A 113498-nucleotide genomic window follows, 5' to 3' on the forward strand; every position below is an offset into this window, starting at 1 on the left:
TTCACCCTCCAGCGGATCCTGGCTCAAGCTTTCCAGCACCTGCTCGTCAAGCCGGCGCGAGAGCAGGCGCAAGACATCATCGCGACAGCAGACATGGCGCCTGAGTTCGGCCAGGGGCAGCCCGGCCCGTTCGGCGATGTCGGCAAGGGAAAGCTCCGTGAAAGGCCGTTCAGCCGCCAGCTCCATGGCGGCATCGATGATGCGCTTTTCGATGGCGGCCGTATCATTCGCCGCGGATTTTTTGCGGGAGCGCGTGGATGTCTTCTTCTCGGGCATGGTGTCTCTCCCTGCGATGCATGCGCGTGCAAAAAGTGTAGCACGCCGTGCGCACGGCGGCCAGTTGCCGGGTGTTTGGCATGAGTTTTTCCGAATTCCGATCTTGCGCGGAAAAATCGGAAAAACTGTGTCCAGTGGGAGCAATGGGAAAATCTCAGCCGCCTGAGAGTTCGCGGGAGCGGCGTTCGGCGGCGGTGATGGCCTTTTCCATGAGGGTGCAGAGGTTTTCGTCCGCCTGCATGAGGATGGAAAGGGCGGCGGCGGTGGTGCCGCCGGGGGAGGTGACCGCCGCGCGCAAGGCTGCGGGATCGTCAGAAACCTTGTCCATCAGGGCGCCGGCACCGGAGACCGTGGCCCGGGCAAGGCGGGCGGCAATATCCGCGGGCAGGCCAAGCCTTTCTGCCGCCTGCTGCATGCATTCGGTGAGAAGAAAGACATAGGCCGGGCCGGAACCGGACACGGCGGTGACCGCATCCATCTGCGCCTCATCGGATACCTCGACCACCTCGCCAAGCGCGGAAAGAAGGGCGCGCGCCAGCGCCTTTTGTTCTTCGCTCACCTCCGGGCTGGCGATGAAGGCGGAAATGCCGCGGCCGATGGCGGCTGGCGTGTTGGGCATGGCGCGCACGACCGGCGTGTCAGCGCCAAGGTGGCGCTTGAAGGAAGCAATGGTGCGGCCGGCGGCGATGGACAGCACCATGGGAGCCGGCTGCGGCAACACGGGCGCGAGGTCTGAGAGGGCCTCATCCATCACCTGCGGCTTAACCGCAGCGACAAGGACGGCCGTTTGGCCAATGGCATCATCGGCCGGGTCAAGGATGATGCCCTTTTCTTTGGCGATTTCCAGAAGCTCGGCGGATGGCGCCGGCTCACGCACCATGATGTGCCGGGGGGGAAGCCCCGCCTTCAGCCAGCCTTTCAGCATGGCCATGCCCATGCGTCCGGCGCCGAGCAAGAGCAGCGGGCCGGGCAAGGTGATGGAGGAAAAGGCGGCTGTTTCGTCATTCTCCATGGTCATGGCCGCGAATTCCTTTCCGGCTGCTTTCGTGCTATCGGGTCGGCACAGATGCAAAAGGTATCACAGCTAAAATGCCGGTTTCGCATCGGCCTGGCTGTCCTCATGCCTCGCCGGCGGTTTCGAAAATGCAGTCACGCATGGCCTCTTCGGCGCTGCGCCCCGCCCAGATGACGAAATGCATGGCGGGATAGAAGGTTTCACAGGCACCCACGGCACCGGCGATGAGCGCCTCGCATTGCTCGGGCGTGACCGAGAGCGCGCCGGTGAGCATCAGGGCATTGCGATAGACAACGCTGCCGTCCGGCCAGAGTTCGAAATGACCGAAGGGCAGCTGCATGTTGATCAGGGCGAGGAGGCGGCCCAGCTCCTCGCGGCGCGGTTCGGGGCACCGGAAATCCCACACCGCCGCGAGATGCAACAGCTCGATCTGCTCCATCCAGGTGAGGGAGATCTGAATTTCGGCATTCTCCAGCGGAAAGGCGAGCATAAGCTCATCCTCGCCGGGCCGCGCCCATTCCCAGCCTGTCTCAGTGGCCATGTTCTCGATGATATCCAGCGGATTGGCCACCTTCTCATCCCTGTCCTGCAACAGCCTTTCTAGGGCGTTCATGTGTTCCGGTTTCCCCTTTTATCGCCTGTATTCCTTTCCGGTCCAGGACAGGCTTCGCCGCCTTGTGGCGTTCATCGCCCCATCCGCCGGACCGGAGCCTTTGCAGACGCATGGCTTGGGCGCGATGCCTTTTGCATGTGTCTGACGAATCACATGTGTTCACGATGCCGCATGGGGAATCCGCCCGCAAGAGTCGCCCCTGGTTCCTCCACAGGGGATGGTGTGAGGCGAGTCGGAATGTCGCAGGGAAACGGATGCGTGGAGCGGGTTGCGTGTGGCATGAAAAAACGGAGCGGTGCGAACCGCTCCGTGATCGGGCCGGACGGTCGATGCCCATGCCCCTGATGATCCTGTTGATGCATCGGCCCGTCCGGCCTGGCTTCGCCCTCGGGAAGGCGGGAGGGAAGAAGCCATGAAGATGGTGACTTTATCCGTCAGACACAGCCGGTGGGCTTGGGCAGGCCGCCATATTTTGCGATGGCCTTCATCGGACCGGTCTGCCACAGGTCGAAGAGCTCCTTCTTGCTCTTGCCTGCATATTTCATGAACTTGCGCAGGGGCGGCGTTGTGCCGTGTTCCTGATAATACTGACGGGCGAGCATGATCTGCTCCCACATCTCGTCGGTAAGCGGAAAGCCGTCGGCTTCGGCCATGGCGCGGCCGATCTCGGGCGTCCAGTCGTTCATGTTCTCCAGAAAGCCGTCGCCATCGCGTGGCGGCAGTGTGATCTCCTTCAAGGCCGGTTCGCTCATCGTCTTGTCCTCCCTCGGGAAAAGGCTGTCTTGGGCGTTTGATGTCATTCACTGTCTTTCATGAAAATGAGAATTGATTGCGAAAATACAATCCATGCAGCTCGATCATTCCGGCTGGCGGGATGACGTGTTTTGGAGGCACGCCACACGACACAACGCTGCCATCTTTCTCGTCACCCCGGCGAAAGCCTTAGGTCTCGGGCCACAAATGCATTAATCAATGGCCTTAGATACCGGCTTTCGCCGGTATGACGGTATAAATGTCATGTAGCATGCGGGACACGCCCGGATATGATGCTTTCCTATGGTTTTTCAATGAATTAAACAAACGCATGTCGTCAGAAGCTAAATTGGTCCCGATGCAGCGGGCGGCAGGCAGAAAGAGCGCATGATCCTAACCTCCCCCTGATAGGGGGAGGTCGGCCCCGCAAGGGGCCGGGAGGGGGTCGGGCCACAAACACAGAGTTAAATTGCCCGACCCCCTCCCCGTCCCTCCCCCTACCAGGGGGAGGGGGGAAAGTGGTATTTCATAGATGAAAAGAATATCAAGGACAACTGAATTGATGGCATAAGTAGTTGTTTTTCAAGTAAAATGTCAGTAGTCGAGGGCGGATGCGGGATCAGCCGGGGGCGCCCTCGGTTTGTCCGCTCATGGATGCCGGTTTGTGCGCATGCATGGGCGGGATGGGCAGGCGTTCCAGGTGATTTTCTCGCGGGTTGATGATTTTCCAGTGCGCCTTGCGGGAAAAGAGACCGAAGATGTCGCCATAGGAAAAGGCGAGGGGCTGCTTGCGCGGCGTGGGCGTAAACAGATCGGGGCCATAGAGGGTGGCGAGATCCGTGCGGGCATACCCCATCAGACGCAGGAGTGTGGGGGCGATGCGGAAGTGATCGGCGCCATCCCGCAAGGTGCGGGCCGTTTTGCGGAAGCGCGCGAGCAAGGCGCGATCGCCGGTGATGGCGAGCAGGGGCACGAGGCCTTCGCGCGGGCTGGGATCTTCCGTCGAACAATGGGTGAGGTGCCCGGGTTGCAGGTTCTGGCCATGGTCGGAGGTGTAGATGATGAGCGTGTCCGAGAGATCAACTTCCTTGAGCAGGCGGCGGAAGAATTCATCCACGTTCCATGCGATGGCGTTGCGATAGGAGTTGACCTTGGCCTGAAGCGTCTCCTCTCCGGCTTCAGTCAGAGTAGGCCGGTAGCGCTTTGCTGATGATGGGTAGTCAGCATCATACGGAAAGTGCGCGCCGTTCTTGTTGGCGTAGATGAAGACGGGCCCCGGTTTCTCCAATTCCGCTTTCATGCGCTCAAGCAGGGCAAAATCGAGCTGGGGCGTGAGCACGCCGTTCAGGCGAATGAAGCGGTCGATGAAACGGCTCTCGCTCACGGTCATGAAATTCTGAAGCTTGCCCGGATCCTTGGCAAAGCCGGACTGACCGTCGATGAACACGGTGCGGAAGCCCGCCTTTTTCGCCCACTGCCAGAGGGTGGGGTAGGTGGCGGCGCTGGTGACGAGATCCTCGCGCTGGGCGGTGAAGCGCAGGATGGCATTGGCATAGCTGGAGCAGTTGCCTCCGGAAACGGCCTTGCCGAAATTGGCGGCGGTCTTCAACAGCGCGGGCAGGTGCGGCGTTTCAGCATTGCCGGGGGTGAAATTCAGATATTCAGGGCGCAGGGATTCATCCACGAGGAAAACGATCTTGCGAATGCGCGGGCTGTCCTTGGGCGGGAAGGGCACGGCCATGCGCGGCGGCATGGTGTGTGTGAGCTGGCGTTCCAGAGCCACGGTGGCGACGGCAAGCGGCTGAAACTGATTGGGCAGGGCCTGAGAGCCGCCGCCGCTTTTCAGATAGATGATGGCGGCGATCAATCCCACGGGCACGGCGGGCGCCCAGAAGAACCAGCCAAGCACGCGGTCCATCCACGCACGCGGCAAGCGGGCGGGTACGGCGATGATGAGAAAAGTGGCGATGAAAAGAGCGGCGGCGGGAAGAATGTGCTGACCATACTGGACCGCGGCGCGACCGGCTTCATGCCGGGCCGCCCACAGGGAGAGAACATTGTAGACGCTTAAGCTGTTGCCTGAGATGACATGATAGAACCAGCCGGCGGTGGTGGCCGCCGCGATGACGAAAGCCCAGAAGAGACGCACGCCGCGTCTGGGCTGAAACGCGGCGATGAACAGCGCGCCCAGGGAGATGCCCCAGATGCCCAAATAAAACAGGAGGGTTGTATAGCGCTCCTGACCGATGAGTAGATGTGCCCGCCCGAAGAAGCCGTGGCTCGTTGCGGAGAAAAGAACGAGCAGGCCAACGATCTTTGCCAGCAATGTGCCATTGCGCCTGCAAATTGCGGATACTTTCTGCATGGCGTGGACTCCCCGGTGCGGGCCTTCCCAGAGTGTTGCGCCCATGGGCGCCAATCTATCCTCTGCGGTCTCAACCAACCATCATTCTTAATGATGTGTTGATATGAGACACGGAACGAAACTGAGGGGATACACGCAAAGGATGTGCCAGGCGTGATACAAAAGCACAGCATCCGGAAGGAAAATCCAAAAATTCCAATCATGAAAAATCGACACATGATCGATTATTTATTTTAATATCCCAAATAAAAATATTAGATTTTATTTATATTCTTTCTGTATTGTCATTAAAAGCAATCAAGTGTATTATTATCCTTATTAATCAAAGCTTTCCATAAATGAGAATAGAGGTATCAAACATCATGGCTCTTTTTCTATTCCGAACAGCAGGATGTCACCATGCCACAAATGACCAGGCACCGAGTCTTGAAGCGCTCGGTGATGTGAACGGTGGCATGGCATGGGTGATGTGGGAAATATCCACATCGTTGGTTCTTCAGCGCTTGCCGGCGATGAGATCGGCGAGGCGGGCGATGGTCTTCTGATAGACGGTGGCCCGGTTCCACTGCTTGATGACCTCGTAATTGTGGGTGCCGGGGTGCCAGTCTCCGCCCGGGCGCCAGCCATGGGCGCGCAGGAAATTGGCGGTGCTGGCCAGGGCATCGGGTGTGGAGCGGATCAGGTCGCGGCGGCCGTCACCATCAAAATCCACGGCGAATTGCAAATACTTGGAGGCGAGGAACTGGGTCTGGCCGATCTCGCCGGCCCAGGCGCCCTTCATCTGTGATGGACGCATGTCACCGCGGGCGACGATCTTCAGTGCACTCATCAGTTCGTTGCGGAAGAAATCAGCGCGGCGGCAGTCATAGGCCAGGGTGGCCAGAGAGCGGAACACGGGCATCTTGCCGGTGTTGCGGCCGAAGTTGGTCTCCAGCCCCCAGATGGCGACAATGATGGGCCCCGGCACGCCAAAGCGCCGTTCGATGCGGCGGAACAGCCCGGCATGCTGCCGCAGCAGGCGGCGGCCCTTTCTGATCATGGCGTTGTTGACGCGCAGGCGCCAGAAGCGGTCGAAACTGAGCTTGAAGGAGCGCTGGTTGCGGTCCAGCTTGATGACGTAGCTGCTGTAGCGGACATTGCCGAGGGCGCTTTCCACCACACGGCGGGGGATGCCGGCGGCGACGGCCTGACGCTTAAAATTGGCCAGCCAGCGATCAAAACCGGCGCCGGTGTTGCCGCAGGTTGCGGCGGTGGCGGGAGCATGACTCGCAACGGCAATCCCTGCGGCGAGAGCGAAGGCCATGGCCATTGTGGTGCGGTTGCGATGTGATTTGCTGCTCATGTCGACATCCCCTTTTCATGGTTCACTGGGGCGGGCCTTCCCCTTGCCCCCGTTTCCGGCGCGTCAAGCACCCTTGCGAAAGAACCTGATCGCGGCTGATTCGCCCTTCACGGAACACGATGCCGCATTTCACCGATGCGCGCAAAACATGCGGGCACTTTCCGGCAAAATCATGAACGCTGGGGCCGGGGGCACAGGATATGGGAGCGTGCGCGGGGCAAGGCCGTTGAGCGCTTATTCGTTGACCTCAGTGATGTCCGGGGTCTGCCAGTTGAGGTGCTGGCCGCCGTCGAGGACGATCATCTGGCCGGTCATGGCAGGGGCTGAGAGGATGAAGAGCACCGCTTCAGCGATCTCTTCCGGCGAGGTGCCGCAGCCCATGAGGGTGAGCGAACACTGCTTGACGAAATCCTCCTCCTGCATGCGGGTATTGGCGAGCGTGGGGCCGGGGCCGATGGCATTGACGCGGATGTTTTCCGGCGCCAGGGCCTGGGCCATGGTGCGGGTGGCGGTCCAGAGTGCGGCCTTGGAAAGGGTGTAGGAGAAGAACAGGGGATTGAGTTTGAGCACGCGCTGGTCGATGATGTTGATGATGTTGCCCTGCCGATGCGGGCGGCGATGCCGGGCGAAGGCCTGAGCGAGAAAGATGGGGGCGCGGAGATTGACGGACATGTGCGCCTCCCAGTCCTGCAGGGTCATGTCCTGCAGGGAGTCCGGCTCGAAACGGGAGGCGTTGTTGATGAGCACATCAAGCGGACCTAAGCTTTCAGTGGCCTGGCGCACGATACGCGCCGGCGCTTCAGGATCGGCAAGATCCCCCTGAACAATGGCGGCGCGCCGGCCTATAGCCTCAATGTCTTGGGCCGTGGATTGAGCATCTTGGCGTGAGGTGCCGTAATGAACGGCGATATCATATCCGGCGCGGGCGAGGGCAAGCGCAATGGCCCGGCCGATGCGGCGGGCGGCGCCGGTGATCAGGGCGATGCGGGCAGATGAAGCATCCGGCATCCGGTGTGCCGTGTTCGGTGTGTCGTTCATGGATCGGTGGTGTTGCTGTCGCTTGCCGTGTTCTTGTGGACCGGGGATTTTCCGGCCTCGCTTTCGGGTGCGATCAGATGCTGGCGGATGGCTTCCTCACGGAGCAGATCTTTCAGGCCCTCAACCGTTGCCGGCTGAAAGCCCTGTTCCTGCCAGCGTGTGCGCACCCTGCGCAGAAGCTGCCCCACTTGCGGCCCGGGCGCAATGCCAAGTGCGAGCACATCACGCCCGGACAGCGGAAAAGGCGGCGGCGTGAAGGTTTCAAGCGCGGGGATCAGGCGGGCGAGATCCGTATCGGTCAGCGCACCGCGGGCATGACAGAGGCGTAAGGCATCGAGAATCGTTTGTGTGCCCAGATCACTGGCCAGCACCTGCCAGCGGCGGATGTCTGCCGCCTTGCCTTGTTCGATGAGCTGGCAGACGGGGGCGAGGGCCTGATCCATTTTGTGCATGCGGCTGGCTTCCTGTCGGGAGAGGCGAAAGAGATCTTTCAGGGCCGCATGCGGGCCGCAAATGGCGCACAGGCGAAGCAGCCAGTCCGGCTGCAAATGCAGGCGGGCGTCGATGGCAAGCATGCGGGTAAGGGCCGTTGTCTTAGGCGTGCACGCCTTGGGCAGGATGCAGGCGCTAATTCCGGTTGCGGTCATGTATTCAAGCGCCTCGGCCGCGCGGGGCGCCAGCATCAGGCGGCGCATTTCCTCGCGAATGCGCTCGCGGGAGATGCGGCGCAGGCCCTCCTTTTGCCGGCGGATGGCGGCGAGGGCGTCCTCATCGGGTGCGCCGGTGTCATATTCGGCCCAGAAGCGAAAGAAGCGCAGGATGCGCAGATAATCCTCGCGAATGCGCGCGTTCGCATCGCCAATGAAACGCACATGCCCGGCGAGGGCATCGCGCACGCCGCTGCAGAGCGGATCGTAGACGTTACCGGCCAGATCGGCGTAAAGGGCGTTCATGGTGAAGTCGCGGCGGCGGGCGTCCTCGCGCCAGTCGTCGGTGAAGGCGACAACGGCGTGGCGGCCGTCCGTTCTGACATCGCGGCGCAGGGTGGTGACCTCAAAAGTGCGGCCGTCCCGGGCCAGCAGCACCGAGCCATGATCGATGCCGACGGGATGAGGCGAAAAGCCCGCCTGTTCAGCGCGGCGCATGACCTCTTCGGGATGCAGGCGGGTGGCGATGTCAATATCGGTCACGTCCCGGCCCATGAGAGCATTGCGCACCGCCCCGCCGACGATGCGGGCGTTCCTTTCCCCGAGGCTGGCGAAGAGATCCTTCAGCACCCGATCATTCCGCCAGGGCGGTGCAGTCAGGCACAGCACCGGTACGCGGGCCAGGTCCGGTTCTTCGGAACGTATGCTTTGGTTCTCCTCGCTCATCGCAGGTGTTCCCACAGGCTGCGCAGCATGGCGGCGGTGGCGCCCCAGATGTCGTATTCCCGATAGGGGATGACCCAATGCAGCCTTTCGCCGTTACGTCCCTTTCGCCATTCGCGGCGATGATTGGCGGGATTGAGGATGTGCGCAAGGGGCACCTCGAAAATCTCGGCCACCTCCCGCGGACAGGGCGCGGGCGTGAAGTGCGGATCAATGCGCGCAACCAGCGGGGCGATGGCGATACCGGCCGAGGTGGCATGCGCCGGCAGGAAACCCACAGGCCGGATGTTTTTCTCCGGCAGGCCGATTTCCTCATGCGCCTCACGCAGGGCAGCCCTGAGCGGTGTTTCGCCCGGCTCGATCATTCCGCCGGGGAAACAGATCTGGCCGGGATGATCCGGCAGATCATCCGTGCGCCGGGTGAGAAGAATGGCGGGAGCGTGCGGGTGATCGAGAATCGGCACCAGAACGGCCGCATTGCGCAAGGCCGCAGGAAGTGCCGGCGGCTTAAGGCGCAGCCTTTGCTGCAGGCGCGAAAGGAAGCGTCTTGTGTCTTCATTGCAGGCGGTCATGACAGGCCAAGGGTGCCCAAGAGGCAGGCGGCATGCAAGGGCCCGCTTTTTTGCGGATCATGGCGAGGGCTCTGTGAGGGGTGGGAAATGGGGCCTTCCCGGATCAGGGACGGCGGCGTTCGATTTCGATGCCCACGGAGCGGGCTTCCGGAAAAATGTCCGGCTTTTCGATGCGCACGCGGGCGGCGAGCACATAGGGGTTTTTCAGGCATTCAAGCGCGATCATCTCGGCCAAGGTCTCCACGAGGTTGACATGCCCGCGGGCGATGACCTCGCGAATGTGGTTCACCACCTTCTCGTAGGAGACGACCTTGTGGATGTTGTCTTCCAGCGGCTCGTTGCGTTCGCGTACGGTGAGATCGACGTTGATGATGACGCGCTGGGGTTTTTGCTTCTCGAAGTCATGCACGCCGAGATGTGCCATGAGTTCGAGGTCGCGCACGAAAATGTGCGCGATGCCGCGGCGGGCGCAGGCAATGCCGCCGCTCATGACCGAGGCTGCGGTATTCTCCTCATCCATGGCCGTTCTCCGGAACGTGCGGGCGAAAACCGGCAGGCTGTTCATAAAAACCGCCCGCATTCCCTCAACCGGCCCCATATGCCGGACAGGCAGGCACATTGCGCCCCTTTGTTGCCTTGTCAAGCCTGAAAGGGTGGAGGGACACCCTGTTCATGCCGGCCAGTTGAGCCCGCAGGCGAGAGGGCTGTCGGGCAGGCGGCGGTAGAAGCTGCCGTTGATCTGGCGGGTTCGGATCAGATAGCTGCGGAAGCGCAGGGCGAGATCGGCATCGGGTCTCTGGTCCGTGGCCGTGGTCCAGAACGTGTCGAGGTCCGACTGGGCGGTAAGGCCGGGCATGTCGTATATGGCATCGCCCAGAACCTTGACGGGACTGCCATGATAGATGGCGGAGAGGCCCACGGTGGAATTGATGACCACGGTTCCGGCCGCTTTTTCGAGAAGCGGCGGAAGCGGCAGCATATGCGTGTAATAGACGCGGCCTTTCAGGCCGGTTTCCCGAACGCATTTCTCTATGAGCGCGCCATAATGGACATAGCCACGGTCCATGGGGTGATGCTTGAAGACAAGGACATGATCCTTGGGGGCGTGTTCGGCAAAGGAGCGCAGGACCGTCTCGATGAAGCGGGCAACCCCTTTTTCTCCATAGCGGCCAAAGGGGCTGTGGCGCAGGACCTGACTGTCAATCGCCACCTGCAAGGGCACGAAGAAGAAGCGACCGGCCAGATGGCCGCAGAGACGATTTGTCATGTCACGTTCCAGGAAAAAAGCTTTCTGCCGGCGCCACAGGGAGCGCAGCTGAGCGGGGAGTTCGGCCGCCCCCTGGCCACGATGATAGGTATGGCTTGGATGAAGGGGGGCGGCGGCGGTTATGGCCGCATGATACAGCCCGCCCCAGAGCATGAGATGGTTGAACGTGTAGCCCACGGGCCTTGACCGCCCCTCTTCTTCTTCGGGGGCGGGCAAGGACATGTAAAAGGCCGGATCCTTGGGGATTTGCGCATATGCGTTGCTGCGGCCGCGTTCCAAAGTCACGAAATCGGGCCGCAGATAACCTTCCTCGAAAGTGAATACATCAAGGCCTTTCTGTTGTGCGATGGTGATCGCCGCATCATGAATCGGACGGGCATCGCCGTAAAGCACGATTGTATCGATGTCATAGCGGGAAATGGCATCCGTGAAAAAGTCAGGCCAGTCGGCAAGAGTGCCTCTGTAGGCGAGAGTTTCCCCGGAATAGAAAAGGCGATCACCCCCATTGAAATTGATTTTCAGGATCTCGGCACCGTGCTTCTTGAGGTCCTGGGCCAGCCTGCGGAAAAAAGGACCGACCGGACCTTGCAGGAGGAGGATCTTGCGGCCGGAAAATTCCTTGAGACGCGGCAGACCTCTCGCTGCCTCGACCGTATCGGAACCGTCAGCACACATGCAAATGACACACCGGGAAATTGCACAACCTTTGAGTAATCGGGCAATTTCGTATGCATCATGTGGCGATGACGGTCAATGATTTTCGAGTTTGGCGATACGCGCTTCCAACTCTGCAATCTTGACCTTGAGGGTCTCGTTTTCTTGCCGGCATTTTGCCGCCATCTCCTTAACCACTTCCAGATCCTCGCGGCGGACGAGATCAAGATCATTCACAAGCCGGTCCATCTGCGCCTTGACGAGCGAATCGACCTCCTTGCGCAAGCCCTGCGCCAGTCCGGCGGCGCCGGAAAAGGCCTTGGCCAGTTCGTCAAAGAAATTGGTGCGGTTGGTCATGACGATTGCACCCTGGAAGGTTTCAGCAATTCACTGTGGCTCTATCTAGCATCATCCTGCGCGATCTCATAGAGGCTGATGCCCTCTGATGAAAACGTCTCTTTGCCCAGCCCGTGCATTTTTTTCGGGCGAAGCGTTTACCTGCCTTTGGTGGTTTTCTGCCAGCATGAGGCGAATGGCAGCCCTGCAAATCTTTCTTTGCGTGAGTCCGAGTCATTTCTCGTCAGGTTCATCATGCCTTCCATAAAGAAGTCCTCGTTATCTTTCGAAAACGTTTTCTCTGCAGCCGACAAGGCCATCTCCGGCAAGGAGGAAAAGCGGCTTTGGTGGTTCGCTCTTTTAGGGCCGGTGTTCATTACAAGTCTGTCGCTGACGTTTCTCATTCTGGGTGGCTGGTTCATCTGGCTGACGGTTTCCGGACAGGCGGGAGCGCGCACGCTGCCCATTCTGGGGGCCGTGCTGATGCTGATGGGCGGCAGCATGCTCTGGGCGCTGCTCACCCTGCGGCCGGAGGAGGAGGTGGTGCATGTTTTAGTCTCTCGTGAGGATGCCCCGGCCCTTTGGGCCATGATCGATGCGCTCTCTAAGAGGCTTGGCACGCCGAAGATCGATGCGGTGAAACTGACGGCGGAATACAATGCCGCGGCCGTTCAGGTTCCCGCCCCGTTGCCTTTCATGAGCGAGAAGGCGGAAGTGCATGTGGGGCTGCCTTTCTTGCTGGCGCTGTCGCAAGAGGAGCTGCGGTCAGTGCTGGCGCATGAGCTGGGGCATATTTCCCGGCAACATCCGCGCATGGCCCGTTCTCTCTGGCGCGCTCTGGCGCAGGCGGCGCTGGCGCGGGAGGTTTTCGATGATTCCGGTCTTTTTGCCTATCTCGCCAGGCGTTTCTATGCCTGGTACGGGCCGGCCCTGCAGCGCCGTGCCCTTCCCTTCTTAAGGCAACAGGAATTCGTTGCCGATGCCGCTTCGGCCTTTATTGTCGGAGTGGACATGGCGGCGCGGGCGCTTTGTGCCTTTGAAGGGCGCGCTGCGGCATGGCACGCCGTGATGCGGGCCCTGCAGCGCAGCCTCGAAAAGGGGCAGATGCCCGATGTTTCTCCCTTCGCGCAGTTTCGAGACCGCCTGCAGGATATGGACCGCAATGGCCGGGCGAAAGCGTGGCTTGCACGCGCCCTGCGCCTGAAGACGGACGAGGAGGATACACATCCTTCTCTTTCCGAGCGGCTTTCCGCTCTGGGGGTGAATGCGCAGGCCGTTGCCTTGCCGCCCCTGCCGGAAAAGCCGGCTGCTGAAACCCTGCTTGCCCCGAATGCAGCGCGCCTTGAACGGGATCTGACGGAGATGATGCAGGCGCAGTTCGAGATGCACCTGCAAACCGTGAAGCAGGAGCAAGAGGAGGCCATCCGTTCCTTGAAGGCCGTGCAGGAGCGCCTGAAGGGGCGTCAACCCGGGGCGGAGGAGAGCTGCATTCTTGCCCATCACTGGCTGCAGTTGGGCAAGCCGGAGCGGGCGCTTGCCGTCATTGAATCTTTAGAGACCCGCATGCCGAATGGACTGCCGCCGCTGGCGCTGGGGTTGCGCGGCCTGGCGCGCTTGAAACGCGATGATGAACGGGGGGTGATCGATCTTCTGGATGCAGCGGCCCGCTTTCCGATGCTGGCAGGCATGGCGGCAGAAGAGGTTGGCTCCTGGCTTGGTATCGCGGGCGTGCAGCATGATACGCAGGAACTGCGCGATGAGTTGAAACGCCTGCGTGTGCAAGATGAAAAGGCGCAGGCCGAGCTTCATGAGCGGCCCAAGGCGGCCATGCTGAAACCACCGGCGTTGAGGCCGGATGAAAAGGCATGGATTGGCGAGGTGCTCATGACGCATGCCGAGGTGATCAAATCCGTTCACGTGGCGCAACGGCAGGTGAAAGCCATGCCGGCGCTGCGGCACCTTGAGGTGCTGGTGACGGTGCGGCCCGGCTTTTGGCTGAAGACCTTCAATGGAACAGAAAAATGCGCGCAACTGGCGGAAGAGATTTTCAGCCTGCTCGTTTTTCTGCAACAGACCAGTGTGCGGGTGCTTGTTTCGCCCTTCGCCAGTGATTTTCTGACCAGACGCCGCATTCGCAAACGGGGCGCGCGCCTTCTTTTGCCCAAGGCCGAAACAATCACGAACGCAACACCAAGGCCGGGTCTTTCGCGGAATAAGAGCGAAAGCGTGGAAATAAAGCAGGTATCATGAATTTAATGGAAGAGCATGGATGCCCGTCTTGACGAGGCGGGATGAGGCGGCCAACCATGCGCGGCATGATGCCGACGGTATTCGCAATTCCCTTTCCCGCCATTGATCCCGTGGCCATTTCCCTGGGGCCGCTGCAGATCCGCTGGTATGCGCTGGCCTACATCGTTGGGCTCATTCTGGCGGTGATATGGGCCAAGCATCTCCTGAAACAGGAGGCCCTGTGGCGCCCGGGGCGGCCGTTCATGAGTCCCTCGCAGCTTGATGATTTCATGGTGTGGGCGATGCTGGGCGTCGTCATCGGCGGGCGCACAGGCTATGTGCTGTTTTACAATCCGGGCTACTATCTTTCCCATCCCGGCAACATCCTGGCGGTGTGGCAGGGCGGCATGTCGTTTCACGGCGGCTTTGCCGGGCTGATTGCGGCGGCGTGGCTGTTCTGCCGGCGGCATGGCCTTTCCCTGCTGCGGCTTCTTGATCTTTCTGCGGCCTCCGTGCCGCTGGCGCTGTTTCTGGGGCGGCTTGCCAATTTCATCAACGGCGAGCTGTGGGGGCGGCCGACAGATGTGCCCTGGGCCATGATCTTTCCCCGAGCCGGGCCGGAGCCGCGGCATCCAAGCCAGCTTTACGAGGCAGGCCTTGAGGGCATTGTGCTCTTTCTCGTTCTGTGGTGGCTGATTGTGCGTTACCGGGCGCTGGCGCGGCCGGGGCTGGTGGCAGGTGTCTTCACCAGCGGCTATGCCTTATCGCGCATCTTTGTGGAATTCTTCCGGGAACCGGACCGGCAGATCGGCTATCTGGCCGGTGACTGGCTGACCATGGGCATGGTGCTGTCCCTGCCGTTGCTCGCCGTTGGAGGCTGGCTCATTCTCCGCGCGCTCAGAAATCCGCCTGCGGGAGATGCGTAAAAAGCCATGACGCCGCTTGAGCACATCATCCGCGAAAAAATAGCCCGCGACGGCGGCATGACCGTGGCGGAATACATGACGCTGTGCCTTGCCCATCCCGAGCATGGGTACTATCAGAGGCCGCGCACGCTGGGGGCGGAAGGCGATTTCATCACCGCCCCGGAAGCAAGCCAGATTTTCGGTGAGCTCATCGGCGCCTGGATCGCCGCCGGATGGCAGGCGGCGGGACGCCCCGATCCTTTCCTGCTGGTGGAGGCCGGGCCGGGCCGCGGCCTGCTCATGCAGGACCTGCTGCGTGCGGCGGGGCACATGCCGGGTTTTCTCGATGCGGTGCGCATTCATCTCATCGAGACCTCCGCTGCGCTCAAGCAAGAACAGAAACGGCGGCTTGAGCCCCTCGGCCTTGCCATTGCGTGGCATGAGCGCATCGATGATGTACCGGAGGGGCCCTTTTTCTTCGTGGGCAATGAGTTTCTCGACGCCCTGCCGGTGCATCATTTTGTCAAGAAGGACGGCCGGTTTGTTGAGCGGCTTGTGAGCCTCGATGAGGGGGGTAATTTGTGTTTTCGCGATGCAGGCGCGCCTCTTGCCGATGATGCGGTGCCGGCATGGGCGAAAGACCTGCCGGAGGGGAGCATCATTGAGCTTTCGCCGGAGCGAGAGGCTTTCGCCGCAATGGTGGCGGAACGGGTCGCCGTGCATGGCGGGGCTGCGCTTTTCATCGATTATGGCCATGCCCGGCCGGGCGCGGGCGAAACGCTGCAGGCAGTGCAGCGGCATCGGCCGGTTTCGGTGTTTCATGAGCCGGGCCGGTGTGATCTGACCGCGCATGTGGATTTTTCGGCGGTGGCATCAGCGATGGCGGCACAGGGCGCGGATGTTTACGGGCCCATGGAACAAGGGCCGTTTTTGCGGGCGCTGGGGCTTGAGTTGCGCCTGCAGGCCTTGCTGAAACGGGCCGATGCCCGCCGACGCATGATCCTGAAGCGCGGGGCGAAGCGCATCGCCGATAATGATCAGATGGGCAGGCTGTTCAAGGTGCTGGCGGCGGTGCCAGGGGGCGCGAACCCACCGGCGCCCTTCACAAGGGGGCAGAGATGGCAGCATTCCTGACGGCGAAAAACCTGCTGGGCATGCCGAATGTCCGGCATGGGTTCTTCACGCGCAAAGGCGGTGTGTCCTCAGGGCTTTATGTCTCGCTCAACACGGGACTTGGCTCTGCGGATGCGCGGGAAAACGCCCTGGAAAACCGGCGGCGGGCGATGGCAGCGCTGGGGGCTGAATGTCTGATGACTCCCTTACAGCGCCATACCGATATCTGCCTTATCGTGGAGGAGCCCTGGGATGTGCATGCACCGCCGGTGGGCGATGCGGTGGCTACGCGCCGGCCCGGGGTGCTGGTGGGCGTGAATACGGCGGATTGCACGCCGGTTCTTTTCGCCGATGCGGAAGCCGGCGTGGTGGCGGCAGCGCATGCGGGCTGGAAGGGCGCGATTGGCGGTGTGCTGGAAGCGACGGTGGCGACGATGGAACGGCTGGGGGCGCGGCGTAGCGCGATTCGGGCGGCGATCGGGCCGACGATTTCGCAGATGCATTATGAAGTGGGGCCCGAATTTTACGCACGCTTCGTGGAGGAGGATGTGGCCAATGCCCGGTTCTTCAAGCCTTCAGGAAGGGAAAGCCATTTCCTGTTTGATCTTCCGGGCTATGTGCGCATGCGGCTTGAGCGCATGAGGCTTGCCGCCGTTGAGGATCTTCAGCGCTGCACCTATGCGAATGAGGATGCCTTCTATTCCTACCGCCGGGCGACACACCGGAATGAACCGGATTATGGCCGTCAGCTTTCCGCCATCATGCTGAGCGAAAGTGCGTGATCAGGCGCCAATGGCTGATGGCGAATGGCAGGGGTGGGGAGCGCGGCCCGGGCATGACCATGAACGGAGCGAGATATTTTCTGCGGCTTTTTCTCGCGCTTTGGTTTGCCGGGGTGCTCAGCAGTTGTGGTGATCTGCCGCGTCCATTCAGGAAATCGACCGATCCGGCGGTGGCCTCAGCGCAGGTGCCGCGCATCGTGCTTGTGCTGCCGAAGGATCTCTCCCCGCCAACGCGGCGTAAGCTGACAAGAGCGCTTCATGAGGCGGGACAGCGCCGGGGCATTGCCATTGCAACGGCCAAGGGCGGCGCCCATGCCCATGGCAATGGTGAAGAAACGTCAGGCCCGTCCTGGCGGCTCGATGCCGATTTTCAGCCCTATCGCGATGAAGCGGGCGAGCGCAGGCTTGCCTATCTGTTCCGGCTTTTCGATTCACGGGGGCGCTTGCAGGCGCGGATCGCGGGGGATGAACCGGTGCGGGAAGGGCCGCCGGATCCATTCGATGGCATGGAGGCGATCGCCCTGCCACGCATGGCGGAAACGGTGGCGGAACGTATCTCAGCGCGGCTTGCGCTGCTCGGGTATGGCACGCAGGGCGCGGGCCTGCCGCCGCCGCCTGACGTTCTGGTGCAGGCCGGGCCGGGCGCGGAGAAGGAGATTGACCCCGATCTTCTGGTGGCCCTGAATGTGCCGCCCACGGCAGGAGTAATCACGGCCAATACCGCCCTTCAGCCAGACACCCCTGCCGAACGCATGGCCTCAACAGTGCCGCGGCAGGCCTCTGCAGAATCGAAGGCGGAGAAGGCCGGAGAAAGGCGCGCGAGGCAGATTGCGGCCAATCAGCACAGCGGGCAGAAGGCACGCGGCGTTCAGAAGGAAAAACGCCGCGGCAAGGGGGGCGTGCGCATCGCCTCGGTGGCGGTTACCGGGGTCACCGGTGCGCCGGGGGCCGGCAATGCCGAACTGAAAAGTGCGCTCATGGGCGTTCTGAAACAGGCCGGCTGGCCGGTGAAAACGGTGGCGCAGGATGACTCCTTGAAAATTTCGGGCAAGGTTTCGCGCACGCCCGCCGGCAAGGGGCGGGTGAAGGTGCGGATCGTATGGACGGCACGGGGGCCTGACGGGCGGGTGTTCGGCACGGTGAAACAGGAAAACGTGGTGCCGGCTTCGGCAATAGCGCGCGGGTTTGGCCCTGCGGCGCATGATATCGCGCAGGGTGCGGCGGAAGGGCTGTTTCAGCTGGTGGCGCGGCTGAAAAAAGGGCGCTGATGGGAGCCTCCCCCGGCCTGGGCATCGCAAAAAGGCTGATTAATGCACCCCTCGCCGGCTTGCGCGGCGGGCAGGGCAGTGTTGCCCTGCATGCAAGGCCTTCTTTTGGCGAAGGTGGTTGACCACAAAGGGTGGCGGGTGTTTAAGAAGCCTTGCGCGCGGGGCACATTGCGCGAGTGAGGGGGAATGGTGTTCCTTTTTGCGGAACATTGACCCGTTCTCCGATCCTGAAAGGCGCAGAGTGGGGTGGACAGCATCATGAAGCTGGTATCGGGCAACGCCAATCGTCCTCTGGCCGAGGCCATTGCCGCCTATCTTCAGGTGCCGCTGACCAAGTGTCTGGTGCGGCGGTTCGCCGACATGGAGATCTTCGTGGAGATTCAGGAGAATGTGCGGGGGGAGGATGTCTTCGTCATTCAGCCCACCTCCTTTCCCACCAACGACCACCTGATGGAGCTGCTCATCCTCATCGACGCCCTGCGGCGCGCCTCGGCGCGGCGGATCACGGCGGTGATGCCCTATTTCGGCTATGCCCGGCAGGATCGCAAACCCGGGCCGCGCACGCCGATTTCCGCCAAGCTCGTGGCCAATCTCATTGAGCGCGCAGGTGCCGATCGCGTTCTCACCCTGGATCTGCATGCCGGACAGATCCAGGGCTTTTTCGATATCCCCACCGACAATCTCTATGCGGCGCCGGTGATGGTGAAGGATATCGAGAAGCATTACGACACGGACAAGATCATGGTGGTTTCGCCGGACGTGGGCGGCGTGGTGCGTGCCCGCGCCCTGGCCAAACGCATCGGCGCCCCGCTGGCGATCGTGGACAAGCGGCGGGAGCGGCCGGGCGAATCGGAAGTGATGAACATCATCGGCGAGGTGGAAGGGCAGACATGCATTCTCGTCGATGACATCGTGGATTCGGGCGGCACCCTGTGCAACGCCGCGGAGGCCCTGCTGGAGCGCGGGGCGAAGGAGGTTTCCGCCTATATCACCCATGGCGTGCTTTCCGGCGGCGCGGTGGCGCGCATTACCGCCTCGCCGCTGAAGGAGCTGGTGATCACCGATTCCATCCAGCCCACGGAAGCGGTGCGCGTGGCCCGCAATATCCGCACCATCTCCATCGCCGAGCTGATGGGCGAGGCCGTGGCCCGCACCGCGCGAGAGGAATCGGTCTCCTCCCTGTTCTATTGAGGGGATGAGAACGGCCGGGGGTTCGGAAGAAAGATCCGCAAGGGCCGTGTTTCTGGTCAGAGGGGGATGCGGATGGTGGCCTTCAAGCCGCCGAGGTCGGATTTGTCCAGTTCGATGTCACCACCGTGACCCTGAACGATGTCGCGCGCGATGGCCAGCCCCAGGCCGGTGCCGGCACGGTCGAGATTGCGGGCATCGTCAAGCCGCACGAAGGGCTTGAAGACGCGTTCATAATCCTCCGGGGGAATACCGGGGCCATCATCCTCGACGATCACGTAGAGATACTGTCCGTCCTTGTGCGCCGAAACCCTCACATGGGATTTGGCATGGCGCAGGGCATTGGCCAGCAGATTGAAGACGGCGCGGCGGAAGGCGCCCGGGCGCACAACAGCCGGCAGGGGCGGCGTGCAATGAATTTCGAGCGTGCGGCCCTCCTGTTCGTGGCGCGCGTCGGCCCGTATGGCTTTCAGTAATGCACATACATCGGTTTCTTCCGTGGCCTCGCTTTCAGCACCGCGGACAAAGGCGAGATAGCCTTCCAGCATCTTCTGCATTTCATCCACATCCTCGCGCATGGCGCGTAGGGTGTCGTCGTCGCATTCCAGCATAGACAGCTCAAGGCGAAAACGGGTGAGGATGGTGCGCAGGTCGTGGGAAACGCCGGCGAGCATGGCCGTGCGCTGTTCCACATGGCGCTCAATTCGGCGCTTCATGTTGATGAAGGCTTCTGCCGCCGCGCGAATTTCCGCCGCGCCGCGCGGCTCGAAATTTTCCACTTCACGGCCCTTGCCGAAAGCCTGTGCCGCCTCGGCCAGCCGCAGGATGGGCTTGATCTGCTTGTGCAGGAATATGACGGCGATGAGCAGCAGAATGAGCGAGATGCCGGTCATGAGCAGGATGAAAATGTAGGTGGAGGCGGCATAGGCGCGTTTCTGCGGGGTGAGAAAGCGAAAGATCAGGCCTTCGTCCACCTGAATGCGAATGTCCACATAACCGCTGCGCCCAACCGTATCGATCCAGAAGGGACGGCGCGGTACGTAGCGGGCCACGTATTTCGACAGGCGATAGTGCAGGATGGAGAACCAGGGCTTGGGCCGCGGCGGCGGCAGGGAACCTCTTTCAATGCGCAGACCGATGGCGAGGTGGGTGTTTGCCAAATTCTCAAGCTGCTTCAAAGCGTTTTCGGTCTTGGGGCCGGTGTCATAAAGGGCGACGATGAACCCGATTTCCCGGGCCAGGGACTTGGAGAGAGTCTTGGTGACCTGTTCCCAGTGCCTCTCAAGGAAAATGCCGGTCATGATCGCCTGCAGGAGAATGACCGGCAGAATGACGATGAGCATGGCGCGCTTGTAAAGCCCTTCCGGCAAATGGCGCTCCAGGAAACGGTTGAAACGCCACCAGAGAGTGGGGCGTGACGGAGGGCGACGGCCGCCAGAATTTTGGGCCCCAGCCGGGGTGGCTTGAGTGGTGTGCTCTTTTTGCCTCTCCTGAACCGAAGGCGCGTTCATGGCTCCTCGTCCTCCGCTTCCAGAGGCGTGGCGAGAAGGACATAGCCCTCACCGCGAATCGTGCGCAAATGCTCGGGATTTGCGGGATCCAGCTCCACCTTGCGGCGCAGGCGCGTGATCTGCACGTCGATGGTGCGGGGATTGTCCGTGCTGCCCGGTGGGAGCAGATCCTCGCGCGGCACGGGGCGACCGGCGTTTTCCGCCAGTTTTCGCAGGATTTCACGCTCGCGGCTGGTCAGATGCACGAGCATGCCTTCCTTACGCAATTCGCCGCTGTCGGGATCGAAGATGCAGGCCCCGAAGGCCATGCGGCGGGAGCGGGCGCTTCGCGGCGTTTCCCGCCCCTGGCGGGAGAGGAGACTGCGCAGACGGATGAGCAGTTCCTCCGGTTCGAAGGGCTTGACCATGTAATCATCACCACCGGCACGCAGGCCTTCCAGCCGCTCTTTCGGCTGATCGAGCGCGGAGAGCAGAAGCACGGGCGTGGTCAGGCCGTTGCTGCGCAAGTTTCGCAGGAGATCGAGGCCGTTTTCGCCCGGCATCATGATGTCGAGCACGATGACATCGAAGGCGAGGCGTTTCAGGCGCTGGCGGGCCTCGGCGGCATCGGCGGCATCCGAGACGAGAAAGCCCTTGCGGCGCAGATAGCCGCTCAGCAGCTGGCGGATGCGGGTGTCGTCATCAACGACGAGAATGTGGGCGGTCTCCTCCATGGCGGTCAGCGCTCGCATCAATGGCATTGGCGCCGGGGGTGTCCCAGCGACCGGTCTCGATCCATTTCTGCACTTTCGCGCGGTCCTTGTCATCAACAATGGAGAGAAGAATGCGGGCGAAAGCCCGCGCTGCTTTCCCGCTGTCCGCATGCGGGGCGGTTGCGCGCCCTTCTGCTTCTGTTTCCTCCTTGCAGATGTCCTGTGCTGCCTGGTCCATGGCCGAGCGGATGCGGGCAATCTGCGGCGCGGCGAGGCGGGCGTGCAGGGCGCGGCCCCTGTCGGTGAGATAGAGCAGGCGCTGGCGGCGGTCGGTTTCGCCTTCACGCTGATAGACATAGCCGCGCTCGATCAGCTCGCGCAGAACCCGGCCCAGGCTCTGCTTGGTGATGCGCAGGATGTCCAGAAGTTCTGATACGCGCAGGCCCGGATGCCGGCCGACGAAATGCAGCACGCGGTGATGGGCGCGGCCAAAACCGAGCTCGGCGAGGATGGTGTCCGGATCGGAGACGAAATCCCGATAGGCGAAGAAGAGCAGCTCCATGAGCCGCACGATGTCCTCATCATTGCTCACGGAAGCAACGCTCACGGAAGCAGACGGGAGATTTGCGTCTGCCTTTTGCCGTGCCGAAGGCGCCTGGCTGGATGTTTCGGCCATGGGGTCCTCCGAGGTGATTGCCGAAATACGTCAACCATATTGACATATTTTGCGGGCGTTGTAATCTGCCATCGCGCGTTTTCCCCATGGGCGCGAGGATTGTGGCGGCAGTCGGGCCACGCCTTTTCATCAGTTATTCAGCACGTTCCGTCAGGAGGCGATCATGGCGCACCTTCCCTATGACCAGCTCAACGGCGAGATCTGGTACGATGGCGAATTCGTGCCCTGGAAGGATGCGCAATTGCATGTGCTCAGCCACGGGCTGCACTATGCCTCCTGCGTGTTCGAGGGCGAGCGGGCCTATGGCGGGCGCATCTTCAAGCTGGAGGAGCATACCGACCGGCTGTTCGAATCCGGCCGCATCCTCGACATGGAGATTCCCTTCACGGCGCAGGATATCAACGAGGCCTGCAAGGAGGCGCTGAAGCGCAACGGGCTGGAAGATGCCTATGTGCGGCCGGTGGCCTGGCGCGGCTCGGAGATGATGGGGGTTTCCGCCCAGAACAACACGATTCACGTGGCCATCGCCGTATGGCAGTGGCCCTCCTATTTTGACCCGGAAAAACGCATGAAAGGCATCCGCCTCGACATTGCGCAGTGGCGCCGGCCCGATCCGCGTACGGCGCCGAGCCGGGCGAAGGCGGCAGGGCTTTACATGATCTGCACGCTTGCCAAGCACGCGGCGGAATCAAAGGGCTATGAAGACGCCCTTATGCTGGACTGGCGCGGGCAGGTGGCGGAAGCCACGGGCGCCAACATCTTTTTCGTGACGAAGGAGGGCGAGATCCATACGCCTTATCCCGACTGTTTCCTTGATGGCATCACCCGGCGCACGGTCATCGATCTGGCCAGGGAACAGGGCATCCCCGTGATCGAGCGGGCGATCAAGCCGGCGGAGATGGCCGATTTCGAACAGTGCTTCCTCACGGGCACGGCGGCGGAAGTCACACCGGTTTCCGAGATCGGGCCCTATCGCTTCACCGTTGGCGAGATCACGCGCGCGCTCATGGAGGCCTATGACAAGACGGTGCGTCCATAAAAAGCCGCGCGAATGAAACGCCATTCCCAGATCGGGAATGTAAAAGATCAGCATAACGGCAGGGGCGGCATCGCATTGCCGCCCTTTCTTTTTTCGGGCGTCTGAAAGTGCGAAGGTCTAATCCGGCTCCCGGAGGCGGTCCGGGCGCAGGCGGTGGCGGTGATCGGTGAGACGGGCGATGGTGGCAAAAACCGCAACCATGGTGCCCAGCCCGACAACACCGGCGATGAGAAACATGATGAGCAGCTGATACTTCACCGCCTCCACCGGCGGGACGCCGGCGAGAATCTGGCCGGTCATCATGCCCGGAAGGGAGATGACGCCGGAAGCGGCCATGGCGTTCATGATCGGCGTCATGCCGGTGCGCAGGGCATCGGCGGCGAAGGGGCGAAAGGCGCGCCAACGGGTCATGCCCAAAAGCAGCCGCGCCTCGATGGCCAATCGGTCGCGCACGATGGTGCGCGTGATGGCGTTGAGCCCCAAGGACACGCCGTTCATGGAATTGCCCAGGATCATGCCGAAAAGCGGCAGGGCGTAGCGCGGGGCATACCAGGGTTCGGGCTGAAGCAGCAAGGTCATGGCGTATACGAGCGCAATGGCTCCGGTGAACAGCATGGCCAGCGGACCCACGCCATAGCGCCAGAGGCCGGCGAGCGTGCGCTGCTGGCGGTTGATGACCTCGCGCGCGGCAAAGCCGGACATGACGAGCGCGGCCGCAAGTGTTACCAGCCCGGAAGAGGCCTGAAAGATCATCTTCAGGACAAAGCCGATGGCGAGAAGCTGCGCCACCATGCGCAGGGCAACCAGCAGCAGGGAGCGAAACAGCCCCAGGCGCAGCACCAGCGTGAGCACGGCAGCCAGGGCCAGAAAGAGGGCGGAGGCGGCAACATCCCAGTAGCTGAGGGCGATATAGCTGGCCTGTGCCTTCATCACGCACCCTCCCGGGGGATCTCAACGAGGCTTGAGGCGTCCGGCGCCGGAGAGAGGCGGCCATTCTCCATGCGCCAGAAGATGTCGCCCAGGCGGGCGGCCTGAGCGGGATCGTGGGTGATGATGAGGAAGGTGCGCCCGGCGCGGCGTTCGGCGAGGATGACGTCTTCCACGCGTTTTCTCGTCTCGGCGTCCAGGGCGGAGGTGGGCTCATCGAGGATCATCATTTCCGGATCACGGATGAGGGCGCGCAGGAAGGCCAGGCGCTGACGCTCTCCGGTGGAGGCGCGCGAAACCGGCCAGGAAAGGGCATCCCTGGGCAGATTTACTGCGTGCAGTAATTCGTTCAGGCGTGCGGCATCGATGTCCGGCGGGAAATGATCGGCAATGCGATCGGCCCACCAGCCGGTTTCGGCCGGCACATAGGCAATCCAGCGCCGCCATTGCGGGGCCGGTGTTTTTAAGCGGGCGCGGCCGCGCCAAGAGACCTCGCCCGTATTGGGATCGAGATCGACGATGGCCCGCGCCAGCAGGGATTTGCCGGAGCCGGACGGCCCGGTAACGATGCCGATGGCGCCGGCGGGCAGCTTGAAGGAAACGGGGCCCAAAGGCGGGCGGGTGAGCGAATCGACTTTCAGCATAGAAGCACAGTAGCGAGTCCGGTCGGCAATCGCCAAGGCTCGTGAGGGGGGAAAGGCGGACTTGTTGCGGCTTCTCAAGGAGGGCCTGTGTCGGAAACCGGCCTGGTGGCGCTTGTCTGCGGCGGTGTTTTCGGTCTATATGGGCGCGCACCCGGCTGGCGGGAGGCGTTCACCCCTGGAGGAAGGCCCGCCTATGAAGGCCGGGGCGAGGCGACGGGCCGCGCCGGCGTAGAGAACCGCGGGCGCGGTGTTGTCGTTTGTTCATATCATACAGAAACGCAAGGAGTTTCCGACATGGCCGAGACCATTCAGATGAAGGCCTATCGTCGCGAAAAGAGCGGCAAGGGGGCCGCGCGTCGCGAGCGGAAGGCCGGGCGGGTTCCGGGCGTCGTTTACGGCGACCGCAAGGAGCCTATTCTCATTTCCGTGGATTTTCCCGAGCTTTACAAGCATGCGCTGACGGGCCGCTTTGAGTCCACGCTGGTGGAGCTGGACGTGGAGGGCGAGAAGATCCTCACACTGCCGCGTGATGTGCAACTGGATCCGGTGAAGGACCTGCCCATTCACGTGGACTTCCTGCGGCTGGGCAAGGGCGCGCGCATTACCGTGGAAGTGCCTGTGGAATACGTGGGCGAAGAGAATTCGCCCGGCATCCGGCGCGGTGGTGTGCTCAACGTCGTGCGCCACGAGGTGGAGGTCTGGTGCGACGCGCAGAACATTCCGGAGAAGATCGTCGCCGACATCTCCGACCTGGATATTGGCGATTCCCTGCACATCTCGCAGGTGCAGCTGCCCGAGGGGGTGACGCCCTACATCACCGACCGTGACTTCACCCTGGCCACCATCGCCGGCACCATCGCCGAAGAGGGCGAGGAAGGCGCCGAAGGCGAGGAAGGCGAAGAGGGTGCTGAGGGCGAGTGATCCTTGCGCCTGCCGGCGCAAGCCCCCGGCCAGGGGCGGAGAGCTGAGCCATGAAGCTGATCGTCGGGCTGGGCAATCCCGGAGAAAAATACAGACATCACCGACACAACGTCGGCTTCATGGTGCTGGACGAAATCGCCCGCCGTCACGGATTTTCCCCGTGGCGGCGGCGCTTCTCCGGAGAGGTGGCGGAAGGCATTCTCGATGGCGAGAAGGTCATCCTGCTCAAGCCGCTCACCTACATGAACGAATCCGGACGGGCCGTGGGCGAGGCTGTGCGCTTCTACAAGATTGCACCGCAGGATGTGATCGTCATTCATGACGAGCTGGACCTGCCGCCCGGGAAGATGCGGGTGAAAAGCGGCGGCGGGCATGCGGGGCACAACGGGCTGCGCTCCATCATCGCCCACATCGGCAAGGACTTTCACCGGGTGCGAATGGGCATCGGCCATCCCGGCGACAAGGCGCAGGTGAGCGCCTATGTCCTGCACGATTTCGCCAAGGCGGAGAAAGCCTGGCTTGAACCGCTCATCGAAGCCGTGGCCGAGCATGCGCCCTTGCTGGCGCGGGGAGATTTCGCCACCTTCGCCAATCGTGTGCACAGGGACGCGCCGCCGCCGGCAGGCCGTGATGACGCGAAAGACTGAGCCTGCCGCAGGGTTTACGGCACGACAGGCGCCGCAAGCACAAGGGATACAACCATGGGATTCAAGTGTGGCATCGTGGGGCTGCCCAACGTGGGAAAATCCACGCTTTTCAATGCATTGACGCGTACGGCGGCGGCCCAGGCGGCCAACTATCCATTCTGCACCATCGAGCCGAACGTGGGCGAGGTGGCCGTGCCGGATGAGCGGCTTGAGACCCTGGCGCGGATTGCCGAATCGAAAAACGTCGTGCCCACCCGCATTAGCTTTGTGGATATCGCCGGGCTGGTGCGCGGCGCCTCCAGGGGGGAAGGGCTGGGCAATCAGTTTCTCGCCAACATCCGCGAGGTGGATGCGATCGTTCATGTCCTGCGCTGTTTCGAGGATGCGGACATCACGCATGTGGAGGGCGGTGTCGACCCTTTGCGCGATGCCGAGATCATCGAGACGGAACTGATGCTCGCCGATCTGGAAAGCCTCGAGAAGCGCCTGGTCAAACTGGAGAAGAAGGCGGCGACCGGGGACAAGGAGGCGAAGGCGCTGGTGGCGCTCATGCGCAAGGCCACCGATCTGCTCGAGGCAGGCAAGCCGGCGCGGCTTGCCGAGATCGCGCCGGAGGAGGAAAAGGCTTGGAAGGGACTGCAGCTGCTTACGGCCAAGCCGGTTCTCTATGTCTGCAACGTCGATGAGGATTCCGCGGCCACGGGCAATGCCTTCTCCGAAAAGGTTCAGGCCATGGCCGTGGCACAGGGGGCGGAGACGGTGATCATCTCCGCCGCCATCGAGGAGGAGCTGGCGCAGCTTGAGGATGCGGAACGGGCGGAATATCTGGAGAGCATGGGGCTTGAAGAGGCGGGCCTTGAGCGCCTGATCCGCGCGGGCTACCGCCTTTTAGATCTCATTACCTTCTTCACCGCCGGGCCGAAGGAGGCCCATGCCTGGACAGTGAAGCGCGGGGCGCGGGCGCCGCAGGCGGCGGGCGTCATTCATTCCGACTTTGAGAAGGGTTTCATCCGCGCCGAAGTGATCTCGTATGAGGACTACGTGGCGCACGGCGGCGAGGCCGGTGCGCGCGAGGCCGGCAAGATGCGTCTTGAGGGCAAGGACTACGTGGTTCAGGACGGGGATGTGATGCATTTCCGTTTCGCCACGTGAACGGGCCCCAGAAAGGCGATCTGACGCTTGACTTCAGGACTTAGTTGCCCAACTCTGCCGCAGGCGGGCGAGAGGGGCGATTCGGCAGATTTGAGCGCAAATTTCGGGAGGTGTTCCATGCGGGGGCTGTCGATCCCGTTGCCGCTTGTGGCGTTCGTGCTTGCAGTGTGTTTCGGGGGGATGGGGGCTGATGTCGCCCATGCCAAACCCCAGGATGCGAAGCAGACGGCGAAGAAGGTTCAGAACTTTTCCAGCTACAAGCCGAAGGCAAAAAGACTGGCGCGGCGCAAGATTCAGAACTTCAGTGCGCGCAAGTGGGAGCTGAATCCGCGCTATCTGCCCAAGATCGTGCGGTATGTGACGGATGAAAAGCCCGGCACGATCATCATCAACACCCGCCGCCGCTACCTCTATTACGTTCTCGGCAATGACAAGGCCAAGCGCTATGGCATCGGCGTCGGGCGGCAGGGGTTTCAGTGGTCCGGCGTGGCCAGGGTGGGACGCAAGGCGGAATGGCCGGACTGGATCCCGCCCAAGGAGATGATCGAGCGTGAGAAGAAGCAGTACGGCCGCACGCTGCCGGAGCGCATGCCGGGCGGGCCCAACAATCCGCTGGGCGCGCGCGCGCTCTATCTCTACAAGGACGGGCGGGATACCCTCTATCGCATCCATGGCACCAATCAGCCCTGGACGATCGGGCGCGCGGTCTCTTCCGGGTGCATTCGCATGCGCAACGAGGATGTGATCGACCTTTACAACAAGGTGCGCGTGGGCACGAAAGTGATCGTGAAATGATCCGGTGCCGCTTGCTTGTTTGAAGTACTGAGGCCAAGAGCCGGTCCGCAGGGCCTTATGGCGCAGAATGAGAAAGGGCCGTTCCGGCTTGCCGGAGCGGCCCTTATTCGCAGCAGAGAGGGGAGGGGAGAGGGGAAGCGGGGGTGCCGGGGGCGCAACCCTTTCAGGGCGAGAGGGGGCGGACGGTTGCCTTTCCGGGTCGTCGCCCCCGGCAAAGGGCATTTCAGATGTCCTGACAGAGGCCGATGATGCAGGCCTCCTCCAGATCGGCGCGGGTCGGCGCTGTCGGCCAGGGAGCGGTTGAGGTCTTGTGGATGACGGTCATGTTCCTTTCGGCATCGGCGAGGGCGGGACTGGCGAGATAATCCGTGATGCCGTGGGCAACAGCGGCGGCGATGACCGCGCCGGCTGCGGCGAAGGAAGCAATTGTGAGGATCTTGCGCAGCATCGTTTCATCCTCCCTTTTAAGGGGGCGGCCTGTTCGTTTCCGGCGCCACCCTCATCGTCGGGAGGGACTATGGCACAGGCGCGAGCAACGGAGCCTGAATGCCGCATTCATCGGTCATTCAGGTTTTTGCGGACGGCGCGTGCAGACATTCAGGGCATCCCGCAACGAGCGAGGCATATTCAAGACGTATGAGAGAACCGCTTAAGGGAAGGCCCATTGTTGTCCAATTAAATTGCTTTGTGTGTTGCAAACGATTTTCGCTACGAAGAGCGTGATTAATCACATGCTATGCAGATGCCTTTACCAAGGCATTCTTTTCCCTTGCCCAAACTTGGGAGGTTGTTATTTTTGTATTGAGTATCAACTACTTGCGTCATGCCCGGGCGTGTCCCGGGCTTCCAGGGGCGGTTTACGCATGCGGTGATGGCGGTCAAGACTGGTTCTTCAGGACTCTGCCCTTCAAGAGGAACCTCCCATTAAAAAGCATACGACACAAATCAAGCCTGCTGGTGAACGCTATGGCCCACCAAGACCACATCGTCCGTGGCCCTGGATTGCCGGGACGGGGCTTGGCAATGACGTTTATTCTTGTTTATCAATGAGTTAAGCAACTATTGCCCAATATGTGGAAAGTCTTTTTTCCCTGGTCGATTTGATGGCAACCGCACGCTTCCTGAATTTTCTTGGACACGCCTGAGGGAAAGTCGGTCTGACCGCTTGCCGTTTTTGGGATTCTGAGCTGTCAGCGGTTGGTGGCGCGTTGCATGGCCTGGGCGAAGCGGCGGAAGAGATAGTGCGAATCCTGCGGCCCCGGCGAGGCTTCCGGATGATGCTGCACGGAGAAGACAGGCTTCTCCTTCAGGGCGATGCCGCAGTTGGTGCCGTCAAAAAGGGAGATGTGGGTTTCCACAACCCCCTCGGGCAGGCTTTCCGAATCCACGGTGAAGCCGTGGTTCATGGAGGTAATCTCCACCTTGGCGGTGGTGAAGTCCTTTACCGGATGATTGGCGCCGTGGTGCCCCTGTTTCATCTTGCGGGTGCGGGCGCCCAAGGAGATGGCCAGCATCTGATGACCGAGGCAGATGCCGAAAACCGGCTTGCCGCTTTCCACGAGTTTCTTGATGATCGGGCCGGCATATGCACCGGTGGCGGCGGGATCGCCGGGGCCATTGGAAAGGAAGATGCCATCCGGATTGAGGGCGAGAATGTCTTCTGCCGGAGTGTCGGCAGGCACCACCGTCACCTTGCAGCCGACATCGGCCAGGCAGCGCAGGATGTTGCGCTTGATGCCATAGTCGATGGCAACGACGTGATAGCGCTCGTCGCGCTCGGAGAGCTCGCCATAGCCCTTCGGCCAGGTCCAGGTGGTCTGCCGCCAGGTGATCGGCTCCTTGACCGTGACGCGGGCGGCGAGATCGGCGCCGACGATGCCGGGCCATTCCGCGGCCTTCTTCTTCAAGGCCTCGATGTCGAAACGGCCTTCGGGATCATGGGCGATGACGGCGTTGGGCATGCTGTTTTCGCGGATGTAGGCGGTGAGCGCCCGGGTATCGACGCCGCAGATGCCGATGATGCCGCGTTCCTTCAACCAGTCCGAGAAATGGCCGGTGGCGCGCCAGTTGGATGGTGCCGTCACGGGCGCATGCACCACACAGCCGCGCACGCGGGCCTCGGCCTTGAGGTTGGTGGTTTCCTCATCCTCGGGATTGACACCGACGTTGCCGATGTGCGGGAAGGTGAAGGTGACGATCTGATCGGCATAGGACGGGTCGGTGAGGATCTCCTGATAACCGGTCATGGCCGTGTTGAAACAGACCTCGCCGGTGGCCTCGCCCGTGGCGCCAAGGCCGAATCCCTCAATCACCGTGCCGTCGGCAAGCACGAGAACGGCTGTATGGCGCGGCGGCGTCCAGGCGGGGGGCTTGGCGTCCGTCATGGCAGAAGAGACCTCCTTGACCCGTGCAGGTTTCTGGCAGTTATGGCGGCGGCCCGGACCCTGTCAAGAGGCCTGGGGGCGCTTTTGCTTGCATGGCAATCAGTGTGGCGATGCGGCGGGGGCAACCCTGCCTGCTTGAAAGGGCCCGTGTGGTGGCGTATCTCTTGAAACCGGCATGAGCGAGAGCAAATGCCGGCAAGGATGGCAAGAGGGGAGAGTGCGGCCATGGGCGAGAGCCTGCGCGATCGGGTCAACGAAGAACTCAAGGCGGCGATGAAGTCGCAGGACAAGCGCCGCGTGGCCACCCTGCGGCTGATCACGGCGGCGTTCCGTGATCGCGAGATCCAGGCCCGCGGGGACGGCAAGGAGCTGACGGAAGCCGACCTGCAGGCGCTGCTGGCCAAGATGATCAAGCAGCGAAAAGAATCGGCTGAGGCCTATGATGCCGGCGGGCGCCCGGAGCTTGCCGCCCAGGAGCGGGAGGAGATCGCCATCATCGAGGAATTCCTGCCCCGGCAGCTGACGCCGGAGGAAATGGCGCAGGCGGTGGATGAGGTGATCGCGGAGACAGGCGCGCAGAGCCTGAAGGACATGGGGCGGGTCATGGGCGCGCTGAAGAGCCGTTATGCCGGGCAGATGGACATGGCGCAGGCTTCCCGTCTGGTGAAGGAGCGGCTGAACGGCTAGGGGCGCAAAGGGCCTTAAGCGGAAAGGACCTTGAAGGAGCGAGGGGCTTAAGGCCTCAGGAGGGCGAAGGCATAAAGCCGCGGCAAGGAGCCTTTCAGATAGTCAACGGGCGGGGGCGTGAACGCCGCCCCGTCCTTTTCGGTCTTGTTCCATGACGTCCTGCCCGAAGCGGGCGGGGCGCAAACCAGCCCGGGGCGGAGCATGCGGTTTCCGGCACGATTTCTGGATGAGATCCGTCTGCGGGTGCCGCTGTCACAGGTGGTGGGGCGGCATGTGCAATGGGACAGGCGCCGCTCCAATCCGGCCCGGGGCGACTGGTGGGCCTGCTGTCCGTTCCATCATGAAAAGACCCCTTCCTTTCATGCCGATGACCGCAAGGGCTTCTATTACTGCTTCGGTTGTCATGCCAAGGGCGATGTGATCACCTTCCTGGTGGAGAAAGAAGGGCTCGATTTTGCCGAAGCGGTGGCGCAGCTGGCGCAGGAGGCAGGGCTTGAGCTGCCGCAGCCTGATCCGCACGCCGAGCGTCGCGAGGAGGAACGGGCGAGCCTGCATGACGTGCTGGAGCTGGCGGCGCGTTTCTATGAAATGCAGCTTGCCCTGCCCGAAGGCGAGGCGGCGCGCGTTTACGTGCAGGGGCGGGGGCTTTCCGAGGAGACGATCCGGCGGTTCCGGCTGGGTTTTGCGCCCGATGCGCGTGATGCGCTCCTGCAGCATTTGCGCAAGGCCGGCGTGGAGGAGGCGCTGATGGCGGAGGCGGGGCTGATCGCCGTGCCGGAGGATGGCGGCAGGCCCTACGATCGCTTCCGCAACCGGCTGATGTTTCCCATCCGCGACGGGCGGGGACGCGTCATCGCCTTCGGAGGCCGGGCCCTGGGCGAGGCCCGGGCGAAATACCTCAACTCGCCGGAAACGCCCCTGTTCGACAAATCCCGCGTTCTCTACAACCTGGACTTGGCGCGGCCGGTGGCCTTCGAGCGCGGTGCGGTCATCGCGGTGGAAGGCTATATGGACGTCATCGCCCTTGATCAGGCCGGTTTTCCCCATGTGGTGGCCCCCTTGGGCACGGCGCTGACGGAGGGGCATCTTGCCCTTCTGTGGCGCATGGCGGCGGAGCCGGTTCTGTGCTTTGACGGGGATGCCGCGGGCATGAAGGCGGCCTGGCGGGCGCTGGAGCTGGCGCTTCCGCATCTGGCGCCGGGGCATTCGCTGCGCTTTGCCCTGCTGCCGGAAGGGATGGACCCCGATGATCTCGTGCGTGAACAGGGGGCGGAGGCCTTTGCCGCCGTGCTGGAAGCGGCGCGGCCGCTGATCGACATGCTCTGGCATGGCCTGGTGGATAACCGCACCTTCTCCACGCCGGAAGAGCGGGCGCGGCTGGAGGCCGATCTTGAGGCGCTGGTGATGCGCATCGGCGATGCCAAGGTGCGGGCGCATTATTTGCGCGAGGTGCGCAGCCGCCTGCGTGATTTCTGGCGCGGCACAGGTGGCGCGGGCGCTGCGGGCCGTTCGGCATTCGGCGGCGGGGGCGTGCGCCGGCGCGCTGGCATGGCAGTGCACACGGGGGGCAAGCCCCGGGCAGGAGCGATGCAGGCCCGGATGCTGCATGCAGGCGGGCGGGAGGCGCCATCGCCCGGACTGATTTCCAAGGCGCGGGAGCGGGATGAGGCCTTTCGCGAGCGGGAAATTCTCAGGATCGTGCTCAGGCAGCCGGAAATCCTCGATGAGGTGTTCGAGGAGCTGGCCGAACTTCCCTTTTCCTCTCCGGCTCTTGACTCCTTAAGGGGCAAGATCCTAGATATCGCTGCCGGCCATGCGGGCCTTGACAGCGCGCGTCTGCTCGCCCATCTGCAAGATGAAGGCGCAGGCGCCGATGTTGTGCGTCTGGCCGGCAGGGCCATCAGCCCGGACCGCCAAGAGGACAAGCCGGATCTGGACTTGCGGCGGGCGCTCGCCAGTTTTCGCGAACATGCCCGTCAGCTGCGCAGAACGGCCGTTTTGGAACGTGAACTGCAGGCGGCGGAACAGGCCTTCGGCAAGGATCCGAGCGAGGAGAACCTCGAGCGGATCCTCAGGTTGCGTGAGGAACTGCAGGCAGCCAGACGGTTGGCAGGCGAGTGAAGGCAGATCAGGCACCAAAGAATCGATCCCGAAAACGCAAAAACGCTTCTCCCGACAACGATGCGGCGCAAGGAGCCCATCGGCGGGGCTTTTCGTCATTCCGCGCGCGATTGCGGAATGCGGGCCATGGTTAATCGCCGATTAAGGCCCTGCGCATAAAAGGAAGCAAAGGGAGAGCGCAGGCCGTGACACTTTAGACGACCGCTTCCGCAGAGAACGTGTGAAGCATGTCGCGGCGATTTGGCAGGACAGGGATGAGAACAGCCAGTAGCCGGCGGAACTTCTGCGAGGCATGGACATGGACGTGACCAGGCACGAGACCGAGACCCCCGAGGAGACGAACGAGGCCCCGGAGAAGGAGGCCCAGGACGTGGACCGCCCGATTCTCGACATGAACGACGCGGCGGTGAAAAAGATGATCCGCGCGGCGAAGAAGCGCGGCTATGTGACCTATGACGAGCTGAACGAGGTTCTGCCCTCCGAGGAGTTCACCTCTGAGCAGATCGAGGACACCCTGGCGATGCTCGCGGACATGGGCATCACCGTGGTGGAGAGCGAGGAGGAAACGGAGGACGCCGTTGCCCAGGCCACCAGCTCCGTGCCGGCGAAGGTGCAGAAGAAGTCCTCGCCGGTGGAGCGCACCGATGATCCCGTGCGCATGTATCTGCGCGAGATGGGCTCGGTGGAGCTGCTTTCGCGCGAGGGCGAGATTGCCATTGCCAAGCGCATCGAGGCCGGACGCGAGGCGATGATTTCCGCCCTGTGTGAAAGCCCGCTGACCTTCCAGGCGATCATCGTCTGGCGCGATGAGCTCAAGGAGGGCAAGGCGCTGTTGCGCGAGGTCATCGATCTTGAGGCCACCTACGCCGGCCCGGACGCCAAGAAGCTGGAAGAGGCGGAACAGAAGGCCGAGGCGGAAGGGGTCGAGGTGGACCTCGACGATGAGGACGAGGACGATTTCGACGAGGGCAACCTCTCCATGGCCGCCATGGAGGCGGAGCTGAAGCCCAAGGTTCTGGAAACCTTCGACCGCATTGCCAAGAACTACAAGGCGCTGCGGCGGCTGCAGGACATCGAGATCGTCGACAAGAAGCGGCTCTCGCCGGCGCAGCAGCGGCGTTACAAGAAGCTGCGCAATGAGATCGTGCAGGATGTGAAATCGCTGCATCTCAATAATGCGCGCATCGAGGCGCTGGTGGAGCAGCTCTATGACATCAACAAGCGCCTCAACGCCCTTGAGGGGCGGCTGATGCGACTGGCGGAGGCGCATGGCGTGCCGCGCGAGGATTTCCTCAAGGAATATCAGGGCTATGAGCTCGATCCCATGTGGACCTCGCGCGTGGGACGGCTGAGCCGCTATGGCTGGAAGGATTTCGTCGCCAAGGAGAAGGACGAGATCAAGCGCATCCGTGACGAGATTCACGAGATCGCCACGCTGGTCGGCCTGCCGATCGGCGAGTTCCGGCGTATCGTGCGGCGGGTGCAGAAAGGTGAGCGCGAGGCCGCCCAGGCCAAGAAGGAGATGGTGGAGGCCAACCTGCGGCTGGTGATCTCCATCGCCAAGAAATACACCAACCGCGGCTTGCAGTTCCTGGACCTCATCCAGGAAGGCAACATCGGCCTGATGAAGGCGGTGGACAAGTTCGAATACCGGCGCGGCTACAAGTTCTCCACCTATGCCACGTGGTGGATCCGTCAGGCGATTACCCGTTCCATCGCCGATCAGGCGCGCACCATCCGTATTCCGGTGCACATGATCGAGACCATCAACAAGATCGTGCGCACCCAGCGGCAGATGATGCACGAAATCGGCCGCGAGCCGACGCCGGAAGAGATTGCCGAGCGTCTGTCCATGCCGCTGGACAAGGTGCGGAAGGTGATGAAGATCGCCAAGGAGCCGATCTCGCTGGAGACGCCGGTGGGCGATGAGGAGGACAGCCACCTTGGCGACTTCATCGAGGACAAGAATGCGGTGCTGCCCATTGATGCGGCGATTCAGGCCAACCTGCGCGAGACGACGACACGGGTGCTGGCAACACTCACCCCGCGTGAAGAGCGCGTTCTGCGCATGCGCTTCGGTATCGGCATGAACACCGATCACACGCTTGAGGAGGTGGGCAAGCAGTTCAACGTCACGCGCGAACGTATCCGCCAGATCGAGGCCAAGGCCCTGCGCAAGCTGAAGCACCCGAGCCGTTCGCGCAAACTGCGCAGCTTCCTGGGTGACTGAGGGAATACCGGGCAGGCGCGTGTGCCTGCCCGGGTTCTTAATCCGGATGCTGGGCGCCGAGCGTTTTGGTGCCTCATTCTATGCATGATCCGTACAGAGGGCGTTTGTGCGTGAAAGGGTTCGGCGCGGGGTGACCGTTTTTTCTTGAAGGACGGTGTGACCTGGTGAGGCGGTGTGTATTCCATGCGGCTGGCACTTGCTCTTGAAAGGAAAGGGCAGGCTGCCGAATTGTGGTCAAGGTGTGCGGCATATCTCTTTTCTGGCCGGTGGCGGAGCCGGTGATTTCAGGAAAGACTGGTTTGTCACATGCGAATCGGTCATACCGGTACGTGATTGGCTGATCGATTTGCACGTGATGGTCGCCTGCGGTGCCGTGCGTGAGGAGGAAAGGATGCATCATCGACGCCAGGCAGGGAGACCGTGATGCACGTTTCAAGGAACGCACCGTTCGGAAACTGACAGATGCTGCGTTTTCTGGGATACCTGTTTTCGGGCCTTTTTGTGCTTTTCATCGGCGTGGCCATTGCCGCGGGCTATATCATCTGGGAAACGTCCAAGACCCTGCCAAGCACCGATGCGCTGAAGAACTTCCGGCCCAAGGTGATCACGCGGGTGCACGCCGCCGATGGTTCTCTCCTGGCCGAATATGCGGAGGAACGCCGCCTGTTCGTGCCGGTTTCGGTGATGCCCAAGCGGCTGATTCATGCCTTCATCTCGGCGGAAGACAAGAATTTCTACAAACATCCTGGCGTGGATCCTGCGGCTCTTGCCCGCGCGGTGGTGCAAAACGCCTATTTCTATCTCACCGGCAGCAAGCGGCGCTTCATTGGTGCATCCACCATCACCCAGCAGGTGGCCAAAAACTTTCTCGTCGGCAACGAGCGAACCATCCAGCGCAAGATCCGCGAGGCGCTGATCGCCTTTCGCATCGAGAGCACCTTTACCAAGGATCAGATCCTCGAGCTCTATCTCAACAAGATCTATCTGGGCCGCGGCGCCTATGGCGTGGCGGCGGCGGCACTGACCTATTTCGGCAAGTCGCTGGATGAACTGACGCTGCCGGAGATGGCCTATCTCGCCGCCCTGCCCAAGAAGCCGGGCCGGCTTGATCCCATCCGCGACCATGAGGCGGCGGTGAAGCGGCGCAACTGGGTGCTGTGGCGGATGTTCGAGAATGGCTACATTACCCGGGCCGAATACGAGGAGGCGGTGAAAACGCCGCTTGAGGCGCATATCCGGCCCTTTGGCGGGCAGATGTTCGCGGCCGATTACTTCACCGACGAAGTGCGGCGGCAGGTGCGCCGGCTTTATGGCCGTGACGTGCTGATGGGGGGCGGGCTTTCGGTGCGCACCACGCTGGATCCCAAGCTGCAGATCATGGCGCGGCATGCGCTGGCGCGTGCGCTCATCCGTTTCGACCGGGCGCATGGCTGGCGCGGGCCGGTGAAGCATGTGGATCTGGCCACGGTGTCTGACTGGGGCGCGCTGCTTGCCAAGATGAAGGTGCCGCGCGATATCGCCCCCTGGACGCTGGCCATTGTTCTTGATGTCACAAAGGATGAGGCGCTTATCGGCCTGCGCCCGAAAAAGAGCGCGAAAAAGGGCAAGGGTAAGGCGGCGGCTGAGAAAAAGACGGGGCGCATTCCGCTTTCGGCGGTCGCTTGGGCGCGCGAGGCGAAGGGCCTGAGCAAGAAGGGCTATATCAGGCTCGGGCCGAAGGTGAAGGCGGTTTCGGATGTTCTGGCGCCCGGGGATATCGTGTGGGTGGCGCCGATGGAAAAGCCCGGCCTGTTTGCGCTGATGCAGGTGCCCAAGGTGCAGGGCGCGATGGTGGTGATGGATCCGCATACGGGCCGGGTGAAGGCGTTGGTGGGCGGTTTTTCCTACGGGCTATCGCAGTTCAACCGCGCCACCCAGGCCAAGCGTCAGCCGGGATCGGCGATCAAGCCCTTCGTCTATGCCGCGGCGCTGGACAATGGCTATACACCGGCTTCCGTCGTTCTGGATGCGCCCATCGAGTTTCGCATGCGAGACGGCACGGTGTGGAAGCCGAAGAACTATTCCAACAAGTTCTACGGGCCTTCCACGTTGCGGCGCGGGATTGAGCAGTCGCGCAACGTGATGACGGTGCGCTTGGCCAATGACATGGGCATTGAGAAATTCACGAAGCTGGCGGAACGGATGGGCATTTATGACCGTCTGCCGCCGGTTCTGTCCATGTCCCTTGGCGCAGGCGAGACCACGCTTTTGCGCCTGACCACGGCCTATGCCATGCTGGCCAACGGCGGCAAACGCATCGAAGCTGCCGTCATCGACCGCATTCAGGACCGTTACGGACGCACGGTCTATCGCCACGACAAGCGCGAGTGTCCCAAATGCAAGGCGGAGCGCTGGGACAATCAGCCGGAGCCGGAGATCATCGAAAACCGCGAGGAGGTGATCAATCCCTATACGGCCTATCAGATCACTTCGATGCTGGAAGGCGTTGTGCAGCGCGGCACCGCCAAGAGCGCTTTCAAGGACTTTCCCTGGCCGGTGGCAGGCAAGACCGGGACCACCAACAACGAGCGCGACGCCTGGTTCATCGGCTATACGCCCGATCTCGTGGTGGGCGTCTATATTGGCTATGACACGCCGCAGCCCATGGGGCGGGATGCCACGGGCGGTCATCTGGCCGCGCCGGTGGTGGCGGATTTTCTGCGCATGGCGCTGAAAGGCAAGCCGGCGGTGCCGTTCCGCACGCCGCCGGGAATTCAGCTGATTCCCATAGATGCCAAGACCGGCAAACGTGCCATCTATGGCGATCCCAACGTCATTCTCGAGGCCTTCAAGCCGGGCGAGGAGCCGCCTGAGGAAGGCGGACCGGTCATCGGCGGCGGGGCGGCGGTTCTCGGCGGTGAACCGGCGGTGGCCGGCGGCACGCTGGAAGATGACACCGGCACGGGCGCAGGAACCGGCAGCTATGGATATGGTGCTGGCGCCGGTGCCGTCGGCGGAGGCGATGATGCCGCGGGGGATGGCGGCGATGGCGGCTTGACGACGGGCACCGGCGGTCTTTATTAAACCGCGACCGGAAATGACGGATCATCACGGGCCGGGGCTGCGGACTGATGCGGAAACCCATTGCGGGCATTCCTGCAGCCCGGCTTTCTTAAGCATTGGATGGAACGGACGATGCGCACGGAGATTGCGAATCTCGTTGATGAACTCAAGCGGTCCATTGGACTGCTGAGGAGGCATCTTTGACTGGGATGCCGCGCTGAAACGTCTTGAGGAGCTCAACGCCGAAGCGGAAAGGCCCGACCTCTGGGACGATCCCCAGAAGGCACAGGCGCTCATGCGCGAGCGGCAGACGCTGGAAGAGCGCATCAATCGCATCCGCCGGCTGGAGGAACAGCTCGATGAGAATGTGGAGCTGATCGAGCTGGGCGAGGCGGAAGGCGATGAGGAGATCGTCGCGGAGGCCGAGGAGGCCATTCGCCGCCTGCATGAGGAGGCGCAGCGGCTGGAGCTGGAGAGCCTGCTTTCCGGCGAGGCGGATGCCAACAACGCCTATCTGGAAATCCATGCCGGCGCCGGCGGCACCGAGAGCCAGGACTGGGCGGCGATGCTGGAGCGGATGTATATCCGCTGGGCGGAGCAGCATGGCTACAAGGTGGACATTGTTGAGGAGCAGAAGGGCGAGGAAGCCGGCATCAAGTCCGCCACCCTGCATATCAAGGGACATAACGCCTATGGCTGGCTGAAGACGGAATCGGGCGTGCACCGCCTTGTGCGCATCTCGCCGTTTGATGCCTCAGCACGGCGGCATACGTCCTTTGCCTCCGTCTGGGTCTATCCGGAGATCGATGACACCATCGAGATCGAGATTGCGGATTCGGATGTGCGCATTGATACCTTCCGCGCGTCCGGCGCCGGCGGGCAGCATGTGAACACCACCGATTCCGCGGTGCGGATCACGCACATTCCCACCGGCATCGTCGTGACCTGCCAGAACGAGCGCAGCCAGCATCAGAACCGGGCGCAGGCCTGGAAGATGCTGCGGGCGCGGCTTTATGAATACGAGCTGCGCAAGCGCGAAGAGGAGGCGATGAAGGATCAGGCCGCCAAGACCGACATCGGCTGGGGCCATCAGATCCGCTCCTATGTGCTGCAGCCCTATCAGCTGGTGAAGGATCTGCGCACGGGAGTGGAAAACACCAATCCGCAGGCAGTGCTGGATGGCGATCTTGACGCCTTCATCGAGGCCGCCCTGGCGCAGAAGGTCTACGGCGACGGCGGCAAGGACGAAAAGGACCGGGAAAAGGCGGAGACCTGATCAGGGCGTGTCCTCATAAAATCCGACGCGCCAGCCCCTGAAGGTCGCCATTTTCGCTGCATCTCGCTGACTTTTCGCCCTTGAAAATAGCTTTGGCTATTTCCTGCGGGCGAAAAGATCAGCGATTTTCAAGAAAATGCCGCTGGCATCGCCGTCTTTGAATTAAGTCCACGCCCTAGCCCGGCGGGGACCGTTTTCAATACGGCTGTGTTTTCCTTCTTCCGACAAAGGATGCGAAAAAGGCCGGGAGCCTTGGTAAAACTCCCGGCCGTTGGCGTGCGTTGATGGGGCAAGGTGCATGAGCAAGGTCAGTCTTGTTCCACGTCCTTGGGCATGAGGCCGTGCTTCTTCGCCAGCTCCTTCCAGCCCTTGGGCAGCTGGTGCGCGATGCCCTTGTGGCAGTCGATGCAGGTCATGCCCGCGTCAAAGGCCTCCTCGTGGCGCTCCGCCGCGCGCGGATCCTGCTTGTCGAAGTCCATGTAGGTCTCACCGTGGCAGTTGCGGCATTCGCGCGAGTTGGTGGCCTTCATGGTCTTCCACACGCTCACCGCCAGCTCGCCCCTGTGCTTCAGGAACTTCTCGCGCGTGTCGATCGTTCCCATGAAGTGATGGAAGAGCTCGTTGGAGGCCTTGATCTTGCGGATGACCTTGTGGATCCACGGACGCGGCACGTGACAGTCCGGACACGTGGCGCGTACGCCGGAAGCGTTCATGTAATGCGGAGAATTCGTGTACTCCTCGTACACGTTGTCCTTCATCTCATGACAGGAGATGCAGAAGGATTCCGTATTGGTCAGCTCCAATGCCCAGTTGAAGCCGCCCCACAGGATAACGCCGATCACGACACCGATGATCATGGTGCCGCTGAACAGCGTTTTCCATATCCCCTTCCCAGCACTTCCCTCGCTCATGAACATTCCCCTTTCTGTTCAAGTTGCTCGCAACCTTTCATGCCCCCCGCTTGCCGAGGGCGGATGCTGCCTCTCATTTCTTGCCGAAGACGTTCTCCACCAGCGGCTTGGCCTCCACCTGCGGCACATGGCACTGATAGCAGAACCAGCGCGAACGCATGAGGTTCTTGTCGCTGGGATGCTGTGGATCGGTGAAATGCGTCTTGGAGATCATCGGCGCATTCTCTGCCTTGTAGGTGTCAGGCGCATGGCAGCGCAGGCAGGAGTTCTCATCAAGCGAGATGCGCTCCTTGTCGATCTTGTGCGGAATGAGCGGCGGCTGCGTCTTCCAGGCACGGCTAAAACCGCCTTCCTTGGACATCACCCGCGCCCGCGCCGGCGCTTTTGACGGTGCATCCAGCGGGATCTCGCCGCGCAGGGACTTGACCTCGGCCATTGCCAGCAGGCTGCCGCTCAGAACAAGGGCCGCCGCCGTGCCTGCGATCATGATCTTCCTCATGATTCCCTCCATTACGATGCCTTCTCCAGTTCCCTTTCCTCTTCCTCCTCCATGGAAGAACCCTTGCCCGATTCCGCCGGCGCCGCCTTGCCCGGTGTCAAGAAGGCAAAGGCGAAAACGTCCTTGGAGCAGATGTCCACGCAGCGCCCGCAGCGGGTGCACAAATGCGAGGTGACCATCGCCGGCAGGCCCTGTTTCATGCCCTGCTTCAGCGCCGGCGGCAGAATCTTCGGCTCCGGGCAGACCTCGAAGCATTCCATGCAGTCGTCACACTGGGCGCGGTTTGGCGAGGTAACCTTCACCGCTGCCTTCGCGCCGATCAGCGAATACATGGCGCCCATGGGACAGACATGACTGCACCAGCCGTGCTTGGCGATGAAAACGTCAAACAGGAAGATGCCCGCAATGACCAGCCAGGTGGCGGCGCCCATGCCGAAAATGAGGCCGCGGTGCACGATGGAGACGGGATTGACCAGCTCATAGGCCAGCTGCCCGGTTATGGCCGCCAGCACCAGGGCGGCGCCGAGCATCCACCAGCGCGTATGCGGCGAGATCTTGGCCGACTGCGTAATCCCCAGCTTGCGGCGCACCCAGGCGGCGGCATCGGTGATCACGTTGACCGGGCACACCCAGGCGCAATAGGCACGCCCGCCAATGAGGGCATAAAAGGCAACCACGATGGCCACGCCGATCAGGGTGGTGGTGAGAAAGCCGAACATGCCCGCCGCCAGCATCTGCAGGAAGACGAAGGGTTCAACCAGGGGTACGGTCTCAAACAGCCAGGAGCCGGCGAGGTTTCCCTTCAGGATCCAGATGCCGCCCACCGGCCCGGCGATGAACAGGCCGATGATGGCCGCCTGCGAGATGCGGCGCAGGATGAGCCACTTGTAGGCGCCGAACCAGCCCTTGGTGCGCAGCGCATCCTTGCCCAGTTGTTCGATCGGCGTAACGGCCATTGTTTTCGTCTCTCGATCCAGTTTGCCTGCGTCACTTCGCTTCCTGCAGGCCGCGGTTGAGAACATCCAGGGGGTTGGCGGTACCCGGCATCTGCTCCGCCGGCGGCTTTTCGGCGCCACCAGGCAGGGCCTTGCCGCCGCGGGTGGACTTGCCGATCTTGTCCGGCGCCTCGTCCACGCGGTAGACGCGGCCGGACTCGTAATCGTACCTCACGCCTTCCGGCAGGTTGAACTCATGCGGCTTGTCGGGATTGACCAGCGAGCCGCCGCGCTTGGCCTTCTCCTTCCAGCCCAGGCGGTAGTGATGGCCCAATTCGCCCTTGGCGAGGCGGATGGGCAGGACCTTGATGGCCTCGCGCTCCAGGATGCAGGCCTTCTCGCACAGGCCGCAGCCGGTGCAGTATTCCGAGTGCACCACCGGGATGAACAGGGCATGGCGCCCGGAGCGCTTGTTGGGCTGGAATTCCAGGGTGATGGCCTTGCCGCGCACGGGGCAGACATTGTAGCAGACCTCGCAGCGCAGGCCGAGGAAGGCGATGCAGGTTTCCTGATCGATGAGCACCGCCAGCCCCATCTTCGCCTTGGTGATGTCGGTGAGGGAATGATCCAGGGCGTTGGTGGGGCAGTTGGGGATGCAGGGAATGTCCTCGCACATCTCGCAGGGCCCGGTGCGGGCGATGAAATAGGGCGTGCCGGTGGCCGGATTGTCCGAGCCGAGCTCGGCCAGCTTGAGAATGCCATAGGGGCAATCCCGCACACAGATGCCGCAGCGGATGCAGGCGGAAAGGAACTCTTCCTCATCCAGAGCGCCCGGGGGGCGGATATATTCCGGTGGCAGGGCGCTGGCCTGACGGGCGTGAATGCCGACACCGAGAGTGAGCAGCGAAACGCCGCAGGCAGTGCGCGCCATGTCTGTCAGGAAACGGCGCCTGTTGATTTTCCTGCTCATGGTTTCAGCTCCTGACGGCTCATGCCACCGGGGTCATTCTTTTTACGGGAAAGCCCGGCAAAGAGGCGATGGACCGCTCGCTTTGCGCCGCCCGCAGGCTCCGGCGGCATGGGCGTTCGCATCGCCCCTTTGCGGGGCTCTCCCCCCTTCCTGGCCGGGACAGCCCCTGAAAGGAGGTGTCCCGGCCGAAAGGGAGTGGAGAGCTCCCCCTGACTTGCGCCCTCAGGCCTTCACGACCTTGCAGGCGCATTTCTTGTAGTCCGTCTCCTTGGAGATCGGGCAGGTCTGGTCCAGCGTCAGCTTGTTCACCAGACGGCCGGCGTCGAACCACGGGATGAAGATGAGGCCCTCCGGCGGCTGGTTGCGTCCGCGGGTTTCCACACGCGCCACAATCTCGCCGCGACGGGTGATGACCTTCACCTTGGAGCCATTGCGCAGCTTGCGCTTTCTGGCGTCCTTCTTGTTCATGTAGACCTTGGCGTAGGGCATCGCGCGGAAGAGCTCGGGCACGCGACGGGTCATGGAGCCGGAGTGCCAGTGCTCGAGCACGCGGCCCGTGGCCAGCCAGAGGTCGTATTCATCATCCGGCGGCTCCGCCGGCGGCTCGTAGGGCGCGAAGATGATGTTCGCCTTGCCGTCCGGCTTGCCGTAGAAGTAGACCTCGCCATCCTTGGCGTCCGGCTTGTACTTGCGGACGATGGGATCGTAGCCGGCCCGGAAGCGCCACAGCGTCTCCTTGCCGTCGATGACCGGCCAGCGCATGCCGCGCACCTTGTGGTACTCGTCGAAGGGCGCCATCTCGTGGCCGCGCTTCGGGCCCTCCCACTGGAAGCGGCGATACTCCTCAAAGAGGCCTTTCTGGATATAGAAGCCGAAGTACTCGGATTCGTCGTTGGCGTATTCGTTGCCCCGATCATCGACAATCTTGCCGGGATAGGGGAACTTGTCCACCTGCCCGTTCTTGAACAGGATGTCGAAGAGGGTCTTGCCCTTGTACTCGGGCTTCTGATCCAGAAGCTCGGCCGGCCAGACGTCGTCCACCTTCACGTACTTGGAGAACTCGACGATCTGCCACAGGTCGGAGCGCGCCTCGCCGGGAGCCTTCACCTGCTGACGCCAGAACTGGGTGCGCCGCTCGGAGTTGCCGTAGGCGCCCTCCTTCTCGGCCCACATGGCGGTGGGCAGCACCAGGTCCGCACCCATGGCCGAGACGGTGGGATAGGGATCGGAGACGATGATGAAGTTCTCCGGATTGCGCCAGCCCGGCCAGCTCTCGTTGTTGAAGTTCGCGGCCGCCTGCAGGTTGTTGTTGCACATCACCCAGAAGACGTTCATCACGCCATCATGCAGCGCGCGGTGCATGGCCACGGCGTGAATGAGCGTCTTGCCCATGGGCTTGCCGGTGATGTCCGGCTGATCCTTGCCGTCCATCTTGCCGTTGGCGCGCGGAATGGTGCCGGGCGGCAACTTCCAGATCTTCTCGGCGAACTTGCAGTGCGCGTCGCTCTTGGTGACAAGATCCGCCGGCAGACGATGGGTGAAGGTGCCCACCTCGCGCGCGGTGCCGCAGGCGGAGGGCTGACCGGTGAGCGAGAAGGGCGAGTTGCCGGGCTCGGCGATCTTGCCCATCAGCAGGTGCACATTGTAGACGAGGCCGTTCACCCACGTGCCGCGCGTGTGCTGGTTGAAGCCCATGGTCCAGAAGGAGACCACCTTGCGGTTCGGATCGGCATAGGCCTCGGCCAGCTTGATGAGCTGCTCCTTGGGCACGCCGGAGAGCTCGGAGACATAGTCCACCGTGTACTTGGAGACGTGCTTCTTGTACTCCTCGAAGCTGATCTTCGTGAGTTTGCCCTTGCCGCGGTTCTTGGCCCGTTTCTCGCGCGGATCGTTGGCGCGCAGGCCATAACCGATGTCGGTGGGCGTGACGTTGAAGTTCACGTGCTTCTCGATGAACGCCTTGTTGTAGGTGCCCTTCTCGATGATGTAGTTGGCGATGAAGTTGAGAATCGCCAGGTCCGTCTGCGGCTTGAAGATGATGCCGTTGTCCGCCAGGTCGAAGCAGCGGTTGCGGAAGGTGGAGAGCACGTGCACCTGGCACTTGTCGTGGGTTAAGCGCCTGTTGGTCACGCGCGACCACAGGATGGGGTGCATCTCCGCCATGTTGGAGCCCCACACCACGAAGGTGTCGGTGGCTTCGATATCGTCATAGCAGCCGGCCGGCTCGTCGATGCCGAAACCGCGGATGAAGGCCGCCACGGCGGAGGCCATGCAGTGCCGCGCGTTGGGCTCCAGCGAGTTGGAGCGGAAACCGGCCTTCATCAGCTTCTGGGCGGCATAGCCCTCCCAGATCGTCCACTGGCCGGAACCGAACATGCCGATGCCCTTCGGGCCCTTCTTGCGCCGGGCCTCGACGAACTTCTCGGCCATGATCTTGAAGGCCTCATCCCAGGAAATCTCCTGGAACTCGCCGTTCTTGTCGAACTTGCCGTTCTTCATGCGCAGCAAGGGCTTGGTGAGGCGGTCGGCGCCGTACATGATCTTGGTGAGGAAATAGCCCTTGATGCAGTTGAGCCCCTTGTTCACGGGGGCGTCCGGGTCGCCCTGGGTGGCGACGACGCGGCCGTCCTTCACGCCCACCAGCACCGAGCAGCCCGTGCCGCAGAAGCGGCAAGCCGCCTTGTCCCAGCGGATGCCGGCATCCTCGGCGGCGGCGGCCTTCTCGGCGGCGGGGATGGAGATGCCCGCCGTCGCTGCTGCGGCGGCGACGGCCTGCGCCTTTATGAAATCTCGGCGATTCATTTGCATGGTCTTCCTCCTTGCGCCCTCGAAACGATCCATCCGGCTTTCAGAAACTCGATGATCCGATCGTCTTCTCCCTCTCTTCCCTCTCTTTACTCCGTCTGATCCTCTTTCATGGTCCCTGGTGAACCCGTTCTGATGCGGCCGATCCCGACAGACCTGAAGAGAAATCAGGCTGTGCCCGCAGCCTGTTCCGCCGCGGCGGAAGAGGCCTTTGCGGCATCCTTCTTGCCGGTGTCGCGATCGGCCTGTCCGTTATCCTCGAAATATTCGTAGACGAGCGAGACGCTGATCACGCCTGTGATGTTGTGAATGTCCATGATCGTCTGGCTCATCACCTCACGGCTGGGGTGATCCATCAGCACCACGAGCTTGCCCGCTTCATGGCCCGGGACCTCACAGCCCTCGCGCTTCTCAATCTCGGCCTTGACCGTCTCGGTGGCCTCAGGCTTGGTGAACACGACCAGCGAACAGATGCTCATGCCGCTCTCTCCCCATTTCCAGACAGGTTTTCCTGATCCCCCGCAGGGACGATGCCGCCTTCGCCGGCTGTGCGCTCGATGATCCTGATGGCCTGCTGCGGGCACCGGGCGAGACATTCGCCGCAGCCGGTGCACTCGGCAGCCTCAATCCAGGCACGGGTGCGAAAGCCCGGCAGGGGACGGAAATGGATGGCCGCGTCCTCACAGGCGGATTCACACATGCGGCAGGTGGTGCCGGTAAATTCCAGGCACGCTGCCTCGTCTATGCTCATGTGCCAGGGAAAGGCCCACTCGCGCCATTCCACGGCCTCGGCATTTTTGAGCGCGCCGGTGGGGCAGCTTTTCACGCACAGGGCGCAGAAGGTGCAGTGCCCCCGTGCAAAGTCGAGCAGCGGAGCGCCGGCGCGATCGGGCTTTAGAACGCCGGTTTCGGCAGCGCAGACCTCAATGCACCGCCCGCAACCATCGCAGCGTTCGAGAAATTCCGCCTCGCAGACAGCACCCGGCGGCCGGCGGATGGCATCACCCGTCAGGCTGGCGAACAGCTCCCTGCGTGTGAGTCTGCGGCTCATGCCGGGCCTCCCCGGACGCTCTGCAACGACTGCCGTTTTTTCATCCCCGGGCCCGTGGCCCGTGTGGGATGCGGATCACTCCGTGCCTGAAACCCGAAAGGGGGCGCATCCCTGGCAGTCGCTCCCTTCCCTTGCCGCGTGAAGCCTCACCGATCCGTGATGTCCGATCCTTGACTTTTGTTAAGAATTGGATGACGGCAAACCGTCGCACATCAGAAAAGGGGCAAAAGAGTGGGTGAAAATCATGACCGGGATCATGTAAAAATTCCTAGCAAGGCGCTCGGTCTTTCAAATGTGGTAAGAGAAATTTCCCTAGTTGTTTTCTCGGGAAATGGCCGAGGGCGTGTGAATGCTTGCATTCGTTTCTTTTCGCAATTTCCGCATGGCTGCTGTGCATGAAACAGTCCGGGCGTCTGCGCCACAACTGATCGCGCAGATGTCCTGATGGCCTATTATAGGCGGACAATGGGGTATGAAGGGACAAAGCCCCTTGAGCGGGAGAAACAGATGCGGGAAGGGGGTGTTCATGGTGGGTCCGGCAGGACTCGAACCTGCAACCAGTCGGTTATGAGCCGACAGCTCTAACCAATTGAGCTACGGACCCCTGAAGAGAACTCGGACCTGAATGCCGATAGGGTATATCACCCCCTTGCGTGCATGGTCATACAATGGCCCGAATATCGATGGCATCTATATCAGGCCTTTTTTACTCGGGCAACGCGCGAGCAGGGGGCGGACGTTTTGGTCACGGCAATGTGTGGCCGTCGGTAAAGGAGTTTTCGATCATGACGTCTGGGCGTTTTTCGGGTTTTGCGAAGGTGCAGGCGCTGGCGCTGGTTGCGGGCGTGGCATCACTTCTTGCATTCGGAACGGAACAGGCGGCCCTGGCCAAGGAGCGGATGCGCACGCTGGTGTTGAGTGCGGTTGGCGAAGTGGCGGCGATGCCGGACATGGCCATCGTGTCCTTCGGCGTGGAAACCCGGGCGAAAACGGCGCGGCAGGCGCTTTCGGACAATACCGCCCGCATGCGCAAGGTGTTCGTGACCCTGAAGGAAAAGTGGCGGATCGCCGAGAAGGACATGATCACCAGCAACTTCTCGGTCAGCCCCGTCTACAGGGATATCAAGGACAAGCAGGGGAATTACCATACCGTGCTGGAGGGCTATCGCGTGCGCAACATGCTGCAGGTGCGCGTGCGCAATCTGGAAAGCTTGGGCGGTGTGCTCGATTCCGTGGTCTCGGCGGGCGTGAACCGAATCGAGAGCGTGCGTTTCGATTTCTCCGATCCCTGGAAGCTGCAGCAGCAGGCGCGCCGTCAGGCGGTGCGCAACGTGCTGGCCAAGGCACGGGTGATTGCCGAAGAGGGAGGCTTCAAGCTGGGGCCGGTGATCGATGTGCGGGAAAACGGCGGGATTGTGCCGCAGCCGCGCATGTTCCAGCCCATGATGAAGTCTAGGGCGGTTCGCTCCGCAGCGGTGCCGGTGGCTCGCGGGGAGAAGAAACTTTCGGTGCGGGTGACGTTCACCTGGGAAATTCGCTGACGCATGCGCGGGCGAGGGGCATTGGCCCACGCCCGCCTTGGCATGTCATTTCACCCGACGCGGATGGCGCACCGTCATGCCGCAGATCAGCCGGAATTTATCTCCTGCCCTATCTCCTGCAAGGGAGAGAGAAGCAGAGCGGTGCTCTCTACATGAAAAATGTCAGGGGTAGCAGAGGCAATCTGCAGTATGACGGTGCGTGTATCGTATGGTGCGGCCCTTTGAAGCGCGTATCCGCTCAGGCTAGTCAGGAGGCGCGCAGAAGCGGCATGGCGGTGGCCACAGGCTGCATGCGTTCCACATAGGGGCGCATCTTGGTGTCCTCACCGAGGATATGGGCGATGAGCCAGCGGGTGAGAAAGCGCTTGGTCTCGTGAATGCGCTTGTGACACTGCTCCGGTGTGAGGTCCTGGCAGCTTACGTTGGAAAGATCGGCGATATAGGCCCGCAAATCATTGAGAAGCTGATCGTGTATGCGCCGGTGGCTTTCGTTTTCCGGAAAGCCTGCGGCCTTCTGCAACATCTCCTCGCGCTGAAAATGCTTCTCCCCGAAATCAAGCAGGGCCTTGAGCATGGCAAGCACAGCGCCCTGCGGCGCCTTGCTGGTCACAAGAATCATGATCCCGTCCATGATCTCGATGAGATGGCGGTGATCATCATCGATAATGCCGTTGTCGATGGTCATTGAGTCTTTCCAGATGAAATACATGATCCGAAGCCTCCCACATCGATGCGCTGCCAGGGGGCGCTTTTTGAACGCATCAAGCGTTGCGCGCCCTGTTCAAGGCGGTCATAGGCCGGCAAACCTGTGCGAGGCTTGTGTGTGGTTGATTGTTATCGTTAATCGCAATTGCAAATTGTTATATATCGTAATGCGCTCATGCGCGCCTCCTGGCGCAGGCACGGAGGCTTCGTCTGCGGGGGTTCAGTAGACGAATTGCTCGTTGATGATGCGCTCGGCGAGGGAATGGCCGGGATCGAACATGAGGCGGGCGGAGACGCTTTCATCCTGTTCAACCTCCACCCAGGCGATGTTGCGATATTCCCGGTTGTCGGCAACGGCGGCGACGGGACGCTTTTTCGCCTCCAGCACCTCGATGCGCACATGCGCCTCCTTGGGCAGGATGGCGCCCTTCCAGCGGCGCGGGCGGAAAGGAGAGATGGGCGTGAGCGCCAGCAGGGGCGCGCCGATGGGCAGAATGGGACCGTGGGCGGAGAGGTTGTAGGCCGTGGAGCCCGCCGGGGTGGCAATGATGATGCCGTCGCAGATGAGCTCTTCCATGCGCACCTTGCCGTCGATGATGATGCGCAGCTTGGCGGCCTGATGGGTCTGGCGGAAGAGCGACACCTCGTTGAAGGCGAGGGCCTGATGATCGTTGCCCTGCACATCCTCGGCCAGCATGCGCAAGGGGTGAATCTCCGTCACCTCGGCACGGCGCAGGCGCTCCAGAAGATTGTCCGGCGAATAATCGTTCATGAGAAAGCCGACGGAGCCGCGGTTCATGCCGAAGATGGCCTTCCTGGTGCCAAGGATCCTGTGCATGGTGTGCAGGATCAGGCCATCGCCGCCGAGGGCGACGATCACGTCGGCTTCCTCTTCCGGCACGTGCGGATAGCGCTTTTCCAGTTCTTTGAGCGCCTGTTGCGCCTCCTCGCTGTCGGCGGCGACGAAGGCGATGCGCGGCCAGTTTTCGGGCCGGTTGTCGCCGTTGCCGCCTTCTGCGCTGCCCGTGGGGCTGTCCTGCCCAGTCTCGTGCATGAGCCTGTCTCCGGATGATCCTGGGCAGGCCATAGCACACTTCGGCGCAATTCTGATAGACTTTGCTGTCGATACCTTGGGAGGAGGCGTCATGGCCCACAGCATACTCGTTCTCGGCGGTGCGCGCTCCGGCAAGAGCCGGCATGCGGAACATCTGGGCGAGGCCCATGCGGGCCCGCGGGTCTATCTGGCGACGGCGGAACCGGGCGATGCCGAAATGGCGCAGCGAATCGCCATTCACAAGGCGCGGCGTGGCACGGCCTGGGAAACGGTGGAAGAGCCGCTGGAGCTGGTGGCGGCGTTGCGCAGCGTGTGCAAGCGGCAGACTTTCGTTCTGGTGGACTGCATCACGCTGTGGCTGAGCAATCTCATGCATGCGGGGCGCAACATCGGCGAGGAGGTGGCGCTTCTGTGCGATGCGCTGCACACGCTGCCGGGGACGATTTGCCTCGTCTCCAACGAGGTGGGCCTGGGGATCGTGCCGGAAACGCCGATGGGCCGGTGCTTTCGGGACGAGGCAGGCATGGCCAACCAGTTGCTGGCGCAAACGGTGGATGAGGCGGTGTTCATGGTGGCGGGGCTGCCCATGCGGCTGAAACCCTCTGCTTGTTGACGGCCGCTTTCGGGCTGTTTTTTCGCGCGTCCCTGCACCCCCATCGAAGGGGGAATGGACGAGATCGGCGGCATGGGCACATGCTTGCCGCCGATGACGGCCAATGCCGCCTTGGTTCACAGGGGCAAGGGCGGTTTGAGATCAAGCGGGACACATTGATCGGGAGTGTGGCATGCCGACAGGTGGCGAGCTGCTGGTGGCGGCGCTGAAGGCGCAAGGGGTTGAGCGGGTTTTCTGCGTTCCGGGCGAGAGTTATCTGCCGATCCTGGCGGCGCTGGACGGATCGGGCATTACGGTGATCACCTGCCGGCATGAATCCACCGCGGCCATGGCGGCGGAAGCCACCGGCAAGCTCACCGGTCGCCCCGGTGTGGCGCTGGTGACGCGGGCGCCGGGGGCCACCAATGCCTCTGCGGGTGTGCATGTGGCCTCTCATGATTCAACGCCGATGATTCTGATGATGGGGCAGGTGGCGCGCGGGCATCGCCATCGCGGCGCGTTTCAGGAGATGGATCCGGCTCTCTTTTTCGGCGGCATGGCCCGGCATGTGGAGGAGGTTTGCGAAACCGCGCGCCTGCCCGAGGTGATCTCACGGGCCTTTCATGTGGCCATGGCGGAAAGGCCCGGGCCGGTGGTGCTGGCGCTGCCGGAGGATGTGCTTTCCGGATCCTGCGCGGACGATGGGTGTCAGCATGTGGCAGGGAGGGCGGAGGCTGCACGGCCGGGGGCGGATGCGGAGAGTGTGCGGCTGTTTCTCGCGCATCTGGCGGAGGCCAAACGGCCGCTGATCATCGCAGGCGGATCACGCTGGACGGCGCGGGCGCGCACGCTGCTGATGGAGGTGGCTGCGACATTGAAGATCCCCGTGGCCGTTTCCTTCAGGCGGCAGATGCTGTGTGATCCCCTGCATGAGTCTTATGCCGGCGATGTCGGCTTTGCGCTCAATCCCGCCTTGAAAGCGCGGATCGAGCAGGCCGATCTGCTGATCCTCCTTGGCGCGCGCATGGCGGAAGTGCCCGCGCAGGGTTATACGCTTCTGTCCATTCCGCACCCGCAGCAGCGTCTGATCCAGATTCACGCAAGCGGCGCCGAGATCGGCCGGGTCTATCATCCAGACTTAGGCATTCAGGCAGTGCCGGAAGCCTTTCTCGAGGCCGTGGCGGAGAGCATTTCGGGCATTGCCGCAAAGGATGAGAGCTGGATGAAGGAGGCGCATGCGGATTATCTGGCCTGGAGCGAGACGCCGCCGCCGATGCCGGGGGATGTGGATTTCGGGCAGGTGATCCTCCATTTGCGCGAACACATGCCGGAGGAGACGATAATCACCAACGGCGCCGGCAACTATGCGCTGTGGGTGCACCGGTTCTGGCGCTATCGCCGCTGGGGCACGCAGCTGGCGCCGGTTTCCGGCTCCATGGGCTATGGCCTGCCGGCAGCCATTGCCGCCAAGCTCGCCCGGCGGGAGCGGCCGGTGATCTGTTTTGCCGGCGATGGCTGTTTTCAGATGACGATGCAGGACTTTATCACCGCCGTGCAATACGGCCTCGGCATTCTCGTCATCGTCGCCGACAATGGCCAGTATGGCACCATTCGCCTGCATCAGGTGCGCAAGTTTCCGGGAAGGGATTGCGCAACGGCGCTGATCAATCCCGATTTCGCCGCTTATGCCGAGGCTTGCGGCGGCGTGGGCTTAAGGGTGAACAGGACGGAGGATTTTCCCGCGGCACTTGAGGCGGCGCGCGCCGCGACCGATACGGGGCGCCCTGCACTCATTCATCTGCACCTAGCCCCGGAGGCATTGGCCCCCGGGCTTGTGTTGGGCGAAGGCGATACGCTTTTGTCCTGATGGCGTAAAGGCCTGTTTGTCGCGCGGGTCAGGCCCGGTTTATTGCTCCGGGCGAGTGTTTTCATTGTTGAAACAGGCGGAAAAGCCCGTTTTGGCCATTCATCCGATGCGGCTGTGCCGGCGTGTCAGCCTTCAGGGTCAGGCGGCCTCGCGGGCGTTGAGCTCGGCGAGGATTTCCTCCAGAAGGTCAGGGCCGCCGCCAATGCGGACGTTGTCATCCTCCAGCCAGTCCGCGCCCATGATCTCGGCGATGAGGGCGAGATAGGCCGCGGCTTCATCCAGCGTTCTGACATTGCCGACCTTGAAGCCGCTGTCGCGGTGGTGCGCCTTCATCTCTTCCAGAATCACCCGGGCCTGATCGAGGGTGCAGCGGCGGTCGGTCTTGCCGGATTCGGTCTCGATAAATTCGGCGCCGTTGTCGATGGCGACACGGGTGGCATCGCGCAAAAGCCAATCTTCCTCATACTGGCCGGCCTCGAGCGTGGCCTTGATGAACTGGCGGCGGCCGGCCATGCGAGCGCATTCTTCCATCATGGAGGCCGGTGTGCGTTCCTCGCGCTGGATCACCTGCCGCCAGGGCATGACGACATTGACCTCATCGGCGCCCTCGAAAAAGGCGATTTCCGCCTCGGCCGCCACATAGTCCACCTTCGAGCGGCCGCGCGGCCAGTTGGCCACGGTGGTCACAGCGATGCGCGAGCCTTTCAGAAGATCGCGGGCGAGAGAGACGAATTTCTGCGGCACGCAAACGGCGGCAACGTCGCCATGGGGCGTGCGTGCCAGGGCGCAGAGTTCCCGCACCTTCTCCTCGTTGCAGTCTGCCGCCAGATTGGTCAGTTCCAGCATCTGCAGAACCTTGCGGGCCGTCTCCTTCCTGTCGTTTGCCATCTCGGTCCTCTCCCCGATCGGTTCTCGCCATGAGGCGCGAAATACCTGTGTGCTCCTTTGCGCGCCATGAGGCGGTCAGTCCGGTTTTTCCTTGTCCGATATAATAGGCACAGGCTTCAGCTCTGCCCAGATCCATTCCGTGCACCGGCATGAAAGATGCAAAGTTTGTGCCTTTTCGGCAGGGAAAGCGCGCAAAAAACTTGACCATCGTCAATGCAGGCTTTTCTGCGCTTTCTAGAGTGCAAGGCACAGGAGGGAACTGGGAAGGGACAATCCGGGACGCGCCAATGGACAGGCCCGCCGCAACCATCGCCGACAAATGCCGGTTCTGTGCCTTGCGCATGGACAGTCAGCTGATCTGTGCGCAAATGTCAGTGGGCGAGCTGGTGGAGCTTTCGGCGCGGTCCAATCCCACCAGCATCAATCGCAAGCAGCCGGTCTCGGCCCGGCTTTTGCAGCGCAATCCCATCATCGCGGTGATCGATGGCGTCATCGGCCTGCAGCATGTGCTCAAGGACGGGCGCCGCTCCATCGCCACGCTGTTCTGGCAGGGGGACATCATCGATCTCAGACGGCCCACCCAGCGGCCGGCCGGGCAGCTGGTGGCGCTGACGCCGGCGCGGATCTGTGCGCTCGATTCGGAAACCTTCGATCGCCTGATGCGCGACAATCCCGATGTGCAGGCGGTGACTATCGACAACATGCGCGAGCAGATTCACCTGGCGGCGGAGCATTCGGTGGATCTGGGCAAGAAGTCGGCGCCGGAGCGGCTGGCGGCCTACATCTTCGAATGCCGCAGGCGCCAGCTGGGCGGCGACAGCCTCAAGACCGTGGATCTCGCCCTGCGCCGCGCCGATATTGCCGATTACATGGGGCTGCAGCCGGAGACGGTCTCGCGCGGCCTGAAGGAGCTGGAGCGGCGCGGGCTCATCGCCCTGAAAGGGCGCTCCAAGGTGACCATCCTCAACGAACCGGCGCTCCGCGAGCTGGCCAACGGCGCGCCTGCGCACATGGCCGCCCGCGCCTGATACTCTCTCGCATGCAAGAGTGCTTTCCTTTGCCTCTCCGCAGGCGTTTCATGTTTGCGGGCAGTGTTGTTCAGAAAAATTTGAGAAGTGCTGCGCATCCATCCTGTCGAGCGAGAAATAATGCCTGTGCATGTGTCTGGGGCTATTGTTTAACTCATTGATATATAAAAGAAAACGTCATCAGCTCAGTTGCTCTTGAATATTCCTTTCAAACGTAAAGCACCACTTTTTCCCTCCCCCTGGTAGGGGGAGGGGGTCGGGCAATGAACTCATGCGCGTGCGGCCCGACCCCCACCCGGCCCCTTGCGGGGCCGACCTCCCCCTATCAGGGGGAGGATGGAAAGATGCATCTTTTGATCTGCCGCCCTGCACAGTCGGGATCCCGATGCAGGTCCGGGACAGCCTCAAATATTCTTCCGGCGGCAGCTTTTTCTCGCCCTCAAGGAGACTTCACATCCGTGCGTGAAACTTTCAGATGATGGCGGCATGGCCGGCGCGGCGGCTGTCACCATGGGCGAAGAGATCGCCGGTGGCGGAACGCTCCACGGCATGGCAGCCGCCAAAGAACAGGCTCTTTTCCTGCCAGAAGCGGTGATCGGGAAAGTGGCGCGCCAGTTCGGCCCGGACGTTCTCCGGCCAGCCGGGTTCGGCATCGAGGTGGCCGTCTTCCACATGCAGGCGCGGGGCTTCGACAGCATCCTTGAGGGCGCGGCCCTCGGCGAGCAGGCGCTGCAGCATGAGAAAGATGACGGAGCGAATGCGGTTGGATCCGCCGGAGCCGAAGGCGAGAAAGCGGCCGTTTGATGCGCGGGCGAGCGTGGGCGCCATCATGGAGGAGAGGCGCACATCCACAGGCCAGCCGGTATCCCCATGAGGATTGACGTCTTCCTCGCCCAGCATGTTGTTGGGCATGAAGCCGTAGCCGGGAACGATCTGGCCATTGCCCTCGCCATTGGAGACGGTGATGGCGCAGGCAAGCCCCTCAGAATCAACGGCCGAGATGTGCGTTGTGCCGCGGCGGGATGCAGGATGGGCAAGCGCGGCGGCGAGGGCGGTCACATCATGCCCGGACTGGCGGCGCAGATCATCGACCCGGCGCAGGGCTTCCGCCCAGGCGCAGGCGGCGCACTCGGCCCTCTCGTCCGTTATCTCCTGCAGAAAGTTTTCAGCCAGCGCGATCATGACGCCGGATGCGGCCGGCGGCGGGTTGAGGAAAGCGGTGCCCTGCGCCGTTTCCAGATGCAGCGGCGTGCGCCAGGCTACGTGATAGGTGCGCAGATCCTCCTCCCGGAGATGGCCGCGTTCCGCCATGAGCGAGAGAAGGGCGGGAGCAACCTCTTCATGCCAGGCCGTCTTGCCGCCGTCAGCCAGGCGGGCAAAAAGCCGGGCAAGCCCGGGGTTGACGAGCGTGTCCCCTTGCGCAAGCAGCGCGCCCGATGGCGCAAACAGGGCGCGGCTTTCTTCCGTGGCGAGCAGGATGGGGGCGACGACGCGGAAGAGGAAGGCCTGAAAGGCGTTGACCTTATGGCCCTTCTCCGCCACCTCGCGGGCAGGAGAGAGGAGGGTTTGCATCGGCAGTCTGGCGAAGCGTTCATGCAGGGCGAAAAGCCCGGGGATGAAGCCGGGCGTGGCCGTGCTGCCGGCGCCGATGTGAAAGGTCTGGGTGGTGGTGCTGAAATCGGCCTCAATGGCGGTGAATTCGGCCGTGTCGTTTCGGTGTTTTGGTGTCTGGGCGAAAAAGTCGCACAGGATCGTCTCATCGGCATTGTTCACCCGGCCGATTATGGCAAAGCCGCCGCCCCCCGGCGAGGCCAGCACCGGCTCCACCACGGTGGCCATGAAGGCGGCGGCAATGGCGGCATCAACGGCATTGCCGCCTTCTTCAAGCGCGAAGATCCCGGCGCGGACAGTCAATTCGTGTCCGGCCGCCACGGCACCCCCGGTCACGACATGGGTCATGGACAGGCTCCTTCCCTGGCATGATTGGCAGCATCGGCCTTCTTTCTCTTTCAGGCTGAACATGGGCGGTGCGGCGGCACCTGTCAAAGGCTGATCAGGGAGCGAGGTCCCCCGTCATGACCTTTTTCGTCTTTTCCCGGCGGATGTGTTGGCCTATGCCTGCAATGCCCCGGGGGGCACGGCGTTTTTCTTTCGGCATACAGGAGAAAGGGTGATGACGGTGCGGCTTCTTGTCGTGGACGGCTATTCGCGAAACGGGCGGCAGGACCTTGTCGATTGCGGCATTGCGCTGGCTTGCGATCTTTATGCCGAGACACTGAAGCGCCTGAACGCAAAGATTGAGAGCGTCAGCCTGTTTGTGGCCGATGCCGATGCCGCTTTGCCCAGGGGGGAGACGCTGACCGGTTTTGACGGCGTGGTGTGGACGGGATCGTCGCTGACCATCCATTCCGGTGCGCCGGAAGTGACGCGGCAGATCGCCTTTGCCCGGGAGGTGTTTGCAGCAGGGGTTCCGCAGTTCGGCTCCTGCTGGGCGCTGCAGGTGGCGGTCATGGCCGCGGGTGGGGATTGCGGGCCCAATCCCAACGGGCGTGAAACGGGGCTTGCGCGCAAGATCCGGCTGACGGCGGCCGGGCGCGGTCATCCCATGTATGCGGGCAAGCCGGATGTGTTCGATGCCTGGGCGGTGCATGATGATATGGCCACGCGCCTGCCGCCGGGGGCGGTGCTTTTGGCGGAAAACGCCTTCACGCCGGTGCAGGCGGTGGACATTCGCCACGGACCGGGGCTGTTCTGGGCGGTGCAGTATCATCCGGAGTTCGATGCGCGCGAGGTGGCGCTGCACATGCGCTGTCGCAAGGCGCGGCTTGTTTCGCTGGGCCTGTTCGAGGATGAGGCGGCGGTGGAGCGTTATGCCGCCGGTTTGCTGCGCCTGCATGAGGACCCGCAGGATCGGGCCTTGCGCTTTCTCTATGGCGCGGAGGATGATGCGCTCGATTTCAGATTGCGCACGCTGGAAATCGCCAACTGGCTGACCCATGCGGTTCTCCCGCACAAGGCGCTGAAGGGATGAAGGGGAAAAGCCTTTGGCTTCTCTGTGGTGAAGAATGCCGGCTTGACGCCGGCGCCATGATGCGGGCATCACTGGGCGGCCTTGAGAAGCCGTCCGCGACGGATACCGTGACCAGGGAGTGCTTCATTCCATGTCCGCAAAACCGCCGGCCCTGCTGCTTGTCAATCTGGGATCGCCGGATTCGCCTCAAACGGCGGATGTGCGCCGGTATTTGCGCGAATTTCTTTCCGATCGCCGCGTGATCGAGGCGCCAAGGGCCATATGGTGGTTCGTGCTGCACGGGATCATCCTGCCCTTTCGCAGCCCGCGCTCGGCGAAGGCCTATGCCAGCATCTGGGATGCGGACAGTGGCGAGGCTCCCCTGAAACAGATCACGCGCCGGCAGGCGGAAGGCCTGCGTGAGGTCTTTGGCGATGCGGTGCGGGTGGACTGGGCCATGCGCTATGGCCAGCCGTCCATTGCGGCGCGCCTGCATGCGCTCATGGCAGAGGGGCATGAGCGCATCGTCATTTTTCCGCTTTATCCGCAGTATTCCGCCACGACGACGGCGACGGTGGTGGATGAGGTATTTCGCGTGCTGGCCGGCATGCGGCATCAGCCAACGCTGCGGTTCGTGCCGCCCTATTATGATCATCCGGCCTATATCGATGCGCTGGCCGAGAGTGTGCAGGCGGCCATGGCGGGGCTGGACTGGAGACCGCAGCGGATCATCGCCTCCTATCACGGGTTACCGAAGACTTGTGTGGAGAAGGGCGATCCTTACGAGCGGCACTGCATGGAGACATCGCGGTTGCTGAAAGCGCGGCTCAATCTGCCCGATGAGATGCTGCTGACCACCTTTCAGTCGCGCCTGGGGCGGGCGGAATGGCTGCAGCCCTATACGGATGAAACGTTGCGGCGGCTGGCGGAAGAGGGCGTGGAGAACCTTTTGGTGATCACGCCGGCGTTTGCGGCGGATTGTCTGGAGACTTTGGAGGAGATCGCCATTGCCGGGCGCGAGACCTTCTTGGCCCATGGCGGAGAGAATTATGCGGTGGTGCCCTGTCTGAACGCCACGCCCACGGGCCTTGCCATGCTGGCCACGCTGGCGCGGGAGAATATGTGCGGCTGGGTTTCCTGAAATCCGCGCGTTTCAAAGGCATGCGGCCTTCGCGGGGGTGGAGATCATACCATATGACACAACGTTGCCATCTACCTTGTCACCCTGTAGATCAGTCCGGTAGTGCCTGATTCAATTGCTCTGTGCGTTGCGAATGATGTTCGCCATGAAGAGCGTGATTAATCACATGCTATGCAGATGTCTTTATCCAGGCATGCTTCCACCCTTGCCAAAACTTAAGGGGTGATATTTCTTATGGAAGTTCAACTAGTTACGTCATAAACTCAGTTGCCCTTGATATTTCTTTCCATACACGAAGCACCACTTTCCCCCTTCCCCTGGTAGGGGGAGGGACGGGGAGGGGGTCGGGCAACTCAGCGCTGCGCTTGCGGCCCGACCCCCACCCGGCGCTTCGCGCCGACCTCCCCCTATCAGGGGGAGGTTAGGATCATGCGCTCTTTCTGCCTGCCGCCCGCTGTACTGGGACCAATTGAGCTTCTGACGGCAAGTGTTTGTTTAATTCATTGAAAAACCATGGGAAAATGTCTACCCGGGCGTGTCCCGGGCATCCAGGGGCGATTTACGCATGCGGTGATGGTTGTCAGGAACGGTTTTTCTGGGCTCTATCCTTAGAGGGGAATCTCCCATCAAAAAGCATACGGTTCAGATCAAGCCTGTTGGTGAGCACCATCGCCCACCAAAAACGCCTCATTCCTGGCCCTGGATAGCCGGGACGGGGCCCGGCAATGACGTTTTATTGTGTTTTGTCAATGAGTTAAACAAACACCTCCCAACTCATGGAGAGTCTTTTTCCTCGGTCGATTTGGCGGCAGCAGCACGCTTCTTGAATTTTCTTGGACGAGCGTGGGCGAAAGCCTTAGGGCTCGGGCCGCAAACTCATGCGATTGTGGCCTGAGATACCGGCTTGCGCCGGTATGACGATATATGTGTCGTGCCGCGTGTCCTGCCGAAGTGTTTGGCAATGATATGAAACGCCTTTCTGGCGGTGGTGCTGGTCATGGTGCGGGGGCGGGTGTTTTGTGGGCCTGTTGCATCTTTTTTCTCCCTTCCGCCTTGAAAGCCGAAGATTGAGGCAACACATCCGGGAACGGGAGAGCGTCATGAACGGTGCAAGAGGCAGGGGGCAGACGTTCATGACGACCATCATGCCCTATTCGTGACCGGTTTGGTCTTTGAGACGTGCGGCGCGAAGAGGGCATGATCGCGTTTCTCTCGCCTTGAGGAACAACCGGAAACGGATTTGCGGATTGCGGGCGTTGCATGGCGTGGCGCGGGCGGGGTGTGGCCCGTTTCTGCGCAAAGGCGGTTTCATGTCTGATGTCAGAACGGGGGCCTTTGCCGTGTTCGTGCGTTCTTCGCCCGCCATCCGCCGGAAGAACACAGAAAGGACTGGGACAATGAGCGATACGACTTCTGCAACAAGCAATGCCGAAGCAGGCAGGGCATTTTTAATCGAGCTGCAATCCACCAACTGGACGGCGGTGATGGCGCTGGGGATCGTCACCCTGATCTTTGGCACCCTGGGGCTGTTCGTGGCCAGTGCGGTGACATTGGCAACGGTTTATGTCTTCGGTGCGCTGATGATGATTTCCGGCGCCTTCATCATCGCGCAGGCGATCGCGGAGCGGAACAAGACCTGGGGGCACAGGATCGCCAACATTCTTATCGGTCTTGTCTATATCGTCACCGCCATCATCGTGTTCGTTGATCCGCGCGCGGCCTCCCTTGCGCTGACCATTATCGTGGCCTCGCTGTTCATGGCCATCGGCATCATCCGGCTGATCACCGCATGGAAATTCTTCAAGGCCGGCGAATCCTGGGCCTGGCTGGCGCTGGCGGGTCTGATCAACGTGCTGTTTGGCGGCTTCGTTGCCTTCACGCTGCCGGTTTCGCACATCTGGGTGATCGGCATTCTCGTCTCGGTGGAGATGATCATGCAGGGATGGCTGATGATCCTGGCGGCGATGGCGGCACGGGAGCTGGCCGAGGAACAGAAGCACGCGCAGCAGGCCCAGCATATCGCCCGGGCGCTTAAAGAGGGCGATGCCGGTCAGTGATGCGGAACGGAAAGATCAACATTGAGGAGGATTGAGCCATGGTGATGGGTGTGCGGCAGTTCGAGAAGCTGTTCCGGCTGGCGGCCGGGCTGGATATCGACAAGTCCGACATCAAGCGGCTGGATGATTTCGTCAACGAACGCCTGCACGATCTTCTGCTGATGGCGCAGCGCATGGCGAAGATGAACGGCCGGGATGTGATCACGGAGGCGGATGTGCCGCTGACCAAGGGGCTGCAGGAGAGCATGCAGCAGTTCAAGGAGATGGACGAAGAGCTCTCCGCCAGCGATATTCTGGCGCATCTGGCGAAGCTTCCGGCGCTGGATCTGGCCATCGGCGAGGACGTTGAGGCCATGCTGCCGGAGCTGGCAGGCGGGATCACCGTCTCGCTGGCCAAGGTGTTCAAGGTGCTCGATCCGGAGATGAAAAATCCGCAGACGGAGCACTGGGAGCGCGTGGAACAGATCTACGCCATTCTCGTCTGAGTTCCTGCGAAACTGTATCCCTGTGAGAACGGGCCGGAGGGCAGTGATATTGGCGCCTTCCGGCCCGTTGTTTTTCAAACGGCTGTTTTTCCCGCCGGGCAGGGCAATGATGCATCCTGGAGCGGGGGGCGGCCGTTTTTGAATTGTTTGCCGTGGCGCGGAAAGTATCCCGCAAAGAGTGTAATTCCCATATCATTTGCGCGCATATCTTGCCAGGGTGAAGGGCGGTGCAGATGCGGTCGATGGATCTTAAGGGGAGCGGGATGTGTCACCATGGCGTTCATGCCTGACACGCAGGTGCTTCTGGCGCTGGTGAGCACGGCGATTGCCACCGCGGCCACGCCGGGGCCAAACAATCTGCTGATGCTAAGCACCGCGGCCAGCTTTGGGCGGATGCGGGCGCTGCCCGTGTATCTTGGCATCTGCCTTGGCTTTCCCTTCATGGTGCTGGTGGTTTCCGCCACGGTGCATGTGTTTGGCCAGCAGATGCTTCAGGGCATGGAATACCTGCGCTGGGCGGGCGCGGCCTTTTTGCTCACCATCGCCTGGAAGCTGTTTACCGCCGCACCGGGCGGGCACGTGGCGGAGGCGGAGAATGATGAAACGGAAGGAGGCGCGGGGCGCAACCGCCCGGTTTCATTCTGGCAGGTGGTGCTGCTGCAATGGCTCAATCCAAAGGCGTGGGGCATGGCGGCGGCGACCACGGCGATTGCCGGGCAGGCCTGGCTGTTGCCGGCGGCCGTTTATTTCGTGGTGATCTTTCCGGCGGTGGGCATCTGGTATCTCTCCGGCGGCCTCTTGCGCCGCCACGTGCTGGGCACGCCCTATGAACGCCACCTCAACCGCGCCATGGCCCTGCTCCTGGCCTTGAGCGTGGTGATGATCGTGTGGTGAAATGCGCGGGCATCTCAATTGGGCAACACCTCCACGCCATTGCGTTGCGCCGCATTGCGCAAGGCCTCGTCCAGCGTTGCCAGCGAGGTTTTCAGCCGCATGGCTAGATGCAGATAAGTGGCGTCATAAGTGGTCAGTCTTTCCTGGTGTGCGAGCGGAAGGATATTATCGAAGACCTCTTCTGCCGGTGTTTCGACAATGCCCACCGGCAAGGAGGCGAAAACCCTGGCATATTCCTCTCGTTTTTCAGCACTTAATCGTTTGCGCCGTTCCGCTGTAAGAAGCACATTTGTTACTTCCAGCGGCCAGATTTCCGGAACGATGGCGGACGTCACCCAGGTATCCCTGAATAACGCATCCGTTTGCGGCGTCTTTTCATCCTCAAAGACCCATGCAATGGCCACAGAAGCGTCAAGCACGAACATGCTTCAGCGTCGACCCTCGTCGCGCAATTCTCTCCAGTCAATCCCACCCAATCGAACGCCCTTGCGCAATTCACGCAATCTCTCCAGCGCTGCCTCGGCTTCCTTGGGGGAGTAGCGTTTTTGGTGATGCGGCAACAGGCGCGCCACAGGCTTGCCGTGGCGGGTGATGATGACCTCATCCCCCTGCTCCACACGCCTGAGCAGCTCGGACAGCTTCGTCTTCGCCTCAAAGGCGCCGACGGTAATCACCGACATGACCGGCCCTCCAATCTCTGGTTGACGGATTGATCATAGGCTGGGCGGGATACGCCTGCAATGGCCGACTGCTCGGCAGTTTTTTAACCTCGTCGTGCGGCAGCGCGGCTCCAGGAGATTGCAGATGGGGCAGATGTTGGGCGAGGCTTCAAACCCCGCCCGAAACGTCCCGGAAGGGGATGAAATCCCCTTCCGGTGTTGAGTGCGGCCAACCGTGGCTGCCGGAACAGGATTGTATCCTGTTCCGGAACGTTTGGCAGGGGTTTTCAACCCCTGCCATTTTCCATTAAAAACAAACAATCAGTGATAGCGATTTAAGTCTTGTCATGCCCATTACGCACATTCCGCAAGGTGCCGCATCCGCCGCCTATTTCGTCACGCCCACGGTGCGGCAGTGGTATTATATTTTCGACCGTCATGATCGCTGGCATATTCTCGCGGACAGCCTGCGTTTCTTGCAGGAGCGGCGCGGTTTGGAGATTTTCGGTTTCGTGTTCATGCTCAATCATCTCCACCTCATCATCCGCGCACCGGATACTGCTGCCGTTCTGCGGGACTTCAAGCGCTTCACGGCGCAACGCATTCATGAAACCATGCGCTGTCATGAACCGTATATCTTGCCGTTGTTCATGGATGAGAAAGGGCAGTTTCGACTTTGGAAGCAGGACAATCAGCCCAAGGTCATCGAGAACGAACGCTTTTTCCTGCAAAAGCTGAACTACATTCATGAAAACCCCGTGCGCAAGGGATATGTGGAACGGCCCGAATACTGGAAATGGTCGTCGGCCAATCCAAATTGCCCGCTGAAAGTCACCAGCCCCTGGTGATTGCTTACTGCCGGAACAGGATTGCATCCTGTTCCGGAACAATTCGAAGGGGCTTGTAGCCCCTTCATGGCCGCGTGCCGGTTTCAGAGAAGATCAGGAGAGGACGGCGGCATGAATGTGGAAGGGTTAGAAACCCTTCCGGAAACGTTCCGGAAGGGGATAAAATCCCCTTCCGGCATTGAGTGCGGCCAACCGTGATTGCCGGAACAGGATTGTATCCTGTTCCGGAACATTTCGAAGGGGCTTGCAGCCCCTTCATGCTGGCGTGACGGTTTCAGAGAAGATCAGGAGAGGGCGGCGGCATGAAAATGGAAGGGTTAGAAACCCTTCCGGAAACGTTCCGGAAGGGGATAAAATCCCCTTCCGGCAAGACAATAATTCCTTTTTAAAAAAATATTAATTTATTGGCCTTCTTCTCCACGGCATAGATCCTTCAGTAATATTTTTTATATATTCTGCAACAAAATTATCAGTTTCTATCGCTGTATAAACAATAATTTTCTTATAGTTTTTTAGGTTATTTATCGTAATATATCCTGCTTCTCTTCCTCTGTGAGCGATGCAGCCTCTTAATTTAATAAATTTATTTACTTCTTTTTTATAGGTCCAGTTATTGGAAATTTCTTTAATCCCTAAAAACCTCCAAAATAAATCATCTATATTTTCACTATTTGGTGTATTATGATGTTGAATTTTGTCAAACACGTGGTTTATGTATACAGATCGCCACCCATCTCCAGCAAGTTCTAAAGGCTTTAACTCGTGTTTTGATGATTTTACAGAATATGATATCTCTTTTTGAACTCTCTTGGGTAAAAGTCTTGGATTGTCTATCCTGTTACATATTATTCTAACAGACTCTATTATTAATTCCTCTATATATAATTCCCATGCTGCGCTCAACATTATTATTCCACTTCTTGTTATATGTCCAAGTGCTCTTTTGCCTCCTTTTTTATTATTGTTTAATTGTTTATGGCTAATAATAATTCTTTCAACGTCTCCTAAGAAGTCCTTTTCAAATTTTATATATGCATTTGAAGGCATGACGAAATTTAATCTAAGTTAGGGCGGAAGCTTTTGCTTCCGCCCTTCATTAAGTTCACACCTCAAACGCCGGCAGTTTCTTTTCTACCAGCTCGTTTTTGAGCGTGACGTATTTGGGCATGCCGTTTTCGTCGTAGGGCGGGTAGGCTTCGCCGGCGATGAGCGGGCGCAGGTATTCGCGGCAGGCGTCGGTGATGCCGAAGCCGTCCTCGGTGATGAAGTCGCGCGGCATGAACTTCTCCACGTTCGCCACCTTCTCCAGCGGCGCCTCGCCGATCTCCCACTTGTAGGGATCGTTCGACACGCGCACGATGGTGGGCATGATGGAGTTCTTGCCTTCCAGCGCCTTTTCCACCGCGGCGCGGCCCACGGCGTAGGCCTGCTCCACGTCCGTCTTGCTGGCGAGATGCCGCGCGGCGCGCTGCAGGTAGTCGGCCACAGCCCAGTGATACTTGTAGCCCAGATCCTCCTTGATCATGTTGGCCACCACCGGCGCCGCACCGCCCAGCTGCGCATGGCCGAAGGCATCGCGCGTGCCCTGCTCGGCCAGGAAGCGGCCATCGGGCCACTTGCAGCCCTCGGAAACGACCACGGTGCAGTAGTCGTATTTCTCCACATTCTCCTTCACCTTCGCCATGAAGGCCTCGCGGTCGAACTCGATCTCCGGGAAGAGGATCACCACCGGAATGTCGTTCTCCTCATCCGCGGCGAGGCCACCGGCGGCAGCGATCCAGCCGGCATGCCGGCCCATCACTTCCAGCACGAACACTTTGGTGGAGGTGCGGGCCATGGAGCGCACATCATAGCTTGCCTCGCGGGTGGAAACGGCGATGTACTTGGCCACGGAGCCGAAGCCCGGGCAGTTGTCGGTGATCGGCAGGTCGTTGTCCACGGTCTTCGGCACGTGAATGGCCTGCACCGGGAAGCCCATCTTCTCCGAAAGCTGGCTCACCTTGTAGCAGGTGTCCGCGGAGTCGCCGCCGCCGTTGTAGAAGAAGTAGCCGATGTCATAGGCCTTGAAGACCTCCATCAGCCGCTCGTACTGCAACTTGTTCTCCTCCAGGCTCTTCAGCTTGTAGCGGCAGGAGCCGAAGGCGCCGCCCGGCGTGTGCTTCAGCGCGGCGATGGCCTCGTCGGACTCCTTGCTGGTGTCGATCAGCTCCTCCAGCAGCGCGCCGATGATGCCGTTCTTGCCGGCATAGACCTTGCCGATCTTGTCCGGATGCGCGCGGCAGGCCTCAATCACGCCGCAGGCGGAGGCGTTGATGACGGCGGTGACGCCGCCGGACTGGGCATAGAAAGCGTTCTTCGGCATGGATCGATGATCTCCCTCACAATTGTCGTGTCGGTTCTGAATTTCGTCCCGCTTCGGGCCCCAACGGGGCAGCGCCGCCCGGCATGGCGGGAAGCGCGAAGGCCCCATGTGTGTGTCGTGGCCGTATCATTCAGGCGTGGTTCGCCCCCCGCACTGGCCGTATCGAGCGGCGGCCTCATGCGAAAGTATCAAGGGTGATAGCTTAGGCGCTGTCAAATGTGAAGACGCGGCGGATGTGGAAAGCTGACGCGGGGCAGGGCACAGCAAAAGGTGATCGGCTTACCGTCGGAAGGATATTGCATATCCTTACCCAACGTTTGGGCGGGGTTTGCAACCCCGCCTAAGGCATGAATGGCGGGGTAATATACCCCGCTGAAACGTTCCGGAACGGGATACAATCCCGTTCCGGCATTTTTCCATACGATACAAGTCAAGCCTGCTGGTGAACACCATGGCCCACCAAGACCGCATCGGATTTTGCCCCTGGATTGCCGGGATCCCGGTTCAAGCCCGGGACAGGCAATGCCGTCAATGACGGTTTCTTTTGATTTGTCAATGAGTTAAACAGTCAATTCCCATCTTATGCACACTACACGACACTTATACCGTCATACCGGCGAAAGCCGGTATCTCAGGCCATTGATTCATGCTTTTGTGGCCCGAGACCCCGGCTTCCGCCGGGGTGACGAGAAAGATGGCGACGTTGTGTCGTGTCGTGTCGTGTGCAACTTATGGAAAGGCCTTTTTCTTCAGTCAATTTGCCGGCAACAGCATGCTTTCTGAATTTCCTTTATCACTTCCGGGCCTTTGGTTTCAGGCAGCCGGTTTGAGGATGTCGCGCAGGCGGGGGAGGAAGGCGGCGCCCTGGGCGGCCATGAATTCCCACAATGCGGCGGCGGCGGGCATGAGGCGCTTTTCCTTGCGGCGCACCACATACCACTGACGCATCAGGGGCAGGCCGGGCAGGCGCAAAAGGCCCAGGCGGCCATCGCGCAGCTCGGTGGCGACGGTGTGGGCGGAGATGAGCGCAATGCCGAGGCCGGCCATGACCGCCTGCTTGATGGTCTCGTTGGAGCCGATTTCCATGCCGATCTTGGGCTCGATGTCGAGGCGGGCGATGAGCTTTTCGGTGAGCGTGCGGGTGCCGGAGCCCTTCTCGCGCATGAGAAAGGTCTCGTGCGCCAGATCGGCCGGGCGCAAATCGTTGCGGCCGGCGAGGGGATGATCCGGCGGGCAGACCAGAACATGCGGATGCGGGCCGATGATGGAGCGGGAGACCTCGAAGGTGTCGGGCGGGCGGCCCATGATGGCGAAATCGAGATCGTAGTTGGCCAGCGCCTCCACCGTGTCGTTGCGGTTGCCGACCTGCAGGCGGATATCGATTTCCGGATGCTCCTTCATGAAGGCGGCAAGCGCGCGCGGGGCGAAATACTTGGCGGTGGAGACCACACCGACACGCACCGAGCCGCCGGAGACACCCTTCATTTCCTCAAGCGAGAGCGCACAGGCCTTCAGCACACCCTCGATCTGGTGAATGGCATCAAGAACGACCTGACCGGCAGACGTGAGGCGCAGGCCCTCCGGCGCGCGCTCAAGCAGGGCGATGCCGGCATGCTCCTCCAACAGCTTCAGTTGCAAGGAGACCGCCGGTGGTGTCACATGCAGCCGCTGGGCGGCGGCGGTGACCGAGCCGCTTTCGGCCACGGCCTGCAGGGCGCGGAGCTGCTTGAGGGTGACGTTGCGCATGGCGTTTCCCCTCCCGGTTCGGGTGCCCTTCCGTCATCGGTCGGAAGAGGCTCAGGCTGATTAAGATTATCTGAATTGGCAAGTAAGATAATTCAAATTTACTTTCTTGTCAGCATTGGCAATGGTGCCCTCGCATCCCGGCCGCAAAAATGCCGGAAAGAGGCGGGGGCGAGGCAGAACGCCTCATTGGCGGGCCGGAAATTTGTGGATACCTTCCCATAAAAAACACGACGAAAGTCGGTCTTCTGCGCTAATAACTACACTTAAGGGGCCGACAGGGAGAGGGTCTTACGGGGAGTCGAACAGAGGGACATGGGGTATCAGACACTTGACGCCTGGCTTGCCGAACAGGCGAAAGGCGATGCCGTTCTGCAGGCGGCGGGCGAAATCCTCAACGGTCTGGCGCAGGCAGCGCGCGATGTCTCGCGCATGGTGGCGCGCGGGCCGCTCAATCCCGGCGTGGAAGGCAAGACGCTGCCGGAGGTGTTCGCCTTCTTTGACGAGAAGGCGGGCGAAGCCTTCGTTTCGGCGCTGAAGGCGGCGCCGGTTGCCCGTATTGCGCGGGAGAAGGGCGGGCTGGAGGACGGCCGCGCCGGTGCGCCGCTGGCGGTGACCATCGATGCGCTCAACGGGTCCTCGAACATCGATGCCAACACCTCGCCCGGTACGCTGTTTGCCATCTGGCCGGAGAAGGGCGATGAGACCTTCGCGCAGCCGGGCGTGGCCATGGCGGCGGCGGGGTTCTTCATCTACGGGCCGCGCACGGCGCTGGCCTTCACCATCGGGCGCGGCGTGCAGGTGGCCACGATGGATCCGGAAACGGGCGTCTTCTACGTCACGGCGGAGGAGCGCAGCCTGCCCAAGGACTATGCGCGGGAATATGCCGTGAACGCTTCCAACTACCGGTTCTGGGATCCGGCGGTGCGCACCTATGTCGATGATCTCATCGACGGCGCCGACGGGCCGCGGGAGGTGGATTACAACATGCGCTGGGCGGCATCGCTGGTGGCGGAGACCTTCCGCATCCTCAACCGCGGCGGCATCTTCCTCTATCCGGCGGATTCCCGGCCCGGATACGGGCAAGGGCGGCTGAAGCTGCTGTTCCATGCCGATCCCGTGGCCATGATCATGGAGCAGGCCGGAGGGATGGCCACCGACGGGCAGGAGCGGATCCTGGAGAAGACGCCGCAGGCGCGGGATCAGCGCACGCCGCTGTTCTTTGGCTCCCGCGAGGAGGTGGAGCGCGTGCGCCAGTATTATCAGCTGCCGCTGGGCGGCTCACGCTCGCCGCTGTTCTCCAAGCGCGGGCTGTTCCGCTTCTGAGCAGGGCAGGCGAGGGCGGAAGGCGAGAACAATCGCGATTGCGCCGGAAAAGGGATTTCACGGGTTCATTCAGGAGAGCGAGGGGACATGTCGGTCAAGCATCCGATCATTTCGGTTACCGGATCGTCCGGGGCGGGAACGTCCACGGTCAAGCACACCTTCGAGCAGATCTTCCGCCGCGAGGGGATCAAGGCCGTTTTCATCGAGGGCGATGCCTTTCATCGCTACAATCGCCAGGAGATGAAGGAGGCGATGAAAAAGGCGGAGGCCGAGGGCAATCATCATTTCTCCCACTTCGGCCCGGAGGCCAACCTGCTGAAGGAGCTGGAGGAGACCTTCAAGCGCTATGGCGAGACCGGCTGGCTGCGCACGCGCCATTATGTGCATGATGACGAGGAGGCGGAGAAATACGGCGTGCCGCCGGGGCATTTCACTGAATGGGAGGAGATCCCGCCGGAGGCCTCCGACATCCTGCTCTATGAGGGCCTGCATGGCGCGGTGGTCACCGATGATGTCAATGTGGCGCAGTATGCCGATCTCAAGATCGGCGTGGTGCCGGTGATCAATCTGGAGTGGATCCAGAAGATCCATCGCGACCGGGCCGCGCGCGGCTATACCACCGAGGAGGTGACGCACACCATCCTGCGCCGCATGCATGATTACGTGCACTACATCTGCCCGCAGTTCTCCGAGACCGACATCAACTTCCAGCGGGTGCCGACGGTGGATACCTCCAACCCGTTCATCGCCCGCTGGATCCCGACGGCGGGTGAATCGATGGTGGTGATCCGCTTCAAGGATCCGCACGGCATCGACTTTCCTTATCTGCTGTCGATGATCAAGGACAGCTTCATGACGCGGGCCAACACCATCGTCATTCCCGGCGACAAGCAGGATCTGGCCATGCAGCTGATCCTGACGCCGATGATCCATCGCCTGATCGAGCGCAAGTACCGGGCCATGTGAGGATTCGGTGCGCTCCGCGTAAGGGGGCGCGAAGACAAGGGCGAGGTGATCAGGACGTTGAGCGGCCGGAAGCGGCAAAAAGGAATTTCGTCATTCTTTTCAAGGAGCCAAGTGGAGTCATGAGCGAGGACATCAGCTGCAAGGACATGGCGAATGCCATTCGCTTTTTGTCCATCGACGCCATTCAGAAGGCCAAGTCCGGCCATCCCGGCATGCCCATGGGCATGGCCGACGTGGCGGCGGTGCTGTGGACGCAGCATCTGAAATTCGATCCCAAGAAGCCGGACTGGCCGGATCGCGACCGGTTTGTGCTATCGGCCGGGCATGGCTCCATGCTCCTCTATTCGCTGCTGTATCTGACCGGCTTTGAGGAAGCTACCATCGAGGAGATCAAGAATTTCCGTCAGCTCGGCTCCAAGATGGCGGGCCATCCTGAATACGGGCATCTGGCCGGCGTGGAGGTGACGACGGGGCCGCTGGGTTCCGGCCTGGCCACGGCGGTGGGCATGGCGCTGGCCGAGCGCATGCTGAACGCCCGTTACGGCGATGATCTGGTGGATCACTACACCTGGGTGATCGCCGGCGACGGCTGTCTGATGGAAGGGGTTTCCCACGAGGCCATCGACCTGGCCGGGCATCTGCGCCTGAACAAGCTGATCGTGCTGTGGGACGACAACGAGATCACCATCGACGGCAAGACCTCGGTGGCCACCTCCATGAACCAGCTGGAGCGTTTCGACGCGGCGGGCTGGAACACCATCGAGGTGGACGGGCACGATCCCGATCAGGTGGATGCGGCGCTGAGCGCGGCCAAGGAGAGCGACCGGCCCACCTTTATCGCCTGCAAGACGATCATCGGCTATGGCGCGCCGAACAAGCAGGGCACGGAGGCCACGCATGGCGCGCCGCTGGGCGAGGACGAGGTGGCGGCCACGCGCGAGGCGCTGGGTTGGCCCTATCCGCCCTTCGAGGTGCCGGAGCCGATCCTGCAGAAATGGCGCGAATACGGTGCGCGCGGCGAGCCGGTGCGCAAGGCCTGGGAGGAGCGGCTTGAGGCTTCCCCGAAAAAGGATGCCTTCCTTGCCGATCTCTCCGGCAAGGTTTCGGAGCAGACGCTTTCGGCCCTGGCCGATTTCCGCAAGGCCCTGGCCGAGGAGAAGCCGAAGCTGGCCACGCGTCAGGCCTCGAAGAAGACCCTGGAAGTCATCGCCAAGGCGCAGAGCAATCTCGTGGGCGGCTCGGCGGATCTGACGCACTCCAACCTCACGCTTGTGGAGGGGCAGAAGCCCATCGTGCCGGGCGACTATTCCGGCAGCTACATTCACTACGGCGTGCGCGAGTTCGGCATGGGCTGCGCCATGAACGGCATCGCCCTGCACAAGGGCTTCATCAACTATGGCGGCACCTTCCTCATCTTCTCCGATTACATGCGCGGCGCCATTCGTCTTGCCGCCCTGCAGGGGCTGCCGGTCACCTATGTGTTCACGCATGATTCCATCGGGCTGGGCGAGGACGGCCCGACGCATCAGCCGGTGGAAACCATTCCGTCCTTGAGAGCGATGCCGAACCTGCGGGTCATCCGCCCGGCCGATGCCATGGAGACGGCGGAGGCCTGGGAAGTTGCGCTCAAGTCGGAAAACACGCCCACGGCGCTGTGCCTGACGCGGCAGGGCGTGCCGGCGCTGCGCACGGATACGGACGAGAACAAGGTGGCCAGGGGCGCCTACGTGCTGCGCGAGCCGGAGGGCGGCCGTGACGTGACGCTTCTGGCCACGGGCTCGGAGGTGTCACTGGCGGTGGAGGCTGCCGAGAAGCTGGCGGAGAAGGGGATCGCCGCGGCGGTGGTCTCCATGCCGTGCTGGGAGTTGTTCGAGGAGCAGCCGGAGGACTATCGCGCCGCGGTGCTGGGCACGGCGCCGCGGGTGGCGGTGGAGGCGGCCATGCCGCTCGGCTGGGAGAAATGGATCGGCGAGAACGGCCGCTTCATCGGCATGCATTCCTTTGGCGCCTCGGCGCCGGGGCCGCAGCTTTACGAGCACTTCGGCATCACGGTGGACAATGTGGTCAAGGCGGCCGAGGAGCTCGTAAAGGGCGCCTGAACCATCCGGGATTGCGGGCGACGCGAGCCTTTTTTGCGCCGCCCGGTCAAGGCTTCGGTCATGCGGGCGCGGGCGGCGTGTGCGCCTGACCGCCCGCAGGCGGGGGCAGAAAGAGCTTTCAACCATCAACGATCTAAGGGGTTTGACATGGCACTGCGTGTAGCGATCAACGGTTTTGGACGTATCGGCCGCAACGTTCTGCGTGCTGCGGTGGAATCGGGGCGTGACGACATCGAGTTCGTCGCCATCAACGACCTGGGCCCGGTGGAGACCAACGCGCATCTTCTGCGCTTCGACTCCGTGCACGGGCGCTTCCCGGGCAAGATCGAGACCACCGAGGACTCGATCATCGTCGAGGGCCTGAAGAACCCGGTGAAGGTGTTTGCCGAGCGCGATCCCACCAAGCTGCCCTGGGGCGATCTCGGCGTGGATCTGGTGATGGAGTGCACCGGCATCTTCCGCAAGCGCGAGCAGGCGGCCCTGCACCTGGAGGCGGGGGCGAAGCGCGTTCTCGTGTCCGCGCCGGCGCCGGGCGCCGATCTCACGGTGGTCTATGGCGTGAACCATGACAAGCTGACCAGCGATCACGTGGTCGTCTCCAACGCCTCCTGCACCACCAACTGTCTGGCCCCGGTGGCCAAGGTCCTGAACGACGCCATCGGCATCGAGCAGGGCTTCATGACCACCATTCACTCCTACACGGGCGATCAGCCGACGCTGGACACCTTCCACAAGGATCTCTACCGCGCCCGCGCCGCGGCGCTGTCGCAGATCCCGACCAGCACCGGCGCGGCCAAGGCGGTGGGCCTGGTGCTGCCCGAGCTGAACGGCAAGCTGGACGGCGTGGCCATCCGCGTGCCGACGCCGAACGTCTCGGTGGTGGATCTGGTGTTCATCGCCGCGCGCGACACCTCGGTGGAGGAGGTCAACGAGGCCATCATCAAGGCGGCGGACGGCCCGATGAAGGGCATCCTCGGCTACACCGACCAGCCCAATGTGTCCGTGGACTTCAACCACGATCCGCGTTCGTCGGTGTTTGCCCTGCCGCAGACGAAGATGGTGGGCTCGCGCATGGTGCGCATCCTCTCCTGGTATGACAACGAATGGGGCTTCTCCAACCGCATGAACGACACGGCGGTGGCCATGGGGAAGGTGATGGCATGAGCAGCATCGAAGGGGTGAAGTCGATCGCGGACGCGGACGTCAAGGACAAGACGGTCCTCGTCCGCGCCGACCTGAACGTGCCCATGGAAGAGGGCCGGGTGACGGACACCACCCGCATCGACCGATTTGCGCCCACGGTGCGCGATCTCGTGGAGCGCGGGGCGAAGGTGGTCATCATCTCCCACTTCGGGCGGCCCAAGGGCCAGCGGGACAAGAAGTTCTCGCTCAAGCCCGTGGCTGAGGCCCTCTCCAAGATCCTGGGCATGGAGGTGAAGTTCGCCAACGACTGTGTGGGCGAAGTGGCGGAGAAGGCAGTGTGGGCGTTAAAGCCCGGCGAGGTTCTCATGCTGGAGAACCTGCGCTTTCACCCCGGCGAGACCGAGAACGACGAGAATTTCGCCCGCCGGCTCTCGGTTCTGGCCGACATGTATGTCAACGACGCCTTCTCCGTGTCGCACCGGGCGCATGCCTCCACTTACGGCATCACGAAGTTCCTGCCGTCCTATGCAGGGCTTTCGCTAATGAAGGAGCTGGAGGCGCTTTCCTCCGCCCTGGACAATCCTGAGCGGCCGACGGCAGCGCTCGTGGGCGGGGCGAAGGTCTCCACCAAGATCCCGGTGCTGGAAAACCTGCTGCCGCGGATGGATCAGATCATCGTCGGCGGCGGCATGGCCAACACCTTCCTGCTCGCGCTCGGGCATGACGTCGGCAAGTCCCTGGCCGAGCCGGACTATGTGGACACGGCCAAGACGATCCTTGAGAAGGCGAAGGAGAACAACTGCGAGATCGTGCTGCCGGTGGATGCCGTCTGCGCCAAGGAGTTCAAGGCGGGGGCGGAAACCGAGGTGTGCGATCTCGACGGGGTGCCGGCCGATTCCATGATCCTGGACATCGGGCCGCAGTCCATCGCCGATCTCAAGATGCGCCTGCAGGACCTCAAGACGCTTCTGTGGAACGGGCCGCTGGGCGCCTTTGAGGTGCCGCCGTTTGATACCGGCACGGTGGAGATCGCGCGGGCGGCGGCGGCGCTGACCAAGGCCGGCAAGCTTAAGACCGTGGCCGGCGGCGGCGATACGGTGGCAGCGCTCAATGCGGCCGGGGTGACCGATGAGTTCACCTATGTGTCCACTGCCGGCGGCGCCTTCCTCGAGTGGCTGGAGGGCAAGGAGCTGCCCGGCGTGAAGGCGCTGAAGGAGAACGACTGCTAAGGCGCACTAAAGGATCACACCAAGCACCGTTCCTGCCGGGTTTTTCGCCCGGCAGGGCGGCTGCTAAAGCCTTGAGACCCGTTTGCGGTTTGCCGCTTGCCTGTCCGGTCCGGAAGCGAAAAGGCCGAAGAGACATTCAGGAGGATTCAACATGGCACTGATCACGCTGCGTCAGCTGCTGGACTACGCCGCGGAGAACGATTTCGGCGTGCCGGCGTTCAACATCAACAACATGGAGCAGGGCATCGCCATCCTGGAGGCGGCGAAGGAGACAGATTCGCCGGTGATCCTGCAGGCCTCGCGCGGCGCGCGCGCCTATGCCGGCGATGTCATGCTGCGCCACCTGATCCAGGCGCTGGTGGAGATGTATCCGGATATCCCCATCTGCATGCATCAGGACCACGGCAACAGCGTCAAGACCTGCCTGTCCGCCATGCAGTATGGCTTCACCTCGGTGATGATGGACGGCTCGCTGGAGGAAGACGCCAAGACGCCTTCGTCCTATGAATACAACGTGGACATCACCTCCAAGGTGAGCGAGCTGGCGCACATGATCGGCGTTTCCGTCGAGGGTGAGCTGGGCTGCCTTGGCTCGCTGGAAACGGGCATGGGCGACAAGGAGGACGGTCACGGCTTCGAGGGCAAGCTGGACAAGGAGATGCTGCTGACCGATCCGGATCAGGCGGCGGACTTCGTGGCCAAGACCAAGGTGGACGCGCTGGCGGTGGCCGTGGGCACCTCGCACGGCGCCTACAAGTTCACCCGTCCGCCCACCGGCGACATCCTGGCCATTGACCGCATCGCCGAGATTCACGCCAAGATTCCGAACACGCACATCGTCATGCACGGCTCTTCTTCCGTGCCGCAGGAGCTGATCGCCATCATCAACGAGTATGGCGGCAACATTCCGGAGACTTATGGTGTGCCGGTGGAGGAGCTGGTGCGCGCGATCAAGATGGGCGTGCGCAAGATCAACATCGACACCGACCTGCGCCTGGCGGCTACGGGTCAGTTCCGCAAGGTGGCGGCGGAGAATCCGAAGGAGTTCGACATCCGCAAGTTCATGAAGCCGGCCATGGAGGCCATGAAGCAGGTCTGCAAGGACCGCTACGAGGCCTTCGGCTGCGCCGGGCACGCCAGCAAGATCAAGCCGATCCCGCTTTCCGAGATGGCCAAACGCTACGAATCCGGCGAGCTGGATCCGAAGACGGCGTAAGAACCCATCATTGGCGTTTCTTCACGCCGAGCGCAGATTTCACGGGCCGGTTGCCCCGCGCAACCGGCCCTCTTGTTTCACACATTCGATGGCCGGGATGCGGCTTCCCGAAGATCAGATATCAAGGTTTGCCCGGTCTCGCCTGCCGTCCCAGACGCGCAGGATTTCGATGCGATCTTCGCGAACGCGATAGATGAGCGAGAATGGCGTGAGGGCGATGTGGAGCTCACGGCTATCGCCAATGCCCGTGCGGCGCCCAACAAGGGGATTCGTGCGAAGCAGGCCCTCTGCTGCCATCAGGTGCCTCAGAGCACGCGCCGCGCCATCGGGAAAGACCTCCCGGTAAAAGTGGCGCAGCCACGCAAGATCATCGCGGGCGCTTGTGAGATAGAGGATGCGCATGGCCGGCCGTTCACCGGTGAACGGTCACGTCCGGTTCGGGCGGTGGAAGCTCATCGTCAGTATCCCACGAGCGCATCCACTCGTGGATGGCCTCGGCGGAAATGAAGCGACCCTCGTCAGCCTGCCGCATGGCTTCCTCGATGGCGGCGCGGCGTTCCTTCTGCGCCTTCACGTAGGCGCGCAATGCCCGCACGGCCACCTGCGACAGCGGGCGTTCCTCCTGCCGCGCCAGCTCCTCCAGCTCGTGCTTCAGTTTCGGGTCGATGCGCAGGGAAATGGGTGTGTTCATCACAAGGCTCCCTCGTTCGACTTCACTACATTAGAATACACCGAAATACGAAACAAGCGTGCTTCTTGCCAAAGGAGCAGCTTTACATGAGGGTAAGGCAAGGAAGTGCAGGCATGCCAACGGCCAAGCTCAGCAGGAAGGCGCAGCTGGTGCTGCCCGCCGGCATCCGGCAACGGCTGAACATCCGGCCCGGTGACCGGCTGATCCTGGAGGTGGAAGGCGATCACGTGGTGCTGCGCAAGGCGCCGGAATCGGACGTGGACGCGCTGCGCCGATATCGCTCCAGCCTCTGGAAGGATTACGGGCGGGAGCTTAAGCGCTAACGCATTGGTGTCTAATTAAATTGCTTTGTGTGTTGCGAATGATTTTCGTTACGAAGAGCGTGATTAGTCACATGCTACGCAGATGCCTTTTATCTGGGCATTCTTTCTCCCTTGCCCAAACTTTGGAGGTTGTTATTTTTGTATTGAGTATCAACTACTTACGTCATGCCCGGGCGTGTCCCGGGCATCCAGGGGCGGTTTACTCATGCGGTGGTGGAAGTCAGGAATGGTTCTTCCGGGCTCTGTCCTCAGAGAGGGACCTCCTTTCAAAAAGCATACGGCTCAGATCAAGCCTGCTGGCGGGCGCCATCGCCCACCAAAGCCACCCCGTTCGTGGCCCTGGATTGCCGGGACAAGGCCCGGCAATGACGTTTTCTTTTGTTTATCAATAAGTTAAGCAATAAGCCCCCAACTCATGGAAAGTCTTTTTTCCTCGGTCGATTTGGCGTCAACAGCACGTTTCCTGAATTTCCTTGGACACGACTGAGCGCGAACGGGATGGATGGGATCGATGACCGCGCCCGCCATCGAGGATGGTCGGACCGTCCTGCTCGACACCATGGCGCTGATTTATTTCCTTAAAGGTCATGAGCGGTATGGCCCGGTTTCGGAAGGCATCCTGCGGCGCATCGAGTGCGGCAGGCTCAAGGGCGTTGTTTCCAGTCTCGTCTTCGCTGAGCTGCTGGTGCCGCTCTATCGGGAGGGAAAGGACAAGACGGCGGCCGGCCTCATTTCGCAGCTCTCCTCCTTCGCCAACCTCGCGGTGCACGATCTCGATGCCGAAACTGCCGCCATGGCAGCCCGCCTGCGCGCCGAGTACGGCCTGCGCACGCCCGAAGCTATTCACGCCGCTTCCGCCCTGCTGACGGGTGCCGACGGCATCCTGACCAACGACAGGCAGTTGCGGCGACTGGATGACGAGAGGCTGACGGTTTGGCTGTTCGACGATCTGGCGGCGGCGCCATAGATCGAGACTGCCCCGATCCCTTCTGCCGTCCCAGACGCGCAGGATTTCGATGCGGTCTTCGCGAATGCGGTCGATAAGAGAAGGGGCTGTCCTAGATAAATAAATCAATATTGTTTTATGTTATTGAAATCATGGTAATTTTTCAATGTCTCAATAGTATGATTTTTCAGGGCTGAGAGAAGCGCCAATGGCGATTTTTCGCCATTGGCGCTTCTTGACTATTCTTTTCGCAACTCATTGAATGTCAAGCATGAAACCGCTACGCGGCGGCCCGTAGGGCCGTGCTTGACATTCAATGAGTTGTGGAACAGCAAAACCCAGTTTTTGGGACAGCCCCTTTCCATTTTCTTCAGCGAAGGTGATGGGGCCTTACCTCTGTCATTCGTCATTCCGTCCGCTTCTGTTCGGCCAGGCGTTTCAGGCGTTCTTCCACACGGCGGCGTTCCCACTCTTCGCCGAGAAACCGGGAATGACGGGAATAGGCCCGCAGGCCGTGCAGGAACAGGCCGAGCCCCCAGCCGAGCAGCGGCCATATGGCCCAAATCTTCTGTGGGGTGGTTATCAGATTGATGCCGAGCAGCAGGGCGTTCGCGATTATGAAAAATGCGATGTGAATGAGAAAGGCCCGCTCGCTGCGCACCTGGCGGCGGATATTCTCTTCCTGCGGATCACGGCCGTCTTCCAGTTCGGCATAACGGCGCAGCTGATTGGCAAAATTCAGGGCAGCACGATCCTCCTCGCTCAGGCATGAGCCCGGCATCACATTGCCGGCCGTGGTGTTCATCTGCATGTTCTCCCTCAGTTCGGACAGCTCGCTTTCAAACACCGCAGCCAGGCATTTCAGGGTTTCCAGGCTGGCCCGTCCGCCGTTCTCGAGGCGCTGAATAGTGCGCACGGAAATGCCCGAAGCGGCAGCCAGGTCTTCCTGCGACCATCCCTTCTCAAGACGCAACGCGCGAATGATGTTCATGCTATCAACTCCCTTTCAGCTGCGACATGGCCATTTTCAGCATAACAGCCTGCGCGCGCCACGACACAGCCCCGTCATCCGGCCGTCATTTGCCTGCCGGCAGGCATGGGCGCGCAAACCATACGCCAAGCCATGTGGCAAAAGGCTTCTCGGCGGTTGACATTGCGGGCGCTTTTCCTCTTTCTCGAAATCAAGGGATCATGAGCCACACGGGAGCGAATTCATGAGCAACGAGATCATCATTGCGCCGTCGATGCTGTCGTCGGACTTTTCGCGGCTGAAGGAGGAAATCGAGGCCATTGAGCGGGCCGGCATGGACTGGGTGCATCTGGACGTGATGGACGGGCATTTCGTGCCGAACCTCACCTTCGGCCCGCCGGTCATCGCCGCCATGCGGCCGCACACGAAGAAAACCTTCGACGTGCATCTGATGATCGACAATCCCGACCTGTATCTGGAGGAATACGCCAAGGCGGGCGCGGACATCATCACCGTGCATGCGGAGGCCTGCACGCATCTGGACCGCTCGCTGCAGGTCATCCGCAATCTCGGCAAGAAGGCGGGTGTATCGCTCAATCCGCACACGCCGGAATCCATGATCGAATATGTGCTCGACCGGCTGGATCTCATTCTCGTCATGTCGGTGAACCCCGGCTTTGGCGGGCAGGCGTTCATTCCGGCGGTGGTGGAGAAGATCCGCCGCATTCGCCAGATGATCGGCGATCGCGACATCATCATCGAGGTGGACGGCGGTGTGGCGCCGGGCACGGCGGGGATTGTCGCCGAGGCGGGCGCGCGGGCGCTGGTGGCGGGCTCGGCCGTGTTCAAGGGCGGCAACGAGGAGGCCTACCGGGCCAATATCGCTGCTATCCGCAAGGAGGCGGAAGAAGCCATCGCCAAAATGGCGGCGGAATGAAATCGCATGCAATCTCATGATGTGGAACTCAAGGCGGGCCGGGGCTTGTCCCTCCGGCCCGTTTGTCGTGTCTGACAAGGCAGGACCGAATGGAGCCTATCCGCCCTGCCGGCATAGGCTCGTATCTCGGGAGGCACGCGCACCTGCAAATGTATCTATCGTCATCCTGGCGAAAGCCAGGATCTCGTGCCACAGACTCATGCGTATGAGGCCCGAGACCCCGGCTTTCGCCGGGGTGACGCGTAACTGCCAGAAAGAGTGAAAGATCCATGCGGCTGATTTTTGATCTGGACGGCACGCTAATCGATTCCGCGCCCGATCTGTGTCATGCGGCCAACCGGATGCTGCAAGAGCTTTATGGCGCCGGGCCCATTCCGGTGGAGACGTTTGCCACCTTCATCGGCCAGGGGCTGCCGAAACAGCTGGAGCGGAGCCTGCGGTATGCGGGCATTGAACATCCGTCAGAGGAAGAATTCGCCCGCGCGCTGGAAACGTTCAAGCGCTTTTATGGCGAGGAGCCGGCCAGCCGCACCATCGTGTTTCCCGGCGTGCGCGAGGCGCTGGCGGCGCTGAAGGCGGCGGGGGCGAAAATGGCCGTATGTACCAACAAGTCGGAGGATCTCGCGTGGATGGCGCTGAAGGGGCTGGGGATGGCGGATTATTTCGACGCCTTGGTGGGCGGCGAGACCCTGCCGGTGCGCAAACCCCATCCGGAGCCACTGCATGAATGCGCCCGGCGGCTGGGCGAGGATTCGTGGCCGGTGTTCTACGTGGGCGACTCGGAAACCGATGAAGAAGCGGCAAAGGCGGCGGGCTATCCGCTGCTGCTCTATACGGAAGGGTATCGCAAGAAGCCGGTGGAGGAATTCGATGCGGCCGGCACCTTCGGGCATTTCGGCGAGCTGCCGGGGTTGCTGAAGCAGATGGCGTAGAATTTTCAGCGAATGGGGCGTTGCCGGATGTCCGCTGGCTCATGATTGGATTCGCAGGCCTGCGCCGCGCGGATATCATCCATGGTGCGTTGCGGATAGGCGCGCAAGAGTTCTTCCGGCGCTATTCCTACGCCGAGGTCGCGCAGGATCATTTCCACCGGAATGCGGGTGCCGGCGATCACCGGTTTGCCCATCATGATCTCCGGGTCAACGATGATGTGGTTCCGATACTCTTTCATGGCGCACCAAAATCCTGTCATCGTGTCTGTCATTTCAAGATGACAGATCTTCTGATGCCTGCCCATCCCGTGCTTTCACCAAACCCGCCGCATGCTTGCCAGGCGGGACAAGGCCCGTTTCAAGGTTTCACGGGTGGAAGAATCGGCAAGGCCATCTATACGGGCGGGGCGGAAGCGGCGCTGAAAGGCGCGCACCACGGCCCGGGTCGTTTCATCATAGTCACCGGTTTCGGCTAGGCCATAGCCGAGCCTGGCGAGATCGCGCTGCAGCGCGCACACAGCCGGGCCGGAGTCGCCCGGCTTCAGCATCTCCCCCGGCAGATTGAGCGGGGCTGACGGCGCATGCAGGCACAGCCCCGCCTTGCCCAGGCGTTCCCAGGGGAAATGCTCGCCGGGATCGGCCTTGCGGTCGGGCGCGATATCGGAATGGCCAACCACCCGCCAGGGCGCAATGCCATGACGGCGCACGATATCCTCAACAAGCGCGATAACGGCAGCGATCTGCTTTTCCGGATAGGGCGGCGGCGGATCCTCAAGGTGACCGGCGTTTTGGATCTCAATGCCAATGGAACGGGAGTTCACATCCGTCTCGCCGGCCCAGCAGGAGAGGCCGGCATGCCAGGCGCGCCGCTCTTCGGCAACAAGCTGGATGATCTCGCCGTCCTCATCCACGAGATAGTGGGCGGAGACTTCCGCATCCGGGCTCAGCATCCACAACAGCGCCGATTCACAGGAGGGGCAGCCGGTATAGTGCAGAACAAGCATGTCAATGCCGCAGCCGCCCTTGCGTTCGCCATGGTTGGGCGAGGGGCAGAGGCGGCTGACCCATGGGCTGTCCGGTTCGCTGAGCATCTTTATCCTGCGAATTGCGGCAATTTCTCCACCTTGCCCTTGCGGTTCAACGACGAACTGAAAAAACATTGGGGCTGTCCTAGAAAATAAATCAATGTTGCTTTATGTCATTGAAATCATGGTAATTTTTCAATCTCTCCATAGCATGATTTTTCAGGGCTGAGAGAAGCGCCAATGGCGATTTTTCGCCATTGGCGCTTCATGACCATTCTTTTCGCAACGCATTGAATGTCAAGCATGAAACCGCTACGCGGCGGCCCGTAGGGCCGTGCTTGACATTCAATGAGTTGTGGAACAGCAAAACCAGTTTCTGGAACAGCCCCAAAACATTTTACCGCTCAAGGCCATTCACTCGTCATCCGCGGCCTTGCGGGCGGAAAGCGGCATGGCTGGCGGCAGCGGCGCACAGGGCACGGCATCATGACGCAAACCGGCAGGCGCGCAGGTCGCAATCTGAAAGGCGCCATGTTTGCCGGCCTCGCCCTCATGCTCCGGCTCCACATGAATGGACACGATCACTTCGCCAAAGGCGCGCGCCAGCGCCTCTTCGATGCGGTCACAGATCTCGTGCGCCTCATGCACGCGCATCGCGCCGGGCACGACGAGATGAAAATCGATGAACAGGGCGCTGCCGGCGCGGCGGGCCTTAAGGGCGTGAAACTCAAGGGCGCCGCTGGCGTTTTTGCGGATCACCTCGCGGATTTTCTCCATGGTTCCGGTATCGGGGGCAGCGTCCATAAGCCCTTCTGCCGACTGGCGCAACAGGCCAAACCCGGCCCAGAGGATATGCGCGGCCACGGCCATGGCAATCAGCGGATCGAGGATAAACCAGCCGGTGACCGCGGCGAGGATCACCCCGCCGAGCACACCGATGGAGGTATAGACATCGGCGAGCAGATGCTTGCCGTCGGCGACGAGGGCCGGCGAATTGAGCGCGCGCCCGCGCCGGATCAGCACATAACTCCAGGCGGCATTGAGAACACCGGCAGCAACATTGACCAGCAGGCCGGGATTGTCCCACGAAAAGGTGCGCGGATGGGAAAAGGCCAGCCAGGCCTCGCGGAAAATGGCGAGCGCGGCAATGATGATCAGCGCCCCTTCCAGGGCGGCGGAAAAATATTCGGCCTTGTGATGGCCGAAGGGATGGCCCTCGTCAGGCGGCTGGCTGGCCACGTGAATGGCGGTGAGCGCGGCGATGGCGGCGGCAATGTTGACGATGCTTTCCAGCGCATCGGAATACAGCGCCACCGAGCCGGTCAGCCAGTAGGCGACATATTTCAAGGCGAAAACGGCAAGGCCGACGCCGATGGATCCGATGGCCAGCGTTCTGGTCTGCGTGCTCATGCCCCCGCTTCTTACCGGCTTGAAACGAAGGGGGCAATGCATCAGCCCATCACGGCCGTTTCCGCATCCTGAAAGGCGCAAGCAGGGGCAGGGCAGTATTCTGCTGCCCGATCATGCAGTGGGAATGGCCGCATGGAAGCAAGAAAAAAGCCCGCGATCCGAAGAGGATCACGGGCGGATGGTTGGTTGCGGGGGCAGGATTTGAACCTGCGACCTTCAGGTTATGAGCCTGACGAGCTACCAGACTGCTCCACCCCGCGTCATCACACACCGGCCGGATGGTTCATCCGCACCCGGTGCATATGCGGTGCGGCCCTTATGTAGTCGTTCCGGTGCGGTTTGTGAAGGGGGTAAATGGCCTTGTTTTCACAGCCTCATGTGCGTGCTGGTCAAAACCGGCGTCTGGCCAGGTCCCTCATGTTTCCTTCGATGCCAGCCAGAGGGAAACGGTCAGGCCCTGATCGCCGCGCTCCGGGGGCGGCGGCAGCATATGCGTCTTTATCAGAGACAGGCCGGCCTGCTTCAGCCAGCGGCGCAGGGCGGCATCGGAGATGCCCAGGCGGCGGTGTGCGTGCTCCTCGCGCAGGAATTCCAGCTCATGCGGGGCGAAATCGACAACGAGCAGCCTGCCGTTGACCTTCAGGATGCGGGCTACTTCCTTCAGGGCGGCGGCAGGATCATCCAGATAGTGCAGCACCTGATGCAGGGTGACGAAATCAGCCACGCCCTCATTCAAGGGTATGTCATAGATATCCGCCTTGCGCACCTGCGCATGGGCAAGCCCTGCGGCATCAAGTCGGGCGCGGGCGATGGCCAGCATCTCGTGCGAAAGATCGATCCCCAAGGCCTGATCGGCCAAGGGCGCAAAGAGCTCCAGAATGCGGCCGGTGCCGGTGCCGAGATCGACATAAAAGCCAAAGCGCCCCGTCTCACCCGCCAGCGCACGCATGGCCGCTTCCACCCGTTCCTCGGAAACATGCAGGGAGCGGATGCGGTCCCAGTCCCTGGCGGCGGCGGCGAAATAGCGGGCGGCGCGTTCGGCGCGTTCGCGGCGCACCTCTTCCAGGCGGGCGCGATCCTCGGCCAGGACGGGATCGTGCTGCGGCAAAAGGGCGGTGACCGTGCGGGCCAGTGAAGCGGCAGGGCCGTCCTCACGCATGCGGAACAGAACCCAACTGCCTTCCTTGTGACGTTCAAGCAGGCCGGCCTCGGTCATCAACCGCAGATGACGGGAAATACGCGGCTGGCTTTGCTGCAGGATGTGCGTAAGTTCGCTGACGTTGAATTCGCCGCGCGAGAGGACATGCAGCAGGCGCAGCCGGGTCGATTCGGCCACGGCACGCAGGGCCTTGAGCACCCCTTCCATGTCAGCGGTGGTTTCAGACATGGCCATGCCCCCTGAAAAGCGCAGGCAGGCCCGCATCCCTGTTTTTGCTTGCTTTGGCCATAATTTTCCGCAAATTTGACCGTGAAGCGGGGCGGACTTCTGTCACCATCGGAACGCGAAAGGCGAACGTTTGCGCCTGATGGTGTCAGCTTGATGTTTCAGGCTTTCATATACGGCATCATTGCCGTCCGTCCAGAGACGGCAGGCAAGGACAGGATCCGCAACAATGTCTGAACCGCGTTTTCTCTTCGATTCCGAGTTCGATTTCACCCGGCGATCCTTTCTGATGCTGGGAACGGCCGGCGTGCTCGCCCTGATGGCGCCGCCGCTGAAGGCGGCAAGCGCGGAGGATTTCGTCGCGGATCTGGCGCGCAGGGTCATGCGCCTTGCCGGATCGAAGAGAAGTGCCGCCGCCCTGAAGCGGGAGTTCGTGCGCCTGCTGACGCGCAATGCGGACATGAAGGCGATCGCGCGCTTTGCCCTGGGCAAGTATCTGCGGCGCATGCCCCGCTCCATGCGGGGGGAGTATTACAGGCTGGTCCTGTCCTATATCGCCGGATTGTTCGTCTATTATCGCAAGGATCTGGCCGGAAAGGATGTGCGCATCGGGCGCACGCGCAAGCGCGGGAAGTGGCTGACGGTGGACACCACCGTCATCTATCCGGACGGCAAGACCGCGCCGGTGAAATGGCGCATCTACAAAAGCGGCAGCGGATGGCGCGTGGGCGATGTGAACATTCAGGGCATCTGGCTTTCTTTACGCATGCGCGACAAGTTCGTGTCCATCCTCAACCAGAATCATGGCGATTTCGCCGCGTTGATGGATTATCTGCGGGCGCAGGCAGCGTGATGGGCACGGCGTGTCCAACAAGGACGCGTGGCGCTTGTGCAAGGTGCACGGAATGGTTACCCTTCGTTAACCCTGATGAAAGGTTGATTGGCTAGGGTTTCGCTCAGCGGGGCGTGGCACAGGGGGCGATCATGAACGGAGCTTCCGCAAGAGAGGCGGAGGCGATCACGGTCAGATCGAGAGAGAGTGCGGCATGACGAAGACGGCGAACACTGGGATGCGCATCTCACGCAGGACGATGGGGCTGATTCTGCTTTCCGGCATCGTGCTCGCAGGCAGCGGCCATATCGATATGGCCCGGGCCGCGGAAGCCAAGGCGGCCACACGGGCCCATCCCGCCGTGCGCTACATGCAGAAGGTGGCGCGAGATCTCTTGCGCGCCTATCGCGTCGGCACCATCGCCAGCTTCGACAAGGTTCTCGCCAGTCATGCCGATGTTCCCGCCATCGCGCTCTATTCCCTCGGCCGTTATCAGAACAAGCTTCCCCGCTCCCGCCGCAGCCTCTATTATCGCGGTGTGCGCCAGTTCATGGCCCGCTATTTCGCCGAACAAAGCCACAAGTACGAGATCGCCAAGGCGTGGATCGAGAACAATCCGCTGAAAGACGGGGATGACTGGCTGGTGCGTTCCCGCGTGAAGCTCACCTCCGGCGCCACCTACACCGTGGTGTGGCGGGTGGTGAAACGGCGCGGGCGCTATCGCATCGCCGATGTCAAGGTGCTCGGTTTTTCCCTCGCCTATCTGCAGCGCGGCATCTTCCATCGCTATTTGCAGAAAAAGAATGGCGATGTGAATGCGCTGGTCGCTGCTCTCAACCGCTGAAGAGACGTCTCCGGATTGCAGGGCGGGAGAACCGAAAAGGATCTTCTTTTGCGAAGGGTCTGGGCCCTTGCGTGTGGGCCCAGGTGTGTTCAGGCTTTTCCCAGAAATGACACCGTGGCATGATCCCGGCGCATGTTCATGGCCCGCGTACTGAATGCGGCCGCAATCCGGGATTTCTGCCATGCATGACGATCAGGTGCGGGACGGCGAAGTGGTGCTGCCGTTCGATCCGGGCGCGCAGGAGAACGGCCCCCGCTGTGTCTTCATTGGTCACGTTGAAAGCCCCTGGAAAAACCGGCGCGAATGCCCGCGCAACGTGGCCATTGCCCGGGCGCGCATGCAGGAAATGGGCGCAGGCGCCGCCCTGCACATCGATGCGCCCTACCGGCCGGGTCTGGAGGCGCTTGCGCCATATGAATACATCGTCGTGCTCTATTGGATGCATCAGGCGGCGCGGCACATCATCGTGCAGCGGCCGCGGCACATGCCGGGGCGGCGCGGTGTGTTCAGCCTGCGCTCGCCGGTCAGGCCCAATCCCATTGCTCTTTCCACGGTGCGTGTTCTGGAACTGGATGAACAAAACGGGGTGATCCGCATCGACGCCATCGATTGCATGGACGGCACACCCCTCATCGACATCCGCCCCTGGAACGCGGACATCGACATGCCGCCGGACTGGTGTGAAAGAATGCAATCCAACGATCATAAGTAGAAAAAGAATACTTGTAGTTAAGTAAGTATTTATTGCACATGTTTTTATGCAATTCTTGATAGATTGATTTAAATCAGTGCATTTATTTTTCAAAGAGATATCATTTCAAAAAAGTATATTAGGAGTGGTATGTCATGAAGGGGTTAAAGCGTGGGATTAAGCTCGTTTTGGGAGTCTCTTTTGCGGGATTGGGGATGATGTCGGCCGCCATCGCTGCCGACATGTATGCTTCAAATCCGTGGACCGGATTTTATGCGGGCATTCTGGGTGGTGTGAATGCCCTCAATCCACATCCAAGAGCGAGCAATTTTGTCCAGCCGAAGGATACCAGTTTCCTGGTTGGCGGCCTTCTTGGTTACAACTATCAGATTGATCATTGGGTTCTGGGGGTGGAAGGGCACATCGCCTATACCAATCCTGATAAGACGCGCCCATGTGCAGGTGCTAACTGGCGCTGCAATGCCGGAGCAGACTGGATTGGCAGCATCAGGGCGCGGGCAGGTTTTGCCGCCAATGATCAGGTGTTGATTTTTGCTACTGGTGGTCTGGCCCTACTGGGTTATGAGGGGTATACTTTCTACACACCCACATCCAAAAAATACAAGGATAGTAAAACTTTCACGGGTTGGACGGTTGGCGGTGGCTTCAATTATCGTGTAACTGACAACATCCTTGTCGGTGTCGAGGCCCTTTATGCACGGTATGGGCGAAAGAGCATGCAGTATGACGACCCTTATCCCGTCAAGCCTGCCACATTCTCTGCCTTTGCCACCATCACTTACAAATTCTGAGGCCAATAACGTATCTGTATGAAGGCAGGGCCCTTTCTTGCCGGAAAGGGCCCTTTTGCTATTTTCACTTAGCGGCCCGTTGCCTGGGCTGATCCACATTTTACATGGGGGCGTCTGCCATGAGTCAGGAAAGAGGTCGTCCCGTCATTGGCGCGCTTGAGCCGGAGATCGAGGCGCTTAAAGAAGGGCGCTTTTATGCCTTTTGCCGTTGCGGGCGCACCTGCACGCCCCCGTTCTGCGATGGCGCTCATCGCGGCAGCGGGATTGAGCCGCTCATCTTTCGTGCCGATGCATCCGGCCCTGCGGCATTATGCAACTGCAAGGCCACGGCCGAGCCGCCGTATTGCGACGGTTCGCATGAAAAATTAAAAGGCCTCAATCCCGGCGATCCGGTGCCGCTGCCGCTGTGCCGGCAGGAGATGCCGGATGTGGTGCCCACGCCGTCCGAGCCGACGCTGGCCCTTGTGCATCAACTGGCGCGTCATGATCTTTCCGACATTGGCCGGCACGGCGAAACTGCAAGCATGGGCGTGCCGCGGCCCGAACTGCCGCGCTGGGAGGACATCCTGATTTTGCCTGCGCAGCTTGCCCGCCGGCCGCTGCCCGAGGAAGCGCCGGTGCAGACCCGCACCATTATTGGTCCGCGCGCGAAAAGGCCGCTCGTTCTTGATCTGCCCATCATCATCGCCGACATGAGCTTCGGTGCTCTTTCCTTTGAGGCCAAGGTGGCGCTGGCCAAAGGCGCCGCGGCCGCAGGCGCCGGCATCGCCTCCGGCGAGGGTGGCATGCTGCCTGAGGAGCGCGATCAGAATCCGCGCTATCTGTTCGAGCTGGGCACGGCCCATTTTGGCTGGCGCGAGGATGTGGCGCAGCGTATCGCCGCCTTTCACTTCAAGGCCGGGCAAGCGGCCAAGACGGGCCTGGGCGGCTATCTGCCCGGCAGCAAGGTCTCGGAAAAGATTGCGCAGGTGCGCGGCCTCAAAGCCGGTGAGCCCGCCGTTTCGCCGCCTGTGCACGTGGATCTCATCACGCCGGAGGACTTTCGCCGCTTTGCCGATAAGGTGCGGGCGCTGTCTGACGGGGTGCCCATTGGTTTCAAACTTTCGGCCAATCACATCGAGGCGGACATCGATTTCGCCATGGAAGCGGGGGCGGACTACATCATCCTCGACGGCCGCGGCGGCGGCACTGGTGCCGCGCCGAAAATCCTGCGCGATTCCATTTCCATTCCCACCATCCCGGCGCTGGCGCGGGCCCGCCGGCATCTTGATGCCCGTTGGCCGGGGCATGATGTGACGCTGATCATCAGCGGCGGGTTGCGCACGCCGGCCGATTTCGTCAAGGCCCTGGCGCTGGGGGCGGACGCCATTGCCATCGGCACCGCCGCCCTGCAGGCCATCGGCTGTGTCAACGCCCGCATCTGTCATACGAACAACTGCCCGGCCGGCATCGCCACTCAGCGTGAGGATTTGCGCGCGCGGCTGGATATCGATGCCGCCGCCCGCCGCCTGCAACGGTTTTTGCGCAACAGCGCGGCACTGATGATGATGTTCGCCCGCGCCTGCGGCCATGCGCGGCTTGCCGATTTCTCCCCGCGCGATCTTGCCACGACAAACCCCACACTCGCCCGCCTCGCCGGCATCCCCTTCGCCGGCGTGCAGAGGCTTTAGCCCGCCAGTCAATGCCCAGCCGAACCCCTTTCCGCCCCCGGGGCTGCCCTGTGCTGCACGGGTTCAATAAGGAGAGATTGGGGTGATTGAACGGGGTGATATCGATCTCAAGACACACCAAAATTCCCGGTTCGGTGTTTTAATTTTTCGAGCGTTTAGCCAGCACATTATAAGTGATGTTGGCTATGACGAGTGGAATGGCCAGTTTTATCAGGCCTTTGATGATGGGGCTCATTTGCAGTGGGGACACTATGAACGAAAATATTGCAAAAAACACGAAGAAGATCACGATGGCAACGATGATGGGAATGATTTTGTTCGCCATGCCCCCGGTTCCTTTCGCGTTATCGAGACGCAAGCTTTGTCTTCGATCAAAAAGATTGTTCACGTATTTATAGAATTTATGCGCACGGCATGCAATCAGCAATCAAACACAGCATGGCGCTTCTATCATTGAATGGGGGCCTTAGGCGGGCGCGGGCGGCCGGACCAGCCTTCGATCCAGCGGGCCAGCATGGCGGGGGTGATCATGCTCTGGGCCCAGCCGAAGCCGGAGATGTGCTCATAGGGCAGGTCGGGTTCGCCCAGGTGGGAGACGACGGAAAGGGCATCAGAGAGGTCCTCATCGGCGGTGTACTGCGAGGGTGTGGCCACGACCGGCACGCCGGCACGTAGGGCGGCGATGAGACCATTGCGCGAATCCTCGATGGCCATGGCCTCGTTGTGCGCCACGCCCAGCTTTTCCAGCGCCAGTTCATAAAGATCGGGTGCGGGCTTCTTGGCCGTGACTTCCTCGCCGCAGGCCATGGCGTCGAAAACCTCCGCGGCGGGGCGGCCCAGTGTTGCCTGAATGAGCGCATCCACGTTGGGCGTTGAGGTGGTGGTGGCAATGCCCACCTTCAGCCCGGCCTCCTTCGCTTCCCGGATCAGCCGCGCCACCCCGGGCCTGAGCGGCACGGAACCGTCCGCGATCATGCGCATGTAGCGCTCGGACTTGGCCTTGTGAATCTCCGGAATGTGCGCAAGCATCTCCTCGCCGCGTTCGGGGGCATATGTTTCGATGTAATGGCGGATGCGCTCCTTGCCGCCGGTGACGGACAGAAGTTTCTTGTACACATCCCTGTCCCAGTGCCAGGGCAGGCCGCGGGCAGCAAATTCGGCATTGAAGGCCTCGCGGTGTGCCTCTTCGGTTTCGGCAAGGGTGCCATCGACATCAAAGATGATCGCCTTGAGAGTCATGGTGCCCGTCCGTTCTTTCGCGGCTTCAGTCTTTACCTTCACGGATCCATGTGGACGCGGGGCTTTTGTGACGCGTCGGGGCAAAGAGGTCAACCGGCGCGCATGCGCTGCCAGGCGATGATATAAATCAAGCGCATTGATCCCCTGGGCGAATGTGCCTACATCTTGCTGTGCCAGCCGGCCGGATGGCCGCCGGGGGCGGTTAGTCGCCGCCTCTGGAGGAAAGTCCGGGCTCCACGGAAACAGGGCGCCGGGTAACGCCCGGCGAGGGACCGGTAAGGCAAAGGCTTCTTCGCCTTCGCCTTGCGCGGGAACCTCAGGGAAAGCGCCACAGAAAGCAGACCGCCCCGCGCCGGCCTGTTCGCATCGCCGCAAGAGGTGTGATGCAGCCACAGGCCCGTGTTCGGCGCGGGGTAAGGGTGAAAGGGTGCGGTAAGAGCGCACCGCGCCTCTGGCGACAGGGGCGGCACGGCAAGCCCCGCCCGGAGCAAGACCGAATAGGGACGGCACGCGCCCGCCATCGTTCCGGCGGGTGCAGGGCGTGTTTCCGGCCCCGCCGTCCGGGTTGGTCGCGCGAGGCGTGCAGCAATGCACGTCCCAGATGAATGGCCATCGCCGCCGGCTCCTTTTTACGGGCTGGCGGAACAGAACCCGGCTTACAGGCCGGCTGGCGTTTTTCTTTGCTTTTTTTTTTTGTGATCCGTCTTGGCCGGAAACGCGTAGTGATCCTGTGATTCCTTCCCGGAATGTCACGCATCGAATCGCCATGGCAACCATTTGTTAAGGGAAGCCGATTCAAAAACATCCTTACCCGGCATTAACCATGACTGGCCGCTGTGGCGCTTTCGCCTCCTGGTGTGGGGACTGCGGGCCCGTGATGCGCCAGCGGCAGAAGGGAAGGGCTTTTCAAGGTGCCCGTGAAGGAAAGGCCGACATCCTCCGCGAATGAGCCTCCCGCCGGCGGCGGGGCGGAGAGGCGGCATGTGCCGGTTTTGCATGAACAGGCCGTGCAGGCGCTGAATGTGCGCCCGGGCGGGGTCTATGTGGATGGCACCTTTGGCGCCGGCGGGCATGCGCGCGCCATTCTCGCCGTGCCCGAAACACGGCTTGTGGCCATCGACCGCGATCCGGATGCGGTGGCGCTGGCGCAGGAGCTGGCCGCGGCCCATCCCGGCCGGGTGCATGTGTATCACGGGCGCTATTCGGAGATGGAAAAGGCGCTGGCCGAATCCGGCTTTGGGGAGAGGGCGGACGGCGTGCTGCTCGATATCGGGGTTTCGTCCATGCAGCTTGATGATGCGGCGCGCGGCTTTTCCTTCCTGCACGAAGGGCCGCTGGACATGCGCATGGAGCAGGCCGGCATGACGGCGGCGGAGGTGGTCAACACGTTTTCGGAGGAAGCGCTTGCCGACATTCTTTTCGCCTATGGCGAGGAGCGAAAGGCGCGGGCGCTGGCGCGGGCGATCGTGAAAGCCCGAAAAGAAAAGCCCTTTTCCACCACGGGCGATCTTGTGCGGGTGGTGGAACAGGTTCTGGGGCGCAAGCGGCCGGGGCGCACGCATCCGGCCACGCGCACCTTTCAGGCGCTGCGCATTTTCGTCAACCGCGAGCTGGAGGAGCTCGTGGCGGGTCTGGCGGCGGCGGAGCGGCTGCTCAAGCCCGGCGGGCGGCTGGTGGTGATCACCTTCCATTCGCTGGAGGACAGGATCGTGAAGCGCTTCTTTGCCCGGCGTACGGGACGGGCGGCACAGGTGCGGCCTCTGCCCGGCATGGCCATGCACGGGATGCCGGCGCTTGGGCAGGATGAGCCCGCGCCCTCGTTTGTGGATATCGCCCGCGGCGGGATTGTGCCCACGGAAGTGGAAATCGCCGCCAATCCGCGGGCACGCTCGGCGAGATTGCGGGCGGGCGAACGCACCGAGGCGCCGGCCATTGCGCCCGATCCCGCCTTTCTCGGTCTGCCGGTGGCGGATGACACCGGCCGGGGCGGCGGGCGGCGCCATCGCCACGGCAAGGGACGAGGCGGAGGATACAGGCGATGAGATTTCTCAATGTGCTCAATGGCGTGCTCCTGATCGGCCTGATCGTCTTTGCGGTGGTGCTCTATGCCCGCGAGCAGCAGACGCGGCTGGCGGAGCGCGAGATTCGCCGGCTTGAGGCGGACATCGCCCGCGAGGAGGAGAACATCCGCATCCTGCAGGTGGAGCGGGCCATGCTGATGAACCCTGAGCGCATCGAGCGTCTGGTGCGGCGGCATCTGGTGATGGCGCCGGTGGGGCCGGAGCGCATCCGCGGGCTCAATGCCATTCTCGCCGATCTGCCGGCGCGCGCCTACAAGCCCGATGCGCAGGAAGGCGTGAGTGATCCGCTGGCGGCGCTGATTGCCCGGGTGCAGGCAGGGGAGGCAAAACGGTGACGGCGGGCAGGGCAGGCATCGGGGCGCTGTTTACGCGGCAGAGGCTGACCATTCTCGCCTTCGCCGCGGTGTTTCTGGTGATCGCCGGCAAGGCGGCCTGGCTGACGCTCGGCGTGGATCCGGAGCGGCGCACGGCGGTGGTGCGCAAGGCGCATATTCCGCGGCCGGATATCGTGGACCGCAACGGCATTCTTCTGGCTGCGGACATGCCGTTTGCCTCGGTCTTTGCCGAGCCCTACCGCATGATCGACGTGGATGAGGCGGTGGAGAAACTCACCTCCGTGGTGCCGAGCCTGAACGCGGCCAAGCTGCGGCGGCTGTTTTCCGACAAGCGCCGCAAGTTCGTGTGGGTTCTGCGCAAGATCGGGCCGGATCTGGAAAAGCGGATACTTGATCTTGGCATTCCCGGCATTCGCGTGATGAAGGAGAAGCGCCGCATCTACCCCATGGGGCGGCTGGCAGCGCATGTCGTGGGCTTTTCCAACATCGATTCCAAGGGCTTGAGCGGCATTGAGCGCTTTCTGGATGGTGCCGGGGCCATTTTCACCGCGTCCCTGATCAACCCCAGCGGCAAGGATGCGCGACCGGCGCAGCTGGCATTGGATGTGCGGGTGCAGCATGCGCTGCGGGCGGAGCTGCAGCGGGCGATGCGCAAATACAAGGCATTGGGCGCCGGTGGCCTCGTCATGAACGTGCATACCGGCGAGATCCTGGCCATGGTCTCGCTGCCGGATTTCAATCCCAACGATCCGGTGAAGACCGGCGCGCTGAAGAAGGACCGCCTCAACCGCATGACGGCCGGTGTCTATGAGCTGGGCTCGGTGATCAAGGCGGTGACCTTCGCCATGGCGCTGGATGCCGGCACCGCGCGGCTGGACAAGAGCTATGACGCGCGCTTTCCCCTGCGGATCGGCCGCATGAAGATCAACGACTATCACGCGCAGAGGCGCTGGCTGACGGTGCCAGAGATCTTCATTCATTCCTCAAACATCGGCACCGCGCGCATGGCGCTGGAAGTGGGGCTTGAGCGGCACAAGGCCTTCTTGCGCAAGGTGGGGCTTTTCGACAAACTGCGCACGGAGCTTCCCGAGGCGGCGCGCCCGCTGCTGCCGCGGCGCTGGACGAAGGTGTCATCGGCGACGGCGGCCTTCGGCCACGGGTTTGCCGTGCAGCCCCTGCAGGGCGCGACGGTGATTGCGGCGCTGATCAATGGCGGCAAGCTCATCCCGCCCACCTTTCTCAAGCGGGACAAGGATGCGGCGGAGGTGCTTTCACGACGGATCATTTCCGAGGACACCTCGCGCAAGATGCGCTATCTCTTCCGGCTGAACGCCATTGAGGGCACCGCCCGCCGCGCCGCGGCGCCGGGCTGGCGCGTGGGCGGCAAGACGGGCACGGCGGAAAAGGTGATCAACGGGCGCTACAGCAAGGATCATCGCCTCACCTCCTTCATCGGGGCCTTTCCCATGGACGATCCGAAATACCTCGTGATGGTCATGCTGGATGATCCGCGCCCCACGGCCGAAACCAGGGGCTTTGCCACCTCCGGCTGGAACGCCGTGCCCACCGCCGGGCGCGTGGTGGCGCGAATCGCTCCCATCCTGGGCGTGAAACCGAAGCTGGACAGCGAGGAGGCGAAAAAGGAGCTGGCCCGCTGGAGAAAGATCAATCCCGACTGGAATGTGCCCATGGCTGTTGCCGCCAAGGGGGCTGTTTCAGGGGCTCAGTGAGTATGAGGATATAGAAAGCCATGCCGCACAATCTGCGCTATCTCGCCCGCTGCTGCCGGATCGAGGGCGATGCGGACCTTGAAATTGCCGGCATCACGCAGGATTCCCGGGAGGTGAAGCCGGGCTATCTCTTCGCCGCGCTTAAGGGCACGCAGGTCAATGGCGAGGATTTCATCCCGGAAGCCCTTGCGCGCGGGGCGGTGGCCCTGCTGGTGCGGGATGACCTTGTGCTTGAGGATGTGCCGGAGGGAGTTGCCATTGTGCGCAGCGACAATCCGGCGCGGGCGCTCGCCCTGATCGCGGCGCGTTTCTATCTGCACCAGCCGGTGACGGTGGTGGCGGTCACCGGCACCAATGGCAAGACCTCGGTGGTGGAATTCGTGCGCCAGATCTGGGCGTTCATGGGCTTTCGCGCCGCCTCCATGGGCACGCTGGGCGTGTTCGGCCCGGATCTTGACGATCTTGACACCATGCACACCACGCCCGATCCGGTAAAGCTGCATGCCAATCTCGCCCGCATGCGCAAGCGGGCGATCTCGCACCTGGCAATGGAGGCCTCCTCGCACGGGCTGGCCCAGTACCGGCTGGACGGCGTGCGGCTGACCGCGGGCGGGTTTACTTCCTTCTCGCGCGATCACCTTGATTATCACAAGGACATGGATGCCTATTTCGAGGCCAAGATGCGGCTGTTTGAGGAGCTGCTGCATCCGCCGGCGCCGGCGGTGGTCAACGTGGATGATGATGCCGGCGAGACGGTGGCGGAACGGGCAAGAGCGCGGGGGCTTCTGCTGTTCGACGTCGGGCTGGCCGGCAAGCGCATCGAGATGATGGAGCGGCGCATCGAGGGCTTTGGCCAGCAGCTGGTTCTGCGCACGCCCAAACGGGAATACCGCATCTATCTGCCGCTGGTCGGGCGCTTTCAGGCGGAGAATGCGCTGGTGGCGGCCGGGCTGGTGATCGCGGCCGGCGGCCCGGAGGAAGAGGCCATCCTCGGCCTTGAGCGGCTCAAGCCGGTGCGGGGGCGAATGGAGCTGGTGGCGCGCACGAAAAAGGGCGCGGCGGTGTTTGTGGACTATGCCCACACGCCGGAGGGCTTGCGCGCGGCATTGGAGGCGCTGCGCCCCTATGCGGAAGGGCGCCTGATCGTTCTGTTCGGCGCCGGCGGCGACAGGGATCCCGGCAAGCGCCCGCAGATGGGGCAGGTGGCGGCGGAGCTTGCCGATATGGTCATCGTTACTGATGACAACCCGCGTCATGAGGACCCCGCCGCCATTCGGGCACAGATCCTGACCGCCTGCCCCGGCGCCATGGAGATTGCGGACCGGGCGGCGGCCATCCGGCAGGGCATGGCGCTTCTGGAGAAGGGCGACATCCTGCTGGTGGCCGGCAAGGGCCATGAAACCGGCCAGATCATTGGCGACGAGGTGGTGCCGTTCTCCGATCACGAGGAGATCGAGCGCTGGATTCGCGAGGAGTGGGACAAATAATGACGGGCCTTCAGGCGGAAAAGCGCGACATGCCTGCACCGTCGCTGTGGACGGGCGAGGAAGTCCGTGCGGCCATTGGCGAAGTCTGCCTGCGCGCGCCGGATCAGTTGCCGGAGGCGATCAGCGGGGTAACCTTTGATTCCCGTGAGGTGGGCGGTGGCGAGGTGTTTTTCGCCATTCGCGGCGTGCGCATGGACGGGCACGCCTTCGTCAGCGAGGCCCTGCGCAAGGGCGCGGCCCTGGCCGTGGTTTCGGAGCCGGATGAGGAAATGCGCGCTGCCGGGCCGCTGCTTGAGGTTTCCGACACGCTTGAGGCCTTGCGGCGGCTGGGCATGGCGGCGCGGGCGCGCACGCAGGCGAAGGTCATTGGCGTGACCGGGTCGGTGGGCAAGACCACCACCAAGGAGATGCTCAAGCTAGCGCTTTCCGCAGTGGGCGCAACGCATGCCGCCGTGGCCTCCCACAACAATCACTGGGGTGTGCCGCTCACTCTGGCGCGCATGCCGCGGCAGGCCGATTTCGCCGTGATCGAGATGGGCATGAACGCTCCGGGCGAGATTGCGGCGCTGACACAGCTGGCGCGGCCGCATGTGGCCATTGTCACGCAGGTGGCGGAAAGCCATATCGGCGCCTTCGGTTCACTTGAGGGGATCGCGCAGGCCAAGGCGGAAATCTTCTCCGGCCTCGAAAACGGCGGCGTGGCCATCATCAACGCCGATGCGCCCCATAGCGATCGGTTGATTGCGGCGGCCAGGGCTGCCAAGGCGGCACGGATCATCACCTTCGGCACGGCGGATGATGCGAATGTGCGGCTCATCGATGCGGTCAGCCAGGAGCAAAGCGTGTGCGTGACGGCGGAAGTGAACGGCCGGCGGGCCAGTTTCCGCATTGGCATGCCGGGGCGGCATGTGGCGATGAATGCGCTGGCCGTACTGGCGGCGGCGGAGGCCCTAAACGCGGATTTGACGGCGGTGATGCATGCGCTGAAGGACATGCAGCCGCCAAAGGGGCGGGGCGGGCGCTATCGCCTGCGCGCTACTGACGGCGGTGAGATCCTGCTGCTCGATGAGAGCTACAATGCCAATCCCGCCTCGATGCGGGCGGCGCTGGGCCTGCTGGCGGAGGCTGAACCTGCTGCGGGCGGCCGGCGCATTGCCGTGCTCGGCGACATGCTGGAGCTGGGCGAGGCCGGGCCTTTGCTGCATGCGGCACTGGCGGATGATCTGAAAAATGCGGGCGTGGATCTTCTGTTTGCGGCCGGGCCGCTCATGCACCATCTCTTCGAGGCGGTGCCGGCGGAGATGCGCGGTGCCTGGCGTGAAACCTCGGCGGCGCTGACCGAAACACTGAAGACCGCCCTGCGCGGGGGTGATGTGGTGATGGTGAAGGGCTCCCTGGGCTCGCGGATGATGCCGCTGGTGGAGGCGCTGCGGGCGCATTTCGGGAGCGCAACGGATAACAGTGACGAGGGCTGAATGCTCTATCATCTTTCACAGGCGCTGGTGGATCAGTTTCCGGTGCTGAACGTGCTGCGCTACATCACGTTCCGCACCGGCGGGGCGATCATGACGGCGCTGTTTCTCGTCTTCATGTTCGGCCCTTCCCTGATCTCGCTTCTGAAGGTGAAGCAGGGCAAGGGCCAGCCGATCCGCGAGGACGGGCCGGAAACCCATTTCGCCAAGGCCGGCACGCCGACCATGGGCGGGCTGATGATTCTGGGCTCCATCGTGGTGACCACGCTGTTGTGGGCCGATCTGACCAACCCCTATGTCTGGGCGGTGTTGTTCGTGCTGCTCGGCTTCGGGGCCATCGGCTTTTATGATGACTATCTGAAGGTCACCACCGGCTCGACCAAGGGCTTTTCCGGCAAGTTGCGGCTGCTTCTGGAGGCGGTGGTGGCCACCGGGGCGGTGCTGATCATGATTTCGGCCGGTGACCCGAATCTGTCCACGGCGCTGGCCTTTCCCTTCTTCAAGAATCTCCTGTGGCAGATGGGCTGGTGGTTCGTGCCTTTTGCGGCGCTGGTGATCATCGGGGCGGGCAATGCCGTGAACCTGACCGACGGGCTGGACGGGCTTGCCATCGTGCCGGTGATGATCGCGGCGGCCAGTTTCGGCCTCATCGTCTATCTCGTCGGCCATGCCGTTTTCGCCAACTATCTGCAGCTGCATTACGTGCGCGGCGTTGGTGAGCTGGCGGTGCTTACCGGCGCGATGCTGGGCGCGGGGCTTGGCTTTCTCTGGTACAACGCGCCGCCGGCGCAGATCTTCATGGGCGATACCGGCTCGCTGTCGCTGGGCGGGGCATTGGGCGCGCTGGCGGTGGCGGCCAAGCATGAGCTGGTGCTGGCCATCATCGGCGGCCTGTTCGTGCTGGAGACGGTTTCAGTGATCGTGCAGGTGGTCTCCTTCAAGCTCACGGGCAAGCGGGTGTTCCGCATGGCGCCGCTGCATCATCACTTCGAGAAGAAGGGCTGGAAGGAGGAGACGATCGTCATCCGCTTCTGGATCATCTCGGTGGTGCTGGCGCTCATTGGCCTGGCGACGCTGAAGCTGCGCTGAGAGCAACGCCCCGGACCGGGAGATGAAAGACGTATAAAGATCATGACCTTTGCGGCACGGACATATGCGGGCAGGCGGCTTGCCGTTTTCGGGCTGGGGCGCTCGGGCATTGCCTGTGCGCAGGCGCTGATGGCGGGCGGTGCGGAGGTGCTGGCCTGGGACGATGGCACCGCCGGGCGTGAGCGGGCGCGTGAGGCCGGCGTGCCGCTTGTTGATCTCAAGACGGTGGATTTTTCCGGGCTTGATGCCCTGGTGCTGGCGCCGGGCGTGCCGCTGACGCATCCGGTGCCGCACTGGACGGTGCGCAAGGCGGAAGAGGCCGGCGTGCCGGTGATCGGCGATACCGAGATCTTTCATGCCGAGGTGCGGGCCCGCGGCGGGCGCATCGTGGCGGTGACCGGCACCAACGGCAAATCAACGACCACGGCGCTGATCGGGCATGTGCTTTCGCTGTTCAAGCTGGATGCCCATGTGGGCGGCAATATCGGGCGGGCGGTGTTCTCCCTGCCGGAGCCGCGGCCCGGGCGCACCTATGTGATCGAGATGAGCTCCTTTCAGATCGATCTTTCGCCCACATTCCGGCCCGATGTCGGGGTGTTGCTCAACGTCACGCCCGATCATCTCGACCGTCATGGCAGCCTTGAGAACTATGCCGCGGTGAAGGCCCGTTTGTTCGCTCGTCAGCGGGAAGGGGATGTTGCCGTCATTTCGGTGGACGATGCCTTCTGCCGAGAGGCGCTGGCCAGGGTACCGGAAGGGGTCAGGCGCATGCCCTTTTCCATCGAGAGGCTGCTTGATGAAGGCGTCTGCGCCATCAATGGTGTCCTGCAGGAGCGGCAACATGGCAAGACCGTGCGCGGCATGGACCTGAGCACGGCGCGGGCCTTGCGCGGACGGCACAATTGGCAGAACGCAGCCGCGGCCTGGGCTGCCTGTCGGGCGCTGAAACTGGATGCGGCGATGATCGCCCGCGGTTTCGTCACCTTTCCCGGGCTGGCGCACCGGATGGAGGAGGTGGGCCTAGTTGAGGGTGTGCGTTTCATCAACGATTCCAAGGCGACGAATGCCGATGCCGCGGCGCGCTCTCTTTCCACCTTTTCGGGCATTCACTGGATCGCGGGCGGGCGCGCCAAGGCCGGCGGCATTGAACCGCTTGTTGCGCTGGCGAAGGAGAACGTGCGCCATGCCTGGCTGATCGGCGAGGCGGCTGCGGATTTCGCCGAGACGTTAAAGCGGGCGCATGTGCCCTTCGATGTGGTGGAAACCATGGAAAGGGCCGTTGAGCGGGCCTTTGCGGCGGCGCAACGGGAAGCGGCGGGCGGTGAGAACCCCGTGGTGCTGCTGGCGCCGGCCTGTGCGTCGTTTGACCAGTATCCCTCGTTCGAGGCGCGGGGCGAGCATTTCCGCGCCCTGGTGGAGGCGCTCAAGGAACGGACAGGAGCCACCGGCAAACAGGATGCCGCCCGGGCGGCGGCCACACAGACGGACAACATGACATGAGGCTGATGCCATGCCGCTGATATCGCGCAAGGACAGCGGGCTTTTGGCCCGGTGGTGGTTTTCGGTGGACTGGGCGCTGATGGGCGCAGTGTTCCTGCTGATGGCGCTTGGCGTGATCTTTTCGCTGGCGGCGAGCCCGCCGGTGGCGGAGCGCATCGGGCTGGACGGCTTTCACTTCTTCCGCCGGCATCTTCTGTTCCTGTTTCCGGCGGTGGTTCTGTTCGTGTTTGCCTCCTTCCTCGATGCACGGCAGGTGCGGCGCCTGATGCTGGGGGTTTATGTCGCAGGCATCGTGCTGATGGTGCTCGCCCTGTTCATCGGCCCGGCGATCAAGGGCGCGCACCGCTGGATCAACATCGGGCCCTTTTCGATTCAGCCTTCGGAATTCGTCAAGCCGGCCTTCGTGGTCTTGAGCGCCTGGCTGCTGGCGCAGGCCAGGCGCCTGCCGGATGTGCCGGCGGTGGCCATCGCCTGGGGGCTTTATGGGCTGTTTGTCGGGCTTCTTTTTCTGCAGCCGGACATGGGGCAGACGGCCCTGACCACGGCAACCTGGCTTGGGCTTCTGTTCCTGTTTGGTCTGCGCTGGCGGACGATTGGTCTGCTGGCCGGAGGTGTTCTGTTGGTAGCGGTTGGCGCCTGGGCGATGTTTCCGCATGTGCGGGCGCGCGTGGATCGCTTTCTGCATCCGCCGCAGCTGCCTGACGGGGCCCGCGATCAGATGGATTTCGCCATCGAGGCCTTCAACAACGGCGGGCTTCTGGGCATGGGCCCGGGCGGCGGCATGGCCAACAAGCACCTGCCGGATGCGCACACCGATTTCATCTTCGCCGCGGTGGGCGAGGAGTTCGGCTTCGTTGCGGTGGCGCTGGTGGTGATGCTCTATGCCTTCATCGTGCTGCGCATCCTGATCAAGGCCGGGCGGCTGCGCTGCCGTTTCTGCCGTTTTGCCGCCAGCGGCCTTGCCATGCTCTTCGGTCTGCAGGCGATCATCAACATGGGGGTGAACGTGCAGCTGCTGCCGGCAAAGGGCATGACGCTGCCGCTGATTTCCTATGGCGGGTCCTCCATGTGGGCAGCAGCGCTTGGCCTGGGCGTGGCGCTGGCGCTTCTGCGCGCGGATGTGGCCGAGGCGGAAGCCGCGCACGAAGGGGCTGAGGCTTATGGCGATGACCTGGCCTCTCCGGCAACACCCGCTGTTTCCGGCATCGCCAAAGCGGCGCAGGGAGGGCAGGCGGCATGAACGATGCAGGCGCGGGCGGCAAGGGGCTGATTGTTCTTGCCGCGGGCGGCACGGGCGGACATCTGTTTCCGGCGCAGGCGCTGGCGGAAGCTTTGACAGCGCGGGGTTATGGTACCCTGTTGATGACGGATGCGCGCGGCATGACCTGGCGCGAACGTTTCCCCGGCGAGGTGATGCGTATCCCTTCAGCCACCGTCACGCCGGGCCGGCCCTGGTGGGTGCCGGTGCAGGTGTTCACATTGCTGCGCGGCTTTCTCAAGGCACGAGGCTTTCTGAAAGGGGCAATGCCTTTGGCTGTGGCGGGCTTTGGCGGCTATCCTTCCGTGCCGCCGCTCTTTGCGGCGCAGCATTTGCGCATCCCCACGCTCCTGCATGAGCAGAACGCGGTGATGGGCCGGGCTAACCGGTTTCTGGCGCGGCGGGCGAGCGCGATTGCCACGTCCTTTCCGAAAGTGACCGGTCTTGACGGCGCCCTGCAGAAGAAGGCGACGTTTACCGGAAACCCTGTGCGCGCGGCGGTGCTGGCGGCGGCGGATGCGCCCTATGAACCGCCGGAAGAGGCGGATGCGCCATTTCATCTGCTGATCTTCGGGGGATCGCAGGGGGCGCGCTTTTTCTCCGAGATGATACCGGAAGTGATCGCGGCCCTGCCTTCAGCGGTGCGGCGGCATCTGATCATCACCCAGCAATGCCGCCCGGAGGATCTGGACAGTGTGCGCGAGGCTTATGCGCGCCTTGAGGTGTATGCCACGCTGGCGCCCTTTTTTGACGACATGCCGCAGCGCATGGCACAAGCGCATCTGGTGATTGCCCGGGCCGGGGCGTCCACGGTGGCGGAGCTGGCGGTGATCGGGCGGCCGGCGATTTTGGTGCCGCTGCCGCATGCGCTGGACAATGATCAGCTGCGCAATGCCCGCGCCTTTTCCGAGGCGGGCGCGGGCTGGCTGATGCGGCAGAAGGAGATCACGGCGGAGAAGCTGGCAGCGCTGATCACGCGTCTGCGTTATGCACCGGCGGATCTGCGTGCGGCGCATGCTGCGGCCAAGACACTGGCGCGCCCCGATGCGGCATCACGGCTGGCGGACATAGTGGAGGAGCTGGCCTTGCGCGTTTGAGCGCGCTCTCATCTCCTTTTACCCGGCAACTGGGCTTTATGCGGGCTGGATGAAGCGGAGCGATACCGGTTTCATAATTCAAGCGAATCACGAAGAGCGGGGACATGCAGGCACAGGCGGACAAGGCGGGCGGGCGCCCGCGCCACATGAAATTCTCAACCGATGTCGGGCCCATTCATTTCATCGGCATCGGCGGCATCGGCATGAGCGGGATTGCCGAGGTGCTCAAGGCGCTGGGCTATGCGGTGCAGGGCTCGGATATTGCCGAGAGCGTCAACGTCAAGCGGCTTCGCAGCCTAGGCATTCCGGTCGCCGTGGGGCATGCGGCGGAAAATCTGGGTGATGCCGAGATCGTTGTGGTTTCCTCGGCGATCAAGCCGGACAATCCGGAGCTGAAGGCGGCGCGGGAGCGGCATCTGCCGGTGGTGCGGCGGGCGGAGATGCTGGCGGAGCTCATGCGCTTTCGCAATGCCATCGCCGTGGGCGGCACGCACGGCAAGACGACAACCACGTCCCTGATCGGTGCGCTGCTGGAAGCAGGCGGGCTGGATCCGCTCATTGTCAACGGCGGCATTATCAATGCGCTCGGCACCAATGTGCGCATTGGCGAAGGCGAATGGATGGTGGCGGAGGCCGATGAATCGGACGGCACCTTCGTGCGCCTGCCGGCGGATGTGGTGGTGGTGACCAACATCGACCCGGAGCATCTGGATCATTACGGCAGCTTTGACAAGGAGCGCGAGGCCTTCCTGCAGTTCGTGCAGAACATTCCCTTCTATGGCTTTGCGGTGATGTGCATCGATCATCCGGAGGTGCAGGCGCTTTCTTCTCGCGTGGTTGATCGTCGCGTCATCACCTATGGCACCAATCCGCAGGCGGATGTGCGGGTGCACGACATCGACTTTTCCGGCGCCGAAAGCCGTTTCGCGGTCACGATCACCGACCGGCGCAGCGGTGCGGCCACAACTATCTCCAATCTCGTCATGCCGCTTCCGGGCGAGCACAATGTGCTCAACGCCACGGCGGCAGTGGCGGTGGCGCATCAGCTGGGGATCGCGCCGGAGGCCATCCGCAAGGGGCTTGCCGGTTTTTCCGGTGTGAAGCGGCGGTTCACGCCGGTGGGCACCTGGAAAGGCGTGCGCATCTTTGATGACTACGGGCATCATCCGGTGGAGATCGCCGCGGTGTTGCGCGCCGCCCGCAAGGTGGCCGGCGAAGGCGGCCGGGTGATCGCGGTGAAACAGCCGCACCGTTATACGCGCCTGCACTCCCTGTTCGATGAGTTCACCACCTGCTTCAATGATGCCGATGCGGTGATTTTGGCGCCGGTCTATCCGGCGGGTGAGGAGCCAATCGAGGGGGTGAGTCACGAGGCGCTGGCGCAGGCGCTGCGCGATGCCGGGCACAGGGATGTGCGCACCATCACCGGCGAGGCGGAATTGCCCGGGGTGGTGGCCGGGCTGGCCAGAGAGGGCGATGTGGTCATCTGCCTGGGCGCGGGCAATATCTCGCAGTGGGCGCAGAGCCTGGCTGAACGGCTGGCGGCTTTGAGCGGAGAGGGGGCATGAGCGCGAAGGCGCGGCGCATTGACGGGGCCGCTCTTTTGAAGCGCTTGCCCGAAGTGCGCGGGCGCTATGAGGTGGAGCGGCCCTTGAGCGAGCTGACGTGGTTTCGCGTCGGCGGGCCGGCGGAGGTGCTGTTCGTGCCGGCGGACGAGGCGGACCTTGCCGCATTCCTTGCTGCGGTGCCGGACGACATTCCGCTGACGGTCATCGGCGTGGGCTCCAACCTCCTGGTGCGAGACGGCGGCGTGCCCGGCGTGGTCATCCGGCTGGGGCGCGGCTTTGGCACGCTTACGCTGGAGGGCGACTGTCGCATCCGGGCAGGCGCGGCGGTGCCCGATGCCAGGGTGGCCCGCTTTGCGCTTGAGCACGGTATCGAAGGATTAACCTTTCTGAGAGGTATACCGGGCACAATCGGAGGTGCGCTGCGCATGAACGCCGGCGCGCACGGCGGTGAGATGCGGGACGTTCTCGTTGAGGCCCGCGCCGTGGACCGGCAGGGGCGGGTGCATGTGGTGGATGCGCAGGCGCTTGGCATGCGCTACCGCCACACCGATGCCCCGGCGGACTGGATCTTCACCGGTGCGGTTCTTCAGGGGCGGCCCGGCGAGAAGGAGGAGATCGCCCGGCACATGGCGGAAATATCGCGCCAGCGCGAAGAGGCGCAGCCGGTGCGGGCGCGCACGGGCGGCTCCACCTTCAAGAACCCGCTGCCGAAGCGTGCCTGGGAGCTCATCGATGCCGCCGGCATGCGCGGGGTGCGCGTGGGTGGGGCAAAGGTGAGCGAGAAGCACTGCAACTTCCTCATCAATGAGGGAGACGCCACCGCCGCTGACATCGAGGCGCTGGGCGAGCTGGTGCGGGCGCGTGTTCTGGCGGAAACCGGCGTGGCGCTGGAATGGGAAATCAAGCGGATCGGCATTTTCGCTGCCGCGCCATCGGAATGAACGGGCAGGGCCATGGCTGAAAAGGGATATGCCCCGCGGCGCAAGCCGGAAGAAACGCATGTGGCCGTTCTCATGGGCGGGCTGTCGGCGGAGCGCGAAGTCTCCCTGGCTTCAGGCGAGGCCGTGAGTGCGGCGCTGAAGGCCTGCGGCTATGAGGTGACGGAGATCGACGTGGATCGCGACGTGGCGCAGAGGCTTGTGGAGGTCAAGCCCGATGTGGCCTTCAACGCCCTGCATGGCCGCTATGGCGAGGACGGCTGCATTCAGGGCGTGCTGGAGATGCTGAACATCCCTTATACGCATTCCGGCGTGCTGGCCTCTGCCCTGGCCATGGACAAGCAGAAGAGCAAGGCCCTGTTCGAGCAGGCGGGCATTCCCGTGGCCGAAAGCAAGGTGGTGCCGATCGAGGAGGCGGCGGAGCGCCATGTGATCAGCCCGCCTTATGTGATCAAGCCGGTGGCGGAAGGCTCTTCGGTGGGCATTCATCTGGTGCATTCGCAGTTCGAGGAGCCGGTGAGCCAGCTTCTCGATGAGCGCGAGATTTTCGGCGACGTGGTGATGGTGGAGCGCTTCGTGCCGGGGCGGGAGCTGACCTGTGCGGTCATGGGCGATGTCGCCCTTGGCGTTCTCGAAATCGTGCCCAAGAAGGGCGCCTTTTATGACTATGCCTCGAAATACGAGGAGGGCGGCTCCGATCACATCTGCCCGGCCGATTTGTCGGCCAGCGTCTATTACCGCGTTCAGGCCCATGCCCTGGCGGCGCATCGGGCCCTGGGCTGCCGGGGCGTCACCCGTGCGGATTTCCGCTATGACGAAACGGCGACGGATGAGGCGGACATCGTTATTCTGGAAGTGAACACCCAGCCCGGCATGACCCGCACCTCGCTTCTGCCGGATATCGCCAGGGCGGCGGGGCATTCCTTTGAGGAACTGGTGATGTGGATGGTGGACGATGCTTCGGTTCGTCGCTAAGGGCAGGAGCAGCCGGCCAAAATCCCGGCCGGTGTCACGCAAGGATCTGCCGCGCTATCTGCGCCCGCGCCGGCGGGTGGATTCGCTCATTGTGCGCGCAGGTTTTCGCGGCCTGGCGCTGCTTATGCTTGCGGGTGTCATCCTGCACGGGCTGGAGCGCGGCGCGCACATCACCGATCCCACCAGCCCCCTTTACAATCTGGAAGGGCGGCTTGCCGGCCTTTTCGGGCAGCAGGCCCAGCGCATCTACATCTCCGGGCTTGTTCATCACACGCCGCAGGCGGTGCTGAAGGCCATCGGTGTGCGCACCGGTTCCTCGCTGCTGGGGTTTGAGCCGGAAACGGCGCGGCGGCTCCTTGAGAACCTCGACTGGGTGAAACGGGCGGAAATCGCCAAGCTCTATCCCAACGGCCTGAAAATCCGCATCGAGGAGCGCATGCCTATCGCCCTGTGGCAGACTGATGGCGCCTTCTATCCGGTGGATGCGGAAGGTGTGGCGCTTGTCTCTCTCGATCCGCGCCGGTTTGCCGATCTTCTTCTGGTTACGGGCGAAGGGGCGAATACCGCGGCGCGTGCGCTCGTTAACCAGCTGGAAGCTATGCCGGATTTAAGATCGCGCGTGAAGGCCGCGGCCCGCGTGGGCAACCGGCGCTGGAATCTCTATCTGGCCTCGGGCCTGAAGGTTTTGCTGCCGGAACGGGGCGAGGAAAAGGCTCTGCGGCGTCTGGCTGCCCTGATCGCGGACGGACGGATCACGCGCAAGGCCGTGAAGGAGCTTGATTTGCGGCTTTCGGACCGCATCGCGCTTCTGCCGCAGGCGCTGGCGGCGGATGACAAGAAGGCCGCGACGCTCGCGCGCTGAAGCCGCTTTGAGCCATGGCCTGTTTCGGGCCAGGGGCGTGATGCGCAAGGGCAGGCGGGCCCGTTGCCTCAAGGTGCGCGGAGGTGACGGCCGCAGAGGCCTGGTTTTTCAGTGTCGCGTATGGGGAGTGTGTGCGTTCATGGGCGTTTCTCTCTATTCTCACGCAGGTCATGACAGGGCGGGCGTGTCCGCAACGGCGCGCACGGTGGCGGCCCTGGACGTGGGCTCTTCCAAGATCTGCTGCATCATTGCCGAAGTGCGCGGCTTTCGCCGCAAACGCGGTGATTCCCTGCCCGTGGCCCGCATTACGGGCTTAGGCGTTCAGGCGGCGCAGGGGGTCAGCGGTGGCGTCGTTGTCGATGCCGATGCGGCGGAAAAGGCGGTGCGCCTTGCGGTGGATGCCGCAGAGCGCATGGCCGGCACCACCATCGAATCCATCCTCGTCAATCTTTCCGCGCGTCCGGAATGCACCAGCCTGCCGGCGGAGATGGACGTGCCCGGGGGCGGTCCGGTGCGGCGCAAGCATGTTGATCAGCTTGTTTCGCAGGCGCTTTCCCATTTCCATCTGCCCAAGCGGGAGATCGTGCACGTGGTGCCGTCCGGTTTCTCGCTGGATGGCGGGCCGTGGACGCCGGTGGCGGAAGGGCTGCATGCCGACCGGCTGAAGGCGCGGGTGAACGTGATTTCCGTGCCGCGGGGGAGCCTGCGCAATCTGCAGATGGTGCTGTCCCGCTGCATGCTGGAGGCTCCCTCGTTCGTCCTTGCGGTGCATGCGGCGGCGCGGGCGGTGCTGGTGGATGACGAAAGCGCGCTGGGCGCGGTGGTCGTGGACATGGGGGCGGAGACCACCGGCGTGGGGCTTTATGTCGGCGGACGGCTTGAGGCAGCGGCGCAGGTGCCGCTGGGCGGCATGTTCGTCACGCGGGATCTCGCGCTTGGGCTTGGCATTCCGCTGCAGGAGGCGGAACGGATCAAGACCCTGCATGGCTCGGTCCTGCCCGGCATTGATGACGACGGCGAAATGCTGGAGGTGCCGATGCTGGGCGAGGAAGGCGCCGGGGCTGTGCAACAGGTGCCGCGCTCGCTCCTGGGCGGGATTATCCGGCCGCGCATGGAGGAAATCCTGGAACTGGTGCGCGAGCAGCTGGATGCGGCCGGGGCGAAGAAGCTCGGCATTGCGCGCGCGGTGATCACCGGCGGGGCCAGCCAGATCGTGGGCCTGCGCGAGCTGGCGGAGCGCATTCTTGAAATGCCGGTACGCATCGGCAAGCCGCGTCCTTTCGCCGGGCTGCCGCAGGAGATGGAAACACCGGCGTTTTCCGTGGTGGCCGGTCTGTTGCGCAGCGCCATTCAGCCCGACGGGCACCGCTTTCTTCTGCCGGCGGAGGAAAGCGAGTCCCCGCGGCCGGAGCCGGCAGCGGCGCTAACGGGCACGGAGGGCAAGGCGGCGCGGCCGGGGGGCTATTTCTCGCGCATGCGGGCCTGGCTTGCGGAAAGCTTCTGACCACACTCCACGACACCTGCATCGTCATACCGGCGAAAGCCGGCATCTAAAGCCCTAAACGCATGAGTTTGCGGCACGAGACCCCGGCTTTCGCCGGGGTGACGAGAAAAAGGGGTAACTTTGTGTCGTGTAATGTGGCTTCTGACAATCTCCGGCCTTTTTTAGCCCTGAGCAATCAGGCGGCCGCATGGGTGCATGCCGGCCGCCTTTGTTTTCCCAAAAAGCGGGGAGAACCGGCCCTCTTTTTCCATCTTGCGGCGGGGTGATGCGTTTCATGGTGAATCAGAAAAGGAAGAGTTTTAAGGGCCTGTTAACTTTTTCTTATCTAAATCGAAACCACGAACTTTCGCCGGAAAGCAATTGGAAGCAGGGCCATGTCCAATCTCAAAGTAGGCATTCCCAATCTCGCTGAGATGAAGCCGCGGATCGTGGTTTTCGGTGTTGGCGGCGGCGGCTGCAATGCTGTCAACAACATGATCGAGTCCAATCTCACGGGCGTCGAATTTGTGGTGGCGAATACCGATGCCCAGGCGCTGGCCAAGAGCCCCTGCGAGCGCAAGATCCAGATGGGCAATGCGCTCACCCAGGGGCTGGGCGCCGGTTCGCGCCCGGAGATCGGCGCCGGCGCCGCCGAGGAGGCCATGGCCGAAATCCTCGATCACCTAGCGGGATCGCACATGGCCTTCATCACCGCCGGCATGGGCGGCGGCACCGGCACGGGTGCCGCGCCGGTGATCGCCAAGGCGGCCAAGGAACAGGGCATCCTCACCGTCGGCGTGGTGACCAAGCCGTTTCATTTCGAGGGCCGGCGGCGGATGATGATCGCCGAGAAGGGAATCGAGAATCTGGCCAAGAACGTCGATACCCTCATCGTCATTCCCAACCAGAACCTGTTCCGCGTGGCCAACGAGAAGACGTCGTTCACCGCCGCCTTCGCCATGGCCGATCAGGTGCTCTATTCCGGCGTGGCGTCGATTACCGAGCTGATGACCAAGGAAGGGCTCATCAACCTGGACTTTGCCGACGTGCGGGCGGTGATGTCCGACATGGGCAAGGCGATGATGGGCACGGGCGAGGCTTCCGGCGAGAAGCGCGCCATTGAGGCGGCGGAGGCGGCCATTTCCAATCCGCTGCTGGATGACGTGTCGCTCACCGGTGCGCGCGGTGTGCTGATTTCCATCGCCGGCGGACCGGACCTGACACTCTATGAGGTGGACGAGGCGGCCAACCGCATTCGTGAGGAGGTGGACGACGAGGCCAACATCATCGTCGGCGCCACCATCGAGGACGAGCTGGAAGGCACGATGCGCGTCTCCGTCGTGGCCACGGGCCTGTCCGATGAAAAGACGGCGCAGATGCCGCATGAACCGGCCCGTTCAGCCCGCAGCAGCGAGGAGGTGCTGACGGGTTATTATCCGGGCGCAAACCTGCCGGGCGGCATGACGATGGAGCCGCAGGCAACGGGCACGCCCGAATCTGCGCCGGCGCCTACCGCGCCGGAGAGCGAGGCGCTGACGATTCCGCCCGTTCGCGAGCAGGAAACGGCAGCAGTGCAGCATGACACGCAGGCTGCGGAAGAGGCCGCGGTGCGCGATGCGGAAATGCATGCGCCGCATCATCCGGGGCAGCCGCAGACGGAAAGTGCGACCGAGGCGGAGCAGCTGGGCATTTCCTTTGAGCAGCCGGAGGAGCCGAAGGCGGCGCATGGCACAACGTCTACCGGCGGGCATCAGGAACCCCACATTGGTCATGGCCCTGTGAAGGGGCATACGCCGGCGCCGACCGCGCCGCCGGTGCCCGATCCGGCGATTGGTGCCAAGGCCAATGAGAAGATCGACGAAATTTCCGAAGAGATTCTCGCCCACAATCCCAAGGGCAGGAGCCGGCTGATCGAGATGCTGCACAATCTGGGCTTCAAGCATCTGCGCGGTTCCGCCGATGCCGCCGAGAAAGGGGCCGAGGCCCGCAAGGAGCCGGAAGCGAAACAGGCCCATGGCGCTGCGACGAAGGAGTCGGGCGGCAATGTGCATCCGCTGCCGCATGTGAAGCCGGCAGCGCCTGGCGCCCATACTCCTGCGGCCGGGCCCGCCGCGGCGCTGGATGAGGAGGACGATCTGGAGATTCCGACCTTCCTGCGGCGGCAGCAGAACTGATCGGGCGCTTACAGCCGCGATGCCGATCAGGGACGCGCGCTGCGAAAGGATCGCCCTTGATAAGATCGAGAATGCGCAAAAACCCGGCGGAGACACATTTCCGCCGGGTTTGATTGTGCTATAGACGACGAACGTTCATTTTCGCCGTCGGCGATGCGGCAGGGCCAACAGGAGCAGTGGCGTGATGAAAAAACGGCATGGGGCAGGAACCGGTCTGGCGCGTCTGTCTGGCAGCATGGGCAGGAGCCTTGCCGCTCTGGGGCTGGCCGGCCTGCTTGCTGCCTGCTCCGGCAACGAGCTGACGGACTATCTGATCGGCAAGCCCACCGGCTCTTCCGATGCGGTGTCTCCCGGCATGGAGGCGGCCACGGATGATGCCAAGCCGATCATGGAGCTTTACAACGCCGGGCTTGAGGCCCTCAAGAAACGGGAATACAAGACCGCGGCCAAGAAGTTCGCCGAGGTGGAGCGCCAGCACCCCTATTCCAAGTGGGCGACCAAGGCCATTCTCATGCAGGCCTACGCCCAGTATCAACGCAATGCCTATGATGAGGCGATCGCGGCGGCCAAACGGTTTCTCACCCTGCATCCGGGGCACAAGGATGCGCCCTATGCGCATTATCTGATCGCGCTGTCCGATTATGAGCGGATCGGTGATGTGCGCCGTGATCCGACGGAGGCGCGCAAGGCGCTTGAGGAGCTGGAGGAGATTGCCCGGCGCTATCCGGGCACGCCCTATGCCGAGGACGCCCTGGCCAAGGCGAAGCTGGCGCGGGATCACCTGGCCGGCAAGGAAATGGAAGTGGGGCGCTATTATCTGAAGCGGGGCAATTATCTGGCCGCCATCAACCGCTTCAAGACGGTGATTCAGGACTATCAGACAACGGCGCACACGCCGGAGGCGCTCTATCGCCTGGTGGAAGCCTATCTGGCGCTGGGCGTGCGCGGCGAGGCACAGACGGCGGCGGCCGTGCTCGGGCACAACTTTCCCAATTCGCAGTGGTATCGCGATGCCTATGCCCTGCTGAACAAGGAGGGCCTAAGCCCCAAGGAGAACACGGGTTCCTGGATTTCCCGGGCCTTCAGAAAGATCATTCCCGGCTGATCATGGCGGGGATGCGGAGAGGATTTTGGAACCAAAAGCGGATTGACATTCACAAATCTTGATGCAGATCAACGCGCCGCCAGGGGCAGGCCCGGCATAATCCGAAATCATGGTGGGCATGGGGTGGCGCAAGAGGGTCGGAGCGGTTCTTCGGCCCTTTTGTGTTGGGCGGTGCCGGTTTGGCCAAAAAGCGTCTGTCAGCGAGCGGGTGAGAGAGCATGTCCGGACGTTTCGCAAGATTACGCCTTCCCTTCAGGTCTTATGTCTCGTCCTTCCTGATGGCGGGCATGATGATCGCGCTTGCTAAGGGCGCCGTTTTTCCGGCGCGGGCGCAAGCTGACATCATGAGCCAGCTCAATGCCATCGTGGAGCAGTCCTCGGCGGAGCTTGCCGTGCAGATCAACCTGTCCGGCCGGCAGCGCATGCTCACCCAGAAGATGAGCAAGGAGGCGTTTCTGGTGGCGTTGGGCGTGGATCCGGAGGAGAACCGCCAGAACGCAGCCAGGACGGCCGCGCTGTTTGAGCGCACGCTGAAAGGTCTGATGCAGGGCGATGAGGCGCTCAAACTGGCCCCGGCGCCCAACGAGAAGATCCTTGCGCAGCTGAAAAAGGTGGAAGGTCTGTGGCGGCGCTTCAAGCCGCTGATCGAGAAGGTGGCGGCCGGGGATGTTTCGCGGCCGGTGCTGGAGCGGATTGCGAAGGAAAATCTGCCGCTGCTTGCGGAAATGAACAAGGCGGTGAAGCTGTTTGAAAAGGCGGCGGGAACGGATACGGCCGAGCTTGCCCTTGTCATCAATCTCTCCGGCCGGCAGCGCATGCTCACCCAGAAGATGACGAAGGAATACCTTCTGGTGGCGCTGAAGATCGAGCCTGAGAAAAACCGGCAGAATCTTGCGCGCACCATGGCGCTGTTCGAGACCACGCTCAAAGGCCTCAAGGACGGCAATGACATCCTGCCGCCGACAAAGGATCCGAAGATCCGGGCGCAGCTTGACAAGGTCTTTTCCCTGTGGGGGCAGTTCAAGCCGCTGCTGTCCAGGCCGGCAACACCGGAAAACCTGAAGGCCATCGCCCGGCTCAACCTGCCGCTTCTGGCGGAAATGAACCGGGCGGTGAAGATGTATGAAGAAAGCTGGTGAGGGCCCGCACATTGCATGATCCTTTTGGATCATCCTTGCCGGGGGAATGATTTTTCAGCCGTCGGTGTCAGGTCACGGAGGCGTTCACCGGATCTTCAGCCGGTCGTGTTTTTCTTTTGCCTGCTAGATCATTCGGGGGAATCGTGAGGAGTTGGCGGGCATGGAAGCGGCCGGCATGAAGCGGGCGGAACTGCAGCGGCGGGCTGAGGCGGCGATCGCCGCGATCAACGCTTCTCTGCCGCCTCTGGCGCAGGTAAAGGCCCTGCCGCTGATTCCGGAGGCCTGCTGGCATGCGCATCCGTTGAATGATCCGGCGCTGGCGGAGGGGCTTTTTCCGCTGCATCCGCATCTGATCCTGCTGCTGCCGGTGCATCATCAGGGAGCGGTCCGGCTGGGGCTGCCGGTTCACCCCGGGGCCTTGCCGGCATCGGCAGCGGTGTACATGCAGCGGCAGGTGCAGCGTCTGGGCCAGGCCCTGCCGGCATGCGCGAAAGGGGATGTGACCGTGCAGGACATCGATTCCACACATGGCGTGCTCGCCCTCATGCACAGAAGGGCGGAAGCGGCGGTTGATCTTGCCGAAGGCCTGATGAAAGCGGCCGAGGATCTGGCCCTTGTCATGCTCGGCCGAAAAAGGCTGGAACG

104 protein-coding genes, 2 tRNA genes and 1 other RNA gene (2 of these 107 only partly in view) are annotated in these 113498 nt (G+C 62.3%); 62 read left to right on the forward strand and 45 right to left on the reverse strand.

The genetic code is table 11. The features are described 5' to 3' along the window. From EK16_RS01580 to EK16_RS01630, 11 genes are all read right to left on the reverse strand, one after another. Positions 1-276 carry the 5' portion of a TetR family transcriptional regulator gene (locus tag EK16_RS01580; RefSeq protein WP_051928758.1) on the reverse strand. It extends 507 nt beyond the left edge of the window, so 276 of the gene's 783 nt are visible here — the first part of the coding sequence; it begins with the start codon at positions 274-276; its stop codon lies off the left edge, out of view. Positions 277-430: 154 nt separating this feature from the next. Then, positions 431-1288 (reverse strand): pyrroline-5-carboxylate reductase, encoded by an 858-nt coding sequence (gene proC, locus EK16_RS01585; protein ID WP_051928798.1) that lies wholly within the window; start codon positions 1286-1288, stop codon positions 431-433. Between the two features lie 106 nt (positions 1289-1394). After that, on the reverse strand, positions 1395-1904 hold the full coding sequence (locus EK16_RS01590; RefSeq protein ID WP_038033934.1) for a type III secretion system chaperone family protein: 510 nt from the start codon (positions 1902-1904) through the stop codon (positions 1395-1397). Positions 1905-2338: 434 nt separating this feature from the next. Continuing rightward, positions 2339-2656, reverse strand: a complete 318-nt coding sequence (locus EK16_RS01595; RefSeq protein ID WP_197059571.1) for a TusE/DsrC/DsvC family sulfur relay protein — start codon at positions 2654-2656, stop codon at positions 2339-2341. Positions 2657-3276: 620 nt separating this feature from the next. Beyond that, positions 3277-5022: a sulfatase-like hydrolase/transferase gene (locus EK16_RS01600; RefSeq protein ID WP_197059572.1), complete on the reverse strand. Its 1746-nt coding sequence runs from the start codon at positions 5020-5022 to the stop codon at positions 3277-3279. Positions 5023-5518: 496 nt separating this feature from the next. Continuing rightward, positions 5519-6364: a lytic murein transglycosylase gene (locus EK16_RS01605; protein WP_038033939.1), complete on the reverse strand. Its 846-nt coding sequence runs from the start codon at positions 6362-6364 to the stop codon at positions 5519-5521. A 234-nt stretch (positions 6365-6598) separates the two neighbouring features. Next, on the reverse strand, positions 6599-7402 hold the full coding sequence (locus EK16_RS01610) for an SDR family oxidoreductase (RefSeq protein WP_038033941.1): 804 nt from the start codon (positions 7400-7402) through the stop codon (positions 6599-6601). Beyond that, positions 7399-8775, reverse strand: coding sequence for a CCA tRNA nucleotidyltransferase (locus tag EK16_RS01615; RefSeq protein WP_051928760.1), 1377 nt, complete (start codon positions 8773-8775; stop codon positions 7399-7401). The genes EK16_RS01610 and EK16_RS01615 overlap by 4 nt, the downstream gene beginning before the upstream one ends. Next, on the reverse strand, positions 8772-9344 hold the full coding sequence (locus tag EK16_RS01620; RefSeq protein WP_081910140.1) for an NUDIX hydrolase: 573 nt from the start codon (positions 9342-9344) through the stop codon (positions 8772-8774). The genes EK16_RS01615 and EK16_RS01620 overlap by 4 nt, the downstream gene beginning before the upstream one ends. Before the next feature lie 103 nt (positions 9345-9447). Next, positions 9448-9864 carry a dihydroneopterin aldolase gene (folB, locus tag EK16_RS01625; RefSeq protein ID WP_038034233.1) on the reverse strand — a complete coding sequence of 139 codons (417 nt, stop codon included), beginning with the start codon at positions 9862-9864 and terminating at the stop codon, positions 9448-9450. A gap of 150 nt (positions 9865-10014) precedes the next feature. Then, positions 10015-11004, reverse strand: a complete 990-nt coding sequence (locus tag EK16_RS01630) for a capsular biosynthesis protein (RefSeq protein WP_231573567.1) — start codon at positions 11002-11004, stop codon at positions 10015-10017. Here EK16_RS01630 and EK16_RS12475 point away from each other — a divergent pair. After that, complete coding sequence (locus tag EK16_RS12475) at positions 10975-11325, forward strand: hypothetical protein (protein ID WP_231573569.1); 351 nt, start codon at positions 10975-10977, stop codon at positions 11323-11325. The genes EK16_RS01630 and EK16_RS12475 overlap by 30 nt on opposite strands. A 36-nt stretch (positions 11326-11361) precedes the next feature. On the opposite strand, the gene EK16_RS01635 is transcribed toward EK16_RS12475, so the two are convergent. Next, a complete protein-coding gene (locus EK16_RS01635; RefSeq protein ID WP_038033943.1) occupies positions 11362-11622 on the reverse strand; it encodes an accessory factor UbiK family protein in 261 nt (86 codons plus the stop codon). Between the two features lie 234 nt (positions 11623-11856). Here EK16_RS01635 and EK16_RS01640 point away from each other — a divergent pair, with 234 nt between their 5' ends. The 6 genes from EK16_RS01640 (at position 11857) to EK16_RS01665 (ending at position 19089) form a co-directional block, all read left to right on the forward strand. Then, complete coding sequence (locus EK16_RS01640) at positions 11857-13851, forward strand: M48 family metallopeptidase (RefSeq protein ID WP_197059573.1); 1995 nt, start codon at positions 11857-11859, stop codon at positions 13849-13851. Positions 13852-13907: 56 nt separating this feature from the next. Next, positions 13908-14756 (forward strand): prolipoprotein diacylglyceryl transferase, encoded by an 849-nt coding sequence (gene lgt, locus EK16_RS01645; protein WP_038033946.1) that lies wholly within the window; start codon positions 13908-13910, stop codon positions 14754-14756. A 6-nt stretch (positions 14757-14762) separates the two neighbouring features. Further along, entirely contained in the window at positions 14763-15869 is a 1107-nt protein-coding gene (locus EK16_RS01650) for a class I SAM-dependent methyltransferase (protein ID WP_038033947.1), read from the forward strand. Then, positions 15854-16630 (forward strand): peptidoglycan editing factor PgeF, encoded by a 777-nt coding sequence (pgeF, locus tag EK16_RS01655; RefSeq protein WP_051928762.1) that lies wholly within the window; start codon positions 15854-15856, stop codon positions 16628-16630. The genes EK16_RS01650 and pgeF overlap by 16 nt, the downstream gene beginning before the upstream one ends. Positions 16631-16689: 59 nt before the next feature. Next, entirely contained in the window at positions 16690-17898 is a 1209-nt protein-coding gene (locus tag EK16_RS01660) for a hypothetical protein (protein ID WP_156098421.1), read from the forward strand. Between the two features lie 258 nt (positions 17899-18156). Continuing rightward, positions 18157-19089, forward strand: a complete 933-nt coding sequence (locus EK16_RS01665; protein ID WP_038034244.1) for a ribose-phosphate pyrophosphokinase — start codon at positions 18157-18159, stop codon at positions 19087-19089. Positions 19090-19145: 56 nt separating this feature from the next. On the opposite strand, the gene EK16_RS01670 is transcribed toward EK16_RS01665, so the two are convergent. The 3 genes from EK16_RS01670 to EK16_RS01680 all read right to left on the reverse strand — a co-directional run bounded on the left by EK16_RS01670 (position 19146) and on the right by EK16_RS01680 (position 21965). After that, complete coding sequence (locus EK16_RS01670) at positions 19146-20456, reverse strand: ATP-binding protein (protein WP_051928763.1); 1311 nt, start codon at positions 20454-20456, stop codon at positions 19146-19148. Positions 20457-20593: 137 nt separating this feature from the next. After that, a complete protein-coding gene (locus tag EK16_RS01675; protein ID WP_081910142.1) occupies positions 20594-21328 on the reverse strand; it encodes a response regulator transcription factor in 735 nt (244 codons plus the stop codon). Beyond that, a complete protein-coding gene (locus EK16_RS01680; RefSeq protein WP_156098422.1) occupies positions 21279-21965 on the reverse strand; it encodes a MarR family winged helix-turn-helix transcriptional regulator in 687 nt (228 codons plus the stop codon). The genes EK16_RS01675 and EK16_RS01680 overlap by 50 nt, the downstream gene beginning before the upstream one ends. Positions 21966-22128: 163 nt before the next feature. On the opposite strand from EK16_RS01680, the gene EK16_RS01685 reads away from it, so the two are divergent. Then, positions 22129-23004 (forward strand): branched-chain amino acid aminotransferase, encoded by an 876-nt coding sequence (locus EK16_RS01685; RefSeq protein WP_038033952.1) that lies wholly within the window; start codon positions 22129-22131, stop codon positions 23002-23004. 117 nt (positions 23005-23121) lie between these two features. Here EK16_RS01685 and fetB read toward each other — a convergent pair whose 3' ends face one another. Together fetB and EK16_RS01695 are read right to left on the reverse strand one after the other, a co-directional pair. Next, the gene (fetB, locus tag EK16_RS01690) at positions 23122-23934 is read right to left on the reverse strand and encodes an ABC transporter permease (RefSeq protein ID WP_038033954.1); all 813 of its coding nucleotides are present in this window, start codon (positions 23932-23934) and stop codon (positions 23122-23124) included. After that, positions 23934-24575, reverse strand: a complete 642-nt coding sequence (locus EK16_RS01695) for an ABC transporter ATP-binding protein (RefSeq protein ID WP_038033957.1) — start codon at positions 24573-24575, stop codon at positions 23934-23936. Before EK16_RS01695 ends, fetB begins: the two co-directional genes overlap by 1 nt. Before the next feature lie 294 nt (positions 24576-24869). Here EK16_RS01695 and EK16_RS01700 point away from each other — a divergent pair, with 294 nt between their 5' ends. The 4 genes from EK16_RS01700 (at position 24870) to EK16_RS01715 (ending at position 28090) form a co-directional block, all read left to right on the forward strand. Further along, complete coding sequence (locus EK16_RS01700; RefSeq protein ID WP_038033961.1) at positions 24870-25496, forward strand: 50S ribosomal protein L25/general stress protein Ctc; 627 nt, start codon at positions 24870-24872, stop codon at positions 25494-25496. Between the two features lie 50 nt (positions 25497-25546). Then, a complete protein-coding gene (gene pth, locus EK16_RS01705; protein ID WP_038033963.1) occupies positions 25547-26143 on the forward strand; it encodes an aminoacyl-tRNA hydrolase in 597 nt (198 codons plus the stop codon). A gap of 54 nt (positions 26144-26197) precedes the next feature. Then, positions 26198-27295: a redox-regulated ATPase YchF gene (gene ychF, locus EK16_RS01710; RefSeq protein WP_038033965.1), complete on the forward strand. Its 1098-nt coding sequence runs from the start codon at positions 26198-26200 to the stop codon at positions 27293-27295. Positions 27296-27412: 117 nt separating this feature from the next. After that, complete coding sequence (locus EK16_RS01715) at positions 27413-28090, forward strand: L,D-transpeptidase (protein WP_081910144.1); 678 nt, start codon at positions 27413-27415, stop codon at positions 28088-28090. Positions 28091-28313: 223 nt separating this feature from the next. Here the strand turns inward: EK16_RS01715 and EK16_RS01720 are convergent, their stop codons facing one another. Then, a complete protein-coding gene (locus EK16_RS01720; protein ID WP_038033967.1) occupies positions 28314-28538 on the reverse strand; it encodes a hypothetical protein in 225 nt (74 codons plus the stop codon). 742 nt (positions 28539-29280) lie between these two features. Next, positions 29281-30474: a glutamine-hydrolyzing carbamoyl-phosphate synthase small subunit gene (carA, locus tag EK16_RS01725; RefSeq protein WP_038033970.1), complete on the reverse strand. Its 1194-nt coding sequence runs from the start codon at positions 30472-30474 to the stop codon at positions 29281-29283. A gap of 225 nt (positions 30475-30699) precedes the next feature. Here carA and EK16_RS01730 point away from each other — a divergent pair, with 225 nt between their 5' ends. From EK16_RS01730 to prfB, 5 genes are all read left to right on the forward strand, one after another. Next, complete coding sequence (locus EK16_RS01730) at positions 30700-31161, forward strand: GatB/YqeY domain-containing protein (protein ID WP_038033973.1); 462 nt, start codon at positions 30700-30702, stop codon at positions 31159-31161. 201 nt (positions 31162-31362) lie between these two features. Next, positions 31363-33282 (forward strand): DNA primase, encoded by a 1920-nt coding sequence (gene dnaG, locus EK16_RS01735; protein WP_038034256.1) that lies wholly within the window; start codon positions 31363-31365, stop codon positions 33280-33282. 298 nt (positions 33283-33580) lie between these two features. After that, positions 33581-35512 carry an RNA polymerase sigma factor RpoD gene (gene rpoD / locus EK16_RS01740; protein WP_051928799.1) on the forward strand — a complete coding sequence of 644 codons (1932 nt, stop codon included), beginning with the start codon at positions 33581-33583 and terminating at the stop codon, positions 35510-35512. Positions 35513-35974: 462 nt separating this feature from the next. Next, a complete protein-coding gene (locus EK16_RS01745) occupies positions 35975-38575 on the forward strand; it encodes a penicillin-binding protein 1A (protein ID WP_081910145.1) in 2601 nt (866 codons plus the stop codon). A 111-nt stretch (positions 38576-38686) separates the two neighbouring features. Continuing rightward, positions 38687-39830, forward strand: a protein-coding gene (gene prfB / locus EK16_RS01750) for a peptide chain release factor 2 (RefSeq protein ID WP_369793066.1) whose coding sequence is annotated in 2 segments (ribosomal slippage) — positions 38687-38752 and positions 38754-39830 — 1143 coding nt in all. Because the reading frame shifts where the segments join, the coding sequence is not laid out codon by codon here. Positions 39831-40138: 308 nt separating this feature from the next. Here prfB and EK16_RS01755 read toward each other — a convergent pair. From EK16_RS01755 to EK16_RS01790, 8 genes are all read right to left on the reverse strand, one after another. Continuing rightward, positions 40139-40741, reverse strand: coding sequence for a NapC/NirT family cytochrome c (locus EK16_RS01755; protein ID WP_051928800.1), 603 nt, complete (start codon positions 40739-40741; stop codon positions 40139-40141). Between the two features lie 73 nt (positions 40742-40814). After that, positions 40815-41240 carry a nitrate reductase cytochrome c-type subunit gene (locus tag EK16_RS01760; RefSeq protein WP_038034262.1) on the reverse strand — a complete coding sequence of 142 codons (426 nt, stop codon included), beginning with the start codon at positions 41238-41240 and terminating at the stop codon, positions 40815-40817. An 11-nt stretch (positions 41241-41251) separates the two neighbouring features. Next, entirely contained in the window at positions 41252-42196 is a 945-nt protein-coding gene (gene napH / locus EK16_RS01765; RefSeq protein WP_081910148.1) for a quinol dehydrogenase ferredoxin subunit NapH, read from the reverse strand. Between the two features lie 31 nt (positions 42197-42227). Continuing rightward, entirely contained in the window at positions 42228-43145 is a 918-nt protein-coding gene (gene napG / locus EK16_RS01770) for a ferredoxin-type protein NapG (protein WP_038033982.1), read from the reverse strand. A gap of 222 nt (positions 43146-43367) precedes the next feature. Then, positions 43368-45953 carry a nitrate reductase catalytic subunit NapA gene (gene napA / locus EK16_RS01775; protein WP_038034264.1) on the reverse strand — a complete coding sequence of 862 codons (2586 nt, stop codon included), beginning with the start codon at positions 45951-45953 and terminating at the stop codon, positions 43368-43370. A gap of 164 nt (positions 45954-46117) precedes the next feature. Then, entirely contained in the window at positions 46118-46429 is a 312-nt protein-coding gene (locus EK16_RS01780; RefSeq protein ID WP_051928769.1) for a chaperone NapD, read from the reverse strand. Next, positions 46426-47001, reverse strand: coding sequence for a ferredoxin-type protein NapF (locus EK16_RS01785; RefSeq protein WP_051928770.1), 576 nt, complete (start codon positions 46999-47001; stop codon positions 46426-46428). The genes EK16_RS01780 and EK16_RS01785 overlap by 4 nt, the downstream gene beginning before the upstream one ends. Before the next feature lie 527 nt (positions 47002-47528). Further along, a tRNA-Ile gene (locus tag EK16_RS01790) sits at positions 47529-47605 on the reverse strand. A 181-nt stretch (positions 47606-47786) separates the two neighbouring features. Between EK16_RS01790 and EK16_RS01795 the strand changes: the two genes are divergently transcribed. Further along, a complete protein-coding gene (locus tag EK16_RS01795; RefSeq protein WP_197059574.1) occupies positions 47787-48542 on the forward strand; it encodes an SIMPL domain-containing protein in 756 nt (251 codons plus the stop codon). A 247-nt stretch (positions 48543-48789) separates the two neighbouring features. On the opposite strand, the gene EK16_RS01800 is transcribed toward EK16_RS01795, so the two are convergent. Next, the gene (locus EK16_RS01800) at positions 48790-49227 is read right to left on the reverse strand and encodes a bacteriohemerythrin (protein WP_038033988.1); all 438 of its coding nucleotides are present in this window, start codon (positions 49225-49227) and stop codon (positions 48790-48792) included. Between the two features lie 240 nt (positions 49228-49467). Further along, a complete protein-coding gene (locus EK16_RS01805) occupies positions 49468-50301 on the reverse strand; it encodes an NAD kinase (RefSeq protein ID WP_156098426.1) in 834 nt (277 codons plus the stop codon). Between the two features lie 91 nt (positions 50302-50392). Here EK16_RS01805 and cobU point away from each other — a divergent pair, with 91 nt between their 5' ends. Beyond that, positions 50393-50914: a bifunctional adenosylcobinamide kinase/adenosylcobinamide-phosphate guanylyltransferase gene (gene cobU / locus EK16_RS01810; RefSeq protein ID WP_038033991.1), complete on the forward strand. Its 522-nt coding sequence runs from the start codon at positions 50393-50395 to the stop codon at positions 50912-50914. 172 nt (positions 50915-51086) lie between these two features. Further along, on the forward strand, positions 51087-52760 hold the full coding sequence (locus EK16_RS01815) for a thiamine pyrophosphate-dependent enzyme (protein WP_051928771.1): 1674 nt from the start codon (positions 51087-51089) through the stop codon (positions 52758-52760). A gap of 138 nt (positions 52761-52898) precedes the next feature. Here the strand turns inward: EK16_RS01815 and deoC are convergent, their stop codons facing one another. Then, on the reverse strand, positions 52899-53648 hold the full coding sequence (deoC, locus tag EK16_RS01820; protein WP_038033999.1) for a deoxyribose-phosphate aldolase: 750 nt from the start codon (positions 53646-53648) through the stop codon (positions 52899-52901). 287 nt (positions 53649-53935) lie between these two features. Between deoC and EK16_RS01825 the strand changes: the two genes are divergently transcribed. Beyond that, positions 53936-54676: a Crp/Fnr family transcriptional regulator gene (locus EK16_RS01825; RefSeq protein ID WP_038034001.1), complete on the forward strand. Its 741-nt coding sequence runs from the start codon at positions 53936-53938 to the stop codon at positions 54674-54676. Positions 54677-55147: 471 nt separating this feature from the next. Here the strand turns inward: EK16_RS01825 and EK16_RS01830 are convergent, their stop codons facing one another. After that, positions 55148-56635, reverse strand: coding sequence for a gamma-glutamyltransferase (locus EK16_RS01830; protein WP_038034004.1), 1488 nt, complete (start codon positions 56633-56635; stop codon positions 55148-55150). Positions 56636-56849: 214 nt separating this feature from the next. Here EK16_RS01830 and EK16_RS01835 point away from each other — a divergent pair, with 214 nt between their 5' ends. From EK16_RS01835 to EK16_RS01855, 5 genes are all read left to right on the forward strand, one after another. Beyond that, a complete protein-coding gene (locus tag EK16_RS01835) occupies positions 56850-57707 on the forward strand; it encodes a type 1 glutamine amidotransferase (protein ID WP_038034274.1) in 858 nt (285 codons plus the stop codon). A 130-nt stretch (positions 57708-57837) separates the two neighbouring features. After that, positions 57838-58827: a ferrochelatase gene (hemH, locus tag EK16_RS01840; RefSeq protein WP_038034006.1), complete on the forward strand. Its 990-nt coding sequence runs from the start codon at positions 57838-57840 to the stop codon at positions 58825-58827. A 1397-nt stretch (positions 58828-60224) separates the two neighbouring features. Next, positions 60225-60884 (forward strand): HdeD family acid-resistance protein, encoded by a 660-nt coding sequence (locus tag EK16_RS11255; RefSeq protein ID WP_197059575.1) that lies wholly within the window; start codon positions 60225-60227, stop codon positions 60882-60884. 38 nt (positions 60885-60922) lie between these two features. Next, entirely contained in the window at positions 60923-61369 is a 447-nt protein-coding gene (locus EK16_RS01850) for a DUF1931 family protein (protein ID WP_038034011.1), read from the forward strand. Positions 61370-61642: 273 nt separating this feature from the next. Continuing rightward, positions 61643-62263 carry a LysE family translocator gene (locus EK16_RS01855; protein WP_051928774.1) on the forward strand — a complete coding sequence of 207 codons (621 nt, stop codon included), beginning with the start codon at positions 61643-61645 and terminating at the stop codon, positions 62261-62263. Between the two features lie 14 nt (positions 62264-62277). Here the strand turns inward: EK16_RS01855 and EK16_RS01860 are convergent, their stop codons facing one another. Both EK16_RS01860 and EK16_RS01865 read right to left on the reverse strand, forming a co-directional pair. Next, the gene (locus tag EK16_RS01860) at positions 62278-62688 is read right to left on the reverse strand and encodes a type II toxin-antitoxin system VapC family toxin (protein ID WP_038034013.1); all 411 of its coding nucleotides are present in this window, start codon (positions 62686-62688) and stop codon (positions 62278-62280) included. A 3-nt stretch (positions 62689-62691) separates the two neighbouring features. Beyond that, complete coding sequence (locus EK16_RS01865; RefSeq protein WP_038034014.1) at positions 62692-62943, reverse strand: type II toxin-antitoxin system Phd/YefM family antitoxin; 252 nt, start codon at positions 62941-62943, stop codon at positions 62692-62694. A 326-nt stretch (positions 62944-63269) separates the two neighbouring features. Here EK16_RS01865 and EK16_RS01870 point away from each other — a divergent pair, with 326 nt between their 5' ends. Then, positions 63270-63770 carry an REP-associated tyrosine transposase gene (locus EK16_RS01870; protein ID WP_051928775.1) on the forward strand — a complete coding sequence of 167 codons (501 nt, stop codon included), beginning with the start codon at positions 63270-63272 and terminating at the stop codon, positions 63768-63770. Positions 63771-64166: 396 nt separating this feature from the next. Here the strand turns inward: EK16_RS01870 and EK16_RS11815 are convergent, their stop codons facing one another. The 3 genes from EK16_RS11815 to EK16_RS01880 all read right to left on the reverse strand — a co-directional run bounded on the left by EK16_RS11815 (position 64167) and on the right by EK16_RS01880 (position 67878). Then, complete coding sequence (locus tag EK16_RS11815) at positions 64167-64817, reverse strand: HEPN domain-containing protein (RefSeq protein WP_081910155.1); 651 nt, start codon at positions 64815-64817, stop codon at positions 64167-64169. Positions 64818-64872: 55 nt separating this feature from the next. Beyond that, positions 64873-66132, reverse strand: a complete 1260-nt coding sequence (locus tag EK16_RS01875; protein ID WP_038034017.1) for a 6-phosphofructokinase — start codon at positions 66130-66132, stop codon at positions 64873-64875. 813 nt (positions 66133-66945) lie between these two features. Then, complete coding sequence (locus EK16_RS01880) at positions 66946-67878, reverse strand: LysR family transcriptional regulator (protein WP_038034021.1); 933 nt, start codon at positions 67876-67878, stop codon at positions 66946-66948. A gap of 312 nt (positions 67879-68190) precedes the next feature. Here EK16_RS01880 and EK16_RS01885 point away from each other — a divergent pair, with 312 nt between their 5' ends. The 6 genes from EK16_RS01885 to fba all read left to right on the forward strand — a co-directional run bounded on the left by EK16_RS01885 (position 68191) and on the right by fba (position 75854). Continuing rightward, on the forward strand, positions 68191-69201 hold the full coding sequence (locus EK16_RS01885) for a class 1 fructose-bisphosphatase (protein WP_038034023.1): 1011 nt from the start codon (positions 68191-68193) through the stop codon (positions 69199-69201). Between the two features lie 87 nt (positions 69202-69288). Continuing rightward, complete coding sequence (locus EK16_RS01890; protein ID WP_038034026.1) at positions 69289-70167, forward strand: phosphoribulokinase; 879 nt, start codon at positions 69289-69291, stop codon at positions 70165-70167. 119 nt (positions 70168-70286) lie between these two features. Then, positions 70287-72266: a transketolase gene (tkt, locus tag EK16_RS01895; protein ID WP_038034028.1), complete on the forward strand. Its 1980-nt coding sequence runs from the start codon at positions 70287-70289 to the stop codon at positions 72264-72266. Between the two features lie 147 nt (positions 72267-72413). Further along, positions 72414-73430: a type I glyceraldehyde-3-phosphate dehydrogenase gene (gap, locus tag EK16_RS01900; protein WP_038034029.1), complete on the forward strand. Its 1017-nt coding sequence runs from the start codon at positions 72414-72416 to the stop codon at positions 73428-73430. Next, entirely contained in the window at positions 73427-74638 is a 1212-nt protein-coding gene (gene pgk / locus EK16_RS01905; protein ID WP_038034031.1) for a phosphoglycerate kinase, read from the forward strand. The genes gap and pgk overlap by 4 nt, the downstream gene beginning before the upstream one ends. A gap of 151 nt (positions 74639-74789) precedes the next feature. Further along, positions 74790-75854 carry a class II fructose-bisphosphate aldolase gene (fba, locus tag EK16_RS01910; RefSeq protein ID WP_038034033.1) on the forward strand — a complete coding sequence of 355 codons (1065 nt, stop codon included), beginning with the start codon at positions 74790-74792 and terminating at the stop codon, positions 75852-75854. 114 nt (positions 75855-75968) lie between these two features. Here the strand turns inward: fba and EK16_RS01915 are convergent, their stop codons facing one another. Both EK16_RS01915 and EK16_RS01920 read right to left on the reverse strand, forming a co-directional pair. After that, positions 75969-76256, reverse strand: a complete 288-nt coding sequence (locus EK16_RS01915) for a type II toxin-antitoxin system RelE/ParE family toxin (RefSeq protein WP_038034034.1) — start codon at positions 76254-76256, stop codon at positions 75969-75971. 10 nt (positions 76257-76266) lie between these two features. After that, positions 76267-76545 (reverse strand): CopG family ribbon-helix-helix protein, encoded by a 279-nt coding sequence (locus tag EK16_RS01920; RefSeq protein ID WP_038034036.1) that lies wholly within the window; start codon positions 76543-76545, stop codon positions 76267-76269. A 113-nt stretch (positions 76546-76658) separates the two neighbouring features. Here EK16_RS01920 and EK16_RS12365 point away from each other — a divergent pair, with 113 nt between their 5' ends. Both EK16_RS12365 and EK16_RS01930 read left to right on the forward strand, forming a co-directional pair. Further along, entirely contained in the window at positions 76659-76868 is a 210-nt protein-coding gene (locus EK16_RS12365; RefSeq protein ID WP_051928776.1) for an AbrB/MazE/SpoVT family DNA-binding domain-containing protein, read from the forward strand. 511 nt (positions 76869-77379) lie between these two features. After that, the gene (locus tag EK16_RS01930; RefSeq protein ID WP_197059576.1) at positions 77380-77835 is read left to right on the forward strand and encodes a type II toxin-antitoxin system VapC family toxin; all 456 of its coding nucleotides are present in this window, start codon (positions 77380-77382) and stop codon (positions 77833-77835) included. A 385-nt stretch (positions 77836-78220) separates the two neighbouring features. On the opposite strand, the gene EK16_RS01935 is transcribed toward EK16_RS01930, so the two are convergent. Then, a complete protein-coding gene (locus EK16_RS01935) occupies positions 78221-78805 on the reverse strand; it encodes a 2TM domain-containing protein (protein WP_038034039.1) in 585 nt (194 codons plus the stop codon). A gap of 223 nt (positions 78806-79028) precedes the next feature. Between EK16_RS01935 and rpe the strand changes: the two genes are divergently transcribed. Together rpe and gph are read left to right on the forward strand one after the other, a co-directional pair. Then, entirely contained in the window at positions 79029-79721 is a 693-nt protein-coding gene (gene rpe / locus EK16_RS01940; RefSeq protein ID WP_038034040.1) for a ribulose-phosphate 3-epimerase, read from the forward strand. A gap of 269 nt (positions 79722-79990) precedes the next feature. Next, the gene (gene gph / locus EK16_RS01945; protein WP_038034042.1) at positions 79991-80653 is read left to right on the forward strand and encodes a phosphoglycolate phosphatase; all 663 of its coding nucleotides are present in this window, start codon (positions 79991-79993) and stop codon (positions 80651-80653) included. Positions 80654-80658: 5 nt separating this feature from the next. Here gph and EK16_RS01950 read toward each other — a convergent pair whose 3' ends face one another. From EK16_RS01950 to EK16_RS01970, 5 genes are all read right to left on the reverse strand, one after another. Then, on the reverse strand, positions 80659-80892 hold the full coding sequence (locus tag EK16_RS01950) for a DUF433 domain-containing protein (protein ID WP_038034284.1): 234 nt from the start codon (positions 80890-80892) through the stop codon (positions 80659-80661). A gap of 75 nt (positions 80893-80967) precedes the next feature. Then, entirely contained in the window at positions 80968-81744 is a 777-nt protein-coding gene (locus tag EK16_RS01955) for a peptidoglycan recognition protein family protein (RefSeq protein WP_038034045.1), read from the reverse strand. Between the two features lie 348 nt (positions 81745-82092). Next, positions 82093-83088 carry a cation diffusion facilitator family transporter gene (locus EK16_RS01960; protein WP_081910157.1) on the reverse strand — a complete coding sequence of 332 codons (996 nt, stop codon included), beginning with the start codon at positions 83086-83088 and terminating at the stop codon, positions 82093-82095. A gap of 183 nt (positions 83089-83271) precedes the next feature. Further along, positions 83272-83348 (reverse strand) — tRNA-Met (locus EK16_RS01965). A gap of 155 nt (positions 83349-83503) precedes the next feature. Beyond that, positions 83504-84475 carry an ArsR/SmtB family transcription factor gene (locus EK16_RS01970; RefSeq protein WP_051928801.1) on the reverse strand — a complete coding sequence of 324 codons (972 nt, stop codon included), beginning with the start codon at positions 84473-84475 and terminating at the stop codon, positions 83504-83506. 226 nt (positions 84476-84701) lie between these two features. Between EK16_RS01970 and EK16_RS01975 the strand changes: the two genes are divergently transcribed. The 6 genes from EK16_RS01975 to EK16_RS12110 all read left to right on the forward strand — a co-directional run bounded on the left by EK16_RS01975 (position 84702) and on the right by EK16_RS12110 (position 89778). Next, positions 84702-85325 (forward strand): MlaC/ttg2D family ABC transporter substrate-binding protein, encoded by a 624-nt coding sequence (locus EK16_RS01975; protein WP_038034048.1) that lies wholly within the window; start codon positions 84702-84704, stop codon positions 85323-85325. 193 nt (positions 85326-85518) lie between these two features. Beyond that, on the forward strand, positions 85519-86148 hold the full coding sequence (locus EK16_RS01980) for a Tgt2/MlaC family protein (RefSeq protein WP_081910158.1): 630 nt from the start codon (positions 85519-85521) through the stop codon (positions 86146-86148). Between the two features lie 181 nt (positions 86149-86329). Next, positions 86330-86860: a tRNA (N6-threonylcarbamoyladenosine(37)-N6)-methyltransferase TrmO gene (gene tsaA, locus EK16_RS01985; RefSeq protein ID WP_038034289.1), complete on the forward strand. Its 531-nt coding sequence runs from the start codon at positions 86330-86332 to the stop codon at positions 86858-86860. Positions 86861-86994: 134 nt separating this feature from the next. After that, on the forward strand, positions 86995-87651 hold the full coding sequence (locus EK16_RS11265; protein ID WP_051928777.1) for an outer membrane protein: 657 nt from the start codon (positions 86995-86997) through the stop codon (positions 87649-87651). Between the two features lie 119 nt (positions 87652-87770). Beyond that, positions 87771-89321 carry a glutamate synthase-related protein gene (locus tag EK16_RS01995; protein ID WP_038034053.1) on the forward strand — a complete coding sequence of 517 codons (1551 nt, stop codon included), beginning with the start codon at positions 87771-87773 and terminating at the stop codon, positions 89319-89321. An 82-nt stretch (positions 89322-89403) separates the two neighbouring features. Beyond that, positions 89404-89778, forward strand: coding sequence for a hypothetical protein (locus EK16_RS12110; protein WP_156098428.1), 375 nt, complete (start codon positions 89404-89406; stop codon positions 89776-89778). Here the strand turns inward: EK16_RS12110 and EK16_RS02005 are convergent. Beyond that, positions 89772-90560 (reverse strand): HAD family hydrolase, encoded by a 789-nt coding sequence (locus EK16_RS02005; RefSeq protein WP_038034059.1) that lies wholly within the window; start codon positions 90558-90560, stop codon positions 89772-89774. The two genes, EK16_RS12110 and EK16_RS02005, sit on opposite strands and share 7 nt — an antisense overlap. Positions 90561-90733: 173 nt before the next feature. Here EK16_RS02005 and rnpB point away from each other — a divergent pair. The 19 genes from rnpB to EK16_RS11270 all read left to right on the forward strand — a co-directional run. Beyond that, an RNA gene (gene rnpB, locus EK16_RS11290) (RNase P RNA component class A) lies at positions 90734-91235 on the forward strand. 308 nt (positions 91236-91543) lie between these two features. Beyond that, the gene (rsmH, locus tag EK16_RS02010; protein WP_051928802.1) at positions 91544-92602 is read left to right on the forward strand and encodes a 16S rRNA (cytosine(1402)-N(4))-methyltransferase RsmH; all 1059 of its coding nucleotides are present in this window, start codon (positions 91544-91546) and stop codon (positions 92600-92602) included. After that, positions 92599-92976: a cell division protein FtsL gene (locus tag EK16_RS02015; RefSeq protein ID WP_038034061.1), complete on the forward strand. Its 378-nt coding sequence runs from the start codon at positions 92599-92601 to the stop codon at positions 92974-92976. Before rsmH ends, EK16_RS02015 begins: the two co-directional genes overlap by 4 nt. Further along, the gene (locus EK16_RS02020; RefSeq protein WP_051928778.1) at positions 92973-94706 is read left to right on the forward strand and encodes a peptidoglycan D,D-transpeptidase FtsI family protein; all 1734 of its coding nucleotides are present in this window, start codon (positions 92973-92975) and stop codon (positions 94704-94706) included. The genes EK16_RS02015 and EK16_RS02020 overlap by 4 nt, the downstream gene beginning before the upstream one ends. A 20-nt stretch (positions 94707-94726) precedes the next feature. Further along, positions 94727-96193: a UDP-N-acetylmuramoyl-L-alanyl-D-glutamate--2,6-diaminopimelate ligase gene (locus EK16_RS02025; protein WP_051928779.1), complete on the forward strand. Its 1467-nt coding sequence runs from the start codon at positions 94727-94729 to the stop codon at positions 96191-96193. Continuing rightward, positions 96193-97668, forward strand: a complete 1476-nt coding sequence (locus tag EK16_RS02030; RefSeq protein WP_231573563.1) for a UDP-N-acetylmuramoylalanyl-D-glutamyl-2,6-diaminopimelate--D-alanyl-D-alanine ligase — start codon at positions 96193-96195, stop codon at positions 97666-97668. The genes EK16_RS02025 and EK16_RS02030 overlap by 1 nt, the downstream gene beginning before the upstream one ends. Then, entirely contained in the window at positions 97669-98754 is a 1086-nt protein-coding gene (gene mraY, locus EK16_RS02035) for a phospho-N-acetylmuramoyl-pentapeptide-transferase (RefSeq protein WP_038034064.1), read from the forward strand. It begins immediately after the preceding gene. A 129-nt stretch (positions 98755-98883) separates the two neighbouring features. Beyond that, positions 98884-100254 carry a UDP-N-acetylmuramoyl-L-alanine--D-glutamate ligase gene (gene murD, locus EK16_RS02040; RefSeq protein ID WP_369793068.1) on the forward strand — a complete coding sequence of 457 codons (1371 nt, stop codon included), beginning with the start codon at positions 98884-98886 and terminating at the stop codon, positions 100252-100254. Positions 100255-100264: 10 nt separating this feature from the next. After that, a complete protein-coding gene (locus EK16_RS02045; protein WP_156098429.1) occupies positions 100265-101494 on the forward strand; it encodes an FtsW/RodA/SpoVE family cell cycle protein in 1230 nt (409 codons plus the stop codon). Continuing rightward, the gene (gene murG / locus EK16_RS02050) at positions 101491-102609 is read left to right on the forward strand and encodes an undecaprenyldiphospho-muramoylpentapeptide beta-N-acetylglucosaminyltransferase (RefSeq protein ID WP_038034067.1); all 1119 of its coding nucleotides are present in this window, start codon (positions 101491-101493) and stop codon (positions 102607-102609) included. The genes EK16_RS02045 and murG overlap by 4 nt, the downstream gene beginning before the upstream one ends. A gap of 146 nt (positions 102610-102755) precedes the next feature. Further along, a complete protein-coding gene (gene murC, locus EK16_RS02055) occupies positions 102756-104177 on the forward strand; it encodes a UDP-N-acetylmuramate--L-alanine ligase (RefSeq protein WP_038034306.1) in 1422 nt (473 codons plus the stop codon). Continuing rightward, a complete protein-coding gene (gene murB / locus EK16_RS02060) occupies positions 104174-105118 on the forward strand; it encodes a UDP-N-acetylmuramate dehydrogenase (protein WP_038034069.1) in 945 nt (314 codons plus the stop codon). Before murC ends, murB begins: the two co-directional genes overlap by 4 nt. A gap of 12 nt (positions 105119-105130) precedes the next feature. Further along, positions 105131-106090, forward strand: a complete 960-nt coding sequence (locus EK16_RS02065; protein WP_051928780.1) for a D-alanine--D-alanine ligase — start codon at positions 105131-105133, stop codon at positions 106088-106090. A gap of 31 nt (positions 106091-106121) precedes the next feature. After that, positions 106122-106952: a cell division protein FtsQ/DivIB gene (locus EK16_RS02070; RefSeq protein WP_051928781.1), complete on the forward strand. Its 831-nt coding sequence runs from the start codon at positions 106122-106124 to the stop codon at positions 106950-106952. A gap of 139 nt (positions 106953-107091) precedes the next feature. Next, entirely contained in the window at positions 107092-108456 is a 1365-nt protein-coding gene (ftsA, locus tag EK16_RS02075; RefSeq protein ID WP_051928782.1) for a cell division protein FtsA, read from the forward strand. 374 nt (positions 108457-108830) lie between these two features. After that, the gene (gene ftsZ, locus EK16_RS02080) at positions 108831-110609 is read left to right on the forward strand and encodes a cell division protein FtsZ (RefSeq protein WP_038034072.1); all 1779 of its coding nucleotides are present in this window, start codon (positions 108831-108833) and stop codon (positions 110607-110609) included. Between the two features lie 184 nt (positions 110610-110793). Beyond that, the gene (locus EK16_RS02085; protein WP_038034073.1) at positions 110794-111714 is read left to right on the forward strand and encodes an outer membrane protein assembly factor BamD; all 921 of its coding nucleotides are present in this window, start codon (positions 110794-110796) and stop codon (positions 111712-111714) included. Positions 111715-112001: 287 nt separating this feature from the next. Further along, positions 112002-112853 (forward strand): type IV pili methyl-accepting chemotaxis transducer N-terminal domain-containing protein, encoded by an 852-nt coding sequence (locus EK16_RS02090; protein WP_197059577.1) that lies wholly within the window; start codon positions 112002-112004, stop codon positions 112851-112853. Between the two features lie 160 nt (positions 112854-113013). After that, positions 113014-113498, forward strand: the 5' portion of a protein-coding gene (locus EK16_RS11270) for a hypothetical protein (RefSeq protein WP_051928784.1). 91 nt of this gene lie beyond the right edge of the window; 485 of the gene's 576 nt are visible here — the first part of the coding sequence; the start codon lies at positions 113014-113016; the stop codon falls past the right edge of the window.

It is taken from the genome of Thermopetrobacter sp. TC1 (assembly GCF_000746275.1).
GTDB lineage: Bacteria > Pseudomonadota > Alphaproteobacteria > Rhizobiales > Aestuariivirgaceae > Thermopetrobacter.

Bases quoted from the DNA above. Each gene is read 5' to 3' on its own strand.
- proC (WP_051928798.1), bottom strand. From the start codon at position 1,288: ATGGAGAATGACGAAACAGCCGCCTTTTCCTCCATCACCTTGCCCGGC.
- EK16_RS01590 (WP_038033934.1), bottom strand. From the start codon at position 1,904: ATGAACGCCCTAGAAAGGCTGTTGCAGGACAGGGATGAGAAGGTGGCC.
- EK16_RS01595 (WP_197059571.1), bottom strand. From the start codon at position 2,656: ATGAGCGAACCGGCCTTGAAGGAGATCACACTGCCGCCACGCGATGGC.
- EK16_RS01600 (WP_197059572.1), bottom strand. From the start codon at position 5,022: ATGCAGAAAGTATCCGCAATTTGCAGGCGCAATGGCACATTGCTGGCA.
- EK16_RS01605 (WP_038033939.1), bottom strand. From the start codon at position 6,364: ATGAGCAGCAAATCACATCGCAACCGCACCACAATGGCCATGGCCTTC.
- EK16_RS01610 (WP_038033941.1), bottom strand. From the start codon at position 7,402: ATGAACGACACACCGAACACGGCACACCGGATGCCGGATGCTTCATCT.
- EK16_RS01615 (WP_051928760.1), bottom strand. From the start codon at position 8,775: ATGAGCGAGGAGAACCAAAGCATACGTTCCGAAGAACCGGACCTGGCC.
- EK16_RS01620 (WP_081910140.1), bottom strand. From the start codon at position 9,344: ATGACCGCCTGCAATGAAGACACAAGACGCTTCCTTTCGCGCCTGCAG.
- folB (WP_038034233.1), bottom strand. From the start codon at position 9,864: ATGGATGAGGAGAATACCGCAGCCTCGGTCATGAGCGGCGGCATTGCC.
- EK16_RS12475 (WP_231573569.1), top strand. From the start codon at position 10,975: ATGAATCGGACGGGCATCGCCGTAAAGCACGATTGTATCGATGTCATA.
- EK16_RS01635 (WP_038033943.1), bottom strand. From the start codon at position 11,622: ATGACCAACCGCACCAATTTCTTTGACGAACTGGCCAAGGCCTTTTCC.
- EK16_RS01640 (WP_197059573.1), top strand. From the start codon at position 11,857: ATGCCTTCCATAAAGAAGTCCTCGTTATCTTTCGAAAACGTTTTCTCT.
- lgt (WP_038033946.1), top strand. From the start codon at position 13,908: ATGCGCGGCATGATGCCGACGGTATTCGCAATTCCCTTTCCCGCCATT.
- EK16_RS01650 (WP_038033947.1), top strand. From the start codon at position 14,763: ATGACGCCGCTTGAGCACATCATCCGCGAAAAAATAGCCCGCGACGGC.
- pgeF (WP_051928762.1), top strand. From the start codon at position 15,854: ATGGCAGCATTCCTGACGGCGAAAAACCTGCTGGGCATGCCGAATGTC.
- EK16_RS01660 (WP_156098421.1), top strand. From the start codon at position 16,690: ATGAACGGAGCGAGATATTTTCTGCGGCTTTTTCTCGCGCTTTGGTTT.
- EK16_RS01665 (WP_038034244.1), top strand. From the start codon at position 18,157: ATGAAGCTGGTATCGGGCAACGCCAATCGTCCTCTGGCCGAGGCCATT.
- EK16_RS01675 (WP_081910142.1), bottom strand. From the start codon at position 21,328: ATGCGAGCGCTGACCGCCATGGAGGAGACCGCCCACATTCTCGTCGTT.
- EK16_RS01680 (WP_156098422.1), bottom strand. From the start codon at position 21,965: ATGGCCGAAACATCCAGCCAGGCGCCTTCGGCACGGCAAAAGGCAGAC.
- EK16_RS01685 (WP_038033952.1), top strand. From the start codon at position 22,129: ATGGCGCACCTTCCCTATGACCAGCTCAACGGCGAGATCTGGTACGAT.
- fetB (WP_038033954.1), bottom strand. From the start codon at position 23,934: ATGAAGGCACAGGCCAGCTATATCGCCCTCAGCTACTGGGATGTTGCC.
- EK16_RS01695 (WP_038033957.1), bottom strand. From the start codon at position 24,575: ATGCTGAAAGTCGATTCGCTCACCCGCCCGCCTTTGGGCCCCGTTTCC.
- EK16_RS01700 (WP_038033961.1), top strand. From the start codon at position 24,870: ATGGCCGAGACCATTCAGATGAAGGCCTATCGTCGCGAAAAGAGCGGC.
- pth (WP_038033963.1), top strand. From the start codon at position 25,547: ATGAAGCTGATCGTCGGGCTGGGCAATCCCGGAGAAAAATACAGACAT.
- ychF (WP_038033965.1), top strand. From the start codon at position 26,198: ATGGGATTCAAGTGTGGCATCGTGGGGCTGCCCAACGTGGGAAAATCC.
- EK16_RS01715 (WP_081910144.1), top strand. From the start codon at position 27,413: ATGCGGGGGCTGTCGATCCCGTTGCCGCTTGTGGCGTTCGTGCTTGCA.
- EK16_RS01720 (WP_038033967.1), bottom strand. From the start codon at position 28,538: ATGCTGCGCAAGATCCTCACAATTGCTTCCTTCGCCGCAGCCGGCGCG.
- carA (WP_038033970.1), bottom strand. From the start codon at position 30,474: ATGACGGACGCCAAGCCCCCCGCCTGGACGCCGCCGCGCCATACAGCC.
- EK16_RS01730 (WP_038033973.1), top strand. From the start codon at position 30,700: ATGGGCGAGAGCCTGCGCGATCGGGTCAACGAAGAACTCAAGGCGGCG.
- dnaG (WP_038034256.1), top strand. From the start codon at position 31,363: ATGCGGTTTCCGGCACGATTTCTGGATGAGATCCGTCTGCGGGTGCCG.
- rpoD (WP_051928799.1), top strand. From the start codon at position 33,581: ATGGACGTGACCAGGCACGAGACCGAGACCCCCGAGGAGACGAACGAG.
- EK16_RS01745 (WP_081910145.1), top strand. From the start codon at position 35,975: ATGCTGCGTTTTCTGGGATACCTGTTTTCGGGCCTTTTTGTGCTTTTC.
- EK16_RS01755 (WP_051928800.1), bottom strand. From the start codon at position 40,741: ATGAGCGAGGGAAGTGCTGGGAAGGGGATATGGAAAACGCTGTTCAGC.
- EK16_RS01760 (WP_038034262.1), bottom strand. From the start codon at position 41,240: ATGAGGAAGATCATGATCGCAGGCACGGCGGCGGCCCTTGTTCTGAGC.
- napH (WP_081910148.1), bottom strand. From the start codon at position 42,196: ATGGCCGTTACGCCGATCGAACAACTGGGCAAGGATGCGCTGCGCACC.
- napG (WP_038033982.1), bottom strand. From the start codon at position 43,145: ATGAGCAGGAAAATCAACAGGCGCCGTTTCCTGACAGACATGGCGCGC.
- napA (WP_038034264.1), bottom strand. From the start codon at position 45,953: ATGCAAATGAATCGCCGAGATTTCATAAAGGCGCAGGCCGTCGCCGCC.
- EK16_RS01780 (WP_051928769.1), bottom strand. From the start codon at position 46,429: ATGAGCATCTGTTCGCTGGTCGTGTTCACCAAGCCTGAGGCCACCGAG.
- EK16_RS01785 (WP_051928770.1), bottom strand. From the start codon at position 47,001: ATGAGCCGCAGACTCACACGCAGGGAGCTGTTCGCCAGCCTGACGGGT.
- EK16_RS01795 (WP_197059574.1), top strand. From the start codon at position 47,787: ATGACGTCTGGGCGTTTTTCGGGTTTTGCGAAGGTGCAGGCGCTGGCG.
- EK16_RS01800 (WP_038033988.1), bottom strand. From the start codon at position 49,227: ATGACCATCGACAACGGCATTATCGATGATGATCACCGCCATCTCATC.
- EK16_RS01805 (WP_156098426.1), bottom strand. From the start codon at position 50,301: ATGCACGAGACTGGGCAGGACAGCCCCACGGGCAGCGCAGAAGGCGGC.
- cobU (WP_038033991.1), top strand. From the start codon at position 50,393: ATGGCCCACAGCATACTCGTTCTCGGCGGTGCGCGCTCCGGCAAGAGC.
- EK16_RS01815 (WP_051928771.1), top strand. From the start codon at position 51,087: ATGCCGACAGGTGGCGAGCTGCTGGTGGCGGCGCTGAAGGCGCAAGGG.
- deoC (WP_038033999.1), bottom strand. From the start codon at position 53,648: ATGGCAAACGACAGGAAGGAGACGGCCCGCAAGGTTCTGCAGATGCTG.
- EK16_RS01825 (WP_038034001.1), top strand. From the start codon at position 53,936: ATGGACAGGCCCGCCGCAACCATCGCCGACAAATGCCGGTTCTGTGCC.
- EK16_RS01830 (WP_038034004.1), bottom strand. From the start codon at position 56,635: ATGACCCATGTCGTGACCGGGGGTGCCGTGGCGGCCGGACACGAATTG.
- EK16_RS01835 (WP_038034274.1), top strand. From the start codon at position 56,850: ATGACGGTGCGGCTTCTTGTCGTGGACGGCTATTCGCGAAACGGGCGG.
- hemH (WP_038034006.1), top strand. From the start codon at position 57,838: ATGTCCGCAAAACCGCCGGCCCTGCTGCTTGTCAATCTGGGATCGCCG.
- EK16_RS11255 (WP_197059575.1), top strand. From the start codon at position 60,225: ATGAGCGATACGACTTCTGCAACAAGCAATGCCGAAGCAGGCAGGGCA.
- EK16_RS01850 (WP_038034011.1), top strand. From the start codon at position 60,923: ATGGTGATGGGTGTGCGGCAGTTCGAGAAGCTGTTCCGGCTGGCGGCC.
- EK16_RS01855 (WP_051928774.1), top strand. From the start codon at position 61,643: ATGGCGTTCATGCCTGACACGCAGGTGCTTCTGGCGCTGGTGAGCACG.
- EK16_RS01860 (WP_038034013.1), bottom strand. From the start codon at position 62,688: ATGTTCGTGCTTGACGCTTCTGTGGCCATTGCATGGGTCTTTGAGGAT.
- EK16_RS01865 (WP_038034014.1), bottom strand. From the start codon at position 62,943: ATGTCGGTGATTACCGTCGGCGCCTTTGAGGCGAAGACGAAGCTGTCC.
- EK16_RS01870 (WP_051928775.1), top strand. From the start codon at position 63,270: ATGCCCATTACGCACATTCCGCAAGGTGCCGCATCCGCCGCCTATTTC.
- EK16_RS11815 (WP_081910155.1), bottom strand. From the start codon at position 64,817: ATGCCTTCAAATGCATATATAAAATTTGAAAAGGACTTCTTAGGAGAC.
- EK16_RS01875 (WP_038034017.1), bottom strand. From the start codon at position 66,132: ATGCCGAAGAACGCTTTCTATGCCCAGTCCGGCGGCGTCACCGCCGTC.
- EK16_RS01880 (WP_038034021.1), bottom strand. From the start codon at position 67,878: ATGCGCAACGTCACCCTCAAGCAGCTCCGCGCCCTGCAGGCCGTGGCC.
- EK16_RS01885 (WP_038034023.1), top strand. From the start codon at position 68,191: ATGGGGTATCAGACACTTGACGCCTGGCTTGCCGAACAGGCGAAAGGC.
- EK16_RS01890 (WP_038034026.1), top strand. From the start codon at position 69,289: ATGTCGGTCAAGCATCCGATCATTTCGGTTACCGGATCGTCCGGGGCG.
- tkt (WP_038034028.1), top strand. From the start codon at position 70,287: ATGAGCGAGGACATCAGCTGCAAGGACATGGCGAATGCCATTCGCTTT.
- gap (WP_038034029.1), top strand. From the start codon at position 72,414: ATGGCACTGCGTGTAGCGATCAACGGTTTTGGACGTATCGGCCGCAAC.
- pgk (WP_038034031.1), top strand. From the start codon at position 73,427: ATGAGCAGCATCGAAGGGGTGAAGTCGATCGCGGACGCGGACGTCAAG.
- fba (WP_038034033.1), top strand. From the start codon at position 74,790: ATGGCACTGATCACGCTGCGTCAGCTGCTGGACTACGCCGCGGAGAAC.
- EK16_RS01915 (WP_038034034.1), bottom strand. From the start codon at position 76,256: ATGCGCATCCTCTATCTCACAAGCGCCCGCGATGATCTTGCGTGGCTG.
- EK16_RS01920 (WP_038034036.1), bottom strand. From the start codon at position 76,545: ATGAACACACCCATTTCCCTGCGCATCGACCCGAAACTGAAGCACGAG.
- EK16_RS12365 (WP_051928776.1), top strand. From the start codon at position 76,659: ATGCCAACGGCCAAGCTCAGCAGGAAGGCGCAGCTGGTGCTGCCCGCC.
- EK16_RS01930 (WP_197059576.1), top strand. From the start codon at position 77,380: ATGACCGCGCCCGCCATCGAGGATGGTCGGACCGTCCTGCTCGACACC.
- EK16_RS01935 (WP_038034039.1), bottom strand. From the start codon at position 78,805: ATGAACATCATTCGCGCGTTGCGTCTTGAGAAGGGATGGTCGCAGGAA.
- rpe (WP_038034040.1), top strand. From the start codon at position 79,029: ATGAGCAACGAGATCATCATTGCGCCGTCGATGCTGTCGTCGGACTTT.
- gph (WP_038034042.1), top strand. From the start codon at position 79,991: ATGCGGCTGATTTTTGATCTGGACGGCACGCTAATCGATTCCGCGCCC.
- EK16_RS01950 (WP_038034284.1), bottom strand. From the start codon at position 80,892: ATGAAAGAGTATCGGAACCACATCATCGTTGACCCGGAGATCATGATG.
- EK16_RS01955 (WP_038034045.1), bottom strand. From the start codon at position 81,744: ATGCTCAGCGAACCGGACAGCCCATGGGTCAGCCGCCTCTGCCCCTCG.
- EK16_RS01960 (WP_081910157.1), bottom strand. From the start codon at position 83,088: ATGAGCACGCAGACCAGAACGCTGGCCATCGGATCCATCGGCGTCGGC.
- EK16_RS01970 (WP_051928801.1), bottom strand. From the start codon at position 84,475: ATGTCTGAAACCACCGCTGACATGGAAGGGGTGCTCAAGGCCCTGCGT.
- EK16_RS01975 (WP_038034048.1), top strand. From the start codon at position 84,702: ATGTCTGAACCGCGTTTTCTCTTCGATTCCGAGTTCGATTTCACCCGG.
- EK16_RS01980 (WP_081910158.1), top strand. From the start codon at position 85,519: ATGACGAAGACGGCGAACACTGGGATGCGCATCTCACGCAGGACGATG.
- tsaA (WP_038034289.1), top strand. From the start codon at position 86,330: ATGCATGACGATCAGGTGCGGGACGGCGAAGTGGTGCTGCCGTTCGAT.
- EK16_RS11265 (WP_051928777.1), top strand. From the start codon at position 86,995: ATGAAGGGGTTAAAGCGTGGGATTAAGCTCGTTTTGGGAGTCTCTTTT.
- EK16_RS01995 (WP_038034053.1), top strand. From the start codon at position 87,771: ATGAGTCAGGAAAGAGGTCGTCCCGTCATTGGCGCGCTTGAGCCGGAG.
- EK16_RS02005 (WP_038034059.1), bottom strand. From the start codon at position 90,560: ATGACTCTCAAGGCGATCATCTTTGATGTCGATGGCACCCTTGCCGAA.
- EK16_RS02015 (WP_038034061.1), top strand. From the start codon at position 92,599: ATGAGATTTCTCAATGTGCTCAATGGCGTGCTCCTGATCGGCCTGATC.
- EK16_RS02025 (WP_051928779.1), top strand. From the start codon at position 94,727: ATGCCGCACAATCTGCGCTATCTCGCCCGCTGCTGCCGGATCGAGGGC.
- EK16_RS02030 (WP_231573563.1), top strand. From the start codon at position 96,193: ATGACGGGCCTTCAGGCGGAAAAGCGCGACATGCCTGCACCGTCGCTG.
- mraY (WP_038034064.1), top strand. From the start codon at position 97,669: ATGCTCTATCATCTTTCACAGGCGCTGGTGGATCAGTTTCCGGTGCTG.
- murD (WP_369793068.1), top strand. From the start codon at position 98,884: ATGGCGGGCGGTGCGGAGGTGCTGGCCTGGGACGATGGCACCGCCGGG.
- EK16_RS02045 (WP_156098429.1), top strand. From the start codon at position 100,265: ATGCCGCTGATATCGCGCAAGGACAGCGGGCTTTTGGCCCGGTGGTGG.
- murG (WP_038034067.1), top strand. From the start codon at position 101,491: ATGAACGATGCAGGCGCGGGCGGCAAGGGGCTGATTGTTCTTGCCGCG.
- murC (WP_038034306.1), top strand. From the start codon at position 102,756: ATGAAATTCTCAACCGATGTCGGGCCCATTCATTTCATCGGCATCGGC.
- murB (WP_038034069.1), top strand. From the start codon at position 104,174: ATGAGCGCGAAGGCGCGGCGCATTGACGGGGCCGCTCTTTTGAAGCGC.
- EK16_RS02065 (WP_051928780.1), top strand. From the start codon at position 105,131: ATGGCTGAAAAGGGATATGCCCCGCGGCGCAAGCCGGAAGAAACGCAT.
- ftsA (WP_051928782.1), top strand. From the start codon at position 107,092: ATGGGCGTTTCTCTCTATTCTCACGCAGGTCATGACAGGGCGGGCGTG.
- ftsZ (WP_038034072.1), top strand. From the start codon at position 108,831: ATGTCCAATCTCAAAGTAGGCATTCCCAATCTCGCTGAGATGAAGCCG.
- EK16_RS02085 (WP_038034073.1), top strand. From the start codon at position 110,794: ATGAAAAAACGGCATGGGGCAGGAACCGGTCTGGCGCGTCTGTCTGGC.
- EK16_RS02090 (WP_197059577.1), top strand. From the start codon at position 112,002: ATGATGATCGCGCTTGCTAAGGGCGCCGTTTTTCCGGCGCGGGCGCAA.